This window comes from Vibrio sp. 1641 (genome assembly GCF_033339995.1).
Taxonomy (GTDB): domain Bacteria; phylum Pseudomonadota; class Gammaproteobacteria; order Enterobacterales; family Vibrionaceae; genus Vibrio; species Vibrio alginolyticus.
In genome coordinates this window covers 1-115,343 of sequence record NZ_JAWOVP010000012.1, presented here as the reverse complement: position 1 = coordinate 115,343, position 115,343 = coordinate 1, and the positions used below count along the sequence as shown (strand labels likewise).

Genomic DNA, 115,343 nt, shown 5'->3' with positions numbered 1-115,343 from the left:
ACGAAAAACTATTTAAGTTGTACGCTGCTGACCTTTTCAATGTGTAACAATACGTCCATCACATCACTGTGAGCTTTGAGTAACTTTCTCTTAGCAAGAGTCCATGCCGCCAATTTCCCATGAGCGCTCACACTTACCTTAATGAAATGCTCGCGCTTCTGGTCGTTCTCATCGTACTTGGTGTACCGCGCCACATAGTATTGCTTACCATCAATGGTAGTTAACCGTGGATCGAGACTTTTCGGCAATCGCGCCAGTAAGTTGAATTGCTTGCGAACGCGATCCCAACAACGCCCCCATAGTTCCTTGCCGATTTGGTTGCGTATTTTGGTTGCCTTGCGTAGTCCTTTCTTTTCACCAATGCGAACAAACCCGACAGAACGACGAATATAACCACCCTCCGGCTTAGGTACACTAACGGCGTAGCAAGTCTTTTTCTTGGTGATAAATCGATAGCCTGTGTTAGATACGAAATAAGCATAAGCGTTACGACACTCTGACACTCTATAACCCTCAAAAAAACAAAACATGCGATTCCTTTCGGTTGGATTTAACTGGCCATTGCTGCCCTTTCTTGGCCAAATGAATAACGTTACAGCGTAACTATGTTTTTTATATTCCTAATTAATGCGACAGATTGATAGTCTTTAGGTCATCATAGCTGAAACCAAGCACTAGCTTGATTGCCTTTTTACTGAATCCTTGCTTCATTAATTCTCTTACCTTGGCTTGAGTTCATTCGGAATCGGGGTTCGGGAAAGTTCCTGTTGTCGAAGCTTAAATTCGTTCACTCGCAAGTTCGCGTTCATCAGAGCTTTACACATAATTTCCCCTCCCTTTATTCTGCCTTTGGTTTTAATGAAATGCCTGTTGTGTACTCTTTCGCTTCATCGTGGAACGTTCTTAAGTAGTGGTCAGTCACGGCAACACTAGAATGACCAAGCGCGTCCTTAATCACTTTCAAAGAGGCTTTCTTTTCAAGCAGTAGCATGGCGTACATTTTTCGCATCGAGTGTGTTGATAGCTGGTATGGCAACCTCAACTCCATTGCTATGCGCTTATACGCTCGGTTGATGTACTGGATGCTGATCGCATTGCCCTTTTTGGCCAAGTGGTGGTTGGATTGAAACATCAACTCATTATGGCCATTGTGTAGGTAGATACGCTTAATCAGTTCTTCCAGTTCGGCGTTAACGTGGATGGTGATTCGGGCGGCTTCTTTAGCGGCCTTTTCACTCTTACCTCGGGTCATACGGCCTTTGAAGCCTTTCGACTGCACAATGGTAAATGACGACCTAATCACGCCATTTATCATCACATCGCTGAATTTTAGCTTCGAAATATCGCAATAACGTAAACCTGTACGCACCTCCATTTCAATCATCATCGAGATAAGCGGGTTTATGTCATCCATTAAACGGATGATTTTTTCCAATTCTTCTAAGTCACGCGCAGGGAAAGCAGCCATTAGATCAACTCCACTTCATTAGCATTAACCGTCTTAAACTCACCACCAACGAACACCTGAATTTGCAGGGTTCGAGATAGCAAGCCAAAGCCCAAGAACAAGCCGAGCTCCCCATCGACACACACAAAATCGTGGTGAACAGGTAGGCGGCCAAAGTGGTTAATCATCTTGGTTTGTGCTTGAACACTTTGAGGCTCTTTAATGGTATTGATAGCAAAGCGAAGCTGAGAGCGAATCTTTAGGGCATTGGCACCTTTTCGCGCCTTGCTGATCGTGCCTTGCACACAAGGCAAGCCGTAGAAGTTGCGAATGACAGCGGCGGCTTGCTCTTGGCCTCCACACTCATTAATTAGCTCATCCAGAGAGATAAGAATAAGGTCATGATGACGCTCTTGGATGGCACTGCGTTTGCTCGCCCATTCATCCGAAAGCGACACCAATTCATTTTTTTTAAACATTTTTGCTGATCCTTTTTTGGCAAAATGCCAGTGTTTGCTCGGAACATAATATATTCCACCGGAATATTTTTTGCAACCATGTTCGGAATACTTCTATTGAAAGTACAAAGAGTTCCAAAAGCGGGCGATTAATCAACTTTTGACAAATAACGCAACAGTGCTCAAAACACCACCAGCAAGAAGCTATTTTTTTATCAATATTCCTATGGAATATTTAGGTTCATTCATACAAAATGCCAGGATTAGAAGGCAATCTTAGACATTTGATAAGTTATTGTTTTTATTGGATTTTGTATCTTTTTGTGTCGATGAACAGCGACAAAACATTGGATAAGTTAGTTTCAGTTCTGTCTAGAACTGAAACTAAAAGAGGTTTTTTTGAAACTCGCCACGACAATTACCCGTCTGTGGCAATATAATGACAGTGTTACACCGTCACGCGACACGAACAAACATGCATATCCTCAATTATTATGCGGTATAGGTCACGTTCTCAAAACCTAACTGCTAGTAACGATATGTTTGCATTATTTTGCATATCTAGACAATCAAAGATCACAGTCTCATAATACTCCGCGAACATCAGCTCGGTTGGCGAGAATCCCCTAAACTCTTTCCAAATCAGAGCTATATACGTATTGGCTATCCGGTCAATTGGCTTAAGAGATATAGATATGCACTGCACGTTGAATCAATTAATTCCAATCGAAATACTAGATAAATGTGACCTATCCCTAGATGTATTTAGCAGCTCGTTCCTCGATGACGCAACCGACATTTGCATGATGCATCTTATCCAATCGCATCCGAACGCACTATGCAATTCATCCATTAATCGTGATGACGTATTAAACTTCGTTCGAGATCACTTCTCCGCTTAAAAAGCAACACTTATGACGTCCTTCTGTTCGTTTTTTATTTAATTCCGAACACAAAAACGGTATGCTACGCATCAAGGATAAAGGTAGGGTTTTTCGTTACTCGCATACGCTCAAGGATGGAGTGTAACCTTTATCCTCCAATGTAATTTGGAGCAACCGTTCACCATGATTAATAAAAAAAATACTGAAATTAAAGATATAAAAGCTATTGATATAGAAACACTTAATCAATTACTTGCAAACAAACAAACGGCAGATGCGCGCCTAAAACGTGCCTTGAAGCACCGCGCGACTTTTTCCGAACAAATAGATGGCAAGGAAGATAGTGGACTATTCAATGATCGCATCGTAGCTGTAGTAAAACGTGGTAATCCGACCACTCGTTTACTTCAGTATATTGAAGCCGCCAAAGCAGCCAATAAAGAGCTTTTAGAGCGCGCACCTCAATACTTCAACAGCTCATCTAACTCATTTAAAGAGACGACCGTAATTGAGAACGTCCGTCGCGTTAACATCACAATTAATAAAGCAGCTAGCAGCCAGAAAGTCACTGGTGCACGTCTAGCCAAAAGACTTGAAGCATACCTACGCGACCTCGACCGTAAACTCTCCTACGATCTTCCAGAAGATGAGAAAGAACAGCTCACTAACAATAAAAACACTGCATTGAATGAATTGAAATACTTCAAAGACAATGCAGACGTTGAGTTTAGAAAGCGCGGTCAAGAACACAATGACATTGTCGCTATCATCCATACCTATGATGGCAACAATGGCGGCATTTCTCGCGTAGCTAAAAAGGTTCACGTTAACGCTGGTGGCCTTGTTCTAATTAGGCATCGCTCTTGTAAAGATCACGATGTGCTAATCACGAACAACACCACTGAGGGACGTTCGATATTCGATGAAGCGAATGCTTTTAAGTCGGTACTGTACCCTAACGCTAATATGTATATAGAAAGCGAAGTTGACGCTATTCGTGAAGCCAGAAAAGAGCTTAGAAGCAAGAACGAAAGCAAAGCACGTTCGCAGTTCGATGGATTAGTGAACTAAGGTTTTAAGCTAAATTATTGTTGTTCCGCTTTGATTGGTGATTTGGTGGCGATATTTAACGGTATCGCCACCTTTTCATATTACTTTTATATGTTGGCACCAACGGAATTAAGCATCGTCCGATTCAAGCGCTTCCAGTACCCATTGTTCTACGGAACTGCGAGACTCTAGCATGCTCTCTGTTACTTCCATTTCGTGCGGCACATAATCTACCAATTGAGAAAAGCAGTATGTATCCCAACGGTCAGGTGATGGGATGTTCATTTTCTCTTTCATCATCGGTTTTGGCATCATTACCCATTGGCCTGACTCGTTGATTGCACAAGGTATTTTACTGCCTTGTTCTGCCGTCTTGACGTTCTTATCTATCTGCATGCGGCCTTGGTTTATCGCATCCCGAGCCATAACATTGGCATACGCACGCTGGTTAAAGAAACGCTGCTTATCGCTGGTGGAGTGCATCTTCTTACCCCAACGAATGCGCTGTACGCGCCGTCCGTAGCGTTCTAAGCAAGTCGCCGTGTCATAACCTACACCGTCACTATCCACTGCTATCGTGATGTTTGGGTACAAGTCCTCACTACACTCTGCATGGATAATGTCAGCGAACCGAACCGGATCGACCGTGCTTGGTTGTTCAAGCAATTTCACGCTCTTAACGATGCGCTCCATGCGTTGACCCCAAACCTTGCAGATATTGAGTATCGAGCGGTCACGACCATTACCCACGTCCACCAGCGCAGCCCAACCCCAACCATCGGGCATATCGAGGTTGAGCCTTGCGCTTTTGTCCAGTGCATCCCGACTAAGCAGCATGCCAGCAATGGAACTTGGGAACTCCCCACGTACTTTAATCAGGTATTCCGGTGCCTCTCGACCGCCATACTCCAATCGCTTATCGAGGATAAATTCCACGGTTACGAACGGCGATTCCTCGGAGTTAAGCCGGATGGCTCGCCATCGACCACTAGGCTCGGCTAATCGGTGATGCGTATCGTAGAAATAGCCGCTAGGACGCGTTGGCTGGCTCAATAACAGCATTCGGTTATCTTTCTCGGTCAATGCACCCGCTAACACACCAAAAGCCTTGTCAGAGACGCCTGACGCCTCATCGACAATGACAAACAAGTGTTTAGCGTGTTCACCCGCTAGCGCTTCCTCGTTACCAATACGACACGATTTAGCACTGGCTTGCCAGATACCTTTTGCTGAGTTTTCAAAAAAGGCTGTCTCGGTAATGGTGAAGTATTGCTGTAACCAACCATGCTTTTGTAAGAGCGTGTTCCAGTTGGATTTTAGGTACTTCCATACACCGATTTGTACCTGTCTCGCGTTGTTCGCCACCAGCACAACACGCGCATTGGGGAAGCAGAGCATGAAAGCAATGATCATGATACTGGTCATGTCTGACTTGCCTGTACCGTGGCCAGAGCTGACAGTCGTTCGCGCACCAATACGCTGAGCACTATCAATGATTTTGCGCTGCTGCCAGCTCGGCTTCTTACCGACTAGCTCAACAGCGAGGCGTTTCCAGTCATAGCGATACCGCTTAACTAGGGCAGGGTAACGGGGATCTTGTGTTACGCTCTTTATTCGTCTAGCCACCAAGTACCTCGAAGCTGTCTACATCGTCAAACCCCGACACTCCCTCGTTCTCGAGGTCATCATAGGCTTGCTCTTTAGCGGCTTCGTTTTGTATTTGGGATGGGGATAGGGTAGGTTCTACGCCGTTCTCTAGGTCTTCGGCTTCTTTGATTCGTCGGTTTACTTCTTCTTTGCGCGCAGGTAGCCAGTTATCTTGCTGCTCAATCTGCTCTAACGTGTAGTCATCAAACAGCTCATCCAGCTCTTGCTCACTGATACCAGTGTCGTCTACTTCTGGCTCTAGGTTCGCTAGTTCTACCTTAGCTTCATGCAATAGCGTTGCTGGTGGACGTGCGCCTAACTTCTCGATTTGCTGACACGTCTCTAAGGCTGTCCAGTTGTTCTTAGTGCGCAGAGAAAGCATTTCTATTACTAGGCTGGTTTCTTCCGCTGGCAGTAAGTGTGGCATCATCAATTCAGCGTATTCCTGTTTACGCAAATCGATGTAGCGCTTGACCTCTTGTTTGGCCATCGTGGAAATACTCAATTCCAGTTCACGCAATCTGGTGCCATAGCCAAAGATGAGACGGTCACGCATGGCGTTTATGTCTACTGGCTGGTTTTCGTCATCGAGCGGAATGTCTCCGCTTTCTTCCATTTCATCGATCTCTTTAAGGCGTTTAGCTAACGTCTCATTCATTCGGTAATACTGCGAACGGGCAATAATCAGTTCGTTGCAAACCGAAAGCGGATCGGTATCCATGAGAATATCCATGATTTCGCCAGTAATACCCGCACTACGGGCATAACCACCATGCACAACAGGGCGACCCACTTGAGCACTGGAATACTGCGAAAGTCCCTCAACTGATCGCGGCTTGCGCAGTGATCCAATACCCCCTGTTTTCGCGCGATCGCCTTGCGCACTTTGCGCTTGCGCAGTTGCCCCCGCTTCTTTGGACTTTGATTTATCAGCCCTTTTTTTCTTCTTGTCGTTTTTCGCTTCTTGAAATTTCGCTAATTGCTCATCGTAAAGATCAAATAATCGATCAAACTCGGGCAGCGATCGCATGGAATTAAACTGGCGGCGCAATGTCGCACCGTTCACCCCTTTATCTTTCGCAAAAGCGGCCATCGTGAGCGTTGGGTTTTGAGCTCCACGCACGAGAAATTCTTTCAAAAGGGAATGCCAGTCATTGCCCTGACTGGTCTTTTTCGCTTTGATTTTTGGCATAACGGACGGTTGGAACTTGCCGCCCGTTTTGGCTGGCCGTTTTATATATCGCTTAGCGGTGCCGTACTTCAATCCGTTGGCTTCGCAATACTCGGCCAGCGTCAAAGTCGGCTGCTTCTCTAACTGCTCCCAAAACTGCTGTTGGTGAGCCTGATAGTCAATCTTGCCGGACACGGTTAAACCCCATTCATTTTGTTACGTTCGGAATAATACAGAGTTTAAACAGGTAACAAAAATACGAATGAGGCCATTTAAAACAATCGCTTGATTATCAACAAGGTTTTAAATACAAAACTTGATAACGCGACATTAAATAGTATTTACAGTAACAATTTTCTGCATATAATCATGGCCAGCTAGTGAGTAACGCTACTCATGTACAATTGATTCTGCGGCACGATATAGTAATTGGCTGCGTTATCTCACTAGCCACCTTTCCCCCACACCCAAGACAACGCGCTACGTGACGAAAGGAATACCCCCTTGAAAGCACCCGAGCGCATCAAATTCAGACACAAAGCCAAAACCAAAGCACGACAAGCCATGTTTAGAACCCGCCAACGGGAAAAGGGATTAGCGCTACTTCAAGTGCGAATCTCACGCCTTGCTCACGCAAAAGCATGCGAACAATGCGAACAGAACGGGATTACCCTGACCGAGCTGTATCAGTTGGCCATCAACAACACCGATCCAAACCAACTACCAGAAAAGCACCCCGAAGTAATCGAGGGTGACCTAGTAGGGACACGCCAAATCAGTCCTTGGATTGACCCCGAAGTTGCAAAGACGTTTGAGAAATTGGCCACCAACTACCGCAATCGAACCATAGCGATGAGTGCTATCGTCTATGCGTATTGCGCTCGATGCGAAGCTGAATGAACCGAACTGGACACGCTTGGGGCGCACTGTGCTTTGCGCCCGTTCCTCTCGCCTTAATGGCAGACACAACACCACTGCATTCAATCCTGGCATTTCTTGGTTGCTTAAGCGGTTCGAGCGCACCGGACTGGCTTGAATTTGACAGAATCCCGCACCGAACTTACACCCACATCCTTTCGATATGGCTCGCTGCAACGGCTTATGGCTATCATTTGGCAATAGGGGATACATTCGTACTCATTGAGGCGTTAAAAGCCACCAGCACGATTCTAGGTGCGATTCTGTGTGGATTTGGATGCGGTTGTGTGTCGCATTGGCTTGGGGATGTGTTAAACCGCCAGCCAGTGCCGATTTTTACCCCATTTGATAGGTACTGTTTGAATCTATTCGCCTCGGGACGCCACCAGCGAATCACATGCGTATTTATTTTCTCAGTAGCATGTATTTTAGTTGGCTTTTTACGGCCTTTGTCATTCCGAATAGACTTGTTAAAAATGGAGTTTTTTACATAAAAAAAGGCCACGTTTTACCGTGGCCTTTTGATTTTGAGGAGTTGTCAATAACAGGTAATTCAATAACCAATCAATTGGCCATCTATATTTTGGAGTATCCACGTCCATTTTCTTGCGAGCGAGGTAAATATAGGACACTAAAAACGCCTTTTCAATAGGTTGAAACGCGACACATAAAAAAAGAGCCAGTATTTCTACCAGCTCTTTAACCCTCTTTTGCAAACCTTCTTTGAATCACTCGCCGAAGCTGTACGCTTCACACGAAAACAAGGCAATTATATTGATACTTACCTTGAAAAATCAAGAAAAAAGCGCCGATGGTGTAACCAAGGGCGCTTGAGATCAGCTGTCTAAGATTTTAAAGGAAACACGGTCGTCACAATGGCAACTAATGTAACTCGCGTATAAATAAATTTATCCGTTCGGAATTCTTAGTTCAAGTGTTTTTTACCATCACAAACAAAAACAAGTATTACCAATCACCCACTCTGAAGCACGTATGTTATCAATGGCATATTAACTGAGGTATCCTTTACCGCTAATCATAATAAACAGGGAATCCTTATGCCTATTTTTATAGGGATAGCAGCCTTAGTGTTTGTAGGACTGATATTTGGCTTTCACATCCAAGTCTCAACTTCATTTATAAATGTCATTACATCCATAGGCACATTGCTTGGTGGGTTTGGTGCTGCATATGCCGCCTATCTGGCGCGTCAGTCTGTAGGGGAATGGCGTGATGAGTTTCACTATAAGAACACCTACAGTCAGCTTTCTGAGTTTGAGAGCATGTTGAAGACTATGCTTGAAGATTTTACTGAGAACTCCCTCTCTAAAGATAGCTTAACGACACTAAGCAACACGGCAGCTTTGCAAATCCCATTAAAAATCTTGCATCCATATCGTGAGCGCTATCAACGCCTACACGAAGACATTCTTAATGGCTTGTCCAGTGAGGGAGCCAGAGCCTTTAAAGAACTGGAATATTCCTCTGTATGCGCAGCTATGAGCAATAGCTTTCTCACTGGCCTATCAAACTACCAACGATTAACGATCCTCGCTAAAGACATTGACGAAAGTGAGCATAACGTCGAAGAAAAGGGGCAACAACTGACTGCTGATATGGCCGAATATCTTAAGGTCTACAAGGACTATCGTCAGCACGTTCAGCGCTACCTTAAGATAGTTAGGGATATTAGAACGTCCCTTTAACTCGATTGGCGCCATGCTCCATAACTGATAGTATCATCTTTCATTTCATTCGAAAGATTAAGGAGTTGGCATGGATAATGATCAATATGAACTAGGCGTAAATAACGGCTTTAGCGACGAGAAAGCTATGTCTGGTTTTCTGATGAGCCAAAGACCCCATAGCTACACCATTGGCTATATGGCTGGTTACGCAATGAATGTCATGAGCATGCAAGGCGGGAGCGCTATAGTTGCCGCTAATGTGTTAGGGGAACTTTCTTGGCAATACAATATCGATATCGAAGAAATAGATGACCACATTCTTGATGAGATTTTTGAGAATGAGGGCGGTTTTACTGACGAATTGCGTAGCGCGTTTGATAAGGGCTTTGACGAGAAATGTGAAGAGATCGACGACGACGACGAAGATTAAGCCCACAACTAAGAACAAAGGGCTGACCCTCTTTCGAAGATCAACCCTTTGCCCTCTTTGGGAGCCTGTAGGTTTTACCCTACAACGCTTGCACAACCTTATTAAACAAGCGCACCGTATAGGAAGTCGTATCCGTCACTGTCCTATGGGAATAATACTAAACTTATTCCGAACACATCACAATATTGGTTTGCATTTCATTTTGTTATTTTTACCCATTTAAAGATTGTTTCTGTCGCTTTTTGCTGGTGGCTTTATTGAGTGTTTCATAGTAGCCAATCTTTATCAAAAATAAGTACCAGAGCGCATTAAGAGGCGTGATTTGCCTAAACTGTAGGTCAGCAAACCAGAATCGCTTTTTCAGATGCTTAATGGCCATGTAGGCTAACCATTGGTGTTTGAATCTAAGTACCGTCACTAGGCGCGCTTTCTTCACCTTAAGCGTGAATACATAGGCTCTTGTCTTTCCTGTCTTACTCATTGCTTGCTTTCCCCTCTAACTGGTATCTAAGCGGAGCAGTAAGCCATCCCCAACGTTTATGTCGCCATATGTCGCTAATCGTGGACTGGTGAACGCCATATTCCTCGGCTAGCGTGTGTTGGCATACCTGTTTAGTGAATAACAGCTCGTAGATGCGTAGAACTTCACTAGGGGATAACTTGGATGCGCAGTTCTTTCCTCGGCGGTCTACGTTGTCCTTTACGGCCTTTTCAGCGGGTACACCAGCCTTAAGGCGTCTTAGCACTCTGCGGTAACTGGTGTCGGTAGCGGCGCATAGCTGTCTTGCGGTCATTACCTTGCCTTGGTAGGTCACAAGGTGCTTGGTAGCCTCGGCCAGTAGTTCCTCTCCGGTTCGTAGTCCTTTGTGATACGCGCGATAAAGGGAAGTCATTGGATAGCCAGTTAACTGAGCGAGACGGTACACGCTCATCGATTGACCCTGATATTGAACACTCATAGTAGCTCACTCCCTTAAGCCACTTTAGCGATTTGCTCATAGATACCAGTAAGGTGCGTTCTGCCTACCTTACGGTTAAAGCGCATGGATGGTGTTTGTAGACCTTTCTCGGTAAAGAGCACTAATGCACTGCCGAAGTTCACACCTTGCTTTTTGGTGTGTCCATCTGTCTCATAGAACGGGTAACGACCATCCGGCTTGTAAATCATCGTGGCGTAGCCCTCTACCAAGTCCAGCCACCACGTTGTGAGTTCTTCATGTGGTAACAGCATCATGCCGTCACGGCCTTTTCTGGCTTGTTCTAGCGCCTTTTCCAGAAACTCAAACTTAAGGTCGAACGGAGGATTGCACCACCAGCCATCTTCCCATTCGCCTTGTAGGCCATCGAACCCCACACAAACAGGGTTTAGGAGTTGAGCTGCCTTGTGTTTTGGCTTAAGGCTTGGGAATCCACTCGGCTGTTCGTTAATCCAGTCAGGAGCCACGTAGAAGCGGTTCACCTTGGCGGTTTGTGGCTCGGCGGCCACATCTAAAACGAACTCTTTTCCGGTATCACGTCGAAAGAGGAATTGAGCATCAAAGAAACAATCCCAACGAGTCGCCCATTTGTTCTTTGCGCCCTCGACGGTCTTACTTTTGACTAGGTGCGCCATTCTCTGACTTCTCCCCACTCTTGGCCGCTACCGTAATGCGCTCGATGCGTTCTGCGTCCAAATCAATCTTCACTCGCTCTATCTTTGGATAGACCACCAATCCATAAAAGCTGTATGTGCCAATACCGACAACAGCCACCAGCGCTAACACAATGGTTATGGCCAGTAGTCGAACAGAGCCGATAAAGACACGTAGCCCAATTGCCTTGCTATCATTCATGGACGCGTACCATGCCCTTGTAAGCAGAGAACAATACGCTGTGCTCGGTTTTGACACCTAAGCGCTCTTTCGTCGCCGGATTAATGGTTGTGCGTTCACGCTCTATGTGACGGAAACGGCCAAAGCCTCGAATTTGCACCTCACGGCCTTTCGCAATCTCAACCAGAATGTGATTGATCATTGCGTCCAGACAATCGCCCACCAGCTCTGCATCATCACCAGTAAGCTTTAAGCCAAGGCGTTTAGAAATGTTTCTTTCAATGTCAGTTCGGTTTAAGCGTGTGCTCATTAATGTGCCCCCTTGATCTCGTTTACCTTGTTTGCCAGCTCATCGCGGAATACATCCGATGCACTAAAAGTCAGCTTGTCTCGCGCAGCTACAATCGCTGGTGCTCCCGTTTTTGGATTACGGCCAGCTCGCGCTTTCTTAAGGCGAGGTGCGAACGTGCCGAAACCACTAAGCAATACAGCATTGCCCTCAATCATGGTTTGAGTTGAGATTTCTTCGATAAAGGCATCAAAAACCAGCTCGCATTCTTCACGTAATGCGCCCGTTTCTTTTTTCATTGCTGAGATCAGTTCGTGCTTACCTACGGCTTTTTGTTTAGACACGCTAAGTCCTCTTGAATATCTTTCAGATAAATTCCGTGCTGTTGGCCTAGAAGATTGATGGCATAAAGAACCAGTTCTTCTCGACTGCTACAGCCAAGTTCTATTTGGAGTCGCCTAATTTGCTCTCGTTGTGTCGCGCTGGCGCGATAGTATTGACGTTTAATGTCAAACCTAGCCATCTTGGCAAGATGACGATTCCAGCGCTGCTGAGGGGTTAAGGCGTTCTTCTTGGGTTTACGTCCTGCCATGAGACGATTATAACCATTCCGAACACGCCGTAAATATTCCGAACACGATTTCTGTTTTTAATACAAAAAAATACCGCCCATATAGGCGGCATTTGTGGAAAGATGATCAAGGATTTGATTAAGCTCGTTTGAACTCCGAAAAGTGGCTGCGCATGCCATCACGAACTTTGAGAGGCGTTTTGCGCAGCTTGGCGCGTGTCGCTGTGTCGTATAAGTATTGTTCCCATTCCCAATAGGACATATCACGTAGTCGGCCTACTGGCTCACCAACACTGTTCATGAATATGTAGGTGTTCTTGGCTTGGCCGTTCGGGATTGAGTTGCCATTACCATCCAATATCTCAAAGACCCCTCTCGCACCGACAAACGTCACGGTCAGACCATATTGTGCCGCTGTAGCATCAATCATTGCGCTAGTGAGGTAAACATTCTCGCCAAAGATTTTAGTACGGAGGATTTCACGACGATATTTCTTAATGTCTCGAACCCATTCAAAGATAACGCAGCGAGTATGTGGCGTTCGGATGTTGGTTTTTACTTTGATTAGACCAGCATCGAATAGCATTCTAATGACTCGATAGTTGATCTTCTCTCTTGGTGCAATTGTGTCGCCAGTAGCATCGTAGTCACAAATATGACCACCAGTAAGCCAGCGATACGCTTGAGCGCTACCAAATTCCCCTGCGGGAGCATAGCTTAGCAACAACTTGTCATAGTAAAGGTAATCGCATAGGAAGTTACGGACTACCTTTGTTGCTTCTAACACGTCTAAATCAACTGGCTTTTGGCCAATGCTGTGATATTCACTCGCTAACATGAGATAACTAAGCCCTTTTTATATACTTATGCGGCTAGTCTAGTTTTGTTATCAAATGTTGGCAATTGGAGATAGCTATTAATTTGACAAATGCACTCATCAAACCCCTTAGCCACAACCACGTAATACCCTAGATTTTGGAACATTTTTATCTTTTCCTGTTGTTCCTTACTTGGGCGACCTTTTTCCGTTTTTACCTCCAAAAAGAACCCGTGATACACCCCTCTCGGGATAGGAAAAAATATATCTGGCACACCTTTCTTTTGTCCCTCATAGCTCATCATCGAAGCCGCTTTAGGTGTTCGGTAGCCACCATTAGGGATTGAGAAAACCAGCGGGTAAATGTCCTTGTACTGCGTCTCTAACGTGTAGAACAAACGCACCTGTAACCAGTGTTCGGCCAGTTTCGTGTCGTTAAACTCTTTCGGGCGCTTAATCCCTTGTGCAAGGCGCGTTTTGTGTGGTGAATCCAGTTCCACTTTCTTCTGTGTTGCAGCGCGCGCAACGTCAATGTCTTTCTCAAGAATACGAATGAGCCAGGCTGGTAGCTCTGACTTGTCCACCAGCGCAGTATTTGGGACGTTTATCGATACCGGATTGATGATGTGATTAACAGAACGGTTAATCTCGTTAAGTGCTGCATCGATATTGAAGTCGCCGCCGTGGCCAGCTTTCACGCCTTTGCTTTTCCACTTCTTGCGCTTAGCGACTTGGTTTGCGAGGAAAGAGTGATCGAATCGTGGTGCCTTGGCCATAACTAGATAAGCCCTTGTGTTACTAAAATCTCTTGTTCCTTACGGCGGTTAAAGTAGGCAAATACCTCGTCCTTGGTGAATTGCTTAGCTACCACTTTGCGGCGGTCACCTTGCGAGAAAACACGCTTAGCAATGTCCTCAGATAGCGTCCAACAAAGTGCGGTTTCGATTTCGGATTCGTCATTGATAGCTCGGTAGGCCGTGATCACCTTGGGTAGCTTGGCGAACGCCTTGCGCTCTGACGATTTCATCACCTTGTGCTTGTTGCGTCTCGGGCACGTAAACAGGGACGACCACACACATTGATGTTGGTGCGAGCCTTGCGCTTTCCATAGCGTTCCAAGTACGTCCCAATAGGTTGAGTCGTCTTGGATAGCTGGCGCACTGCGAACAAAGAAATCGAGCTGATAACACTCAGGAATGGATAACAAACGGGAAATGATATTGGAGTCGTTAACGTTAGCCACTTTGTACCTCTTTTTTGCCGCCTCACACTGCTTGGCAAGGCGGCCTAACGTTATGATCTTTCGATTAGTGTATTGTGCTTACTTCGGGGTTATGTACTTTGCGAGCTTTTGAGCGCATCGATTCCAGCACCATCGCTATCAGCTCAATTGGGGATGGCTGCCCCTCAAGGCTTGCGTTTTTCGATTTTAAAATGTCATTTTCAGCTCTTAGCACCTTGGCCACTTGCTTGTTACATTGATTGGCCAGCTCGCTAGCAATGTTTCCCATTTGTTGACGCGCATCCTCACGGCTCTCACAAGGCTTACTCAATACTTCGGAGCACTTTTGAGAGAATGTCATCAAACGCTCGTCAGCCAATACACTATTAAAGAGCTTTCCAAAGCTCTTAAGCACCGAATCTGGCGCGCCCGACATTCGTTCATCAAGCTTGCGCGTCATCGATTCACGAACATTTCTTAAATGGTCAAAATAAAAACTTGGACTTAAGTAGACACGCTTATTTTCCTCGTCAAATTTAAAAGACATCCCTTTAACAAGTCTTGTTCCGCAATGTTGCTCAGTCATTGTTTTACTCACTCTTAAAAAATACGTGTTTATACTCAGGTTTGATTGGTTGTAAGCCCTCTACAGACTCCACTCGGTCGCACTCTCGAAAGAACGACAAGATAGGGCAATACGATGAATTGATACCTCTCGTTACCTTGCACACCTCTTGGAATACCAAGGCGCTCTCATACTGCTCTGTCGAGCAAGCCGTAAAGAACATCGGATTGACCACCAGCGAGCCGCTAGAATCGGTTTGTGCCGCAGAACTGTTAGCAACAATCATTGGCACGGTCATCATTAAAGCAGCATTCGCCGCCGTGCTTGTTGTGCTGGTGGATGCTTTGATTGGCGTTGCCGGACGAACAGGCGCAGGAGCAACACGAACTGGCATAGGTGCAACTCGAACAGGGGTTACTACTGGCGCTGAATGCGCTTGAAAAGCGGCCAGCAAGGCCGCCGCTAGTGTAAATTTTCTCAGCATCAGTGAATAGTCTCCCCGTTAGCTACAACTCGTTGAACGTTCTTAACTTCTAAGGTTGAATCCGGCTTGGTTTCCACTTTCAGCATGTCAAGCATATCCATAACAAGGCTAAGCATCTGCTTAGTTTCTTCTGACGTACCACCAAGGCGATCATCTGCCGATTTAATGTTGTCTTTGAGCTCATTCGTCAGGTAATCGCAAGCTTGTTGAGATAGGTTCGTTAACACCAAAGGCAAGTGCATTTCGGGATCAAATTCTTCCTCCCCCTTGTACACATATTCCAATTCATTAGCGGCACTCATCGCCAATTGGAATAGCTTGCTGTCCATCAGTAGCGTTTCAGCAATCTTGGTAGCTACTCCCACGACTACTTGAGGCGGTACTGCATCTTTGTCGTTCTCGTCATACTCGTACACCTTGCTTACGTGCATTGGAATTGCTTGAAGAACCACATCACGCACAGCGCGGTAATGGTCGTAATAATAGGGAGCCATCAAAACCACTCCGCCTGTTTCGGGATTAAAACCGACCATCATTGTGTTAACTTCGCAGGATGTTTCGAACTGTGCTTGAGTGTTCATGCTCATGCCTCTCGCTTTCTGGCTTAAACAATTTATTAAGGGTAGGAAAAGCAAGGGAGCGTATCCCTTGCGGGTTTAAATTCTTCTCAGTATTTGTGGCTTTGGTGCGCCAAGTGTGGGTATTCCTTTTCCAGCATGTACCCTTTGCTGCATTTCTCGCATCGATGCGCAAACTCATTATCGACGCGCACCTTACCTAATCGAACTACATTGCCTTTACACTGCTCGTCATCGCATTGGTACGTCACTAACACGGCTGAAAATGGCTTGTATGTCTCGCTCACTTACGCTTACCTCGTTTCTGGTTACGTTTAGGCTTGCTTGGTTTCTTTGGTGTGTCAGGAATACGGCCACCAGCGGAATGCAGCGCGTACTCTGTATTGAATCGTTTGTTGATGCGCTTAATCAGGCTTACGCTGCGTGGTGCAAGCTCTTTCGCACGTTCAATGTGTGTTAGCGCTCGGTTTAGCTCATGTTGAGGCACGTAATCACTTAAGCGCTGCGCAATCTCTACTAGGTTCACTTGGGTACACCAATCCAAATCGAGGACTTTGGCCACACTCACGACTTTCTTTGTGCGCTTAACTGCACGGGCTAAAGCTCGCTCAATTTGGTCTACTGGTACTTGCTTAGCGGCCTCGGTAAATTCTTCCCAATACTCCTGTGGAAGTAGGCACGATTCGTGTAGCAGCTTAGACATACATAGGGAACCATCTTCACCAATGTAAGCCGTGTGGCCAGCTCCGGTATGCGTGTTCATTAGGTAAATCAGACCAAAACGCTGATCCGGTTTGCCTAGACCCTCTTGAGGCTGAATCGCTGTCGCCTTGCAAAGCATGTAGGCTTGCCAGTTACCGCCTTTCCAAACGGATTTAAGATCGTGGTATTGAACCGCTTCACCTAGATATAGGTTGTCGTTGCGCAGTTCTTCGTTTTCGTGAGCAATGATCGCTGCGTAGGCCAACACCTCATCAATGTTGTGCATCACGTAGTGATAGTTCTCGTCAGCGTTCTTCAATCCCTCGCTCATGCTGTTGATTTGCTCGGTTTGAGTCGCCACCAGCTCACTTAGCATTTCGATGTGTTCTTTGCTCTTGGTGAGCTCTGATTCAGTGGCCTTGTATGCCTCATCCAGTGTCGCGTTCTTAGCGGCGGTTGCTTTGCGTTTGTCCTCGGCAATGCGTAGTTGCTCTTGAACACTCTCAAGTTGCTGATTAAGCGATTCCAGTTCACCAGATGATGCCACTTGGTTAGCCAATGCAGCGGCTACCTTGTTCTCCACCAGCTTAGGAATGCCGTCCAGTTCTTGTTGAGCGTGACGCAACTCAGTGGTAAGGCGTTTGATCTCTGCTTCTAGGCGTTGGTTGTCCTTACCTAGACGCTCGTTTTTTTTGTGTAGCTCGGCTGCGATCTGCTCGGCCTCATTACGTTTTTTACGCATCACCTCAGTACCAGCCATTGCGCGGTCACGCGCTGCAAGGATTTCGGTACGTTCATCAAGCATTGCCTGATATTTTTGCTTTAGCGCCTCGTCGGCCTTGGCCGTGCGTTGGGATAGTTTGAATTGCAAGTCATCGATGATGTGCTGCATCAAACCAACAAGCGGGATCTCAAATTCTTTGATTTCAATTGGCGAATTTTCAGGAAGTCCCCACGGAAGCTCTACAGTAAAAACATCGCTCATAGGAAAATTTCTCTACTACTCAAAAATTGGGATAAGGGAATAGGGTTAAAGTTTTCTTATTCTTGGTTAGCAAAGAGCTCAAGGCGTTCTTCTAAGTCATCCAGCCAAACCAGTATTTCGCTACCTTTGTGAACGTAGTCGAGGTCGCTGTCTTGGATTAGTTCGGCCACATGACGCGAACACCCGTTTACTTCTGCCGCGATCGCACGGTTACTGAAATAAAAAGCACTTAGTGTGTCAGTAAAATCCGTTTCGCCTGTCGCCTCGCGCATTTCCATAAGCGCTTTAATGGTCATTCGACGCAACACAATCAGTAAGTCGCCTTGAGTTGCTAACGCTAAATTTTGTTTACTCACCGTTTAAGCCGCCACGTAACTCAGCATCTTGTAATGACGGAACTCGTTCTGGAACGGTATTTCATCGTCAAAGTCCATTGGTGGCTCGCCGTATTGTTGTTGAGATTGATCCCAACCACCCTGTTGCTGTGGTGAATGCTGTGGTTGTTGAGGTTGACCCCAACCGCCTTGTTGTTGCTGGCCACCAGCTCGGTTATTGCCAAGCATTTGCATCACGCCATTAAAGCCTTGAACTACTACCTCTGTGCTGTAACGGTCTTGGCCTTGCTGGTCTTTCCACTTGCGAGTCTGCAATTGCCCCTCGATGTAAACTTGTGACCCTTTGCGTAGGAACTCCCCCGCCACTTCGGCCAACTTGCCGAACAACACCACTCGATGCCACTCGGTTTTTTCTCGGTTCTCCCCTGTCGCTTTATCGCGCCAAGTTTCGGATGTAGCGATCGTGATATTCGCTACTGCACCGCCATTTGGTAGGTATCGGATTTCGGGATCTGACCCCAAGTTGCCAACCAGAATGACCTTGTTAATGCCTCTTGAAGCCATTCGTTATTCTCCGGTATCTCTCTTTACCGCTTTGTCTCTGTTAGAAATCGCATCACCAAAGAACAAATAACCCACGTCTGTACTTGTGTAGACCGCTATCAGTTCTAGGTTTTGCACCCTTGGGTTCACTTCGCCATTCTCGATTTTTCGATAAGTGTCTGGTGATAACCCGATTAACCTGCTCATTTCGAGTATGGTTAAATCTGCATGCCGTCTCGCTCGCTTGATTCGCGCTGCACGTTGCTGTCGATACTCAAGCGATTGGATTCGAGCGGCCTGTTTAATCTTTGCGTCTCGCATTTTCATAGAAGCTCTCCACTTCACTTGCTAGTCGTTCTTCCTCGGTTGTTGTCGCCTTAATCAAGGCAACGCGATATTCATGTAACCGATTCTTTGACCAATCTAGGCAGAGCTTTTGCCACTTGATAACGGCAACCGGATCGGAAAGGTCGTAACCCGTCCCAAAACAGCTACAGCACTCCCACTTGCTAAATAACGACTTGGTGTAACCAGTGCCATTGCAAGTCGGGCAGCGATCCGGCTTGTCATCCAATGTCACATCGGCATCTTGTAACCGGTTCGCCAGAGCTTCGCGTTCGTCCGTAAGCTCTATGCCCTCGAATGTATCCAGGATTGATGGTGAGCTTTTGTCTCGCTCTCTTTGCCGTTGTTCCAGTTGAGATCGCTTAATTTCAGAAATTTCCCCACTCACCTTCCATTCCGAACACATCAATTTTATTCGTAGTATAAACCCGCTTAAAAAACAATGCAAAAAGTATTGATACAAAAACTGAAACGATGTATTTTTGTCTCAACAAACAGGCAAACAGACTCATATGAGGAATCAGCAAATGTCAGAGAACAACAGAAAAAAGTTCACGACCAAATCCAAGCAGGCGTTAAAGAGTACATGACCAACACCTCGAACAGCGTCTTAGACTTCGCTTTGGCCAATGCAATTAAGAGCGGTAAGAACAACCTAAATGAAATGTGTAAAATGTGGAGAACCCCAGTATACAAGCTACTTAGCAAGTTAAACACTTCTCTTTTCAAAGTGGATGATGATAAAATCCACCTCGCATAGACGGATACGTTTAGCTATCGGGATAAGAGTAATGGAAAGCTTCGGGGAAACTCGAAGCTTTTTTTTGCCTCGAAACTCAATCCGAACGTTTAAGAGTTTAAGGCACAAAAAAATCGCCCACTAATAGATAGAACGCTTTACATTCGGAATTAATAACAACACCAACTAGCAAAAATAAACAAACAAAAAAACAACCATACCAAACAACAATACTGTCGCTTTATAAAAAATTAAAAATTAGAAAGCATCAATCGCGAAAGCTAGTTTGAACTGATTAATCAAAAACCTCGTCCTGTTAGTTCCGAAATCACGCATTCAATTTAAAATAGCGGTATAGTGAAAAACAGATGCCATACGTGATACCGGATCGTTTAGCATCTTATCGACGTCAAATAGTTGAGTTTAATACTGTCAACACTCAGGCTAATTGGAAATAAGTGGGCAAAAACTAGCCAAAATGATAGGAAGCTTAACCACTTAAGTTGTACGGGGAAGCATTTTTGTTTTTAACAGGATAAGATGAGTTAACAGCAATATATTGAATGCGCTAACCCATCTGCTGGAAGCGGCAACTTTCTTTTGAGGTTGGCATCAAGCAGAAAGGAAAAATGAACATGAATTATTGGATAAAAATCTTGCTCATATCCCGATTCATGTAGAGAAATGAATATTTTTCAAAGCGTTTCTTTATGAGAAGGGAATTATCTGATAACAATGGGACATAAGGACTTGGGAGTTTTCATGCGCCTAAACCTGAAAGAGATAACCAACTCGTTTGGGCGTTTGCAAAATTAGCAAAAAGTCTGGAATACTAGGCACAGCAAGACTTGGAACAAAACGTTCCCTAATAACCTTGATTGTGTGAAGAATATAAAAAAAGGCTGGATTCGAAGAACCCAACCTTTAATTAATTAGGAGGTAATTATGTAATCACCAACCAAGCTCGAAGCAGCTAGAAAGCTTCACTTCGTGCATACGGGCAATCAATGGTGGCCGCCATTAAAAAACCCTTGTGCGTTGTCTTTAACCATAAGCCTTTGGAGAGGTAGATATGGTCAAGTTAGTTGATCTCTTGATTGCTTTAATCAAGTTAGTCACAGCCATAGTGCAAGCACTATTCGGCTAGACAACGTTGTCGCTCTAGAAGTACATTGTTGCTTCTAGAGCACACTTACAACTATCCAATAATTAATATTTCCTGTCAATTCGTGTTTTTGTCAAGAACTCACACAAATGCGATCGCAATTCGGTTCTGCCTGCCAAATTTACCTTTCATCGTCCATCTATCAGTTAGATTGAAAATTGACCTACCACTATTAGTTATAACACGCAGTTGTCTATAGCCAGGATCATTCACTCATCTAAACAACAAAAACTTGTTGTGTATGTGGGAAACTGTGTAAATCTTTGATTTTCCAGTTATCCACATACGCTATAAAGATCTATATTTAACTATATCAATCTATGAGAACTATAGAACTATAAGATCTATAGTAACCGTAACGTATTGATTTTAATTGGTTTTAACTCGTTTAAAGATCTTTTTTTAGGTCTTTAAGTAACAAGATCTAGGTTTAATTGATCATTTATTAGGTGTTTGTGATCTTCTTACAGGCTTTAGTGCTACATAATCTAGGTGAAAGTGATCATATATCAGGTGATTGGATAACAGATTTTAGGTGTTTCTGCTCTTGAATGACATATTTTAGGTGTGTGAGATGGTTGTATAGGAGTCTTGTCCGGTTTTTTCTACTTTCGAGTCAATGATCACGTCGAGTTCACTCCCATATACCTAAAATGTGTCACATAGCTCATTTCAACCTAGAAAATGTCATCTATCGAGCCCTTGACCTAAAACTTGTTAGCTATCAGTAATCGTGTGTATCGGTTAGTTCTGAAAGGGTATCTATCTTTTCCATTAACGACTCTAATTCATGCATTCCATCATCATGCTTTTGTTGCTCTTTTTCTGAGTGTCGCTTTGACAAGCTAGCTTCAACTTTAAGAGCGTGGTCTTCTTTACCCACATAGCGGTACGCGATGGCAAGTGATTCTAGTTCAGACTCGGTGAGTCTGACTTGGTTTTGAAGCCTTTTCAATTCAAGTTGTCTAATTGTCTTAAGAGCATCGTGTTGATTTAACTCATCAATTGAACCTAGTTTAACCCACCGGAAGAGAAACTTGATTCCAGTAATGGTTCTACCTTTCTTTACAACCTCAAACCCCTTATCACCTTGGCTACTTTCTAAAAATAAAAGTTCTTTGCTAATCTGAGGGTGTTCAGAAAGTTCTTTAATACTTTCCCTGATACAACGTTTCATAAATACGCTGTTGTTTTTGAAGGAACTTTTATCTTTCTTCAGCTTCCCTGATTCGTCCAAAAGCCCAAATATTCCTTTCAGTTCACTAAGCTTTTGCGCATGCATTTCAAAGCCCTTGTCTTTGAAGCGACTAAGCAGTTCGTACAAGCGCTTAGAATACTCCTTTTTTACCTCAAAGAAATTGCGAGTATTAATCAGAGCAAATCCTTGATTATATTCAATATACTCAGGTTTGAGCATATCGTTAGGAACCATCGTAAGTATGCCGTGTTTATAAGCGATATGTTTAAAAAGAGGTCTATAGTCGAATTCAATATCACCTTTCGGGGTTTCCACCTTTATCCCGATTTTTCGACTAGCTAGGCGGTTCGCTACTGGACTTAAGTTGCTACCGATATGTTTAGACTCAACACCTAACCACTCTGATAATTGATGTGAAGTAAACTCATAGTGTGGTGTTTTCTGCTCCCAATCACTTGGTTTCATATGTGCAATCATCAACGCAAACATATCTGCTTCCCTAGCGGATAGATCTTGACGACTAAAGACCAGTTGATGGCCTTTTTTGATATGTTTCGGGAGGTTATCGCTTACCGCAGGGTAGAAATATTCTTCATCACTCATGCAAATGCACATCCATAAATAACAAGATTTAGGTAATTATGACACATTTTAGGTCACGCATGTATAGAAATACTCACATCAAGCAGTGATTACAGATACCTGACTTGTACTCGCCCGACTGCGTCACGATAGTATTCAACTAAGCCTTGAGACTCTTTCTCGGAAATGGTGTTCATGTACTCTGCTAACATGGTGGCTGTATCACGAACCTTGTTCACGCTAGCTTTCACGGCGCTTGCAGCCTTGTTGTGCCAGCTAGCAATCACAAACTTAAGGTATGACAAGAACTTAGGCGCTAAAGGCTGTTGGTGCTTGTTGTACAGCTTGATAACACGACGAGCTCCACTAGCTGATAGGCGGCCTTGCTTAGCTGCTAGTTGAAGTTGTTTTACTTCGTCAGCGTCACGTTTGAAGATCTTCAAAAACCAAGAATCAGACGGGACACCGTTATTAATTTTATTTTTACTCTCTGTAGAGAGATCTTTTGTATTTATAGTGCCATTTTTGTTTTTGTCTGATTGCTCGCAAGCCTTGTCAGCACTGGCCTCAAGAGGTTTTTCCACAGAAGCCCCCCCTGAGTGCCGTTTTTGTCTATTAAAACGCTTTTGTGCAGCTTGTAGCGCGTACTTGTATGCGCCAGCGAACATTTCTTGGATGGCGTCTACGCATAGAGTGATGTGACGTAGATTCTGACCTGTTGCATTGTTTGGCTTCTGTTCTCGGACAATTAAGTTCAAGTCTTCTGCTGTTTTCAGTTGTTTTTTGAGAGTGTCAAAAGTGGTTGGACGACAATCATAGCGATCGCAGTTCTCGTTGTAGACCTGTACCAATCGAGTAGTTGATGCAAAGCAGGTATGGCCATGCTTAAGAATATGGCTTGAGATAGTTTCTAGTAGGCAAGCAAGTTTACGTTGTGCCGACGGTTTATTGGTTTTGATATTGGAGGCTTGGGTTCTGAATCCTGACTTCCAGTAGCAAGGATGCAGTAAAAGCGGTGTGTTTTGCATAAAATTTGATCAAAAAAAAGGCGTAAAAATTTGCCACCGATCTCTTTGAACGTTATACTTACACCTGCTTTAGTGTGGTGTAATTTGTGTTAACGTTCGCTGAGATTGATGCTCAATCTAAACTGTTAAACTAATTACTAACCATTTGAGGCATTAGTCGCCAACTAAATGTCTCGCCTGATTAGGCTTCGGTCTAATTCATTACGGCATAATGACTTTCCTTAAGTTCGTTTGTCGTGACGCTTTAAGTTAGCCGCTTAAAGCTCGATTTCAGTAAGAAAGCCCGCTCGCCAAAGCGGGCTTTTTTATTTTCTGTTGCCCGAAATCGAATCACTTTCTCTCTATCACGGTATCGCCATGATCTAATTACAGAAAAACTCCCCTATTATTGATCGTAAATGGTTGATCAAACAAGTCCCTGTATCAAAGCGATTCCGAACAAGGTGCGTTACCATCTGGCGCTAGAGTTTACCAAAAATTTTATCTATTTAAACTCCTTTTGGACGTGTTAACATTCCGAACACGCCGAATTTTGTGGATAACTCTGTGATGAAATTTACTCCCCCACCAAGTGCTGAACAGCAATTAGAAACTCAAGTTAACCAATTAAAACAACAATTTAAGCGCCGACAGTTCCCGAAAAAGAACGCCCCAGCGCTACCGTTGGATTTGTTAGTAACAATCTCAGGTTGCACCTTTGGTTTGCATAGCCAAAAAGACGGTAGACTCGTTCTAAAGGCCGATAAGGCGATTAAATTTGATAAGGGTGTCAATGTGTTGCGCTCAGTGTCGTATATTGCTGGCGCGCGAGATAGCGTATCTATCGCTGGTTGGGACTGGCGACCAACGCACTTCAAGAAAGATAAACTCTACTTGCGTCCTGTCGCGCCTAGTGATTTATAAAATTCCGAATTGGCCACCAGCATTTTCGATTTAATTGAGTGTTTTTTGTACTTAATTACTAATCGCTGGTGGCGCTTTTTAATTGATCAACTTATTGGAATTTTCGTGATGAAGATCCGAAGTTGACGAATTGCTGTTTAATTTGAGGGGCAACACTCACTTTTTGCTCTACTGGAACGTAGCTATTTGTCGGTAAAGTTGCCATTTTTCGGGAACCTAGCGACTCAAACATGGCTCGCACCACTTGATGATCTTCCTTGGTGGCCATGTTGGCGATCGCTTTGCGCTGCGCATCGGTTACATAGATAGGTAAAGAGTCCACAACATCAAGCAGCATCGAGGTTGCCTTAGCGTTTTGCTCTACCTTTTCACGCAACTCTGCATTCACGCTTTCTAGGTACATAAGCTGGTTAGTAAGATCACCGACAAGCTCAACATTGGTCTGTTGAGTCATGTTCGCGTAGATATTACGCGCGGATTCCTCATCAAAACCTTGTTCCTGTAGCGATTCGAGGATCATTTGCTTGCTGTTCGCACTTTCCATCATCATGGCCGGATGGTCTAGGCTGATATAGTTCGGCTGCAACACGTAGTCCATACCGTGATATGAAGTCGTGATCGATGCCTCGCGTGTATCTTGGCCACCAGTCGCCCAACTCCAACCACCAGCACGGCTATTGTGCAAACCTAAAGCGATACGGCCTGTATAGGTATCTAAAAACTCTTGAGTGTGTTCAACAATACCGTCATCTGAACAGGTGATAGAGACTGTGCGGTTAGATGGCACGTTTTCTACCACAACCGGACGACCATTAATCATGATCACCTCAGTTTCACCGATTGAGAGCTTATTAGCGCGTTGGCGGGATTGATGGCCATAGTAACCATACGCTTCGCCTAGTCGTAGTAGCTCTTGAGTTCGTGGGCTGTTGATCATCGCTTGCACGGCTTTGATGATGTAATTGCGCTTGTTGGCGCTAAGCTTGCGACCGTCATTGAATAGGCTGAAACGGTCGGATACTTGTTTAAGTGCTTTTGCTGTCACTTTCTTTTCTCCATTAATGGCTTTGGATTTCGGTTAGTAGGTCGAGAACTACGTCTCTAACGAATCGTTCCGCTTCGCTTTGGTCAGTCATGCCAATGGATTCCATCATTTTGTCGTTCTTGGCCACTTGAGCCGCGAGCTCGGAAATGACTTCATTGGCCAGCTCGGAATCGAGGCCAACAACGGACGTGTAAAGATGGTTTTTGAGTTTCGGAGACTTGCCGATTGGGGATTGCTCGATAAGGTCAAGCACGGTAGTCAGCATGGTTGCGTAGTTCGCTTGCGACTCCATTGCTGCCGACTTCTCTTGCTCGATAGCAGTGTTGAGAGAGTTAAATCGGATCTCGAATGGCATATCGTTGTCATTCCACACCTTGCCGTCTCGGTAGATGGTGTGAATGTCGATAGCGCGCTTAACGAACGCCACCACGGCTGAGCGGATTTGGTTGGCGCGTAGTGCAGATTGAATCGATGTGCGGAAGAAGCCGCCCTCGCCTAGTCCACCAGAAAGAAGATCACCAAACCCAAGCATGGATGGGTCTACGCCAAGCGTTCCGGCTAAGCGTTTAAGGTGAAACATAATGTCTTCGATGTGGGAGATATTCGGGTCAGTGGTAAAGGTATCGATCTGCAAGCCACCTTTAGCGCCGCCCATAAATGGCAATAGCGTGTTGATGACGGTTGGAATGAAACCTAGCTTGCGGGAACGGTCTACCACCTCTTGACGGTCTTGCTTCATCTGGTCAGCGACCATGTTGATGTATTCCGCAGCTCCGGCCGCATCTAAGCCGTCAGTGTTTACCGCTACCATGCGATCGATAAGTGAAGCATTCACACGACTTGCGCCGAGCGCTGCAATGGACTGGCGAAGCATCGACCAAGCCTCAAAACAGGTAAGAAGAATGGATGTGCCGTAGTTCTGCGTCTCGATTGGCATGCGTGAATACGCATCGTCATAAAGTGAGTAGCGCTGGCCAGTGTAGTTAACTGGCGGTATATCCATATCTGGCCGCCAGATTGGCATTTTTAGTGGGATAAGCGCCCAAGGCTCGGCAAGGCGTACCTGTTCGCCGTTCGCTCGGGTTTGTAGATATTCCGCAGTAAATCCCGCTAGCTCGCCCGAACGTTCGTACTCACGAATTTGGTTTGGCAACGTGTAGTAGTTGGCCTCAAAGTGAGTAATACCCACGCCCTCTTTCGTGTATGGGCGAACATAGTTAACCCCATAAACCAGCGTTGAATACGTCCAGTTCATTAGGTTTTCGTTGATTGGAGTTAGCAGCTCTCGGTTAAGACGGCCTACGTACTCGGCGTACTTCTCATCGGTTGGATGAAGATACACAGCCATGCCATTGTCGTTTGATACCGAAAGAGCGTGACCAAGGTGCAGATTGAGCGCGGCATCAATCGTGCTGTCCTCGGCCATTTCCTTGAGTATCGGATATAGCATGAAGCGATCTTTCGGCAGCTTGTGCAGAAAAAAGCGGTCTGAGCTTTTTCGACCGTCATTGGTCAGAGCGCCGTTGCTTTCATCTAATTGGTGTTCGCGATCGTGGAATGGCGATCCCGTGTATCCAGCGCCAGATTCAAAACTTATCCCACTCTCTTTATCGTCATTCTCGTTAAAGAAAGGGAACGCTTGTTTTAAAGCTGCCGCTAGCCCAATTGATGCCTTGTTTTGCGACATGTGCGACCTCGGTAATTTGAGGCGCTTTTTGCAGGGATGGGGATGATCTTGGATGATAGCGCATCGCGTCAATGTGACCAATACGCTAATAAATTATTGATTTTCTATGCGTTAATTTTTTTTAGTCAAAGTTCAATTGCTTGCCTTTGAACCTTGGTTACTCACCAAAAACACTAATTTTTATTCTTGATGATAATAACTGTGTTCGGAATAATTCTCTCGTCCCTAAAAATCTACTTCCTTAGATATTTTAGATTATTCATTAACTTAAATTGATATTGATAGTGGCGTTTTTTTGGGATGGGGAATAGGAAAGGAAAAAGTCGGGCGAAAGCTCGACTTTTTTTTTGGCTTTTATCCAAAGAATAAAAGGCACGTTCAATGAACACTGATTTAACCCGCAGTATTGAACAGGCGACAACAATCGATGAACTGGTACGCCAGTTTGAAGCCTTGCTCGCTGTCGATATTAGCGACACTCCAAAAGGCCACCAGCGCCTTAAGGCTAACCAACTAGCCAAAGATATTCTCGCCAAGTACAACGGCGACTACTCCAACGTTTCACCCGAAGATAAAGCAGCTCTGCGCGACTACACAGGTTTTGGCGGTATCGGTGGCTCCACCAACGAATACTACACGCCTAAATGGCTGGCGAGCGCGACTTGGGATGCAGTTCGTTCCTATGGCTTTACTGGCGGTAGCGTACTTGAACCAAGTTCGGGCGTGGGCGTGTTTAGCGAAACCAAACCTAAAGGCACCCTGACTACATCCGTAGAAATGGATCAGACCTCAGCGGCCATCAACCAAATTCTCCACCCCGAAGACCATGTAATCCAATCGGCATTCGAAGCGGTAGCAACTAATCCTGGCATTGGCGACTTTGACCTAGTGATCGGCAACCCGCCTTATGGTGTTCGAGACGCTAGCGCGATGAAAGACAAAGCGTACAAAGACATTAAGTACGCTGATCAGTATTTCGTTTCTCGTTCTATCGATAAAGCGAAAGCTGGTGGCTTGATTGCCCTAGTGCTGCCAACTCGTATTTGTGATGCGAAAAACCTTGAGAAGTGGCGTACACAACTCGCGCTTAAAGCGGAGTTTTTGGGCGCGCACCGACTACCAACGGGCACGTTCTCTAATACGGGCGTAGTGACTGACCTTGTTATCTGGCGAAAACACAGCGACCAAGCGAAAGCACTGATTGATAGCGCCGACCGCGACACGCTGATTGAATCTAACGTACTTTGGGACACTTGGCTCAAAGGTAAGTGGTTCGAGCGCGAGGGTAAGAAATTCATCAACGGCGAACAGACTGTTGAGGGCGTAGGTAAGTTTGCGCGCAAAGTCGTGAAGCGTGGCAACCGTTCTAACGATGATATTAAAGAGTCGTTAATGCGCCGCTTTGACAGTCGCATTGATTGGATGTTACTCGATGAAGCGGTTAGCGAGCCAGTGAGCGCGAAATACTCCGATGGAGACACGATTTTCCGCAATGGCCAGCAGTACGAAATGATTGATGGCGAATGGGAGCTATCTGAAAGCAATGCGAAAACAGGCGTTATCAGTAAGGCGACCTATGGCCCAGATAACACCGATGAGATCGGTTCTATCACCTACTCTACTGAATCGATGCTTAAGCTATCGGCCAGCCAAGCGCTCAAGCTTTTCGAAGATTACGGTTACTTGTGTCATGACGACTTTAAAGCCCTAATGCGCGAGATTGCCAAGCTGCCAAAAGCAAGCCAAGAACACGCTTACAAAGGCATTCTACTTGGCATGAAAGTTCAAACACTTGCAACGCTGGTTGCTGGTAGCCGAACGACATCCAATAGCGACTTGGCCAACATGGCAATGGGCGCGGAGGACTTCCAGACCGAACAATATCGCGTGAAGTTAAGCGGCGAAGTGTTAGAGCTGAACGCACTAATGGGCGGCTCTAAGGTATCGAAGAAAGCGCTAAGCAACTTAAGCGAGAAGTACGTCTCTGCATGGAATTACTACCACTCATCGATCGATTCTAAGGGCAAACTGTCTGACCTACTCAAAGGCGACCTTAAGCGTGAGCTGACCGTTCAATACAGTTCGTCTCGCATTGGTGACGTGTTCCATCTATGTGACCGTGAACTAGGCATAACCACACTGACACTGCATGACGTTCGCACGTATTACACCGCAAGCGGTATCGATGCGATGAGCGATGAGCAGTTGCTTGATTACCTAGCGAACATGGATGAGGTAGCGGTAAACCCTGACAGCACGGTGACGGCATTCCATAAAGCGACGACTGGCCTAGTCGGTAAGCGCATGGATCAGCTGACCGCACAATTAGTATCGACCACCAGCGATACCGTGAAAGCTAACATCATGCGCCAAATTCAAGCCATCGAATCTAAGCGAAACAAGATCTCGATTGCCGATGTGAAGATGAAGCTTACCGATAAGTGGATTCCTAAAAACATCATGCTTGAGTTCCTGCATGACCGTGGCTACACGGAATTTATCTTGGGCGACTTTACCGAGGATAAGGACGGCTTTGAGGATTTCGTACAAAGCGAATCCGGGCAATACCTTACTGGCTACCGTTGGCGTGATGGCGAATGGATTGATGGCCTAACTCGTAATGGCGTGAAAGGTAAAGCAGCGAACAGCGATGAGCGATTTGAGCGTCAAATTGAATCGTACATCAACTATGGTGCGGTTCGTGGCGGTAGTAAGAACGAAGATAAATCACTTATCCGTGAACAAATGCGCCGCCTCGATGATGAGTTTTCTACATGGATTGCATCATCTGACCATTCAGAATACTTGGAACAGGTTTACAACAATACGTTTAACGGTTGGATTAAGCCGGAGTTTGATGACTCACCACTAACGCTAAATGGCGTATCTGGTGCGATTGAGTTCCTACCTTACCAAAACTCAACGATTCGCCGTCACAGTGCAGACGGTAACGGCATTATTGCCTTTGGTACTGGCTTGGGTAAAACGCTCACTGGCCTTGGCCTCGTGCAGCACAACCTAGAAACCAAACGCGCCAACCGTGTGGCCATCGTTGTTCCTAAATCCGTGTTAGAGAACTGGTTCTATGAGTCCGATCTGTTCTTTGGTGAAAGCAATCTATCTGACAAGGTATTTATCGGCCTTGAAGTTCACAAAGACGATGACGGAAAAATCATTCGGGAACCGGTATTAGATGAAACGGGCGAACCGAAGTTAGACAAGAAAGGCGATCCTATCTTGCGCGCCAAACTGACCGTAGACACAAACGGCAAGCGCGTAGCAGAACAGCTCCACCAGCTTACACAGTCAACCGCTCGCATCGTGGTAATGACAAAAGACGTGTACAACCGCATTCCATTGAAGCCGGACACGATTTCGGCCAATGTGCTTGAAATGCGCGATGCTGGTTTGATTGCGGGTTCAAGCAAGCTAGTTAAGGAAGCGGAAAGCCACACAGATCAAGCGAAGAACGCGCGTTTTGAAGCGAAATATACTGACGATGGTACGGCCAAAAACGAAGAACTACCGTACTTTGAGGACTTGCTATTCGATTCGGTTATGGTCGATGAGGCGCATGATTTCCGCAACTCGTACAAGGGCGGCTCATACCGAAACAATCTGGCATTCTTGCCTAGCCAAGCGCAAGCCGATCGCGCTATCGATATGCAGCTTAAGAACAACGTCATTAAGGCTCGCAATGACGGTCGAGGCGTTTACTTCCTAACAGCTACGCCAACCGTAAACAGCCCTGTTGATATGTTCAATATGCTGTCCCACATCATTCCGGCAGACACGTTTGCCAAGATGGGGATCTTTGACAGCGACGACTTTATCCGCATGTTTGGTAAGACTGGCGAAGCGCTGGTTACTAAGATTTCGGGCGAAGTTGAACAGCGTGAAGCCCTACTCGGATTCCAAAACCTAGACGCACTTCGAAACATCGTTAACCGCTACATGACGATCGAGGATGCTAAATCCGTTGGTGCCAACGTTCACATTCCTGACCTGATTAGCCAGCAAAGCGTTGTCCAAATGAATAGCGAACAGGAAGCGCTATATGAGGAACTACGCCAGCGCGCTGACGCAATCAGTAATCCAGACAAAGACGAAAACCAAGAGATTGTCGAGCAATACCCTAACGACACGGTTTTCGGCCTAATCCGTAAAATGGACAAGGTAAGTACAGACCTTGATTTGTACTATGAGCGTGTTACCTACCGATTCGCCAAGGACAGCAAGAAAGAGGTAGAGGCGGCAGTAGCTAAGCTACCAAATACCGTCACGGTCGCTTTTGAGGATGTGGCACCAGACGGCACGGTTAAGCTAAGCAAAATCCAAGTCAAGGTTGATAAGAGCGTTAAGGTCGAGGGCGATCACTGCGTGGTTCAGCTCCACCAGCAACTTGATGACCGATTCACAAACATTTGTGACAAAGCCAAGTTGAAATTTACGCACCCTGTCTCCCCTAAGTACGCCAAGTTCCTTGAGAACGCGCGCGAGATTTATCTGGCTGGCGGTAAGCAGCTTGTCTTTACCGAAGAAAAAACACAGCACAAGAAAGTCGCGCGAATCATTGCGGATTTTGTTGGTTGTAAGCTGTCTGAAATCGGTATTTTGAACAGCGATACCGTTGCGGGTAAGAAAGGCTCTAAAGCGACTGAGGACGATGAGGAAGCGGGTTTGGAAGCAATGGCCAATGCTTACAACACCTCGAAATACAAATTCATGATCCTCAATAAAAAAGGCGAAGTCGGCATCAACTTGCATCATGGCACAACCGATATTCACCACTTAACGCTACCTTGGACTCCAATGAGTATCACACAGCGTAATGGCCGTGGCGCGCGTGTTGGCTCTAAACAAAACAGCGTGAATGTTCACTACTACACGTCGAAAGGCTCATTCGATGATTTCCGCTTGGCCACAATCCAACGCAAAGCCACTTGGATTGAGACAATGTTCAAAGGTGATGAAAAGTACATTGCGAACGCCGATGCAGACGCAGCCGACGAAACTGCAATCATGCTGGCAGCAAATCCAGAAGAAGCGAAAGCCCGTATCGAAGCGGCTAAGCGTCAAGCTGAGCGCAAGCGCAAATTAGAGGAACGCCGACTAGCAAGTATTAACGTCAGCAAGTACATCAAAGCCACCCAAATGCTTGCTTTGGATGTGAGTGCGGTTGAGGGCGAGCTGGCCGAACTACGCGAGAAGTTAGAGCCACTACGCAAAGAGGTGGAAGAAGATCGCCTACGTGCAGAGGGCGAGAAGCGCGGCAGTTGGCAGCACAAAAACTACCAACGCACCAAAGGCAGACTGTTTGCGCTAGAAAGCCAAATCAAAACCTATGAGGCAGCGATCAAAAACCGCGACAAAGCGAGCGATACCATCAAGAAATTGAAACCAGCAATGGAGCTGGCCATCAATGACGGTGTGTTAAAGGATTACCCTGACTTCCTAACTCATCCAGAGTTGTACATTGTTCGCAACGGTGTGATTGTGCGTAATGGCTACACCTACAAAGCCGAAGTTAAGAGCCGTTCTTGGAGCGCCGAGTACGATTCAAAAGCAACAATTATGATCACCAACTTCGACCGTAAATCTGGCACGGTGGACGGCTTTATTACTGAAATGGACGGCGAACCAGCGTCACGCAACTATGTCGATCTACCTGTTGAGCGCATCATTGAAATTGCGCCAGTGAATCAGGATAGAGCTGCGCTAGAAGCAAAAGCGCTCCAAGGTGTACCACTAAGTGAAGTCGCTCATACGTTTGACCGTGAGACGTTCTTTGAACTGGTCGCAGAAAAGAAAATGAAAGCCTACGGTAACAGCCGCCGTTGTTTGGTGCGCAATGCTGACGGCTCATTCTCTATGCCGTGGGGATTGGATGTTGAACCAGACCAAACGCTGATTTATCCAGATGCGAGCGATAAAGCGATCGTGAAAGCCCTACTCGACCAAGTAACCAAGCAATTGGAAGATAAAGGTCGCGTGATGTTGGAACACGACATTCTAAGTTTCTTTATCGGTAGCGATTGGGACAAACAGGCGATGGAAAACGGCAACCAAGTGAGCGAACAGGAAGTTGTTGAACTGGTGACACTTGAGATCAAAGCATTCGAGGAAAAATACCCTGAGCTTTATCAAGAAGCGTTACTGAAAGCAGAGACGACTTACAAAACGTCTATCACTTTCCTTAAAGAGCTAGATAACCATCTAAGCAATTTGAAATGGACAGGTTACACCAACGCACACGAAGCGCGCCGCCTATCGGCTCGTGAGTTCACTCGTTACACCGATATTCTGTCCGAACGCTCTAGCGAATACCGCACAGAGCTGGAAGATAAGCTATTCGCAGACTTCACTAAGCTGGTGGCTAACGACCCTGACCGTGCGAAACGTCTATCACAGATCGCGTACTGGATGACGCAATACAAACCAACGACCGATACTCACCTACTGAAAAAGGTCGATGCGATTTACGGCGAAAACTCACAAGAAACCATGCTTAAGGTATGTGCCGACCTACACGCTATTGGCGAACGTGAGTTCCTATCCGGTGATGGCCTAATCTTCTCGGATGACTGGTCATTGAATCGCATGAAAGGTGCGTATGGTTCGCTATTCACTTATCGCAGCACACAGCGTGAGGAATTTATCGAGAAGTACCTAAATGCGGATAAGCCGGAAAAGACCGAGGTTAAAGTGACCGAAACGCAGAAAGTGAAAGTCGATAATATCTCTGCCATTAACGTAGAGAGCATCGAGAAATTTAGCGAACTAATGTCAGGCATTGGCATCGACGTTAAAATGGTGACTTCACCAATTAGCTGGAAGCCTAAGCGCGGTCGCAACCGAAAAGAGATTGTTGTAGAGCCATACGAGCGCATTGGTTTGATGGACAACAATGGCCTTAAAGGTTCGCTTAAAGTGATGTTCGCTGGTGACAAGGAAGCTAAGGCTGAGTACGGCGCTGACTTCGCATCAAACGCAAGCAGTGAATTTAATGGCGGCTGGTGGTTTATCTCTGCGAAAGCGGATTTGGAATTGCTAGCGAAATCGCTATTAACCATTCATAACACAATGGCCGAAGCTGCCTAACTCAAATTTTCGCATGCGAAAACTTTTTGGAGACAACAATGATTACCCAAGTGAAATTGCCTACCGTTGAAGATCTACAGCCCTTACTCGATGAGGCGCTAGAAACAGCGCAAAGCAAAGAAGTATTTATCCAAGCTCAAGTAGATGGCATTTACAAAACACTTAAAGCCAATCCGCTCATGTACCGTCACTATGGCGCTTATTGGTGGGCGGTTAAATCGCTCATGGCCAAGCATGGTTTTGACCTTGGCAGCGATTCAGAAGTGATCACAGAGCAACACTTCAATTTCGAAGACCCTGCGATTTTGTTGTGTGCTGCGTGGGCGTACCAGCAAGAGCAAGTTGATAAAGGCTACTGGCAAGCAAACCTACATACCTACTACGTCGATGATGAAGAATTTGAATATTCTATCGAGGACGTAAATCTCGAAGCGTGGAGTGTTAACAACAAATCGATGCGTTAAGTTTTCGCATGCGAAAACTTTTTCTCATATGCCCGTCATTTTTGGCGGGTATTTTTTTGCATGGAATTTGGTAAGAAGTTCTCGCATGCGAAAACTATACGGAATGGGATGTTTTAAAGTTCTCGCATGCGAAAACTTTTGAGATAGAAAAAATAAACCCCGCCACTGGAAAAATGGCGGGGATTGCACGTTGAACAGATAAGCTTTGATGCAATCAATCCTACCCCTAATAGTTTTGTTGCCGCCTATCTGTAATTTAATTTATATGAAATGATTTTCATATTCAACAGGTTTTTAATATTTTTTTATTAAAAACAATGAATTATGCGACTAGGTGCTTTCCCCTTCTTATGCCTGTTGACGCTGCTCTTTGTAACCCAGTTAAGTAATAGAATTGTCAAAAAGTTTTCGCATGCGAAAACACATGGAATCAATCTCACAATTTATCTAATGTTCTCGCATGCGAAAACTTGTGCAATCGGTTCTGTTTGTTACTTTTTTTTCTTGTGCTGTTGCTACTGGCAACGTATAGTGTGTGCCTGTTGCCAGTGACAACAATCGAGAGGCATTGATATGGCATCCAAGGAACGATGCGAAAGATTAAATCAATTAGTCCAAAAGGCAGGAAGTACCAGAAAAGCCAAGCAGCTCATTGATGGCGTTAAGGGTGTAAGCCCTTGCCACACTGCTATTTACAAAGCAATGCACGGCGGCGGTACAACTGATTACGTAGTTCAGTGCTATATCGAGGATCTTGAGGTAGCACTGAGCAAACCAAAACAGCAAACAAATTCCACCAGCAAAGGAAATTAATTAATGAGCATTATCATGGCGATTGCCAACCAAAAAGGCGGCGTTGGTAAAACAACTTGTACTTACAACTTTGGCATTAGCATCGCTAGCCAAGGCAACAAATGTCTATTCCTGGACTTTGACCCACAAAACAACTTAGGCGGCTCAATCGCACCGGAAATGGTCGAGAATCCAGAGTACACATCTGCGAGCTGCCTACACAACGCTTACAACCTTTTTGAAAATCCAGTAAAGGCTAAACCTTTCGAAGTCAGCGAAAACGTACACGTTATTGGCGGCGATAAGCGCATGGGTAACATTACTCAATCACAAATCTTAAACGTGGCTGAGTCTATCGACCTTATCAAAGACGACTACGACTATATCTTTATCGACTGTCCACCAGCGGCGAACGCGCTACAGCATGCAGCGCTACTTGTGGCCAGTAAGCTACTTATCATTAGCCAAGCACAAAAAATGTCGATCAAAGGCGTTAATGAGCTGGTTAAGACCTCGCGCCAAATCCGTCGAATGAACCCTGACTTGGAAGTATTAGGCATTGTCCTAAACCTTATCGAAGCCAACATTACAAACGACCAGCGCGAACAGGAAGCGGAACTTCGTAAAGAGTACGGCAACCTAGTTTTTGAAAACAAACTGATTAAAACAACGCGCGTAAGTGAAGCTCTAAACCAAGGCAAAGCACTGATTGAAACCAACCCTAAAGCGGCTGATAAATTCGGCTTTACAGCGGTTTGTGATGAGCTTTGCAAGCGCATGGTAGAGGTGACAGCATGACCAAAAGCTTAAGAGATCGAATCAAGCTTAGCGACCTAGATAATCTCTTGGATGAATCAGCGGTAGAAATCCGCGATGCAGCGAAAGTGCTGGCTATCCCTAAAGACTCTTTGTATTCAGTTGAGCAAGTTCGTGAAGAATTTAACGATGAATCACTACTTGAGTTATGCGAAAGCCTAGAAGAAAACGGCCAAATTCAACCTGTCGTTGTTTACCCGTTCGATGGCAAGGGATACAAAATCCAAGAGGGTGAACGACGTTGGCGCGCCGCTATGTTGAGCGATAAGCTAACTCACGTTGAATGTATTGTCCGTGAAAAGGGCGATATTTTTGGTCAGCTCATCGAAAACATTCAGCGAGAAGATTTAACGCCAATCGAATTAGGTAAGGCGTTTGACCAAGCAAAGAAAAAGCACAATCTGGATAACCGTGGCTTGGCTAAGCGCCTTGGCAAATCAGACGGCTACATTTCGAAATACCTAAATGTGCTTAAAGCCCCTGACTTTGTTTTGGAAGCATTCCAAAAAGGGATTATTGGTGATGTAGAGTCCATCAACGAACTACGCAAAGCAACCGTCGATAACTCTGAGCGCGTTCGTGAAGCGCTGGAAAGCGGCGAGAAGCTAACACGCCAAGATTGTGTAAAACTGCGCACTGGCGAGCTAGATAGCAAGGTGGAAGTTGCACCTCAACCTAGCAAACCAGAGAAAGCAGAAAAGACCGATAAGACACCAGTAAGCAAAAAGCCTACGGCAAACCAAAAGCCTACCAGCATTTGTGTGATGGTTAATGACCGTCATGGTTTGGTGTTCGCATCTGGTAAGCATAGCGACAAGCTAACGGTACTGTTTGATGATGGCGAACTTGAGCAAGTGCCAGTTGGTGAAGCTCAATTAGTTGGGTATCGTGTGTAAAGTTCTCGCATGCGAAAACTTTTAAAGCGGGTGGCTAATTAGCTGCCCGTTTTTCGTTAGGACGTAATACCCGCCGTCACGGTAGACACCAACCACATAGTGATCGAGCGGCACGTCTTGCCAGCCAAATAGCCCTAGTTCGTCATCGCAATAAGCGACGATATTCACCAGCTTTACCTTTTGGATATGCAGTAGATAGATATTATCTAGCGCCCCTTTAAATGGTCTGTAGATATACTCGCCATCTTTCCTTAAAGCGGGGATCTCATTCCCTGCGACTGAATGGCCATCGGCAACGCCGTCTTCGTTTATGTCGATTAGCCCGTAGTGATAACGATGCCTGATAGTAAACATCCCCTACTCCCAAATGCAAAAACGCCAGATTTGACAATTAAATCTGGCGTTTTTGTGTCTATAAAGGTTGTATAGGCAATATATGCCAAGAACTATTTTATAGCATGCCTCGAAGCGTTTGCAAGTTCGTCCAGTTGCACACTAGACTCGAACATAAAGCCTGTTTGTACCCCCTCGTTTTCTAGCTCTTGATTTACACGCCCAAGAATATCAATAAGCGATGCACCGCCGCCGCCAAACATATCCCCGAGCGCTTGGCCTTGGTGAAGCAGCTCACTATTGATTGCCTCGGCCATTGCCTTAAATGCCAGTGTCATGCGTTTTGCGCTTCGGTTGTTAGCAGCAATGAATCTCGCCAGCGCTTCGGCCTCGGGATCGTTGTCGCCAAACAAACCGGACTGAGCTAATAGCTCATCGATGTGCTGACCGGAATCTTTGGCCTGTCTTACTAGCTCGGTTGCTTGCACCAGTGAGTCAAGTGCTGACTTAGCGAGGTCAGGTTGTGAGGCGTTAATTTCCACGGCTTCTGCCAGCGTTCCAGACGTGTTTTTATGCACCTCTCCGCTAAGGTATTGCATCTCAACAAACGCGCTTGCTGCGCCGTTTAGCGCGCTCAAAATGTTGCGAATTTCGGGATCGGCTTCCTCGGCTACCAGCTTCACCAACTTCTCGTTTTTGTACGCCTTGGCAAACACGGCATTTTGCATGCGCTCAATCAGTTGCTTGGTTGGTCGGCCATCTTCGGTAAGTAGTCCGGCGGTTGAGTTATCCCCAATTTCAGTTAAGAAATTGTTTATAAATCCTTGGTTAGACTTGGCCAAAAGGTTGCCTGTTTCGCTCGGTTGGAAAAGGGCAATCATGCGGTCATCGATGCGCTCTGCGTCAACCCAAGCCGTCTCGGCGGCGCTCATCTGTTGCAAGTCAGAGAGGTTGGAGTCTCGGGCAAACTTAGCACGGTTAACTTTGGTGACACGTTCTCGAACCAACACTGGCTCGCGCATGCTCTCAACTTTCTCCGGTGATAGGTCGAAGCGCTCCGCATTGTCGATTAGGAACTGGCGGTACTTATCAGCCTTGCCCTCTCGATACGCTTTGATGATAGCTATGGTTCGACCGTTCCCCGACTCCACCACATTATCCGAGCCAACAATCGGTGCGCCGTGGCTAGATAGTCCAGAATCGGTTAATTGTTGTGGACGCAAATCGTTGGCCATCTTTGAGATCTGCAATTTTGAGGATACGCGAGTACGGTCGCGCGGTTGCAGTTCTTGCGGGAAGTTCGGATTGATTCGACCGTCTAAGTCGTTCGATGGAATAAGGTCGCTGGCTTCCACGACTTTAAAGCCTGTTTCCACTTCGTCGCCTTTTGCTGTCACAACGTAGCTGGTGCGACCTAGCTTGGGTTTTGGATTGTCTGTTGCGTACAGTTGAACAATCTCGGCTAGGTCATTGATGTTTTTCGCCTCTTTGATTTCGGCGCTAATTGATGTGAGTTGGTTCAATTTGACCGCTCCGGTTGGAGTGGCGAGTTTTCGCATGCGAAAACTTTTGGGACAGGGAAAAGGATTAAAGGCTCTTAAGCAATGCGAAAAGCGCCTTGGCGTAGTTATGACGTTCGCTGGCTGCTAGTGCAAGGTTTAAAGATTGCTTGTAGTAATAGTCTGCTCGGATTTTAGTGAAAACATTCATCGTTTTTTCTCAAGTTCTCTGAAAAGTTTTCGCGCTCCATGCAAAAAGTTCTCGCATGCGAAAACTTAAGCGGCCAGTTTGTCAGGATTGTGCTCGAACCATTCAATCGCTTTTTGCTTGATGCTATCTAGCTCCAAGCCCTCTGAGTGAACGTCTCGCATTACATCAACAAACAACGATGGCTTGGCTGTATTAAACTCCCCTGCAAGGAATCTCGCAACCAGTTCGCTTTGTTCAACTGGACGTTCGCCATTGTCGCGCTCATTCTGCTCAATGTGCTTAGTGATGATCTTGATAGCTTTGCTACGGTCAGCGCGCGACCAGCTACCAAAACCACCATTTTTCTTGGCTGAGCCCGCATCGTTTTTCCAGTAGTCCAAACCGCGCGCAACATGCCCCTTGTAGCCAAACTGGAAGTTTTCGCCATCCTTGTAAACAACGTAGTTATCCCCCTTTTCAACCATTTGGTAGTTAGGGAAAAACGCCATTTCGTATTCGTACCAGTTAGGCAGAAGTAGCACTTCATTGAGCTTTTCAATCTTATCGGAGCGGCCTAACTTGGAAAATTCTTCTACCGATATTGGCTCATCCGAACTTGATACCGGTTCCTGCTCAACCTTTTGGTTAGCGCCTGTCAGTTTATTAAGAATTTCCACCAGCTCACGGTTCTTTTTGATGCGTTCACCAATCGATAGCTGGCCACTCTTAAGCTCTTTCAACAAACCCGCAGCATCGCGGTTGAGCGTCATTTTTTCTCTTAAGCTTAACACTTGATTCTCTCCGGTTTAGGCCGCCGAAGTGGCGGCCTTGGTTGTGATTAAATTTGCGCTTGGATCATGCTTGTGATGTTGCTTAGAGCGGCATCCATCAACGCTTCGTTCTCTGCTATTTGGTCGTTAGCTTCGAAGTGGGCGTAAGCCTGTTCTAGTGCGGTTTGGAACTCATCAACCAATTCCGGCGTAGGTTCACCAGTGAAATCTCGGATTTCCTTTAGTTTCTCTACATGTTCCATTTCTTCGTTATTGCCCTCTGTTTCAGATTGAGGCGCCTCACTACTTAGATTGAACGCTTTCACTAATAGCGCTTCCATTTCCGCTGTATCGTCAAATTCACCGATCAAGTCGTTGCCTTGGTATAGCGCGAACTTGTACTCGCCATCTTTAGCGATCGGATAAATGTCAGCGTGGCTTTCATTTAACCATGAACGGGCGATTAGCGGAGCGTACACGTTCGCTGGCACTGAGCCATTTACTGAGTGGATACCTGCCGCAACACTTGGTTGTACCAATGCGCCTTTTTCGTTGTAGTAGGTATCCGCAGATTGCCAGTCCTTAATCGTCTCAAGTTGAGCTTTCGCTTTTTCGCTTAAGTCGGTCGCTAGAATGTCGAATAGAACGTCTAGGCTGTAAGTGAGTCCGTCCTCATCTTTCGCATTAATCGACTTCACTCGGCCTGTTGGGAAAGTCACTTCCTGCTTACCAAGTTTTAGCTCTAGGTTGGTAAAGGCTTCTAGCTGCTCAAGCGCTTTCGCTTCTTCTTCATCTAGGCTTTCACGGAATGAGGTAACGTCTAATACGTCATCCTCTGCCTGTTCGCCTTGCTGGTGCATTTCAGTTAGAGACGCGAGCTCTACCACTTTGCGCTCTTTACCAAAATCAAAGTCCACGGTTAGGCGGCCACCAAAGAAATTGCGATCGTGGTAATCGGTCATCGTGTCGCTGTTGTTGTAGTCGTATTGGCCTACATAAGCGTTAACGAACTCGATCAGCTGATCTACTGCTTCGGTATAACGGCTCATACCGTGTGGCGCTGGCGAGTTAGGGTTATCAATCTCGAACTGTAGGTAAGCTGGATTGTAGAGCATGACGTTTCTTGGCAAGTCAGTCAGCGTTAGGTCTAGTGTGCCGTAGCGAGGCTTGCGTACTGAGATTTTAACGTCATTACTGATCTTGCCAGCTTTCTTAAGCTGAGCGATAAAGGCGCGGATTCGCTTAGCGATTTCACCCGTATCTCGAATGCCCTCGCTCTCATAGATTGAGCCAAATGAATATTGAGTTGGGTCTAGTGCGAGAAGTTGTTTTTCTTCCTCGGATGCACCCTTGCTCACTTCATCTGCTGTGTCAGATTCTACGGCGTTCTTAGCACCCAATAGCTCAAGCAGTTTGTTCGCACCGTCAACCGTTAGGTAGCTGCGAGAATTGGTGTTAGCGATAAAGCGTAGCTCTTTACCCTTGTTCGACTTCGCAGAGAAGAAACTGTAGCCAAATGTATTTTCCATTTGGTTCTCTTGTTCTTCGGTTAGCGCAATGCCGTTAATCTTGCCGTCATCGTCCACCTTGGCCAGTAGCTTGTCGGCGTTCTCGCGTAGTGTTGGGCGCGAGTGAAGCGAACCCGAGCCGTTAATGGCCAACGTTGAATACAATGATTCAAAGCCGTTGATTGTGGTGAACATAGCCGGACTGACAGGCTCAAGTGGTGCGCTGTATTCCGTCTCTGCAATTTGCTCAAGCGTTTTGCCGTCTTTAAGCATGTTAAAGATTGCAATAGTGCTTTCTTTCACTGCTTGGTCGTTTAGTTGAGTCGCTTTTTGCTGCGCTGCTGCGCCCTCTAGGCCAGTTTCTAGCACCTTGCCTGTGTACGTATCGATAACGCTAAAATCAGATTGGCCAATAGTGCCAACTGGTGCGTAGCGTTTCTCGCGTGTCGCCTTGAATTGACCTTTATGGTTCAAGTCAGGCAACGCAGCAAGGCTAGGGAAGCCACGGCTTTCGTATTCCGCTTCGATAGCTTTTGTGTACCACAATGGCATGACCGAGTTATGGATAGCGCGCGCCATCTGTTCATTGTCGATCTGCTCATCGTTATCCAAGTATCTAAAACCATGAATTGCCAGGATGTCTTGGTTGGTAACACTTGCCATTGCATAGTGCTGAGCAAAGAGCTCATCTGAACTTAGTTCGGATAGGTCAGGGTAGATACCGTCATCAATCGCCTTAATGAAGCGCTCAACTTTTTGGTAGTCCTCGCCTTGGTCTGCCATTGCTGGAATGACGGTTTCACCTTTTGCCTTGGTGTAAGCTACGTCTCCCTCATGGTAAACCGTAGTCGCGCTAAACGCTTTTTCTACGTCATCCAGTGCTAACGCTTCGCCGTTCTCAAACTTCTCGTATAGGTCGCCACGTAGCGCGCGTAGGTCGAACATTTTCGCCGTTGCACTAAAGAATCCGTCACGGTAGTTCAAGATAGCTTGCAGTAGGTCAGCGCGTTTCGCACGGCGGTTAAATGGAATGCGATGAGCCGTTAGGAAATCAGTGATCTCTTTGCGGTTCTTAAATTGCGCTTCCAGTGACGCTAGGGTTTCACCTTGTAGTGATTCCACTAGGTGCGCTTGTTCTGAAATACGCTTAGCTTGGTCATCCACTTTCTCGCCACGTTTTAGTGTTTTACCAGTACCTAGCGTTAGGTCAGCTAGCATAACAAGACGTTTGCGATCGCTTGGGTTTACTGACTGCATATCCTTAAGTTGGGATAGAGCTGCTTCTTGGAAGCGCATGCGGCCTTGCGTGTGTTCTGCTTGGCGCTGTAATTCAGCATCGCTTTGAACCAGCATTAGGTCTTCGGCAATCTCTTGAATCATGTCCGGCGTCACAAGGTCAATCGATGCGCTCCATAGCTTGTACGCGTTTGGATTTTCCTTGCGGTTCTTCATTTCTGGTTGCTGGCGTAGCTGCTTAGCGAACGCTGCTTTGAAGCCCACTTGTTTTAGGGTATCGAGCGTAGACTGAGGAATTTCATCAACGCCTTTGTCCTCAACCCATTGGTCTAGCGCTTCGGTTGCGATGCGCTCCGCTTCTTGTAGGTCGCCCTCAACCATGCCAAATAGCGGCTCTAGGTCAAAGTTACTTACTAATTCTGGTGGCAGTTTTTGGTCATAAGCGATCGCACCGTGGCGAATGCCATTACCAGCGTCAGCGAATTGCTCTTTGGCCGATTCTGGATCGAGGTACTTAACCACTTGATGTTGTGGCGGCGTCGTACCCAAGCCATAAGGGCGTAGACGTAGGCCATACCAGAATAGGTTATCCGTGGTTTCGTCTTTGTCTTGGTCGTTCGCGTTTGGCTCGTCGTTCTCAATTGGTTGTGGTTCTTCGTTGCTGTCATCGGTATCTTGAAGCAACTTAGATTCGCGATCGTAGTCAGCCAGAATAAGTGATTTAGCAGCTTCCCAACCTTGTAGATCGTCGCCACCAGCAAGCGGTGAACCCTCGCCGTAAGTGATAGCCAAGGTTTGGTTATCGCGCGCGTGGATCATGTACTGGCCAAAGCTATCATCGTCGTTCGCGTCAGGGGATTCGAAGTAGACAAACGGCTCGCTATCTTCGCCTTTATCCATCTTCCAGCCCTTAGCAATGGTCTTGCGACCAATAAGAGCCAATAGCCATTCTTTGCGCTCGATATTTGCTTTTCGTTCCCGTTCTTCGTCTGACAACTGAGGAAAATCGTTTTCAATTGAATCACGGATGTATTCTTTAGCCTCGGCAAGCTCTGATACCGTCATAGCACCTTTATCGAGGTCATAAATCGCATCATTGATATACGACTCTGAATAAGTGCTAGGAACGTTTTGATTTGCTGCACCTGCAAACTCTAATGAGTCTTTAAACTCTTGGCTTAGCTGCTTAACAAAGGCATCAAGATCGCCATTGAAGGCACGGTTAATGATGAAGTCGCGTTTCTCTTGCTTAGTCCATGAAGCGTCCCATTGCTCGATCACTTGAGACGAACTACCACCAGCGTTTACATTTTTCGTTGCTGTATTCGCTGCTGGCTTGATAGCAGCAAGCTGTTTGCGTAGTTCTTCTTGGATTTCGTTCTGCGTAGCGATCTGAGTTTCCAAGCGCTTCTCTTTCTTGGCCAGCTCATCGAGTTTTTGTTCCAAGTCGGTAGCTTCTTCGCCTAGTTGCGCAGCTTGTTCATCAAGTTCTTGTGCCTTTTGTTGCGCTTCTTCCAATGCTTTCTTGTCAGCGTCTTTCTTGGCCTTAGCAGCGACAAATTTCTCGCTGTTGTTTTCAAGCAACTGCGCTAGCTTGTTGGTCACTTCCTTAAGGGATAAATCCATGTTGCCCTTTGGCGCGACTACGTGAGTAATATCGCGCGAGTTCATTAGAAAGCGGAACGCGATTAACGTGTCATCTGGATTGATTTTTAGCGGATCGTTATCCGGCGCATGGAACGCAATAGAAATGCTCTGGCCATCTGAAAACGGGATTTTCACCATTTGGACAGCAACCGCACCAGACTTGCGCGGTTTGCCTACTTCTACGGCTTCTACCGATAGAGTAGGGGTTTTACGTTCCAAGTGCTTACCGAATTGCTGAGCACGAAATTGAAGCCTTGAGGCTTTCGATTTGAACGCCTCTAACATCATTTGTGGCACAGGTTTGCACTGATACAAGTAGGTGTTCTCCAAATCCTCAAGTGACAATGCCTCTAGGATTTGATCGGCGTTTTTACCTTGCAGCACCGCTTCAATCTGCTCCGGCGTGAGTTTCTTGGCCAGATGGTCGATGCGATCCACAATCTTGATTTGATTTTGACTGGTAAACATCATGACTTTGCCGCCTCTAATTGTGCTTCAAGTTCTTTGGTTTCTTGCTTCTCTTGCTCTAATGCAGTTTCGAGATCTGCTATGCGGCGTTGTTCTTCTTCCAACTTAGTGCGAACGCTATCCCGAGCGGCTAGGGCATTGGTGTAATTGGACTGAGCGACTTGTTCAGCCGCTTTGGCTTCTTCAAGTCGCTTAGCAATAGAACGTGTAGCTGGTTGAATGTCTGAGGTGTCTTTAACGGCTTTAGCCGCTTTACGTGCAACTTGCTTGTCAAACTTGCTTTGGTTGCGCTTCATTAGGCGAACCATTTCACGCGCAAGCTCGCGCTCGTTCTTCACGCTAGGGATAGGCTGTTTAGTGCTGTTGAGTGTCATTTGGAAAATATCACCCTCATCACCAATAAACAGCGTCATTGACTGGCCATTATCAAAGAATAACTTGGCGCGTTTAACTGTCTCGCCGTCTCGTCTCGTTCTCTTGTTCGAGGCTTCTACGTCTGTAACAGTCGCACCAGCTTGTTTTAACGCAGTGATCAGACTCTTAAGGCCGCGTTCGGTCACGTTGTCAAAATCGACCACCACATAGTTATGTGACTGGTCTAGTGCAAACTTACTGTTGTTACGCAATTTCAAATTCCTCTGAATATGTCGTACAGGTAGGAAAGATTTTGTACAGCGGATTGATTAGGGAACAGGAGCGCTCAATCTTAACGTCCAGAATCCACTCGCCATGCAGCTTTTCCCCCGCTTCGAGTTCGAGTAACTTGCGATCGAACGTCAGGTATTCGCTGTTATGTCCGGCGTGTGAAAAGTCGAGCTTACGTGTGCGAGTAATGACGGCTTTTGGTCGTTTTTTACTGCGCAACGAATAGGTTAAAGTCCCACTCGTTATGGCTCGCTGAGATTGATAACCAAGAACGAATCGAATCACATCGGGATCGTCCATCTGGTTTGCATGCAGTATTTTTACTGCGTTTCGTTTAAGCAAAAATCGGTCAGCAATGGCTAGGCCAATTACTGCAAATTCCATCATTTGCCTTGCCCTCCGGTACTAAAAAATCTCGCTAACATTTGGCTAGCCAGCTTGCGGATAAAGTTGATCGAGTCTGCTCCGTTGTTCGACGCAATGAGGACAAGCGCGCTGGTATAACCAGCCTCCACACCCTCGCTTTCACACAAGTAAGCGACTATCAAACCGACCACCAACGCCAGCGTTAGCTCGGTTAAAAAATCAAGGAATCCACCAGCTAGACGTTGCTCGCGTATGCCTTGGAGATATGACCCAACACCACTGAGGACAGATAGAGCCAGTACGCTAATCGCAAAGCTCTCACCAACAACTGACACTGGCATTAAATCCCCCTTTTATATATTACCTAGCGAGTTTATTCGGAATAGTGGCTTTTGCTCAATAGACGGGCGTTACTTACTTTTGAATGGGTATTAAATAGGGCTGTTTTGCGGAAAAAAGTTAGATTTCAAGAGCCTATATAAAAAATAAGCCTCTCACCCAAAAGGCTGGTGAGAGGCTAATCCAAGCGTTTTGTTGCGCGGCAACGCATACAAAACTTCCAACGAGGATAGTCGAGTCGAATCGATATTTGACGAGGAAGATTATATAAATATTGGTTTTCGCATCAATATGCGCCCATGTTTTCGCATGCGAAAACTTTATGGGGTGCCATGTTTTAAAGTTCTCGCATGCGAAAACTTTTGCAAAAAAAGGGACAGCATCGTGTCCCTTTGGTTGATGGTTATGGTTTGATGTAGCGGATCGAGAAATGCGAACCCCGAATAGGCGTGGATGCACCTCTGTCTAAGAATTGAATAAGCTCACCGTAGTATAATTTTCCTACCCATCGACAAGTCGTTGGCACGGCATCGAAGTCGTTGGAATCACTTTGAGCCTCCGCTATAATTTTATTGCTTTTGGCGATTGCAGAGTACACAGTCGATGAGTTTGAAGCATTGCGGCGTCGTATCGCAGTCCATTCAATTTCGTAATACCCCTCAACACGAACATCAAAACCAGCAACCGGAGCGTTGTAGTTAATCAAATCAAACGGATCGAGGAAGCATCCTATCCAATTCTTGAACTCCCATGTAATGCCATCTATCGTAAGGTTGCCCTCTCTTAGCCCCGCATTACAGCCCAAGGCAACCTCTCCAGCGCGTGATGAAACACCCGCCAGTTTACTATCAACGTAGTCTTTACGTGCGAGAGAGTTACCAGCCGAGCTCTGAGGCGAACCTGCATATACATTGCCGTCCTTAATGTCTACATACTTACTGCGGCGGTTAGTGTAGAAGCGCATCCGACCCTCTGAATTAGATAGGATCTGAATACCAGAACGGATATTGGTGCCATCATAGTAAGAGGCTAACGCCCAATGCGCACTTGAACTATCTTTACAGTTGATACTGAATCCCGCACGGCCATTCGTCGCCCATGATGAATCCATAAAACTATTATCCATACGAACGGCATCATTCGAACCAGTCCAAGAACCCGCCGTAAACTCACCATCAGTACGAACCAGTGAGCTACCGAAAAAGATACCAGAAGTAAACTTTCCTAAATCATTGATGCGAAGCCAGTTGCCGTCTGTATTACGAAATGCAGCTCGCCCACCTAATGAAATGCTCTGATTGAGCATTACATCAATCCCTTTAACAAAGGTGAACGAGGAGTAAGAGTAAAAGCCGCTGGTGGCCTCTGTCTCCATGTGGCACCAAGATGAATTACGAGAACCAATCCAAGTTTTCTTTGTAGAGTAATCAAGCTCTAAACCCTTGCCATCAACAGAGTTAATTGCCCCTAAGTCTTTATTGTAAGACGTATAGCTAGTGACCATTCGCCCTTTGACAATACCCGCTGGCTGGCTTGCCCCCTTATTGCTAACGTATGGCGTTATGGTGTGACTACACATGTATCGAATAAGAATGTTCGTACTGTAGGCACTACGTGTTTTTACATAGATGGCGTAATTGTCACCGCTAGTATTTACCCAACCAAACTCACTAAATGGTAAGCCGCTAGGATGGTCTGTAATAACCTGACCATTTAGACCTTTAGGGTTTCCGTTACTGGCTCTCAGAATCATTTGATGTCGTGACGACTGATAGTGCAAGTCAGTGTTAAAGCCAGCACCACCAAAGAACTCAATAACCGCAGTAGAGCTTGATTGAGGCATCGTTACATTGGCAACCAAACACCAAGAGTTGTCACTACCTAAAGAGGTGCGCACAACCTCTGTACGGTTAAACGCCTCTGTAACGACTTTATTCCCTTGTACTTCGATAGGGACACTGGAACTAAGCTTTGATCGAGTCAGGTCTAACTTGGCGTCCCCTCCATTATGAGCACCACCCACCGCGATTTGAACGTAAGCATCCGACGAATTAGAACCGTTCGTTAAGTAAACCGCCCGACGATTACCAATCAACCCGTACCCGTCCAGCTTAACTTGCTCGCTCGATGGAACGTTATTACCAGCGCGAGTGCCTTTCACTTCAACACTACGATTCGAAGATACCGACTCTGTAGCGTTTAGGGAGCCGTATAGTGTTGATTCACCACCTTTGCGGATCTTTAATCGACTTGAAACGTCACTTTCTACAACCTCAAAGGTGCCATCGGTTTTCGTTTCAATATGAAAGCGCTTACCTGCATGACCTATGTGCAATTGAGAAACATTGGAACTGCCCTCATCAATGAGTAGGCCACCAGTCAATGTACCGCCTGACAGTTTTAGGTAGCGGCCATCGGCTTGCGCTTGCGTCATCTTTGAGGCTGCAAGGTCATACGCTTTCTTAACGGCACCTGCCGCCGCAAATTTCACATCGCTAGCATCATTAACCGCTGCTGTGAATGCGTAGTTCGGCACGTTTGATAGACCAACTTGAGCTTTCGTAACCTTGTGTGGGTTCGAGTTGTCTGATTTGTGTTGAGCAATGTTGGTTGTAATGGCCGCTACCGCATCTTCTTGATCCATGAGCGCGTCACCAAGCTCTTTGATTGTATCGAGCGCTTCTGCTGGCGCACCACCAATCAAAGCACTAATGCGGTTGTCAGTGTGGGTATTTGCGTTCGTCTCTGCTTGTTCTGCGCGGTCATAAGCTGCGTTACCGCGATTTAAACCCTCGATGCCTTTGTCGTATGCCTGTTTAACAGCACCAGCGGTCGCAAGTTTGCTGTTGGACGCATCTGTTACCGAGCTGGTGGCCGGATAGTTTGGTACGTTACCTAAGCCTACTTGTGCCTTTGTGACTCCGTGCGGGTTCGTTTTATTGCTAGCGTGCTCATCCACTTTTGTTGTGATTTCTTCACGCAATTTTCGAGCTGGACTACCACCAACTTGAGTCAATTTTTTTAATGCCATTCAGAAATATGCCTTTCTCAATTCAATGACCAGCAACTCCGACAAAGCGCCGGAGCACATCGTTAATGGGGAAGTAGGAAAGGAAAGGTCATGTTTACTTGAAGCCGATAACCGTCACGATGTCGCCAGCTTGTAGCTGTTCACCGAACGTGATTGTGTTACCAGATAGACTCCATACACCTGCGTTCTGCATTACGCCGCAAACGCTTAGAACAAGGATTGCTGAGACTGTACCCGCTGGCAGAGCCAACGTAGTTGATGCAGATTCGACAGTAATATCCACCGTTCGGATCGCGTCTTTGATTGAGGCGCCTAGACTATCCTTGGTGGCATACTTACCGTCAGATTCCGCTTTGGTGTATGACGCGCCGCTAGCTGCTAGACCGCTACGCGCTTGTGAAATGATTTGCGATTTAGTGGTGTTCTCAAGCTTCGCTGCGTTAACGGCAGTTGCGCCAGCGTCTAGTGCGCCCACGTCTTCTGCGGTTAGCTCGACGTTTGCGCTTAGCGCGTGACCGTTGATGGTGCGAGTCTTTGGCACTGCATTCACAACGCGAGAGTCGTTACCCTGCATCACTGTGTTAGCGCTAGTGCCGAAGTTTTTGTTGAATGCTGTTTTTTTCTCAAACGCTGGTTCCGCGCCAACGTCAGTCGCTTCAAGCACTACGTTACCGCGCTGACCATTAACCGACGAAACGGCATCAGTCGGTGTTAATAGTTCTTGCCAGTTCGCTAGTGTGCTCGCTGGTTGGCGCATAAGAACGAATGATTTACGCAGATCCGAACGGATTGCCATATCACCCTCTTGCGCTGTAAGAGCAAGCATTTCCGCTTCTGACTTAACAGGGAACGTTTCTTTGATAGCGATAGCTGGCAATTGGCCTTGTGGGATCTTACCAGTGCTATCTAGTGTAGCCACACCCTCTGCAACGCCTTTCTTGTTGTTAGGGATGTAGTCGTGCGTGTGGCTTGCTGGCGCTGCGCCCACATCTGAGTGAGTCAGAGTCACATCGCCCGTTAGTGGTTTGTTATTGATAGTGCGAGAAGTTGGGACAAGATTGGAGCGCGCTTCACTGACAACTTGTGCCTTGGTTTTCCCCTCTAGTTTTGATGAGTCTGTTGCGCGAGCGCCCGCTGGTAATGCACCAACGTCTTGCGCTGAAAGATCAGAAACAAGACGGTTGATGCGAGTTAATTTGTTTTGTGTAGCCATAAAAAATCCAATTTCGTTGTTAGTACAAAGGGCATTTATGGGGAATAGGGCTAGGGGAATTTGAAAACTGATTAGCCGACCAAGGTGATCTCCGTTCCTGCTGCAATTTCGTCAACAAACTGGATAACATCACCGTCCGGTGAGATGGTGTAAGCAATATCTCTTGATTGCTGCACACCCTGTAGGAACACCAGCTTAATCGCGCGTTCTTCAAAGACTGGTGGAACAGTGAAAGTATTCGACGTACTAGCGAAGTGGCTATGGAATACTTCCATAGGCGCGCCAGCGATACCGCTGTTTATGATGGCTTCAAGGTTATCGATATGCTCTTGAAGCTCGGCAATGATAGAGCTTGAGCTTAGTGATGGGACACCTAGAGTAATCACCACTTCATCACCCGTTTCAAGTGGTTCGGCTACTTCAACCTCATTAGTGTCTTTCAAGAATTGCCAAGCACTGTCTTTGGTCTGCACGATACCTTGGATAGACAATGAATCTACTTCCGGCACTTCGTAAGGCAATGCGATTTTTGTTTCGCCACCAGACGCAATGTACGGCCAATGTTCAACCGACTTGTTGTATGCAGCAGCAGCTTTGTCGTGAACTAACTTGATGGCTCTCGCAGTGGCATAAAGCTGATCGTTATCTACGTTTATCTGACTGGTTGCGTCCCAGTTGTTTACCAAGCTAAGGCCAACTTGCGCTTTGGTTACATGGTGCGGGTTTTCACGGTCTGCGTAGTGCGCATTGGCTTCGGCGCGCATCGCATATTGCTTATGTGGATCGGGATGTGAAACGTGGCCTTGTAGGTCATAACCGCCTTGTTCACGATCATCAAAGTTAAGGTGTTCACTTTTGAGTTGGGTAACGCCATCTGGCACGGTAGCGCGACACAATATCAAATGATGATCTTCAACCGCTTCCTGCGGAAGCACCTTAATTTCGGACGCTTCAATGTCTGACGCTAAATCGACTTGTTTTGTCTTTACGCCAAACTTATAGAACGCTTCGAGCACCACATAAGAAGTGGCACCAGCCGGAATCTCCACATCAACATCGTGTTGTTGTCGAACGGTTAACACATAGTCGTCGCGCTCAACTAACGCCACGCCAAATTGTTCACCACTGCTCACACGCAGTTTCATTCCACCAGCCGGAGCACATTCAAAACCACGGAAAATACCAGCGCGAACGATGCCGTAAAACTTACGGTTTAGGCTGTTACTGGCCAGTGGTTCTAGGTACTGCGTATCGGTGATAAGCGGTAGCGCTTGCCAGTCCGTTAGCAGTGGCGGGATGATGATCGTTTCTTCGAAGTTTGGGCGACTCATTAGGCACCTACCTGCGCCAATTGAGCGCTATCCGTGCGAGCCGTGTTAATCACGATTTCTATCGACAGACCACGGTCAGAGTAGATCCAAACTGGTTGAGTGACAGCCACTAGAATTAGACCGCCGCTCGCATCTTTCACGCCGACGCAAGAGAACTGGTATTGTTCATCTTCTGCTAGCGTACCCGCTGGCAAGTTTGCCGTGATTACGATATTGCCGTTCACATAGGCGTAGTTCGCCTTAGAACGGTAAAACACGTTTTCAACGGTTGTCTTATCCAGTGGGATAGGCATGCAGCTAGGCTTGCCCTCAATTTCTTGGATAAGGTCAAAACCCCATTCAAGATCGCCAAATTGGAAATAAGGCTCAGTACCATTGGTAGGCAACGACGACAAGGCGCGTTCGTCGTAATAACGGTTAAGCAGTTCACACTGCGATAGGACTACTTTTTGTGTAAGCACCTTTACGACCTCGTATAAGTCGTGGCGCTTTAATGGGACGGGGAATAGGAATAGGGTTAATAGTACCGTCTATCAATGGAGATCGCATCTAAGGGGATCGCATCCATTCTAGGTGTACCATACATAGGGCTAACAGGGCGTTCTTCCTGTGTCGTCGTTCCAGTCTGAACGAAATCCTGTTTATAGCTCGGTGTTGATTCTATATCGGTCGTGGTCTGTTTTCCAACCGTAACATGGTCAGAATAGTTAGGTATTTCGACCATATCCATGACTTCAAATTCAATAGAATACAATTGGCCATCTAAAACAATTCGTAATGGGATAAGAGGATGCACCACTCGCTTAATCTTCGCTTCGAATGCTCGAATGGCTTCCTCGGTAATGCCGTCCTCACCTGCAATGTCGTTCAAAGGGATGCGAATAGCACCGCGACTGGTCAGGAAAAAGTCGCTCGGGTTTAGTCCGTTTTGCAGCTCCAACTCTGACTCGGGAACTAAGAACGTGCCGTATGGAAATCGCTCTTGGTCTACTGGCGCGTAGATTCGTTCCCACTTAACACGTAACCCTTTAAATTCACGCGCGAGCGTTGAGATAAGTGGATAAATGGTCTTTTTAAAGTGAATTTCGTCCTTACGCTGCATCACAACGTGTGGCAAGTCCTCATCGGCCACTTCGCCTAGTGGGAAGATTTTTCGCAGCTCTTTAATGTCTTCTAGCAGCGATTCTTTGTCCATTTCGTACAGTGAAGAACGCGCTTTAAGCTTTTCAATGTATGACTCTACGTGAGTTTCAATTGACTCTGCGATCGCGCTTGCTAAATCTACCCAAGCGGTTTCCTTTTGACGCGCCTTGGTTAGCTGGCCAGATAGCCATTTTCTGAAGTCTCCAAATGCCATGTTTTTCGCCTTATTGGTGTAAAAGTTTTCGCATGCGAAAACTATATAGTATGTTGTGTTTTAAAGTTCTCGCATGCGAAAACATCCGTGTCTTTCTTGCTCCGTGCGAAAACTTCTATGAGTAATCGAAGTTCAGTTGAATGGTTGACGCATTCACATCTAAATAGTGGTAAGTATCAATCGGGATGCGGTCAAGAATCCCAATAACTTCGACCTCAAACTCTTTAATGCCCAAAGTCACGTTGAGCTCTTGGATGACATCCCAAATTTGGTTTTTGGTAATGCGCTCATTGCGACTTGTCTGTTTGCCAAATTTCTCATCTAACGCATCGGCCAGTACCTTTGTCGCCCATTCTGGATTTGAACTTGGGTAAAGCTTACCTTTGACCGTCACGGTAAATGGTACGTCCTTACGCTCCACCAGCTTATAGCGCTCGTTATAGCCCTCTCGGCCAGCGAATAGAAGTTGGATTTCCTGATTCAAAATCTCGTCGGTTTTATCGGCAGAGTAAGCACAAATAAAGATCGTATTGATGTTGCGAACGTCCGGCGTTCCTGTGAGTTTTTCCTGCTCCGCTTCGCCCCAAATCGACAACCAAGTAACACCCGAAATATTGCGCTTAACAAAGGTCATGTAATCCGAGTCCCACGCTATCTGCTCGTCATAGATTGGCGAGTAAAGGGCGTTGTTTCGGATTGATTCAATGTCTTCCGGCTCTGCACCGCCGATAATGCTGGTGGACGTTTTGATTGAGAGCTGGTCTTTATAGGCGCTTTGAATCCCCATATCGATAAGCTCTAAATACTGCGCATCGAGTAGGGTAGTCACACCATTAGTCAGCCATAGCTCAAACTCAATTACATCGCCCGTAGCTGGCGCGCGACCGTTATTGTTGTTGCCAAAACGAACGCCTAGCTGGTCGGTTGGCTTGTAATACTCCATGTAGGCTTTGGATTTGCCGTCCGTATTACGAAACTTAAAGACGTGCGTCCATTCTTCTCCGTTCACACGCACGATGATGTTATGAATACGCTTAGTCAGCTCTTGAGGGAACGCCACGGCCAACCAGTTTTTTCCCTCATCGACCGTGTAGGTCATCTTGGACACTTCGAACTGTTGCACCTCTACTGCGGCGCTTTCTTGCGGCATAAGATCAATGGCTTCCATTAGCGTATAGCGCAATTGATTGTCAGCCACGCATTGGCTGTATTTCGGCAAGGTAACGCGCTTTGTTCCGGTATTGGTCACTAGCGCACGGCCTTTCGATGGCGCTGCTTTTCGCCCTACATAGCCCTCAGTTTCAGCACCCGCCAAAATGGAGGTGCGTTTAGTGGCTAGCGTTAAGTAGGATTCTTGCAATGCACGGCTACTGATTGCTGCCATGCGTTCAACAATCTTGGCCACAAATAAGCAAAGGTAGTCAACGAACTGCGAACCAATATGACGCGACCACCAGCTTGAACCAGCAATCGCCTCGTTAAAGGTCTTTTTGACTTCTTCTAACTTGCTCAAAACGTAATACCTCTCTCCAACGTTTGACCGTTCACAACGATCGTCAATTTGTAGGCATCGATACCGTTCACGCTTGGCTCTACGGCAATGCCTTGAACCACCGCGTCTTTCACGTCAATTGGGAGGGTTAATAGGATTGAGTTTTCGATAGCTGCTGCTGTGGTTTCGTTTATTGGTTCATGCTTGTATGCCCCTAATCTGTTGCCCCATTTTGGAGCGCCCCAAACTTGGCCTTGAGGTGTATCGAGCCATTCAGAGACGCGCGCAACGATCGCGTGTTTCTCATCGGCTACTTTTACACCGTCAATATCGACCCGTAGTAAGTAATCAATTTCTTGGCTCATCTATTACTCCATATCAGCGCTTTGACGCTGTAACGAACGGTCATCAAAGTTGAGAGGAATAGAGCCGCTAGCCTTAGTGGCTGACGCTGGCTTGTCTTTGCTTGAGCTGCCGCTAGGCGCTGCAAAGATAGTGGTCGGTTTGTTGTTATCACTGCCGCTAACCGCGCGCCCAATGGCATCCAGTGAATGTTTGCTAAGTTCCACGGTTTGAGGCTTGCCGCTCTCTTTGAGGTCTTTCATTGCTGCCTGTGCTTGCAGCTCGCTAACTCGCTCATTGCGTTGAATGGATGATTGAGTCGCAACCGTCTTATTCGAGGTGTTTTCGGTGTCCACTTTCACCACGGATTGAGTGTCCGTTTTCTGGTTACTTAGCTCGGTATTGATGGATGATTCATGGCTGGCTGTGGTCACGCTGTTGGTTTGCGTGTTGTTTGCAGCCTTGGTTAGTGCGGCTACGGCCTCAGCCTCTTTACGGCGTTTGATCTCCGCATCGACGGCGGCCACTTGTTCAGCTTTCTTATCTGGCGAGTAAACTTGGCCAAGCTCGGGATGCTCGACCATGCCGGACATATCCATGCCTGTTTCATTAGCCACTTGCACACGTTTGTCCTGGCTAATACGTTTTTCTCTTTCTACAGCTAAGTAAGCTTCTTTGTAGCTAATCCCTTGCTCGCTGGCCTTTTGCGATACCTCTTGAGAGGTCACTTGAATTGAGTTTTTCGCATCAAGTTCGCGCATGGTTTGGCTGTCATTGGACGCTTTAGCAGTGTGGTAGGCTTCGGCGCTTTTAAGGTGTTCTTCTTTCTCTGATTGAGCTCTTTCACTCTTAGAGTGATTGGTCTCGCTTTCGAATTTAGAACTCTTAGCCGTTGTTTCTCCCTCGATTTCGCCGCCAAACAGCTTGTAAATGCCCTTGGCCATATCACCAGAATCAAAGGTCAATGCTTCCTTAGCACCATCAAAACCGAACGCCCCAAGCGCCGAACCAAGCAAACCAGCACCGCCACTGACTAGGCCACCCAAATCGAGCGCGTTTGCCAATGCCATTGAGCTTTTCTGGCCAGTTGTCGCCTCTTGGCCATCTTTGAGGTTGAACGTCTCTTTCTGTTTGTCTTTGTCAGTGAATCCGCTAAACGCATCGTAGGCCATTAAGGCCGGAGCAAGGAAAGGGATCGCCTTGCCAGCAACAGAGCCGATTTTAGACATACCTTTAAAGGCGGCACCCGCCATTGATACGCCCTTGTTGGCCACGTTCGAGGCTTTGCTGCCAATGCCTGACATTACCGATTTGATTCGGCCACGTTTGCCACCCGCTTTACGGCCAGCACGTCCACCAGCACGGCGGCGTTCAAACATATCGCCAGCTAGGTCTAATAGGCCACCTTGGCCATCGTTCGCCACTGCTTTGGTTGCCGAAATCAGATCATCGAGCTTATCTAGTACATCATCGAATTGGCGTTCACGATCAGCACTCGATTCATGGAGCACTTCAAGCATGTTTGCTCGGTAGCTCTGTTCTTTGGTGTTTTTGATCTCACTAGCTGTGCTTATCCGGCTAGAATCACTCCCAACAAGATTGACAGGCACGCTACCCCTAGCATCATCACGGCTAGGTCGATCACTAGGCGTAACTTGAGTTGAGTGGTTCGTCTCGAACGAATCTTTTGTCGCTGATAGTTGTTCATGGCTAACTGTCTCTATGGCTGTGACGGCCTGACTGTCTGCCTCTGGCGCTTGTTTGCCTCGGGTAAAGAGTCGGCCTAGTTTCGATTCTTTTAGCTTGCCCTTGGTTGAGGTGGCTTTTTCAGTTACATCATCCAATGCTTCTTTAGCGTCTTGCCCCAAGTGATAAAGCTCTTTAGCGGAGTAGAAGAACGAACCACCAGCCGCAGCGCCAGCCGCATCGGTCGCGTCGTTTTCTTCCTGTAGGAACTCTTTCACGTTATTGATGGCCAGTTGCTTAAGGCTGGTGGCCACCTTGGCAAAAACGTTCTGGCTTTCCTTTTCCGTGTCGGTTTGCTTTTCAATTTGGCGCTCTAATGCGGTTTGCTGTGCGTTCTTGTAAGCCGATTGCTCTTGCTTACTCGCATAGCGACCATCGGAGCGTCGAAGCTTGCCGTTAGCGTCTTCCCAATAGCCCTCAAACTCTGCCAGTGCGTCAGAGACAGCCTTTTCTAACTTCTCTGGCACATCATCAAGGATTGAGGTATCCAAACGTTCAGAATTGAATTCTGACGCTTCTACATTCACGACAAAGGGCGCTTGTTTTTCTGGCTCGCGCGCGTCCTCGCTTTTCAGCGTGTCAGCAATCGACTTTACGCCACTTACAGAGCTGCTTTGCTCGATCGCTTTGGCGTCCGGCTTGGCTTGTGTTTCTGCTGACTGACTAGGCGCAAATGACAACTCAATTTCACCTGTACGCTTGGTCTTGGTTGCACTTGGTTTAGGTGTGCCGCTTGATTGTTGTTTTAATCCTTTTTGTGGATTAACGCTCGGAATAGTAGAGACGTTAAGAGAGGCATTGGAAACGCCCTCAGTTACCGCCTTTTCGATGCCCTTTGCATCCACTGCAAGGAAGGCCTTTTGTTGGCTCGTTGGTAGAGTCTTGCCATCGAGTTTGCGACTAATCTCAGATAGCACGGTCAGCTCTTTGTCACTGGCTCGCTTCACTGCATCAACAACCAGTGAAAGATCAACCTCTTGTTGGTTTCTGTCCATTTTTCACCTTGTCTTGGAGCGCTTTATCTAGGCTTATGGCCATCGTTTGAGGTGTTTTGAATACCGCATCGATAGGCTGGCCACCGTAGATCGTTAAGTTCTCAATCAGTACGTTCCAACCAACGTAATCAAAACGTTGTAATGAAGTCGTTATGCCGAAAGGGTAAGAGCAACGTTCGAGTTGCTTCACCTCCTTGCTCGATAACTTTCTGGCACTGCGGAATGGTGGCGACTAGGTAGTAACGCCCCTCGTCGTACTTGGTGAGCAATCCGTGACGCGCATTGCGTAGGCACTTTTCAACCTTGGCAAAGGCCACACGAAATTCCGTGTTGAGGTACATCGATTTCAATAGGTCGATTTTCCACACTAGGGCATCGTCTTGGTCTTTGGGTTGATCTTCGAACGTTAGGCAGTAGGCCAGCTCAGTGAGCGCCATGTGATTCGCTTGCTGCTTCCATTCAGCGCTGTCCGGTTCGTACTGGTCGCGCTCATTGCGAATGTTCTCAAGTTGCTCCGCTTCGTAACCGGTTAGTGGTTTCACGTTCGCTAGGTATGACTTGCCTTTCACGCTTAAGGTGATCTCTTGTTTTGGCAATCCATTGAGCGCTTTGGCCGATTCCATTAGCTCGCCCATATTGAGATCGAGATAGTGAGTTTTTTTGCAGTGCTCGCACTCATAGCTAAAGGGAATAGTGCCTAGCTCGCTGGTGGACATAAAAATCCACCACAATGCTGCGCGGCGATCTTCACCAGTCCATAGGCCGCTATCACTCATAGGGCGCTTACTGGTGTCTTGCATGTGGTTCAGATAGCGAGTTGTGTTGGCTTCCTCATGGTACTCGTTGAGGTCGCAGAACAATAGAGCGTCTTCCACGGTTGGGACTCGAAACTCAATCACTTCTGAAATGTTACTTGGTAGTGGAAATGATGGAATGTGCATTACAGTACCTTGTTACCTACAGACATAAATTTTTGAAGAATGAGCGGGAATGACTGGATCTGGTTGCCGTTTTCGCGTGAAAACATCACGTTGCCAATCTTGGTAGGAAAGACTTGATAGCTCTTATAGAGTGACTTTTTGCCGTCCTCATTGAGCGTGAATATGTTGATTTTGAACACGTACTCTTTGGGGATGTTGAGTGTGCCGTCTTGGTTTCTGACTTTCTTGATTCGGCTTTCAAACCATTTAGAAACAGTCAGGTTTTGGTCATCACGAACCGTTAGCGTGATTTCGCCAACACTGCTGTATGTAGGCAGCGCAATAGAGCCCGAACCGACTTGGAATGAATCCGCATCGATAGAGCCAGCACCAAAATCAATATCCTTTACGTAAATATCAAAGTCCGTTGGCGCGTCCGGCGAGTCGATTTCTACCGCCCATTGCCAGCCTTGCAGCCACGGCTTATTCATAAAGTTATTGGTCGCGCGTTTGGCGAGCTGCATGTATGGATTCATGGCCACCTCGCTTAGAGCAACGATACTGGTGGAACAATGGCACGGTTCGCGCGCATTGAGTTTTCAATCTCGGCTTTACGTGCGGCTAAGTCAGGTTCGGCAGCAATATCGGTCACATCCAACTTGCCAGCGATGGCAATACGGCGTTGACGCTCTGCGTTCGGGATAGTGATCAGCAATTCCAGATAATCGCCAAGCAAGCTAATGCACGGCGTTGGAAGCTGGAACGAATCAAACGGCTCATTGAGTACGTTTTGCATGTACATCAATGTCAGTGGGAATGTTTCTGCGCCCGTTAATTTCAGTTCAAGAACGTTGCCCCAAACCTCGCTACGCACATAACGGCCACGGTCATCTTTGACCACCAGCCTTGCAGCAAAGTCGGACGGTAATTCAAACTGATTGCTATCGGCTAAGTCGCTTTGGTGGATGCGGATTTTCGTGGTAAATCCGGCAGTCTCTTGGTACTTGGCCAGCGCTTTACGCAGTAGGCTTAACAGCGCCTTTTCGTCGTCGTGCAGCAAGACAGGGAATCTCGTTTTCACGTCTTCGAGTAGTTCAGTTGGTGTCATGGCCACTCCGGTAGTGGCGGCGCATTTTGAGATAGGGGATAGGCTTGGTGAATCTTAAACTAAACTAATGGGGGAGGCGATAGATTATCTTTCTATAATAGCTCGGCACTTCAGTTACTACTGGTCGTATTTGGGTCGGGTAATACACATTTTGGTTGTCGAAGAAACGATAGACCCCAGTTTCTACCTCAAATCCAATAACTTGCTTCTGTAGGCTACTGACATAAATTGTTTGTAACGTCCTTACATCAACCAACCTCAGATCAATGCCTACATTAATGACTGCTCTTCTTACTCCACCTCCGATTAATCCAATAAATATGAAGGGGTTTGATTGTTATCAAGACTTATAGAGGAAATGATGTGAGTGTGGTAAGGAGCCAATACATTATTAGTTTAGCAACAGGAAGCTTAGCGTTAGTGCTTAACTTAGAAAGTGTGTATGAGTCGTTGAAGGATTAAGAAAACACTTCTTAAGTGGAATCAAACATAGTACAAGCGTATGAGTAGTGATGCTGCCTGAGTTGTTGGCACCCTGGGTAGAAGATACTTCTTGTTTACAATTGTAAAACACCCTTGCAAAATAAATAATTGTGGTAAGCAGTAGCGGACTCATTTGTTAAGCCACTAGCATAGTGGGCTTCTTACAATCAACGGCGAAGCTAAAATCAGAAAAATATAAAACTTAGCACACATGGTGTATCTGTTCGTTGCCATTTGTTACTTGGTGACGTTTTGAGCATTAGAAATAATTTTTTGTAATTAGAGGGTATATATGGCAACTCAACTTGAAGAGTTTGAGCCGTCGGCTTGTTTAGATAAAAAACAGTCTATACAAGCCTACATCGATGAAGCGGCAAACACTGGTGAGCCTGCAATCATTGCAGACGCTTTGGCGGCTGTAGCAAAGCAAAAAGGTATCGAGAACACTTTACACCCACCTGATAATCCATCGTTGTCATCGTTTATTGCATTGGCAAACTTGTTGGGGGTATCTGTTAAGTTGGGGATCAATCGTACATGATAGCTTTAAGCTATTCCGGCTTTTCGGCAATTTCTCTGTAAACTCGTATCTGATTAGAGGAGCGGGAAGTGCGATAGCTGTTTAATCTGAGGTCGATTGACTATCTACATAGGCTTTTAGTGTTTCAGTTGCCGCACAGCAAAGCATGTATGAGAGCATAGAGCGGAGAATCTACATTGTCTCCTGAGGCGCGTATTGGAATTACCTAAATCATTGTGACATAAACACTCAACTTAAGTGAAATACCGAGCGTTGCGAACCTAGCTTTAAACGCTTTGCTAGGCATTTCTCATGTAGTTACACGGACCAATCTTACGCGGCTGCAACCCATAGCCCTTAGCTTCATAGATTTGAAAAATCGTGTGTATTACATAAAGAGGAATAACTAACTCTTCTTTTTTAGAATTTTGCTGCTAAGCCATTGAGCAACGCTATCACAAAAATAACCATAGCACCGTAAACACAAATCCCAACGTTTGGTATGGGACATACCAAACGTTGGGAATCAGTCTTAAACGTATTGTTATACAAATTTAGTAACTGTATCTAAAACCGAGACTAGCATTGATCCCACCACCATCGCCAATTTGATCTTGATACCTTTTAATACCGCCATGATATGAGCAGGTACCAGAACCGACGCTATCGGATTCAGTACCGTCATTACACTCAGTTGGTGAGGTCAGATCAATGTGATAGCGATAGCCTACTGATAATTCTGCGTTCCAGTGCTCAGAGATTGAGTAGCTCCCTGTGAAACCTACGGGAAATGAAAGAAGTGTATTAGTGTTCTGGAACCGTTCATAATCGATGTATGATATGCCAACACCCATGTTGAATAGTAAGTCTAATTTTTCACCATCGATTAATTTAAAGTTATAAGCCCCAGAAAGATCAAAATAGCTTAGATCATCAGAGCTATTCATCATATCTAATTCTAGGTATATAGTTTTGTCTTCCTTCCATGCATATCCAATCGTTACGCCTTGAGCTGATGTTGATATTTGGTCGAATTCTAGTTGTTGAACTCCATATTCAACGTATGGACCAGAGGCAAATACGTTGCTACAAAATAATAACGAGGCAAGCATTAGATGTTTATTCAAAGTATTACTCCTATATTTGAGGTAAGCTTTCCGTGTTGTATGTTTTCTGTGCTTAAATATTTGTATAACGCTCTGCTAAGGGGTGAACAGCGTAATACTGAAGACGACGTATGCTACCTTAAACACACAAAGCACGCATAGTAAAAATGCCACGTGTTGCGACTCAATCTTGAACGCTTTGTCATGCGATTGGATCACGATAATTAACTTTAGTTATTACTTACATTGACATGTGCAACCTTGCTTACTATCTGTTAATTCAGTCATTTATGACTAGGAAGCAACTTAAATCAATTAGGAGAAAAATACATGGCTGTGAAACACACACCAACAGGAGTCGTACATAAAGGCGTTAAAGGCGGAAATACTGGGTGTGGTACTGATACCAAGAAACATTCAGATCATTGGCAAAATTCACATGAACGTATTACGTGTGATAAAAATGGTTGTAAAAACTAGCCGATATTCTCACTTAATGTATTGAACAAGTCCTTTGGGGCATTATTCGTGCCCCTTTTTGATCCTATCGCATAACGTCCCTTTAAAGTTCTTGAATAGTTTTTATGTGTTTAGTCGGCTTTGTTGCGTAATTCGGTCAGAGAACCCAACAGCCTGAAATTGAGTAATTCTTATACAACATACTGAGTTGTAGGCATACCAAGCCCTATAAGTTTGTTTAGCGCTTTAATAATGGCGTAAGTCTCACCAACCTGAGCATTGTAGTTTCTCAGGCTTAACCACCCATCTAACAACTGCTTCACTCGATACATTGCTGTCTCTGATAGTGAGCGTTGATGATAGCCGTACCGCTTTTTCCACTTATTGTTGGAGCCGTATAGCTTCTGGCAACCTACCGCTAAATTCCTAGGGTGACCATTCTCCCAAAAGGCTGCCCCTTCTCTTGGAGGAATGAGTGGAAATTACAAGACTCGGAGTAAGAAAGTTCCTTTGTTCTTAATTGTTTTGGCGCACTTATGAGCAAATGAATGCTTCGAATTGAGTTTCAGATCGGCCTACTGAAAAGTTAACTATTCGAAAGGTTTTGAACTTTAATTTCTACCGACAGGCATTGGTCACTGGTATAAAATCTTGTTAGTTTTTTAGGTAGTCGTTAAGGGAGCTACTGAAATGAGAAATACGAGCCTGTAAGGGTTGGCCCCATCTTAAAACTAGAATTTCTCGACCCGTTATCTATTAATGAATAGTAAACTTTTTGGTGCGCTTGGTATCGATAGAAGCTCTATAGATGGCCCAATAAGTGGAGACATTACCATCAGACCATTTTGGCTAAGCTTACCATTGCGTTCGGTACTGCGCCCGATTTTTGGTTGAACACCCAACACGCTGTTGATGTTTGGCAAAGTCACCGTGCTATTGAAATTATTCAGCAAAGCATTACACCTCTTGTAACTACCAGATAGATAAGCGATTGACTCCCACTGCCTGTGTGCAATACTGGATGCATTAAACATTTTTGAAAAGTTTCACGGTATGAGCAAAAAGATTGCGGGGGTTAGCCTCCCACCAGCAAAACCTACTGATTTTATTAAAGTAGTAGAGCTAATCGACAAGCTAGACCCAATTAAATACGGTTTTGATAGTAGCGGTAATTACTTGCACTGGAATGACTTCCAGTACCGTTCAAAAGAGTTTAAAGGCGACCAAAAGGGTTACGCTTGGCATGCCCTAAAAATTAGACGTGGCCTTAACGACATTTCGCTTTTTGATGAAAATGGCAATCCGTTCCAGCTTAGTGCCGCCAGTCTCGACGCTAAGCTATTCCGCATCGATAAACAGCTTAAACTAGAAGATTTGCCGCTATCTGCTCAAGACAAAAAGGCACACCTAGTGAAAAGCGTGATTATGGAAGAAGCCATTAGCAGCGCTCAATTGGAGGGAGCGGCCACAACGCGCAAGGTGGCCAAGGAAATGCTTGAAACAGAACGTGAGCCTAAAGATGACTCCGAACGGATGATTATCAATAACTGGCGTTTGATCATGATGGCCGATGAACTTAAGGATGTAGAGCTCACACCAGAATTGATTAGCGGGTTTAATGGCATCGCCACCGATGGAGTGTTAGAGAATGAGCACGTTGCTGGCCAATACAGAACGGATGCCGTCATGGTTAGAGACGTGGCCACTGGCGATATTATTCATGAAGCGCCAGAACATGAGCACGTTTTGAAGCTCATCGAGCAACTATGTGACTTCGCCAACACCGACCATACCACCAGCACCAATTTTATTAACCCAATCGTTAAGGCTTGTATTCTGCACTTCATGATTGGCTACATTCACCCATTCATGGACGGCAACGGGAGAACGGCTAGGGCGCTGTTCTACTGGTTCATCCTTAAGCATGGTTATGAGAACTTTAAGTACGTCTCGATCTCTGCGCCACTTAAGAGCGCGCCAACCAAGTACGTTAGAAGCTACGTTTACACCGAAACGGACGACAATGACTTAACGCACTTTGTGGACTACCAGCTAACGGTCATCATCAATGCGATTGAGCGCTTTAACGAGTACATCAAGTCTAAGATTGAAGATACGAGAGAGGTGCGCGAACTGCTAGACGACTCCAAGCTTAAGGGTGTGTTGAAACTGCCGCACATTGTGATTCTGGCCAAGGGATTAGAAACCGCCGGACGTGTCTTTTCAGTTAAGGAAATTCAGTCTGATTTTGACGTGTCTCATACCTCTGCGCGCAAGTATCTTGAGAAGCTGGTGGAGCTGAAATTGCTGTTCAAATCAAGGGATGGCAACGAGAATACCTACATTGCACCAGCCGACTTGAAAGATAGGCTAACCAAAGCTTAAGAGCATCAAAAAAGCCGCCTAACTGGCGGCCTTTTTGTGGGGAATAGAATAGGCTGGTTTGGCGATTAGAAATCTACCCAGTTGTATTGCAGTGTGATAGCTGGCTTAACAAGTGCTGCTGAATCTTCTGTCGATAGGTCGATCACGTCTGAACGTACTTTTACGTGCTCCAAACGGAATCGATGCGAGGTTGCACCCTTACCCTTAGTTGATTCAGGCGTAGACTCGATAACGACAGTGACCATTTTCTTTTCACGAACGATCTCACGTAGCATTTCTAGCACGGTACCTGTGATCGTTTCTACGCACGTCACCGCGATTTCGCCTTTGTTCTCAAGGGCACCATTTTGGATGTAGCCCAAGCCCATTTGGCCAAAATCTTCTACATCTGCACGACCCATTGCTGGAAACTGAGTCGAACGCACCAAAACGCTAAGATTAGGGTATTCTTCGATTTTCATCTCGAACTCTGTACCCATCATCTTTTCGCCAGCTTGGACGTTCTTCGTGAATCTCTGTTTTAAGAAATTCATATCGCCTTTTGCGTTAAATGCTCCGGCCATAATTACACCTATTCTATTGGAAGTGGTTTGGAATCTGTGACTGATTAATCATTTGCTTAGGAGCGGCGGTAATAGTTACCGTGTTGTAAGCGAAATTCCCGTCTCGCGTCTTAGGTGCGTTAATGTCATAACTCACCTCGCTAATACGCATGGGTAGATTGAGCGCTTTGCCAATCTTGAATCGCGCATCACTTGGAACACGGCCACCAAGGCCATCGGAACTGACTGGAACAGTATTTTGGAGCTCGGGACTTATCATCTGAGCCAGGTATTTAATGGGATCATTGACCTCTGATTTGGCATTGGTGAACGCGACAAATTTCAGCGTTGCTGTGATTTCTGGTGGTTCGTTTCCTTGCCAAACTTGCTGACTGTTCCATAGTGTTTTACTCGTCTTATCCGACACGGTTTGTGCGACTGAAGACGTTTTATCTAGGGCATTGATGTTACCCACGGAATCGCCCTCAAACGGCGCTTCCCATATCGCTCTAAAGGCAAGCTGACACTCATCAGTCATGTAACCAATGACCGTAACCTCTTGACCGCCTATGACTTGTGTAATGGCGCATTTATTGTGGATAGACACGCCATCATCATTAGGTACGCCGACAATTACAGCCATTGCTTACCCTTACTTGTCCATACCGCGAGAATCGCGCATGCGGTTAGACTTTTTGCGAGCTGCTTTAGCCGATGAGCTGTGAGCTTTCGCGCGCGCTTTCTTAAGTGCTGCTTTTTGTGCTGCACTCATACGGCGCTTACGGCGATTCGTTTTGATGTAAGTTACCTTGCCATCACGGATCACTTTCTTAAGCGCTTCAAGCATCATGGATTCACGAACGGCGAACTCTGCAATCGCTTCGTCTGAGTCCACGTTGTCTAGGCCACGCTCTAGGGATTCAAAGATGCGATCTGCTGCTTCTGGATCTTCCAGTGCTTCTAGCATGTCGCCCTCTTTTGGCTGGCCAACTTGAGCAATGAACTCGCTAGCCGCTTCCTGTAGCGATTCGTATAGTGCTACTTGGCCATCGGTTAGCTCGGTATCGTCATCGCCACCAGCCATGCCAAATAGCATTGCGTCTAGGTTGTCGATTGAGCTGTCACCACCGTTAACCCACTGAACACAAGCCGCTGCTGCGTCTTGGCGAGCCATGATGGTTGATGCACGATTGATGGACTCAAGAAGTTGATCTTCTGTTACAGACTCAAAAAATGCAGTTTCAGTTTGTTCCTGCTCGGCCACTTGTGGCATCACAAATGGGCGAGCAAGAACAGAACCCTCAGAAAACATTGATTTCATTCTATTCTTGCTCTTATGTTGATTAACGGATTAGTACAGGTTCACCAAGGATTCGACGCGCAGAGCCAGTTGGACAGAACGACCAAGTGACTTTCCAGTAGTCGATTTCCACTTGCTTAACTTCCAACGTCCAAGCGTTCTCGCCGTCTTGTGCTGGATTACGAGGTGTCACTAGCGCACCAACGGCTTCATAGCCTTCAAGGATGCTGGCCATACCGTCAGTTAGACCCTCAAGCGTTGCACCGTCAGGTTGGTGTTTTAGGCGATTACCTAGTGCGTAGAAGTCGCGTGAGATAGCGTCAGCAATAGACACGACTTGCTCAAAACGTAGGTAGTTTTCAGCCGCAGATGACGTTAGAGAGTCATCAATGAACAGGTTGCCGTTTTCGTCTGTGCCTAGTTTGTTTAGACGTGCCTTGTACATTTCTTGGTAGTTAGGCTCGCCAGCACCTTGGGTTGGTTTTAGGCCAGTACGTTGGATAACAGCACGTTCAACACCTGCTGGTGTGTAGTGCCAACCGCTGACCGGAGAGGTCTTAGCAACGCCAAGCGCTTTAGCTGCAAAGCCGATACCCGAGCCGCCCCATACCGCCATGTTGCCGTAGAAACGACACTTAGCTTGGTAAGGGATATGCACGAATGAAGCGCGATGGTTGTTGAAGTTCAGACCTTTTTTGAACTCCAATGCCGCTTCGTGCGTTAGGCGAGGATCAATATCGAAGTAGCCAGAAATGCGTTTGTCTTTACAGATTTGCGCTAGGTCAGTGATTACCGCTGTTTCGTAGCAGCCCAAACCACAAACGTAGTTGTAGCTGTAAACGGTAGTGCGTAGTGCTTTCACTGCTTTCTGGTAATCTTCAGCCGTAATGTCGCTAATATTGCCGTTGGTTGCGCCAGTGAATTTGGTTTGAGCAATTGCAGTAACTTCGCGTTTCGCTACTTCTGCATCGATACGACAAGTTAGGTACTGCGAACGTTCTTCAAGAACAGTCTCAATAAACGCAGCGCTACCCATTTGGTCTACTGCTGTAGGCTCTAGGGATACAACCCATTCTTCTAGCACTACAGAGCCACCAGCCGCCTGTTCTTCCGCTAGGGTAAGAGTGAACATGCCTGCGCCGTAAGTCGCTTCGTCTGCTTTCGCAAGCGTGATAGAGCGGTTGTCGGATTGAGCACCGTCTTTGATAGCGATCGCTAAAAATTCGCCATCTTCAAGTGACAGGTCAGCCGAGTAGTTGATTGCTTCATTTGTGATCGTTACTTCGTCTGCTGGTTTGGTTAACTTGATAGCTGGATAGGTAGCCGTTTTTGGTACGACACGAACCACAAGGCCATTACCGCCGCGCAAGGCTTCATCAAGAACGCGCATGCCGTCAGCCAATTTGCCAAGGCTTGAGTGGTAAGGCTTACCTAGCTTGTCTAGGAAGTTAGCCGCCGTTACCGGAATCACTTCGAACGGCTTACCTTTTTGAGACACAATCACACCGCCAAACACTAGCTGGTTAGAGCCAGTGCCTTGCTTAGGTGTCGAGTCAGCGTTAATTGGCGAAACCGCAACTTGTGAGACGTTATCCATTGAAAATTCAATCTTACTCATCTTCTGTCTCTTTCAGCGTTAGATCCTGTGCTGCAAGCTGGTCTACAATTTCTTGCAAACCCGCTTGAGCAATACCTTTCACCGCAATCACGTTGTCTTTCGTCATTTCGGTTAGTTGCTCAACCGTTGTCACACCGTGGTTAATCAGGGCTTTTTCAACGCTCGCGCTTAGCTCAAGTGCTGATAGCGCTGTGCCTTTGTCGCTGGTGGCTGTGTCTGGTTTCGTTTGAACTTCTGGTAAAACCGTTGGCTCAAGGCGAACCGAAACGAGGCCGTTTGGATAGGCCGCTTCCACTTCGTGTTTGAAGCGGTTCACGTTGAAAACTGAGAGAGGGAAATCTTTGGCCAGTGGCGGCATAACGCGACCCTGAACCGTGATTTCCTTTGGTGTGTGGTTGGTGATTAAAACGATCGTTTCTTTCATCGAATCCCCCAAGAGCGGCAGCCCGTAAGACTGCCGCTTACTTGCCTTATGCCGCTGCTGCTACAGGAGCTTCATCGATAAGTTTCACGCGGTAGAAGTAGTCTTCTCCGTCGAATGGATGGATTTCGCCGTAGGCCAGTTCGTATAGCGTGTTAGACGCTACTAGACCTTTACCGATTGGATGCGTGTACATGGTTGCTGCGATTGCATCACCTGCTACGTAGCCCGCTTCTGAGTGAGAAGAACCGCGACCGTAACAAAGCATGTCGTTCGTACCGATCACTACCGGACACTCGAACACTTTCCACATGCCGAACAACTTACCTGCGTAGTGGATAGCGTTTTTCTGTTGGTAGTTAGCCGGAGCTACGAAATATGGAGCACCTAGTGACTTAAGGATTGTTGACGCGCCAGTACCAGCAAAGATACCTGTCATGCCAGTTGTGCGAGTCGCTTGTAGGATCTTCGTAGAAACGTATAGAAGAACTTCGTTTAGACGTTCACGATGTAGACGCCAATCTTCACCAGCCGATACGTAGATATTGAATGTTTCTTCGCGCGTACAAGCAAAGTCCATATCTACTAGGTGGCGAGTCGCTTTTTCCGATGCCAATGTGTTGCGCATGTGGCTCATCTGTAGAGATTTCAGATCTTGGCCAAACTCGCGTTGCATTGTGAACATCGCTTGAATAGTCGCGTCTGCTGCGATTGCGTTTTGACGTGGGCGCAGTGTGCGAGAGTCCATGTCGTGATCGATCGTTGGGATCAGGTCAGGACGTCTTTCAATGTCTACTTCGAACTCGATGTGCAGAATCGTCCCTGCTGGTAGGGCTGATGTTGGAGTGACGGTAACTTTGCCTTTTGCATGGTCTATCTGACAGTTAATAACCATACCATTGTGAGTACCTGTCATTATTTGACTACCGTTGCTGTCTAGGTCGCGAGCCACACGTTTATGGTTAATAAATAGGGAAACAGATGTCTTCGTGAATGGGATTTCAAACTTGGTGTGTTGTAGGTCAGTCTTAGAGTCAAAGACGTGGGTTGTCTTAGTGCCGTCTGGTTGCTGTTCAGAGACAAACTTGTAGCGCTGACGCATAGACGAGTATTGGCCAACCGTTGCTTGGTCGATTTCAGTCCCCGCTGCGAAGTCACCAAAATTTGAGCCAGTGCGGCGGTAAACTTTGAAGATCTCAACTTCGTTCGCACCTGCTGGGATCATGGTTACAGCGTCAAGTGTTGCTGTCTCAAGGAGAACAGGAAGCACTAGGCCAACCATCTTCGCACGAATTTCAACACCCTCAGATGTTGATAGAGATTGACCGATAGACTCAAGCATCATTGCGCCTGTTGAGCCATCACGCTTAGCACCCTCTAGCGTCATCATGTTACGCATAGTTGCGTGAGCTGATGCCATTAGTTCATCACTAGGTAGGTGGCCGTAAGTCTTTTCGTATTCTCGCACCGCAGACTGCATGCCTGATACGATGCTAACCGCTGTTTCTTGAGACACTGACTCGAACATAGGCTCATTCGCAATGGCTGACAAAATAGCCGCGCCACGAGAATTGTCGTCAGTTAGAAACATGCCTGTTTGTGAATCGAATTGGGATTCGATGCACAGATTACGCATTGCTTGAGCGCCTAAATGAATCGCCTCAATGCGTTTGTTGAAGTTAGAACGTTTATCTGCCATGTAAATAAACCTTAATTATTAATTGATTGTGTTCGGAATGGTTAAGCGCTGAAAAGCGGTAAAAATTCGCTCGATTTCGGATAGTAATTAAGATTTATTTCGAAAAAAATAGGGGTAAAAGCTCGCTTAACTTATTGTTATATAATGAATTTATTTCTTTTTGTGCGCTTTTGTGGGAATGGTAACGACAGGGGATTTCTATGTCGTTGAACGTGTGTTTTTGTTGAGAGAAAAGGGGATAGGAAAGGGCATCTAAAAAAAAATTAAAAAATTTTCAGTTGTTATAGGGTTCCTGCCAAAAAGCCGAACACGTTGCTTAGTAGCTCTTGTGTGTCAGTCTCTAAGCTTGGAAGCTCAACCCCATAGAAAACGGCCAAAAAGTCACGAACAATGAGTTGATAAATGACCACCAGCGCGATGCTCCACATCATAGCGGCGCGTCCAGTACGTACCAATGTGTAAGAGCTGGCCGCTTCAAGCTCTGCCAGTTTGTAGGCAAACTCTTTGCGTTCTTCGTCACTGGTAAACACACGATCACCAAACTCGGTCAGTTCGTGGATAATGCCACCTACTTTCTCGCTGGTGGCGCTCTTAAATAGACTACTTGTAAACACTTTTGCTAGTCCCATCATTAGTTGCTCTCTTTAATGTGTTCTGCGAACGCTTCTGCCAGTGCTACGGCTAGCTTTTCGCGCAGTTCCAATCCCTTTTGTAACGACTCGTCGTTAGACAAAAAGAACGGCTCCAAAATCACGGCTGGCATTTTGGTTTTCATCAAGAAACGCCAACCGCGAGTATCAGTACCAGTGTTCGAGATAGGCTTAAGGCCACGATCACGCTGTCCGATAAGTCCAGCCACCGCTTTTTGTAGACGCTGAGCAAGTGCTTGACTCTTGTCCGACTTATGCCAATGCAATGTCTCTGAACCTTGAACTGACTTATTGGCCACGCTGTTACAATGTAACTCGATGGCATAGTCAGCGCCCGATTCGTTCACATCACCGATCATCCGTGAGTAGGTGTCTCGATACATGATCACTGGAAGAATGTCTCGCTTATGTAGCTCGGCGGCCAATAAGCTGGCTAGGGGATGATTATAGCCATACTCATTCATTCCGAATGTTTCGTTGTAAGCGCCGCCATCTTTAAAACTATGGCCAACAACAATACAGACTTTTTTCATTTTATAAATTCCCAAACTTAGCTTAACTAATATGCACTTAGGTGTTGACTGTGTTCGGAATGGTAAATATATTTGCTTTACCAGATCGGCATCCCAATCGACTGGTGTCAACCAACGTTGAAACTTCATTTTTAACCTTTGTAATAGCTTCTTGCGCCGCGAACACTTACCTCGCGGCTTTTTTTTGCCTGCAATTTAGAAAAAAAACCAGCGCGAACGCTGGCTTTGCTTGGATTATGGTCGGTTTTGAACGGGCTCTATCTTGTTTGATTTGAAGTAATCAAGAACAGGATTAACTCGATAGGGTTCTACGTGGAAGCTGGCCATCACCTGATCTTTACGCATCAAGTAAAACTGATTTCCGCTGTATCGAACCGCATCAAATATCACGTTCATTCTGCACCCATCGTACATGTATTCTCCCTCAACACTGAGGCTTTTGCGTATCACAAAGGATAGTCGCGCTTTGGTGGATTTAAGCTCGTTTCGAGCTCTAAATAGGTTAATTGCTAGTACGATGATGAGCGACATTAATCCGTATAGTTCATATGCGTTTAAATAAACTGAATAACTCATTTTGTCTTTTTTCTAGTGCGAATAGGAAAGGGATTAGCAACAAAAGAATTCTACAGTCTAAATACCTCTGCTGTCGCGTCTTTGATGCTCGTTTTTTTCGTCTGGTTGCTACAAATGGTAAATGAAATCGACTTAGTGAAGTAGCCTAACGCTAAGGTGCGTTCCTCTTTCGACGCAATAATCATTGTGTCAATCACCGCGCTTGAGCTGGTCATGCCACCAGCAAGGGGAGCCATGATCTCGTTTAGCACATTCGCTTGGCTTTCTAGTTCCGGCGGCAAGTCTGGTGGCGGTAAGGTTGCACCGTTATCTGACTCACTGCCGCTTGTTGGTGGCGTTAATGCAGTATTGATTTGCGCCATAAGAGATACGGCTGCATCCACATGGCCAGAAAGACCATTGATCACTGCCTCAAGCGCTTTCAGTTCTTCCTTGCTGGTAATTGGCAAGATACTCGGAGCGGGTACGTTGTCCTCTGTACCATCAACCTTGTGTTTGATGTTCACACCAATAGACACTTGTTCGAGGTCGGTTGGATCGGTGATCAACACTAGGTGCTCATTCCATTGCGTTAACGTGGCCACCGTTGCGCTCACTGAGTCATTCAAACCCTTAAGCGTTACCACTAACTGCGATGCGCCTTGGTAGTCCTCAATATCCTCGCTCACGCAGCCTGATAGCTTCCCTGACAAAGTTTCACACTTCACCTTAAGGGATTTGCCTCGGGTAAGGTTCTCCGCTTCCTTAAGGCCGCCTACGTCTAAAAACTGGCGAAACTGTTCGATTTGCTCTTGTGTGTCTAACATCAAATTGCCTCAATCAATCGTCATCAAGTCGTTACCGTTTACCAGCGTAGCGCCACACCCAAGGGCATCGCCTACCACGGCGACCGGAACGCCATTAACAGTAAGTTTTGAACTACCAGTAATAACGCCTACGTGCGGCGGGTTATCTGGTTTTACGTGCATGACGGATATATCACCCGTACCTAATACATTGATTCCATTCACTGTCAGTAGTGGCTGGCCAGAAACAAAAACACCTGGACTAAAGCCACCATGACCACTATCCACACTCCCTACAATTCCTACGGCTGGCATAGTGCATTACCCTAATGTAAATGGAGCTGCGGCAGCCTTAACAGCGAACTGGCCACCAGCATCGATATTGACGTTACCACTCGCTTTAATGGTCACTTCATTGCCCTCTAGGTTGGCTTTACCGGAGGCTTTTACGGTTGCATTACCACCCGCTTCGATGTTCGCATCGCCTTTCACTTTGATAGTTAGTGCGCCTCCGATTTGCTCCAATGTGTTCCCTGTTGAGCTGCGAAACGCATTGCCCTCGACGTGGATAACACATTGGCCATCTGGTGTGATTTCAATGGCCGTGCCGCTTTGGGTATGCGTTACTGAGTAGCCGCCTTGATGCGTGATGAGCTCGCGCAAACCAAATCGCACAAAGAGCGCATCTTTGCGGTCATAGGCCGGTGGCTCGGGTTCTCCATCGGCTCGTTTAGGCTGATAGGCTTCTCCGTTCACCTCGCTTGGTAGGTACGACTCATAGTTAGGCGCGTAGTAAAGCGATCCGGTAATACGGGGATAACGGGTATCGCCATTTCGAGGAAAATCCACCCAAACCAGATCCCCTTTTTCCACTGGCACTGCATGGCCACCACTCGGTTTTGCACCTAATGGCAGTAGAAACTCGGCAAAAGGTAAATCCTTATCGGGGATTGCATCCCAATAACCAAGCAAGCGAACGGATACCATGTACAAGCCTTTCGGATGGACGGTATTTACCACTTCGGCCTGATAGCTACCAAACAAGCGGTTAGTGACGTTGGTGCGTGTTCTGTTCTCTGACGAATCGCTCATAGGTTGCGTACTCCCAACTCGATACGACACTGATACCGGTTCCCACGTTGGCAATGGGCGACACGGTTCATGATTTGTTTCTCTGGCATGGACTCATCTAGCTCGGTAGCGGGTAGCCGTTTATGGAATAGCACTGAGCACACCGAAAGAGGCATAAAGGCGGTATTTCCGGTAAGTTCCACATCCAAAATAGGGATGATGGCCATGTGTTGATTATTCAGGGCCTTGGCTTGTGGAACGCTGACCATGACCATCGCGCCCGAACGTTGGCCACCTTGGAAGCCCTCGACGGTATCCCAAGAGGCATAGTTACGGTTAAGAACGCGCTCAAACAGGGCTTCCTCTCCGACAATGGAGTAGTTTGCAATGCTGTGCTCTGCTTCCTCTGGATTCGACTGTTCCAGCTTGAATTGCTCGCTCATATCCATGTTCTTGAGCGACTTAAAGTGCATAACACCACGGCAGATAAACGCCACTGAGCCGTAATCTCTGGCCACTGTTCGAATTAAGCGAGACTTAGTACCACCAGCATTTAAATGGTACGTAGCGCCACGCTCAAAGCTGTCACATTCGATTTTTAGCTCGGGTAACAGCTCGGCCAGAATGTCTTTAGGCTGCATTTCAACAAAGAATCGAGGCGTTGTGACTGGCTCTTTAAGTAGGTGCGCATCCTTTTGGAATGCTTGAACGGTAAGCATACCGTCAGCGCTGGTGGACTTGGCCACAATGAATTTTTCAATCCAAACCTGATCGCCTCGCTCGTTCACATCGGCCATCGTGACCTCGATCTCTGAACCGCGCTTAATCCCGTAGTCATCCCGATAAACGGCAGCCTGATCCATGATTTCCATAACCACCTTATTGCCGTCCATCGAAGCACACTCAATGTAGGTAAACGAATGAATGTGCTCGATAGGGATGTCATTTTCGTTGGTGACAACTTTTTGGGCGAGAAAGTATTCTTTATTACTCAATGACTCGGCCTCCCATACCAATCGCGCCCTGACGGACAGTGATCGACTCGGCCTCATAAACTTCTGCAATCACTTCAAAAGAGATTGAGGAAGCAAACAGGCGAGTATTTTCATGGTCTACTTCGGCGGGTTCGGTCATCGCATCTTTACGGCCACGTATCTCGATGCTGATTTCCATTTCAGTACCCGCGAGCATGGTTTTCGCTCTGAATACATGCTTACGCTTGCCCTTGGTATGACGTAGCCAAACCATTAAACCTAGCGCTAGGCGGCTAAGGGTAGACTGGTTCCAAGCTAGGGCATTAATGCGGTAGGTAAGCGCGACAAAGGACTTATTAATCACGGCATAAGGCTGGCCTTGTTCATTGGCCAGTTCGCCATAGTCAGCAATATCGACGTACTCCGCGCCATCAACAAACCCAATCACCGGATCGCGCGTGATGTAGCAAACAGGTAAAAGCTCATTACGGTTTGCTTTCACCTTGTCGCCCAACTTTGCCGTTAACTTAGATAGGAATGACACTGGATCGTTAAAGTTGCCGTAGTAAATCTTTCTCGACTTATCACGGCCAACAAAGCGAGAAAACTCACTGTTCTCTCGCCGTTTAGTGTCAGTCACAACTAAGGAATCAAGCACGTTCTGGAAAAAGGCAGCTACCGCACGGTCAATGTCGGTTAGCTCTGTGTGTTCTACCTTGCCATCGAATGTCACTACATCGCATGGAATTTCAAAGAACGTCTCATCCAGTTGCATGATTAGTCCTCCAAATCGTCCAGCTCGTAATACTTACGGCCTTTAACGATAGTGATGCACTTATCGCTTCGGTGTAAGGTCACATCGAACTTGTGGAAGTTGCTCGTTAGGATAGGTAGGTAAGCCGATACAGGCTCATTGCGTTGGTAGCCGTCTCGCGTTTTACGGCCTTTACCGGATCGGTTGCCCTCATAGATTTGAATGACCGCGCAATCAAAATCAATCTTGGCCATGTCTGCGATCGCTGCATCGAGATCTTTGCACATGTTAAGTACGTCCGCGCATAACATGACGCAAAAACGGCGTTTTGAGCTGTCAATTTCGGCAATATTGTTTACTACGCCTTTCGCTTTCGAGTTAGGGTCATAGTGAGTGACCGTCATGCTCTGCTTGTGGTAGTTGGTAAGGTATTCTTCTGTTAGGTCGGGAAATTTACCACAACCAAAGCTAAGAATGCTGTTCGCGTATGACCAGTTAGGCGCAAGTCTGCTAAGACGCTTTGCACTGACTGGCACTTGCTTTCGGCTAGTCTGTAATGTCATGCCCACTCCATGATTGGAGCGGCGCTTTAAGGATGGGTTGGAATAGGGCTGATATTAACGTTAAAGCTCGACCACTTCACCGTCTTGTATGTATTCACCTATGTAAAATAAAACAAGATAAGCACTACTTTCAACGGAGTTAACGCTCATTGAGAACGGTGAAGGGGTAGTAAGGAACGCTTATAAATAGAGTTACTGACGGTCGTATATTTCGTTTGTGTCTCTCTGCTTTTCTAGTTTTCGTCATTCTTCATGAACTGAACCTGAATTGAAATCTCACACTAGGTTAAGACGTTGTTATCTACGATATCAAGTAATTTTCAATTACACGATATAAAAAGTTAAGGGACAATATGGAACCAGTAAGCATCATCGTTATTACACTAAACGAAGAGAAACGCATTGGGCGTCTGATGGAGGACTTGAGCAACCAAACCCATAAAAAATTTGAAGTTATAGTAGTTGATTCAAACAGTGATGATACTACGTGTGAAGTTGCAGAAGTTTACGAGGGGTCGCTACCGGCATTAACCATTCACAAGATGGAAACTCGAGGTGTTAGTCTTGGGCGAAATACTGGAGCTTTATTAGCTAAGCACAATCGTTTGTTATTCTTGGATGCCGATGTACGCCTGGACCCAACCTTCTTGAGTAGTGCACTTAGTCAACTACAGAGGGAGCAACTTGAGGTTGCAGGAGTTTACATGAGTGCAAAAGAACTCCCGTTGGTGCATAAGTTGGGCTACGGCTTGTTTAACTTTGGTATGTTTGTTACCCAGTTCACGTTTCCTACTGCTGTTGGAGCGTGTATTTTCTCCACGAAACAAGTGCACCAAAAGCTGGATGGCTTCGATGAGCAAATAACTTTGTGTGAAGACTGTGACTACGTTAAACGAGCTAGTAAAACATGGCGTGTTCGCTTTCTTCACTTAACGTTTGGTTTTGACCCACGTCGATTGGATCAAGATGGCATTTTCAAGATGGGCTTTACTTACCTCAAAGCTAATGTGCGCCGCTTCTTGTTTGGAGAAATGCGGAACAACGAAATGGAATACAAGTTCGGTCACTACAAGTAACAGTGAGTTGTGAGCATGGTTGAGGGAGCAAGCCTCTTTATTGGAGCTTTGTTGGACGCACTGATCGGTCCCAACTTGTTCATTCCTGGAGAACCATTTATGTTGGCCGCCGGTCATCAATTGCAACAAGGCATCATTACTGGTGTTATGGCGGTTTTTTTAGGAGGTTTTTTAGGCGATCAACTGAGTTTCATGATCGGCAAAAGAATAGGTGGGCGTTCGCAAAGAAAACTTATTCAATGGCGTCCTGGTTTACGTCGTCACGTTGCGAGGTGTCGCTATCTATTGTGGCATAAAGGAAACTACGTTTTATCTTTTGCCCGTTTGTTGGGGCCTCTTGCGTGGGTGGTTCCGTTTATTGCTGGCTCTCAAAACATTGATTGGCGTCGATTTACGCTATTCTCGACGATCGGTTTGTTACTTGGAGTGGGGCAGTTTGTTGCGTTGGGTTATATCGCTTCTATTGGTATAAAAAAGTTTCCATTGATAGAACATATTGAGCGGTTCGTATTAGAGCATCAGCTGAGCCTGTTTGTGCTTGCTTCGTGTGTAATATTCTATCTGATTGGCCGTAAACTGAAGTGGCGATTTATGTTTACCAAGCTTACGATGTTTTTTTTCGTATCAGCGCTCTATGTTAACTATGCTCATTTTTTCTTTCGTGCTGACGATCATCAAGAGCTATACCAAAGTAAAACGACATTGATGGCTATGACTGAGGTATCGCTTAGTAATTTGAATCTTAAGGTTTACCCAGGTAAGTCTCTTGTGTTTGACGCGCAAGCGATCAATGTGATGTATATTGGAGAGCATCCCAGAGAGATCATGGAGGAGCTTGGTTGGATTGAAAACAAGACCTTTTCCTGGCATGAGCTTGAAGTAACTGACTATCTCCAGCTGTTAAAAAAAAACACGCCGCCAGTGTCTGACCTTTTTTGGAATAATGTTCCACAAGAGTTAGCTTTCCAGTTGCCGGGTAGTTTGTTAAAGCGTAGTCATATTCGTTGGTGGCAGGCGGGAATCGATATGGAGACGAATAAGAAAATTTGGGTTGGCGCTCTGAGCTATGATAATGGCTTGTCTTTGACACCATATTCGGGGATCGTGACGATTCTTCACCGTGTTAACCCAGATGTGGACAAAGAACGTGATAAACTCGCACAACAACTGAGAGCGGCTGTACCAAGCAAGAAGGTTGCATTGATTAACTATAGTAAACCAGTAGCCCTTGATGAAAATCATGACTACTTTACCGATGGGCGAGTGCTAGTTATCCAAGAAGAACTTTGAGAGTAACGTAAGGTCTTATTCTTGCGAGTAGCTAAATACACCTTAATCTATAAAAGCTCTTTGTGCCTGTTTTGGTTACGTTAGGTGACTATTTGAGGACAAAATTTTCCCAGCCTAGATTACCTAGTCGTACTAGTCCAGATAAGGGCGATTTTATCATTTTCATTACGCCTTAACTTGCTAGTTTGTTATCACAAATAGAAAATATAAGGCTATAGAAGAGACAACTGCAGTCGTTAGATAAAGTGATTTGTAAAGTTCAATTTTTGCTTTTCTGGGTAATTTCTTTCTGAGTTTAGCCCAACGAGGAAAAGCTTCATCTGTTTCGTCTTGTTTGAGTGCACGAAGCTCCATTTCTGCAAAAGAATAACTAGTTATTACCGCAGACAACATAAAGGCTATTGATGTATACGCAAGCTGTTTATCCGAAGCATTTTTGAAAAATGAACTTAGCAATGTGATTTGACCACCTGCCACTGCAGTATAGAATGAGGCCATGTACTTACCATAATCAATTTGTAATTTAGATACTTCTAATGAGTACATCTTATCATTATGACTCTTCGTCTTATTTATGTGATATCTGATATATACCTCCTGATTTAAAGCCTATTGTGTGCATAACAGTTTGGTTGGGTTTTCGACATGGAATACGAGAATCTTCATGCAGCCTTGAGCACGAAAAACGATGCGTGGAGAACAGTCAAACGCTGGATATCAAACTTAAATGCTATGCTCTATCACATTTAAATTATTACTTAATGCATCAATTGGAATTGGGTGACTTAGATAAAACCCCTGAGCTAGTTCACAGTCTAATTCCTCAAGAACGTACAGCTGTTCAGGAGTCTCTACCCCCTCCGCAACCACCTTTATCCCCAGCCCCTTTGCGATATTTACGATTCCGGAGGTAATTGCTCTCGAACGATAGTCAGTAGTAATGTCTTTAATGAAACTTCTATCTATTTTTACTTCATTGACGTCTAACTTATTGAATATGCTAAATGAAGTATAACCAACACCAAAGTCATCAATAGAGAATGTTACCCCATACTTCTTCAGTCTTTTTACTTGTTCTGCGCATTGTTCGATATCGTTTAACGTGGCTGTCTCTGTGATTTCAAAACATAGGTATTTCGCAAAGTCAACGTCTTGTTTTAGGTGATTTTCGATGCAGTACATGCATTCAACACTATTTAGCTCTGTAGCCGAAATATTGACCGATATGTATTGGATAGCACGTCCCAGGAGTTGCGCTTCTTTAAGTTGCTTTGATGCTTTTTTGAGAACTAGGGCTGTTAGATCACTACAAAGATTGTTCTCTTCTGCTAGTGTTACAAACACAGCGGGCGATATATTTCCATACTGATGATGTCTCCAGCGAGATAGCACTTCAACTCCAGTTATTACTTTATCTTTTAAACGATACTTTGGTTGATATACTATTTGTATTTGTTCTTCTCTTATCGCATTACGCAGATCTGTAATCATTTTCTGTCGCTGTCGATCTTGCATAGCGAGTTTCTTGTCGTGATATTGGGTAGTGTTTTTCGTGATTTTTGCTTGAGCAAGTGCGTGTTTAGCTGATGACATGAGCTCTTTAGCACTTTCACCATCAAATGGATAGAGCGCAACACCAATAGAGCATGTCAAATCAAGGCCATGACGTTTTGAGTGTTGGTTAAATTTTTTTTGAACACGTGTTAGATGTGTGTCTACTTGGGTTTCGCTGTGCATATGAATCAGGCAAGCAAAACCATCAGAATGAATCCTCGAAGAGAAAAGTGAAGAGGCGGCAGTCGAGTTAATTGATTTTGCGATGTCTTTCAGAAAAAGATTGCTTTTTGTAAAGCCGATCCGGTCTGCAACGGATTTGAAATTGTCTATATCAAGAAGAAACAAAGCATAATGGTCACTCTCTTGTGTCCTATCGAACTTTTGTTCTAAATAGCGAAAAAACACGTAGGGGCTATGCAAATCTGTTACATAATCAATGTCATTAGCGCGCTCGAGCTCTTTGTTGTTCTTCTTAATCAACCCCGACAGCAAAACAGAAGTAAACACAACAAATAGCATTCCCTTTAGTGACTGAACCAAGGTGTATGCCTGTAGATTTGTAGATAGAAGTTCTAGCGCTTTGTCTGAGAATAGTACCCATATTGACGCAAATACAGAGTAAGATAAAACGAGTTTAACGGAGCTGAGGGAGTTCTTTTTCATATAAACCAATCTATTGCTGGCCCATCGCTTGCAGATGAACCAATATTCATATTGGTAAAGTATCATTACGTTCCATATCAATCTAGTAATTTATCAATATGGTCATATATAATGTTAAATTTAACGTATTTCCTATCTACTTAAACTAGTCGCTACATTAATAACCTCCAACTTAAGCCCTTCCAATATTTTCTAGAATTTATCGGCTATTTGTAGAAAAAGTGGGGTTACTTGGTATCTCTGTCGACAGCTAAGTAACCTGGATACAACGGTCAATAAAGGTGGCGTATATCCTTGCGAGCTATCAAATCTATTGAAAGTTGGTTTAACGGATTTTCAGTAGTACTTACAATCATTTCGAGCAAATCAGAGGATGACTCAATTTATGGAAGGTATGGGTGAATCAAAATGGGTGAGAGATAAGTTAAATTTAAGGCAACTCATTCTATTTTTGAGTATTTTTAGTATGTTAGTCACCCTTCTGAACGCTTTTTCTTCCATATATCGGGTCCAGCATGAGCTCATTGTTACTAACACTATTGAATCCAATCGTGTTTACGCTGAAAAAATGGCCGAAATTACGGACATGTTCATTGAAGCAAGCTTGTCTCAACTAGAGTACAGTGCACTTAATCTTAGGAGCAGGATGGGAGATTCAGGTGCGTTAAAACAAGAGATAGAACGATTAAGACTTCAAACTAACTCTTTTAACTCTGTGGTCATCGTTAATGCGAAGGGAGTCATTGTGTCTGTATCACCGGAAGCAATACAAGTGAAAGGCGTCCGGTTAACAAGCGAAAGTTCGCTACAATCATTAAATGCTAAGGCTCCAATCATCACTAATCCTTTCATATCCCCTGCAGGTAATTATCTGATAAGTATTTCTCATCCTATCTTCTCAGAACAACAAGAGTATTTAGGGTATATCAGTGGTTCTATTTATCTCGATGAGAGAAACATGTTGATGAGTATACTTGGGCAACATAGTTACAACGATGGGTCATACATCTATGTTGTTGATAAAAACCAGACATTGATTTATCACCCTGAGCCCCAAAGAGTTGGAGATGTGATTGTCAATAATGAAGCTATAAATGATGTTGTTCAAGGAAAGAAAGGCGGAAAAATTATCACCAACTCTTATGGGCTGCACATGCTTTCTGGATACGCACCAGTTTATTCTTCAGGATGGGGGATAGTTGCTGAGAAATCGGAAAGTTTGACTGTTTCCATACTGAATGAGCAAATGTTGAGTGTGCTAATAGAAACCTATCCAATTGGTGTTGTCACACTATTAATGATATGGATATCTTCAACTTTTATCTCAAAACCGTTATGGCAACTAACTAGTGTAGTCAAAAACTTTGACAGTCGTGCTTCTGCTCTAAGAGATTTAAATGAAGTAAAGCCTTGGTATTTTGAAGCGTCACACCTGAAGCGTTCGTTTGTCAGTACTCTTAAAACTGTATCCAATACCATTGATCAACTGCAGATCGACACCTTAACTGATTCTATGACTGGGCTGTTAAACCGCAGAGGTTTGGATAAGGCTATTGAAAATTTACGTATACAAAATACTCCATTTTCTGTGCTCGCCTTAGATATTGACTACTTTAAAAAGGTCAATGATAACTTCGGACATGACGCTGGTGATATCTTACTCAGGAATGTAGCTAATTGTATCAAGGTTCAGGCTCGAGAGGGGGATATTGTCTGCCGTTCTGGTGGAGAAGAGTTCATGGTCTTTTTAATTAGGACAGGCATTCGTCAAGCTGAAAACGTTGCTGAAAGAATTCGACAATCCATTGAATTAAATGAATTTGATATTGTTGGTCACGTGACGATTTCTATCGGGGTGTCTCAATGGTTACCAGAAAGTGAGCCTATTAACGCTATTCTGAAAGGAGCTGATGATGCTCTTTATCATGCAAAGAATAACGGAAGAAACAGAGTTGAGGTACATAAGGACAAATAACCTCATTAACCATTTTGTCGCTTACTTAGATTTATTTGTACATCCAAACGTTACGCACACGCATAATGTGTAGTATCTAAACGTACTTTCTAGTTTCTCACGCGATTACATTAGGTTATACCCGTAGTTGGACAAAACCATCCAGCCTTGTGAGATGCTCCTTTGTCATCTCGACAACACTGCAAACATCTCATGAATTCTAAAAGTAACTTTACAGTTAGCCTTTGGATTAGGTAGTTCCCACTTTAAATCAATGTGTTAAATTTCACAGAATATGCAACTCATTAGATGTAAGCTTGTTTTGGTTTGTCATGTGAAGGTGAGTTTTAAGTCATATTTATGAACCTATGCTCGATCTTACACTTATAGTCGGTTATCAAAAACTAAGGTATTTGCAATGCAAAACATAAATGTATTTATAAAAGAAAACGTCAACCAAATAGCGCATAAGGGCCTTCATATCGCACCAGATATTCCGGAGAAGAAACTTAATAATGCTGCTAGGTCGATGTGCCTGCAAGATACCATCGGTTCCGTCGTTGCGCTACTTGATAGTACGGTATTCGGCAGCGGTAAAGACGGCTTAGTATTCACTGGTGAAAAAATGGTTTACAAACCAGCATTCGAGTCACCTGAAATGGTAAACTTTAGCGATCTCGAAACCGCGGAATATGTCCGCAATGTAACGAAAAATGATAAAGGTAAAGAAAAAATCACCGAGTACACCACAGTTACCCAAAAAAGTGGGTCATCCTTTAAAATTGAACACATCAGTGAATGTAATCTCGAGAAATTAGCTGAGTTCTTAAACACTATCAGCGGTCAATTTGATACCTTTGAAGAAGAAGAGCAGTTAGTTGCACTATCTGAAATGTCAGAAGACCTCAAGGTTGCCTATTTAAAAGTTATCGTGAACATGGCTTACTCCGACGACGGAGAGGTCGACAAAGATGAATTTGCCCAGATTCTTCTGCTCATGACCCGATTAGAACTTAGCTCTGAATCACGTTTTGCGCTAAGAGAGTACATAACCACAACCGGTGAACTAGAGAGCTTAGAATCCCTGATACAAACAATCGATGAAACCTGTATACCTAGCCACAATAAAGCAGTAAAGATATCTCTCGTCAAAGATCTGTTCAGCGTCTTTATGAGTGTGAACAATGGTCAGCATGACAACTTTGCCTTCTTTAAAGAGAATAACTACTTATTCAATATTAGCGATGAAGAAGTTGAGCTCATCATTGATGCACTCAAGCTCGACTTCAGGATGCTCAATGATGATTTTAGTGACGATGCACTTACTCGTGGTATGAAAGAGCTGGGCGCAAAAGCGGGAGCTGTGGGAGTGCCTTTGGCGGCAGTTTACCTTTCTGGTTCAGTCGTTGGTATGTCCGCTGCAGGTTTAACGTCAGGTCTTGCAACGCTTGGTCTAGGCGGTGCATTGGGGTTCTCTAGTATGGCAACTGGCATTGGTGTTGCGGTCCTACTAGGTGTTGGTGCGTATAAAGGTATCAAGCATTTAACAGGGGCTAATGAGCTTGATAAAACCAAACGCAGAGAGCTGATGCTTAATGAAGTTATCAAGCAGACCCAAGCAACCGTGTCACACTTAATGGAAGATATTAATTTCATTACCACCAAGTTGAACGAAAGTGTTTTTTCTCACGGTGCTCAAGACGAAAAAGTAAAATTGCTTTTGAAAAAGGTGAAGCAACTAACTTCAGCAGGAAATGTGCTTACACAGAAAGGCGACGCGACTCGAAACAAGTGCTTCAAGCTGAAGTGTCCAACAGAGCTTAATCACGAGAAACTTCAATCACTTACTCGTGAAGCAACAAAGCAGCAAATTTACACAGTAATTATGTCTTTCTACGAAGAGAAAGTCGTTGAGCGTGAACAAGACGGCCAAACTACAACCGTTAGTGTACTCACCTTAAAACAAGATATTTCTACTTTAGAAATGGAAAAACTTGCCAAAATCTTTGAAGCAATTGGGTATTTCAAAGCAGCTGACGTGATCAAAGGTAAATTATCAGGGATATTTTCATAGTGACTAAGCCAGATGAACATGTTTCGGCAATGTTGGTGCAAAAGCACCAACTGGATCAGTCGGAAGAAAAGCTGAGCGAACTGGATATTGCCCTTAACGCTCTACAGCAAAGCCAACAAGCTAATAGTGATGCTCTTGATCAGGCGCTAGCAGATTTAGATGTGATGTTGGATAACCACAACCTTAACTCCCCATTAGTTGAGAATATAGATATTACTCAAGAATTATTAGAACTAGATAGCTCGATCGCACACTCACAAATTAAGCCAAGCATTGCGTCAATACCCCTGCTCAATACTCTAGATTTCAATGAAAATATGAGTTGGGAACAATACCAGAGATCGGTTGAGCTTTATGCTCTGAGTAACAATATTGATTTAAGTGCAGATCCGTTTACTACATTAATGTCACCAGTTCAGCGAATAGAACTCGAAAAACGAATCAAAGATGAGTTTACTACCAAGAACGCACAATGTGACAAGTATGATTATCTCATTGCTGGCACGTGTGGTGTTATTGGTGGGCTCATAGATGTGTTCTTCGTTGGTATGCCTGGAGAAGGAAAGCTCACTAAAGTTGCAGATGACGCAGTTGATTCGGCCGTTGAAAAATTTGCCTCAGCATGCGGTTGGCAAGGGGAAAGAGAAGGTGGGGATTCAACTAAGAGCGCGATCGGTTACTTAGAGCGTAACTTCAAAGTTAATTATGACCAAGCAACAACGTTTGGTAAGAATGGGACTGATGGTGCGGTTAAAAACCTTTCTCCCAAGAATCACCATTTAAAAAGTTTGGCACATTCGCCTGACCTTATTGGACTGTTTTTCTCTATTTTGAACCAGTTTACGGATACCTCGACTTTTATCTCAAACGGCCAGATCATCACCATTGATACTGAAACCCATGAGCTAAAAGGTGGTACCTTTATAGCCAAAGTCTTTTCTGGTTTTGCCAATTGGCTAGGGCACTTATTCTCTGATATGGCAGGTTCTTCAGGAGCATCGGGACGCGGTGCGGGCATTCCAATTCCTTTCTATAACTTCCTGTTGCTGTTGGATGTTGGTGAGTTTGGTCAACACAGGCAATCTTTTGCAACTGTAGCCACACAAGTATTCGAAAAGGGTTATGACTTGAGGCATGGCATTGCCATGGCAATGCCCGTTCTGATTACCGACCTTTTAACACGGCTAATGTGGGCGAGTAAGCGGCGTTTTTATCATAAACAACCATGGAAGGAGTGCGCTCCCTCCGAGAGTAATCCAGAGTTAAGACGAATGCTATTAGTTGCTCACGGCACACTTTGTTTGATTGACTCTGGTGATGCAGCTCTTAAGTCTGGTGGTGATATGGTGCAGTTCTTATTGAGAACCAACATAATCGGCTGGGCTCGACTTGGTAGTTTAGCTCTGAGGGAAGTCTATGCTTGGCACAACGTTGGGCATATTGATATTGATGCTGTGGATGAATACTTAGACGCGGAACTGAAGAGACTAGCTACTTCATAGGCGTACAAAGATAGTTTTAGAATTATCTGTTCCGTTCCAAAGTGCGGCTTAGACTTAGTCTCTAAGCCGTTCACCATCAAGTGTAAGGCCGTCTCCACCGCCTCCGAGGAAAAATGGCTAACAAACTATTCGAGGTTGATTCGCAACGCGTGGCATTTTTCCATGCTGTGAAATTGGCGTCCTAACTCAGACCTTAACAGGGCCTTATTTGACTTGGCACTGAACAAGGGCAATAGTCTTGCCCTTGTTATAATGGTTAATTATTCCTTACAACCATTTTTCTCACATGTCACTTTACTAGTAGTATTTGTCCAATGATTAGGGTTTTCCTTTGTATTGAATCCGCAACCAGTAATTCCACCTTTTTGGCCTTTGTGTACAATGCTTGGTCCATCTGGTGGGGTGTGCTTTACAGGCATGTTAATTATATCCTTATCTCACTTGCCGTTATTGGCAGTAGTAATATAGTTATAAATCGCACAAGGTATGCATATTGTTGCTTTTTTTTCTATTTTTGAGATGTTAAACGACATTTCTAACACCTCACTTTAACGAACGCGGATCACGTAGTTACAGCCGGGACTGTTGGTCTGCCTATTTCAATCTGCCAACTAGTCGCGACATTTTCATTAACGACACGGTTAAAGGAGTGACTCAACAAAGCCATTCAAAGGCGAGCTTGACAGTTTCTTCGATTAATAAGCTATTTGGGGTTCTAATGTATGACACCGTAAATGTTAGTGGTCGTGGTGTCCAATTCGTCTTGATTATTGATAGGCGTCCTTCTTTAAGCTGTTCCTTGATAACTTCTTTTGGTAGGGTTGCGACCCCGACGCCACTCTCTGCCAACTTTACACTCGCAGATAATGAGCTTGCTGAATAGAAGCGAACAGGATGTTGTTTTTGGGCAGAAAAATGACTGTTTATTTCATGGTAAGGGACTGTGTTTCTAGCATAGGTGATTATAGGCCAGCGGGTAAAGGTATGTGTTTCTGTTGGTCCATTTAAGCCAAGTGAGGGGCTTGCAACCCAATAGAGAGGATACTCACATATTACTTTATTGATAACTGACGGCTCCGAAATAGGACCAAGAAGAATTGCAATGTCAATATTGTGCGCCATCAGTTCTTTGCTTAGGTTCACAGTTGCATCGACAATTAACTCAATTTCAATATTTGGGTATTTCTCATTAAGACTTGTCAGGAATTCAGGTAACCAAGTGTGTACCAGCGTTTCTGATACACCAATGCGGAGCAATCCTGAGAGGGCGCTAGCTGCGTCGGCTCTATAACAAAGTTGCGCTGTACTATTGAGGATATTTTCTGCCAAAGGGAGTAACTCTCGCCCCCTTGCTGTCAATGTAATGCCGCCTTTTTCTCGATTAAACAGCGTTGTATTAAGAGTATGCTCTAGATTGGTAATACGGGTTGAAATAGCGGGCTGGGTTGTACATAAATGCTCAGCAGCTTGGCGAAAGCTGCCTAAATTGGCAATCCAGACAAAAGTTTCAAGCTGTTTTAAGTTCAACATTCCAAACACTTTCCATTATTCCGTGACGGTAGCAGGATCTATGATCCATATACCTACATAAATTATTTTTATTAATATACGCAAAAAAACACAAATAGACATTATCTAAATAAGTCGTATTGTTACTTTGCGTTAACATATTAATTACCAATGGATGGCACTATGACTACGTCAGTATCACAACTTCCTCTTCCTGCGTTACGTCAACGTATTCGTGAAAATGCATTTATCGGTTCGACCAGTGGTTTAGCAAAGGGGTACTTGCAAGCCAATCTTGTAATATTGCCGGCTGAGTGGGCGAATGATTTTCTACTATTTTGCCAGCGTAATCCGATTTCTTGCCCATTGATCGGAATGACCGAGCCCGGTGATAAAAATTTGGCAGAGCTTGGCCTCGATATCGATATTAGTCGTGATGTGCCGGAATACCATGTGTTCTACGATGGTCAATTTGAGCTTGCGACACCAGAATTAACTCAGTATTGGCGTGATGATTTGGTCACTTTCGTTTTGGGTTGCTCGTTCTCTTTTGAAGAAGCGATGCTTCAGGCTGGCCTGAGTGTTCGTAACATTGAGCAGCGATGTAATGTCTCTATGTACGATACCAATATTGCCTGCCAGCCCGCAGGGCGATTTAAGGGAAATATGGTGGTCTCGATGCGTCCGTTCAAACCTGCTGATGCGATTCGTGCGATACAGGTCACCACTCGTTTCCCTAAAGCCCACGGTGCCCCGGTTCACTTTGGTACGCCAGATGCTATTGGGATTGAAGACATTAATGTTCCAAATTATGGTGACCCGGTAACGATAAACTCACAGGAAATACCAGTATTCTGGGCTTGTGGCGTTACTCCGCAAAACGTAATTCGCAGCAGCAAACCACCTCTGTGTATTACTCATGCTCCAGGCAAGATGTTGATCACCGATCGGTTAAATAACGAATTTGCATTCCTGTAAGTCGAAACCAAGGAGAACGTCATGAAAATTAACTGTGATATGGGTGAGAGCTTTGGTCTTTGGCAGTTAGGTTGCGATGAGCAAGTGATGCCTTTTTTAGATATGGCTAATATCGCCTGTGGTATGCATGCGTCAGATCCTGTGGTGATGAAGAAAACAGTGCAGCTAGCAAAGCAGCATGGTGTGATTATTGGCGCTCATCCGGGGTATCCAGATCTGCAAGGTTTTGGCCGTCGTTTTATCGCTATGGAAAAAGACGAGCTGGCCGCGTTTTTTATTTATCAGCTTGGTGCGCTACAGGCTATTTGCCAGAGTGAGTCGGTGGTGCTTAGTTATGTTAAACCTCATGGCGCACTGTATAACGCGATGATGAAAGATGATGACGTTTTTCTCGCGCTGCTCTCTGCCCTTAATCAGTACAATTCTGATCTTCCGTTGGTTGTTATGGCTGTTCCGGATTACCGGAGGTATCAAGATCTAGCTGCAACTTACGGTATTCAGCTTTGGTTTGAAGCGTTTGTCGATAGAGCCTATGACGACAGCGGACGTCTTACCCCGCGCTCTGTATCAGGCTCAAGCCTTACGACGATTGAGCAAATAGAGCAGCAGGCTTTAATGTTGATTGAAGAGCAAGCGGTAATTTCGCTGTCGGGACAGAAAATTACCATTCATGCCGATACCTTATGCATTCATGGTGATGGGGCATTATCGTTGCCCACGGCGCAAGTTCTGAGTGCGAGGTTAAATCGCCAATGAAGATCTCTGCAGTAAATGAAAACACGTTGATGGTGTATTTTTCGGATTCGGTCAGTCCTGAAACGGCTGAGCAGATCGCGGCAGCAATTCCTGTCATCCGCGAGCAGTTAGGATTGTATGTGGTTGATATCGTACCTTCATATACCTCGATATTAATTAGCTTTGACTTGATCACCATCGGAATTCGCGAATTTAACCTGCGCTTACAGAAGGTTCTGATTGAATGTAGCCGTGCTTCGCTATCTGCGAACCAGGTAAGGTGTATTGAACTACCTGTTTATTATGGGCCTGAAGTTGCGCTGGATGCGCAAGAGATCTGCCGTCATACCGGCTTGTCTTTTGATGACGTCGTTAATATCCATGTATCTGCTACATACCGCGTTTACGCGATTGGTTTTGCGCCGGGCTTTGCGTATTTAGGTAATACGGATAAACGGATAGAAATTCCCCGCAAACAAACGCCTCGCTTGAAAGTGCCATCCGGAAGCTTGGCTATCGCAGATCGGCAAACGGCTATTTACCCGAAGCAGTCTCCGGGGGGGTGGCAAATTATTGGTCGAACACCCATTAGTTTGATTGATTACCAACGTGAGAATCTAACGGTGTTTGAAATGGGGGCACAAGTTTCATTTACGCCTATTGATAGGGCGACGTTCCTAGACATGGGTGGGGTGCTGTTGCCAGAAGAAATTGCGATGGATGGGGAGGTGGCATGACGCTACGAATTTTAACCGCTGGCCCGTTGAGCCTACTGCAAGACCTTGGTCGATTTGGTCATCAGGCTATCGGGGTGAGTACTGGTGGGCCAATGGATGAACATGCGTTCTTATGGAGTAATCGCCTGTTAGGTAACGACCGTAATGCGGCACAAATTGAGATTGCGATGGGGCAGTTTAGTTGTGAATTCTATGCCGAAACCACCATTGCTTTAACGGGCGCGGATATGGCGGCCACATTGAATGGCCAGCCTATTGCATTCTGGCAGTCTTATCCGGTTCGTCAGGGCGACCAATTAGCACTGCGAGGAGCTCGTTCTGGGATGCGGGCATACCTTGCTATTCAAGGTGGGTTCAAGGTGCCTACACCACTCAATAGCTGTGCGACTGTCATTCGGGATGAGCTAGGCGGCCTTCAAGGAGTAGGTGAAAAGCTGAACTCCAAGGACTATATCCGATACTCGGCAAGTCAACCAATGGCGACCAAGCAAGTATTGCCCCAGTTTATACCGCAATATAGCCAACAAGTGACCTTGGAAGTGATCCCTGGTTATCAGTATGACTTGTTTACGCCTGAGCAACGCCAGCGATTTTTCAATGCGAGTTATACCCTAACACCACAAATGGATAGGATGGGATGTCGATTATCTGGTGAACCCATCGAATGCCAGAGGCGTAACTTGATCTCTGAAGGGATCGCGCTTGGCGCGATCCAGATCCCTGCAGATGGGCAGCCGATTGTCTTGCTACGAGACAGGCAAACCATTGGCGGTTACCCGAAAATTGGTTGTGTTACAGCTAAAGGGTTGAGCCAACTAGCGCAATGCCAACCGGGCGCTGAAATTCGGTTTATTGAAAAAAACCTCTATGAAGCAGAAGCGGAACATTCGATTCAACAGCACTTTTTTCACGGCTATGTAGGGAAAAAGTGGAGACAAGAACAAACTCTAGCTGGTTAATATTCATCAAATTATGGAAGAAGCAGCATTCGGATAGGTGCTGAAGAGTAACAATTACAGGAGTAATACATGTCTACAGACAAAGTGATACGGCAACAGGTGAGCGACTCGACCTCTGGGCCGTTAACCAAAGAGGGGTTTAACTGGTCATTGATTATGGGAGCTGCTTTTTTGATGGCGACTTCTGCAGTTGGTCCAGGGTTCCTTACTCAAACCACCGTCTTTACTCAAACACTTGGCGCCAGTTTTGCTTTTGTTATTTTAGTGTCGATTTTTCTTGATATCGGCGCTCAACTAAACATATGGCGGGTAATTGTAGTCTCAAAAAAACGTGCTCAAGACATTGCAAATGATTTGTTACCTGGTTTAGGGGTTGCAATTGCAGGTACTGTTGCGTTGGGGGGATTGGCGTTTAATATCGGTAACTTAGGTGGTGCAGGTATGGGAATGAACGTTTTATTTCCGGAGATCACACCAGTAGCAGGTGCAGCGATCAGTGCGGTGATTGCGATCAGTATCTTTTTATTAAAAGATGCCTCGAAAAAGATGGACCGATTTACCATCGTGATGGGGGCTTCACTGATAGTCATGACGTTATACGTTTTGTTTTCGACCTCCCCCCCCTTTGGTGAGGCGCTATATAGGTCTGTTTGGCCAGAGAAGATCAACGTATTGGCTATTGTAACTTTGGTTGGCGGCACTGTTGGTGGTTACATTACATTTGCAGGCGCACACAGATTGATCGATGCTGGTGTGACAGGGCAAGAAGCATTAACACAGGTTAACCGTGGTTCAATTTCTGCAATAAGCTTAGCATCTGTCGTTCGGGTAATATTATTTCTTGCTGCGCTCGGGGTTATAAGTACTGGCGTTGTCCTTGACCCTGAAAACCCACCCGCATCAATGTTTCAGCATGCAGCCGGTAACATTGGCTACAAGTTGTTTGGTTTGGTACTTTGGACTGCTGCTATCACTTCAGTGATCGGGGCAGCATATACCTCTGTATCATTTTTGAAAACGCTTCACCCTTTTATTGAACGCAACACTCGAGGTTTCATTATTGGTTTTATCGCAGCATCCAGCCTTATTTTCTGCTTTATTGGTAAACCAGTCACTCTATTGATTGTTGCAGGTGCATTGAACGGATTTATCCTACCCGTTACGTTAAGCATTATGCTGATAGCTGCTCGTAAGTCAGCTATAGTCGGAGGCTATAAGCACCCAAAATGGATGTCGGTATTTGGTTGGTTGATTACAATTATGATGGCTGCAATGAGCTTGTATACTCTGTTTATTATGATCTTTGACTAAACACTAATAGAGGCTCCACCGTGCTTATGCCTGGTGGGGCACTTTTGGGGGAAAGAAGTCCATAACTTGCCATAACCTTTAGTTACCCATTAATTGCTAATCCTCGTGATGGGGATGCTTGTGAACCTCACAGTAAGCAAAGCAAGACAATATAATATTGTGGCTTTGAGTTCTTTCGTCGTAGTCCCACTTAACCTAAAGAGACTATCCTGATGTAATACAGCAACGGTGATCGTTGATAGAGCATTACGTTAATAAAAATGAGGTTGTACAATTTAACCTTTGATCATCTATGTGTTACGAGCGGTTAGAAATCTTGTCCATCAGGTTCAGTTTGCATTTGGTCCGCAATGTTAAACTGTATTGCTTTATGTGAGTAGGTCACTAATTAAAGTAGTTGATGAAAGTCCCGCAGTGGTATGCAGATATAAATCACGCCCACGTTCTCCGTACCATAGCCAACAGCCTTATGTACGTACCACCACACGGTTCGTAATCCCTCGGCGGTTTCTTCATCCCATTCCAGTACACTACCAATAGGAACATGGTGCGAAGCAATACGCAGCATTAGCGGCTCTAAGGACTCGCCAAGGTTTTCGTCGCCATCATCCATCATGAAAAAGTTCTCTTGCTCATCTGGACAATCCAACAAAGCCACCAGCTCTGGATCGCTATAAGTGAGCGTGTCTTGGTTGGTTTCTAGCTCTAATACTGACTCGCTTTGGTAATTATCATCCGTTGGTGCCGATTCTGGCTCAATAGGGCGATACAGGGACGCTTCAAAGTGATCAGGTGATAGTTTGATAGCCTTAATCCAATCTTCCCTTAAAACGCGATTAAAGGGCTCATGGCCTTGGTATCGAGCCTTTCTTACTACAGGTTTAACTACGTCACTCACTTGATGATTCTCTCTAATCTGCCTGGTGTTACGTTCATCAACTTTGCGAAATCGGTCAGTGCTTCACTCTTAGTTTTCCCTTGCAGCTTGTAGCCGTCATGGAAGTTCTGGAAGCCGACCTTAATCATATCGATATAACCTTTCTTCTCATTGGACTCGTTACGTAGTTTGCGCGCTTGGCGCTTGATGGTTTCGCTTTCCCGTTTCTGTTTGGCGATCTGTTTTTCCACTGCTTTCTGAGCGCGTAGATACTTCGCGTGTTCGCGCGTAGCGGCGGCCTTATCCACCACCGTTTTACGGTTACGTGCGGCAGCTTTCTTCTCGTTCTCATTGAGCAAGTACGTTTTGTTATCTGAGCCAAAACCAACACGGCGCGCTTGCTGTTTCATTTGGTTGGCCAAGATGCGTTGCCATGCCAGCGATTGCAGCATGGTTGTCGCCTTGAGAACGTGTTTACATGCCACGCCGGACAATTCAGGGTTTCGGATTTTCGGGAAAGCAAACTCTTTAGGCGGCGCTATGCAGTAGTTACCCATAGTGGCCAAGTATCGATACCAATACTGGTGACGGCCACAGTCGCAATCAAAGGAAATACGGCCAGCACACGCCAATTGCACCGCTTGGTTGTAATCCCCATTAGGCGGTTCGTGTAGTAGTTCATCCCACTGCTCAAAACGCACCTTTACTCGGTGTTCTTCATGTCGAGACACGCTTGATGCTCGGACACGAATAAGCGCGATATTGTTCTTAATACCGATCAACGTGGCCTTGTGAATGCCTGTACCGTCATCGACACGGTTGTTTGCACGGTCTACGTCGATTTGACGCGAGTTCTTCACCAAAAAGGCGTAGGTGATACCCGCTGTCTTGCTGTCATAGACCTCTTTGTGTCGCTGGCGAGCCTTGTCGAACTTGATCAAGTCTTCTTTGGTAAACCGTTGCCCTTTAGCCTTTTCGCCTAGCGCTTTTAATGCCTTATTAGTTGGCTTGGCCAGCGTTGAGGCGGTCAGCGTTCGCTTGGCATTACGGCGGTTTCTCTTTTGCGCCTGTTCAATCTTGTTGAATAGCTGGTTGAACTGCTTTTCATTGAGGCCAAGGCTGGCAAATGAGCCGTTATCCCGTTTCTCCGCTTCAAACTTCTTCGGCATAAGTTACAGTCCCATTTCGTCCATGAATTGACGCATGGAACGACGCACCCAAGATGCTGGTGGAAGCTTGATGGTTTCGCCAACAGGTAGCGGATTCGTTGGGTCGTCTACGTCACAGACCAGACTAACCAACCAATCAAGCTCAACCGTGGCGTAAGCTCTGTAAGAGACGAGATCCGCACGATAAACCTCATCAAGTCGAATGGTGTACTCAAAGAGATCGGTATTGCCCGAACGGTTGACGTATTCCATGACGATGGCAAAGAAATGCGCCCGTAGAATATCGTCCTCGATGTTCTCTGCTGAGAGGCGGGATAACTTACTCATAGTCGCCTCCCATACGATACTTACCGTCTGCGATTAGCCCTGTTTTAGCCTTGAACAGTCCCATTGCTCGCGAGGCCATTTCTGGCTCTTTCTTAGGTTTGCGTAACAGGTCAAACAAGCTCTTAAGCGTTATCGTGTCGCCAATACTGTCTTGTGTGGCCGCATAGACCACAAACATGAGCGCGTAGGTGTCAGGGCGCAGTTCTGACCAGTCGATGTTGTACGTTGGCTTACCATCGGTTCCCCGTACTTCTTCCACGATGGATGGCGACACTTCGAAGCGGCCACCAGCGTTAGGCGGGTAGGTGATAGCGTTTAGGGATGTGAGATAGTTATAGGCTTCCATTGCCGACACAATGATCGGTCTGCCTTTTGCGTCCAGTTCGGACAGGCGAACGGCGCGCCCATACTTCGAAAAGTAGGGCGTAACCTCGTCCACCAGCACAATAAAACCGCCTTTTTTGAGCTTTTCTAACTTCTCGGGCAAAGTCAGCTTAAGGCTCATCAATGAGCGCTCTAATTGTTGGCATTCGATGATATGGAGTTGACCATCATCTACACCAGCAAGCATAAGTCGTGGCTGGCCAGATGATAGAGTAAGAACAGCTATGCGCGTTCGTGCCATGTTGTGACCTCTAAGCGCGCTTTTTAAGATGGGGAGTCTTGGTCAGTTTAACACCATTAACTAGGTTTTGTAGCCCTGTTAATGATTTTTATATTAACTAATGTTCGGAATGTTGTGGGTAAATGTTTTCGAGCAGTTCAAATGGCAATCCCGCCAGCTTATAGACCTTAAACAACAGCTCTGTCTCTGTACCGTTGTGGATCTTCCATTGCGCTTTGCCGCCGTATTTCCCTTTTGCGTGGATAGGTATCATATCGGGATACTGAGCGCGCTTATCCGCTTCCAGTAGCGTGTCGTGGTGATAACAACACAAGGGTAATACATACGCATGCGCCCGTTCTCCAACACGACCAAACACATGATGCAAGGAAATCACCGGATTCTCTCGGCCATGCAGCCAACACGCAATACACGGTAAGCGACCAATGGCATCCATAATGCGCTTTTCCTCTGTCGTAGGCGTTCGACCTTTCAATCCCTTACTGGCGATCTTTTTGGTCGGTTTCTTCGCTACAGGCTTCGCCTTTTGGCGCTCGAGACGCTGTTGTTGTTTGTCACGCTGCTTTTTCTGGTATTCGGGATCATTTAAGCGCTCGATTTGTCGCTGGCGCTGACGCTCTTGTTGCTGTAATTGCTTTTTGAAGCGCTTCTCCCGTTCCTCGGGGTCATTCATCTTGGCGATTTGCTTTGCGCGCGCCCGTTCCATTGATTGTTTTTGCTTCTCTCGTCGTCTTTGAAGTTTCTCTGCTATTGTCAAAGCCATTAAAAACACCTACTATTTGTTTGCTCTTGTTTCACATTTGCTGGTGGAACATGAAAAGGCTGGTAACTCGAATTTGCTGATTCGAACTGTTTGCTAAGGCCAGCCGCAAAAAAACCGCGTTTATTCGCGGTTTTTTTGTACCTATCAAAAGTAACTCTCAATCAAAACCCGATGGCATGGCTTGCCGTCATCGTTACGCATCCGTTGCCCCAAACTGACGATCTTCATGAGCTTGCCCTCGTAGTCCCAAGGCTGATTTCGAGTTAAACACTCTTTGGCTCGTTTAAGCGCTGGCGAGCCAACTAAAAGATAAACGGCTTTGCGAGGTTTCACGCAGCATTCTCCGTAGCAATGTTTGAGGAAGTGATCATAGACAGTGAACGTTCGGCAAACTTAAGCTCTGCTTTGCGCATATCAATGTCGCGCTCTACATGCAGTGTGAAGTTGTCACAGAACACGCCTTTCTCTTTCTGGTGCGCGTTCAGCTTCTCTTTAAGTTGAGTGATTTCTTGATTGAGTTTTTCAATGTACGACTTGAAGTAAGTCTCGCTGCCGATTTCCAGCATCACCGATGCAGGACTACGAATGATAGACAGGTCATCGCATGTAGATTCGTTGCGTAAAAGGTTAAGAACACGCTCGCCATCTTGAGTTAAGCTGTAATTCTTGCGGTCTGGTTTACCGTCTTGCGCTTCAATTTCGTGTGACACTAAACCCTTTTCGGTCATGCGACCGAGTTCGCGGTACACTTGCTGGTGGCTAGCTTGCCATGCGCCAGATTCAGGCATAGTTCGGTTTGTTAGGTCATAGCCTGTTTGTGTTCTCTGTTCAAGAATTGCTAGAAGTAGATTACCCAAAGTCATAGTTAGTTACCTTTTGTTATTGATGCCAAATTTAACCCGTATCCTCGTCAATAAATCCATGACAGAGATACTCTCTACTTGTTGAGTAATGCGTAAGTCTTCCCTTTAACGCCTTTTTGTTGCGGTTGTGCCAGTGCTCGTATCCGGCAGTAAACGCATATTGGTTGTTGTTGTAGTCTGCATAATGCAGATCTGAGCCGTTGCGAGCCTCACTCACTCCCGCCGACCAGCTTGCTAGAAAATCGTCACGCTCATTGAGTTTGATAGCTTGTCGCTCATCATCATGCACCCCAAGTAACGTGATAATTCCTAGCCCTTGCATGCGGTCAATGACGGTCGTATCGAAATAGCCGATGTAGATTTCATCGTGCGGGATAAACTCTACTTGTAGTGGCATTTCGTAGACCGTTCCATCTAGCGGTAGAGCTTCCATAAGCTCTATGAGTAGGCTCAACTGGTTTTTTGGAATTGCCATTGGCCAGTGCCTTGTCTAGTTGTTTAACCACATCTGCACACATGGAAAAGCGAGGCATTTCATTTCGTATCGCTTTTTCGTCTGCGCCCTCAATAAAGGCTTTCGCCTCATCTGCACTCCCTAACACCCAACTCACACACACGTTCGCTACCGCGCTAGCGTTGCGGCTAATGGCCATCGATACTGTTGCTCCGTGGTTAGACAGGGCAATAGTGCCTTTGCTGGTATTGAACGTTTTTATGGTCATTTTCTACAAATGATTAAGCGTGTTCGGAATGGTGCGTGAGGCTATCACATCAAAATTAAGATATGCAATAGCTAATTTACCTCTTAATATCAAAAAAATACATATTGATATTGATTTTCGTGTTCGGAATTAAAGGTTGTTGCCGCAATCCAAAAATGGGATTAGATTACGCCACAAGCAAACAGTCGGATCCGTTTAAGAAATGAATCTAATTCACGGATTTTGCAGCACTAATCCACTAATTAACCCTGATATGGTGCTAATGCAGAGAGGTACATACGCCCACCAGCTAAAACGACTTTTCACTGACAGCAAACTACGTGTCGGTCATCTTTATGAGATGAAAACGACAGCAAGTAGCAGTGTTAAGTTTTGGGATTCACTCTCTGCTTATTTTGATGAGATTACTTACAAAGCAAAAGAAAGCTACACGGAGATTGATTCTCAATATCAATTTTTAACCTATCTAGCTGATGCGGTTTACTTGATTGAAAAAAAGGGCATTGATTGGGATGTCTCCATCCAGTCATTGATTTTGGACGATGACCAAACGCAAGAAACCCACGATCAACAGCTACGCAATATTAGCCACCTTCTGAAGATGACAAAGCTGTACGCAGAACAGTTTTAACGATGCTGACGATCTACCCATTGGACGAATTTATTAAGGCAAATTTCCGAAGCAATTCGGAGTTTGCCAGGATACATGGCGTTGTCTTGAACACGGTTTACAAGATGAACGCCAACGGAGTTCATGCCAGCGGAGATAGAAACAATTACACCCTCTGGTATGGCAAGAAAAGCGGCAGTGAACAACAGCAATTGTTCTAGTTCCACCAGCGATTGACAAATACATATCAGCCACCATGAGTAATGTTGGTGGCTCGATTCATTTATTATGAAATTTAATTAATAAATGTTATCAACTGCATATCTAGAATTATCTATCTATGGTTAGATCTACGAATAGCTCTAATTTTACAAGGTTGACAATGAAAATTGAGGAACGTATTTATAAGTTGCTCCAAGAATCTAGCTTTCCAAGCATAGTTTTGCTAGATGGGCACTGGGGAGTTGGTAAAACGTATTTTGTAAAGCAGACCTTGATGCCCTATTTGAAGAATAAGTACAAAGCCACACATAAGGGTCATTACCTCTCTTTATACGGTGTTTCGGATCTGGATGATTTTAAAACTCGACTGCTTTCTCTTGTGTACAGTCGTAATGAACAAACAGGGTGGTTCGCAAAGCGCTATAGTGGTGTAGGCGATTTTGTAATGCAAACACTAGAGGGAACTAGAGGGGTAGGGAAAGCGCTTGGTAATGTTGGTTCAATTGTAAAGCAACATTACTTTAATCAGTTGAATGATCGAGTATTATTCATTGACGATCTAGAGCGCCTTTCTAACGAGAATGTAAAGTCAGAGATATTGGGCGAATGCTTAAACCTATGTGAAAATAAGAATATAAAAATCGTTGTCATTGGAAATCAGGGAAAGATAGAGAAGAAGGCAGACATCGAAAAAGTGTTTAGTGACATAGTGCACTTAAGTCGAACTCCTACCGATTTAATGTCAGTTGTCGATCAAATCTATATTGAAGAAAAGACCTTACCAAATGAGGCGAAGCAAATTATTGAAGACATGCTTCGCAAGTATGAGGTAGATAATATTCGCATAATTAGGCGCGCTATAGATCGTTTTTATGCCATAAGTAATCTCTTTATTCGAAAGGATGAACTGGACTATAGACAAATCGATAAACACAATCTTATTACATCACTAGCGACATGCTTCGCTATCTTCCATCATGAATTTTCCTTGGACGAGGTCTTGCAAGCCCTAGATGAAAATCCACTCATCCATAGGAAAAAAAAGGGGGAAACTGAGCTAGATAAAAGGATAGAGTTGCTCAGAAGTTTAATCCATCCTCTTAGGCCTCACACCACCGATAGCCACGTAAGATATATAGCAGCTTATGATAACAGGTTTAAAGATTTAGAAACCGAGATGAAGTTGCCTGTAGCAACTGATGACATTCAAGAAATATTGGATTATCAGTTTCGTAGACATGACGACTTGTGGTTGTCAGAGCGGCTGTCAAGATTTAAGCAATACATAGACAACCCAAAACCAACGGACTTTGTCAATTGGTGTAGAGCCTGTAGTGCCTATTCCTTTATGATAGAAAACAGGTATATAGAATATGATTTCGACGAGTTTGTTTCTAATATCAAGAAAGTTTTTGATAAGTTCATATTTGAGTCAACAGCGCATGTGAATATGCTTTGTAGAGATATCGGATACTATGTACACGACAGTCATTTGCGAAACGCAATATCTGAATTTTTACGCGATAAAGCTACTGGTATGCAAGCCAGTGAAATGGCAGTCTACAGAGAGCAGTTAGTGCAGTCTTGGCAGAGCTGTGTTGAAGTTACCGAACAAAAGTACGGCTCCAAACCTTTCCTACAACACCTCCAAAAGAAAGATTTTGATCAGATGATAACAAATTGGTCAAGCGGGGAGCTTTATGACTTTTCTAGTTTCATGTATCGACGTTATGACTTTAGCAATATTGAGGATTTTCTTTCGGAAGAGCTTGACGCTCTTGCCCTGCTTTGTGAGTGCATCGAGAATGAAAGAGAAAGATTATCTTACGGGGCTAAATTAGGAGTTTTAACTGAGCTCGCATCTAAAATATCCTCAATTCATGAGCGGCTTGGCAATAATTTGGAGTCAAAGTCAGGGGGGGGCGGTTCGTCTTGACAAAGGATGGTATGTCCAGTTCTCTTCAATTGTCATCGCCTCTCATTAAGCCACCAGCACGGTGGCTTTTTTGTGCATGGAGAATAAAAATAGGCACAATTGTTGACATTTAAATCCGAATAGGTACAATTGTGGATGTTGGGGGTGAGTTTATTCCCACGTTCTTTAAAAATCTGAGACTTAACAATTACATTATGAGGTGATCTATCGGCAAGTACCATACAGATAAAGACATTAGTAAGGCAATCAGCGAAGCAGTTAAAGCTGGTTGGATTTGGGAGTTAAGCAAAGGGCATCCAGCAGGGATTCTCAAATGCACCCACAAAAACAAATGTCACCGAATGTCAGTACCGTCTACCCCCATCCCAAGCAAACGACTTTGGTGGGCTAAGCGGATTAGAAAAGCTGTAAAACAGTGTAAGTAATATCAATCCCCTTGACTGCTCAAGGGGATTTTAAAAGTCTCGATTTTTTATTTAATTAAGTATCAGTGATACGGAGAGAGAGTTCGATGAGTATCTATGAGTTCACTCTAAACATCGGCAATATCAACATCACGAACGACAACGATTTACTCGACGTATCGTGCAAACTGTATGAGGGCGCTTGCTCTGACGCTGCGGTTATGTCTGTTGATGAAATGCTATATATCGAATTTGAGCGAGAGGCAGATTCCTTTGCTCAAGCTGTAACACAAGCAATCAAGGATGTGGAGTCGGTAGATGGCTACAACTTGCAGGTTATCTCTATTGAGGGCGACCTTGTGAGTTTGGGCGAAGCTGCGGAGTTCACCGGAGTTAAGAAAAGCACACTAGCAAAATACAAAAAGGGCACATTTGGCGGCGGCGGCTTCCCTGTGCCAGTACGCAAAGCTTCAAAGAAAGATCCTCTTTGGAGGCTTAGCGACATAGCAGATTGGCTATACCAAAAGGGCAAAGTTACTAGCGAGCTAGTAGAACGCGCTCGTATGATGGATGTAATTAACCATCACCTAGAAACCAGATTGATGAAGAATAGCGATAAGTACGCAAACCTACTCATCAATATCTAAACTAACCTAATAATACCCATAAAGTAATAAAGTCTCAGTTGCCACCAGCGTATCGCTGGTGGCTTTTTTTATGGTTGAAGCTAAAATGCCACTAATTGCTTAAAAAGAGGATTAATGATTGAAAGGATTTGATTTTTCACTGGCCGCTAAGTTCCAAGGCAACATGAACGAAGATACGCTTTGCGAGCTATCTAATGCGCTCTTTGAGATTGGTGCCAATGATTGCACCGTATCTGCATCTGGTAGCGATGTTCGTATCGAGTTCGACCGAGAAGCTGACTCATACGGCGAAGCCGTTCAAAGCGCGATACAGCAAGTTAATCAAGTGAGTGGTCTTATTGTGCTCCGTGTGACCAATAGCGAGAGTGATCATGCAATCTCTCAATTAAAAGAGTTAGAGCCATACGAATACTCAACCGACCAACAGACTATCCAAGCCTATATTGATGAAGCGGCAAGCACTGGTGAACCCGAGATTATTGCAGAAGCTTTAGCTACCGCTGCCAAGGCCAAAGGTATGGATAACACCTTACAGCCACCTAATGACCCATCTTTATCCTCGCTTATCTCGCTGGCGAACGTGTTAGGCGTATCAATTAAGTTAGGTATTAACGGGGAATAATATATTCCACTTGTTCGGTCTAACCGAACAACTCATTGGTTATTCTGTTCGGAATTTATTCAATTTAGTTTCATTTCTCTATAGAACTGAAACTAACCCACCAATTTTTGATTTTTAAGGCACTTTTGACCAGTGCTGGACACTTTTTTTCAACTATTTTTGCTTGGCCATTGACGCGCGTATTTCGATTTTCTAACTTTAGATTAAAGAAAGAAAAGCATGATAACTATATCAAGTCTTATCGCGATGGCCATTGCGGTTTATAAGTTGGCCACACCTGAACGCATTGAAAGAATTAAACTTTCTATCGAAGCATTCAAAACCTCCAAAGAACTGGTTAGTGACCTGACCAAGTTAACCAAACAACTGCGAAAGCTAGTGTTATACGTTGATCTTGGCCTGTTCCTAATGGTTCTAAGTGACTACGCCGAGTTAATAATCCCAATCGTGGTCAACTTCCCAACCTAACCCACACGGCGCGCCTTAATGGTGCGCCTTTTTTTGGCTCAAAAATAGACAGAGATTTATAAAATGAGCATATTTTATGTCTCTTTATAATAAATGTGTTCGGAATTTAAAATTGAAGTGCTATATTAATTTCGTTCCTAATCCCTTTGTAGTTAAAGGGGATGTTTAGAAACGGGAGTTACCTAATGATTGTCTATAAAGTTGGACGTTACACATTTTCTGCTGACCTACGCCGATACTCCAAACAAGTCGGCCAAGAGGGCAACTACACACTAGGCTTTTGCACGGTCGAGTACCTACCTAAAGGCAACAGCCTTTACCATCCAGAGCCGAAGTTAATCGACAGCAACAAACCATATGACATTATCGAGTTTGACCCTAAAGCTAAGATCAACGGTAGCCTGGCAATTCAGTGCGAACCTGATAAGCACAACGCAACACAAGCCGAGGAAATTAGCTGGATTGCTATTCAAATTGACGCACCAGATGGCGACTTAGACGGGCTCATCCGAAGAATCGCAGCGGAGGGCGGTGTAGAGCTTAATGAGCAAATCTTGAATCAAACCCGAGAAAACATATACATGCGCTACTCAACGCCAACTCAAAGCGATCCTGCAACGGTTGGCGCGCTTATTCGCAACACATCAACCCTTAAGGCCGACTTCTATTACAAAACCCGTATCGAGTCGCTAGCGAAGCATTTCAACACCACCAGCCGACAAGCGGAATGGTTGGTGTTTATCGATAACGGTTCAAAGATGGCTAAACGTGACGATGGCTGGCACCCAACATTACTCGACCTAGACGAACCCGCTACAGAGAAAGAGCTTAATGAGCTGGTGGACGCTGGCGCAATCGCCTTTGATGCAGAGAGCAACACGTACACCAATACCGAAAAAACAACCTTAGCACTGAGAGAGAACTACCTGTAAGAGAGCATCACCGTGAATAAGCAAATAAAAATTTACGTACTAACGACCATGAACAAGGAAAGAGTTAAGTTCATGAAACAGTTACTTAAGGACGTTAACTTTGAATTTGTGGAATCACTAGGCACGGAAGCCTTAAAGGAACTAGAAGCGAAATACGCCCGTAAATCGCTGCGCTATAGAAAGAAAGCGTTAATGCTTGGCGAGTTCGGCGCATTCAAAACACACGCTATGGCTTGGGAACGCATTGCCAAATCTGGTGAAGCGGGGATCATCATCGAGGATAGCGCTGATTTCGTTCGTGACGCATCGATATTACTAAGCGACGAAGTGCGCAACCAAATCAACAATTGCGGCCTCGTTTCCTTTACCGACTACGAGTTCAAGCTGCATCCAGATAGACCAACACTGTTTAGCGATATTCCATTGCGAAAGGCGTTTCCAATTCGCTGCTATGGCATAACTCCGCGTCGAGCCAACGTATTGCTATCGATGCTCAACAAAACGGGCATGGTTTTACCTGTAGACCGCTGGATGGGTACGCCTAAGTTATCCGGCCTGTTTGGGTTTGTCAGCAATATTGGCGTAGCCATAAGACGTAGCAACGCAACAAGCATAGCGAACGTGAGGCGAGGCAAAGCGTCTTACAATCCGCTTAATCTGCTATTCAGAGCAATCAACAAAATCAAGTACCAATACTAACGGAAAGCTTCAAAGACCAATCATGTTAATCAACGGCATTGAAGTTACACGCGCATTGATCATAAGAAAGCCGTGGATTCATCTTATCCTCGCTGGCTTAAAGGTTTGGGAAATGCGCTCTACCAAAACCAAAATCCGAGGCACCATTGCCCTAATTGAACAGGGCACTGGTTTAATCGTTGGCCTAGCGAACTTAACCGACTCTTTAGAGCCTCTATCGCATGCAGAATTGATGGCCAACTTTGATAAACATAAGGTCGATTATGACGCTATGCCTGAGCTGGCTAAATGGCGTTGCCCTTGGGTTTTGGAGAACGTACAGCGCATTGAACCAATTCCTTATGAGCACAAGGTAGGCGCTGTAATTTGGGTAAATATCTAGGAGTTGAAAATGGCTCGCTGGTGGAAGAAATGCAAATACATGATCGAGTACAAAGGCTATGTGTTTGAGTACGACACAGCCGAGGAACTAGGGCGCATGGTGGCGCAATCTGGCTGCGGTATGGAAAACCCTTTCGACCCTAACACCGTGGAATTTGACCAGTTCTATGACAGCTACGCGACAACTAAGGAAGAAATGGCCAAGGCGGTCAAGAGAGCAAGAAATAGCGAAGTGTCGGTCGCTCTACTTTAAAATCCAAGCGCCACCAGTGGCACTATGCTGGTGGTCATATCAATAACTAATCAGTGACAAGGTAAACAATGAAGAAAACCAAATTACTCTTATCGTTGGCTATGTTATTTCCTACGTTAGCCAATGCAGCAGATATAAACCCACTTACTTGGGAGCGCAAGAATGCAATGATCATAGCTGCATCGGCAGACTTAAACATAACAGCTAATGTAGGCGAGCATGACTTGGCTTTTGGTCGCGCCGAGGATTGTTTTGATTTCGACGATGTGGACATGAAATTGGAGATTAACGGCAGACTGGTAAACATGATTAAGTCATGCCCTAGTGCGCGGGTAGCGGTTTACGCACCCAAAACAAAAGCGGGCAAAGAATACCTACTAAACATATTTAAATCAGAAAAACCATTTGAGATTCTAGGTAGTCAATTTACGGCCACCAAATTCAATGAGAGGTATAAAGAATTATTAGAAATGACCTCAAACGCACTATAAGCCAAATAGCAAAACACCGCCCATCGAGGCGGTGTTATTTTTTTAACTTCACACTTAACGGTAGTGACTCTCCGATATTTGCTATTATTACACCTATAACCCTGATTCAACAACTACTTTTACCCGCCAATTGCTGTTAATGTGTAGCTCAAACAACGCCACCAGCAAGGAAAACAACGTGAACGACAAGATTGATTTGGACAAGGTACTCGACAAGCTAACCAGCATGACACCTGACCGCCTAGAAAAAGTCATGGACAAGTTCAACCTAGCCCAAGAAAGACAACGGGCAGCCCAAGAAGATAGAGAGGCCAAGGAATCAGGCATCGAGCGCATTACTCTGTTCTTTGCTGGTGGCCATAAGGCACTACTGGTGAAGCCTAACCCATTAACAGGAACATGGCTGCTGAATCTATACGGAGCTGGCACAGTTACCGCGCCGCAGGATGTGAACGTAGAATTTGAGGTAACAGACCACTTTACTGAGCTGTTTCGTTTCTCGATGACGTTCAATGGATTTACCTATTGGCATGACCTTGTTGATGAGCAAATGGCGCAAGAGCTGGCTACGTTCCTTAATGTACCGTTACAGATTCAATAATGACGATGAAAACAGACCAAAAACTCCAAGAAAACCGAGCTCTGCTTGCGCTGGTGGTGATATCTCATAGTGACGTGAACAATGCTAAAATCGCGTCTGACAGCGCGAAAGAAACATTAACAACCCCACAAAACAAAAGAGTCGCACCAAGGCGACTCTTTTTAGTATTTATATGGTTTGTTGGTTTTACGATGATAGACGGTCACATCACCGTTCTTCACTTCGTCTCGCGCCACCAGCGACTCGCGTACAAACTCATAAGGCAAATCTTGGTTTTCTTCCATCACCTTCCCTATATTCGCCCAATGCTCGATTTGTTCTGCCACACTGCGGTTAGCTGCATTAGCCTGAGCCGAAGCGACCAATTGGCTATCTAGATTTACAGTCGTCGTCACTTAAACTCGCCTCCATTCGTCAAAGGTGCGCCAATTATCTTGCGGTTTAACTGGTGTATCAATTGGTTAAACACTGATTTCCCGCGACATATCTGTCAAGTGAATTATTGTGTGACCATTAACATGAATTTCAATTAATTAAGTTTGTGCTGTTGCATATTCATCATTAATTGATAACAATACTCATTTGCAATTGCAATCAATGATTTAATACATATCTATAAAAGGAAAAGTAAGTGTTAAAGCAAATTTGTGTTGTTTTGTTTTTAATATTGTTCGCAGGTACTACCCAAGCAGGAAAACAGTTTTTTGAACCTAATGGGCCATTATGTAATGTAGCTCCATTAGGCTGGAAAGATCGTAAAAACCATGTCGCAAGAGGTTATGAATATTGTGTTGTAGGAACCGCGTATCAGAAAGTGGTAAACCTTATGCAAACGCCAATTTACGTATCTGTTTTAGGCCCAAATAAAGGAAAGGTCTTTAAGATAGAAGGGCAGAGTATCTTTGAATCATTTGGAATTTCATCGACGGTATTTCTGTTAACTGAGACTGATGGAGCGTTCTATCGCACGAGCAATGCATTGGTAGTGGGTAGCGAGAGGAATGGGAAAGAAACCAAACGTAATTATCAATCTAACCTCTCAAACTTGCCTCAAGTAAAGGGGAAGGAAGTGCCGCCATTTAGGGTTAAAGAAATAACATTTGAGTCTTCTATTTATATGGGAGGGATTCTTGATGACTTTGGCTCTAAATACAATCAAAGAGCTTGGGGAACCGTTTTGCCAGCAATTATAGGTGGTGCTGGAGCTGGTGGATTAGGCGCGTGGGATGCAGACAAAGCATGTGGTGGTGACATCGTGAGAGGGATGTTTATTGGTGGTGTGACCGCTGGATTAGGCGCAACTATATTCGCAACTGGCGCGGGAGCCATTGTAACGCCAATTGCAATGGCAGCCGTCAACAAATCGCTGACAGCAGTTTGCTCCCAGTGTCACAAAAGTACCTGCGAAACCGACAGTGGTAGGCACTAATGCACGTACAATTTTTGCTTGCCTGTTTGATTGTAGTAATACAGTTTATTTGCCTACGTCATAATGACTACTTTAAGAAAAGAGCGTGGTTGTTCTTATATTTGGCGATAGTCCTAATAATGTTTTCATTAACTCGCTTAGATACAACATTACAAGCTTTGGTATGTTGCGCTTTAGTTTCCTTGTTTGAACTGCCTTGGCTTAAGAGGAAGTTAAGCGCAAGGTTTGATGTTTCGTTTTCTGTATTAAATGGCTTCTATTTGATTTTTTTGATAAACAATTATTTGCCTACCTTCACGAAGTGATTTGCTCCTTGACCTTAAATCTCGTCAGACAGTACGAATGAAAAGCTAGCAAAGCCATAAAACAAAAGAGTCGCACTAAGGCGACTCTTTTTAGTTACACATAAATTCGTTGGGATACGTTACCCGAGCCAGTGTTAATGACTTAGGTTTAATAATTGGGCAATGGTTATGGGAAAAAATATGGAAGAGATTGCCGAGACTCAAGTTGATATTGCTGAAGAGCGAGTAGAAGTGATTTCAGAAGCTGTATCTTACGCTCCATTAGTAAATGCTTTGACAGTTGCTGACCTAGCAAAAGACATGGCAAATGGAGATGTATGGCAAGATGACTCCGCTTCACTCATTGGTGGGAAAATGTCTGATATAATGCTTGCGAGAGCCTTCGGTAAAACCTTTGGCCAAGATACTCTTGAGACATTGAAAGCATTCGCAGGTAAGCATGCTGATGATTACTCTCCAAGTGCTGTAAGTCAGAAACTAGACTGCCTAGGTTAGGCAATTATAGCTAACATATATGAACGTACGAAAGATACTACTTTTTTTTACATTTATATTTTTCATTCTTTTTCTCATTAGAAATGAATTTTCTGATATTTTCTTATATCTAGCGATAATTTGTTGGTCTATTGAAATTATATATTGTTGGCATAATGGGTTATCAATGCATATTACGACATTAATTGAAATAGATACTCAGTATAAATTGCTCCGATTATGCTTGGTTTTGATAGTCTCTATTGCCCTACTGAAATCTTTGATTAGTATTTTTGGATACATATTGTAAGGCGTCCAACCTGTGCCTAAGACGTATGATGCTCAAGCTAAAAATTACCGACAAAATCAGCGAGCAAAAACAAAGTCACCGCATGAAATAGAGGTTTGGTTTAATCTGGATGACAATCTGTCACTGTTCGACTCAAGGTCTAGCCAGGCTAGGCTCTAACTCTTTTATGCCCCATTATTTGGTAGACCTTTCACTCGTTCACATCTTTTTCATGGGCTTTTCCCCTACAAAAACTTATCCATTCTTCTAGGTAACCCCCCGTGTTGTATTACGGGGGTATTACGGGGGTAAATTCCAAGAATAGGCGAAATTTGTCTAGGAGATCGGTGGCGGTCCAACTTACTTAACTCGGTGTCCAAAACTGACGGTGCGGATCTCTTTTCCTCCCCCCTCTCTCCAAACTTTGAGTAAATACCTCTTTTCAAAGCTCTCTACGGTAAGTGGTTTGGAGTATTTAAATCCTTGAACTCTTGACACATTCATAGAGTTACAAGCTCTGTGTTGCTCAGGAGTTTCTATTCCCTCAGCAATAATCTCATAGTTAAGTGAGCGTGCAAATGCACAGATGGCTTCAAACAACTGCCGAGAAGTGTGAACTTCGATATCCTTTAAAAAGCTGCGATCAATTTTGATAATATCGATTGGAAAATATTTGAGATGAGATAAGGATGAATAGCCAGTACCAAAATCATCAATGGCGATTTGAATACCTAACCGACTGAGCTCGTTTAACGTTTTCGAAGCGTTGCCTTTCGGGAGTAAACAGTTTTCAGTAATTTCAAACTCAATGTGAGATGCACCGACTCCATACAAATGCAAAAATGCAGCAACCCTTTCGACCAGTTGAGGAGCGGATAGTTGTTTCGGAGAAAGGTTCACTGCTAACGTAAAAGACTCAGGAAAGAAGCATGCTGTTCGCCATATCGACATTTGCCTAATCGCCGTTTCAATCACCCATTCACCAATATTCTCAATGAGCCCAGACTCTTCTGCAATTGGAATAAATACGTCTGGTGGGACGAAGCCTAGATCTGGATGATACCAACGAATCAACGCTTCGGCGCCAACAAGTCGCATTGATTTGTCAAATTGAGGTTGATAATGTAATTCGAATTCCTCTTTTTGTATGGCTTGCTTAAGGTTACTTTCAATGCGTAAACGTTGATCAACCGTATCATGAAAGGCTTTAGAATAGTACTGTGCCTGTTTTCGACCTTTCTCTTTTGCCCTGTATAGCGCGATATCTGAACACTTTCTCAACTCTAATGAGTTTGATGCACACTCAGGATAACTGGCTACCCCGATGCTAATTGAAACCTCAATACATTGCTGGTCAATGTTGAAATTACTTTCAAACGCAGAGAGTATACGTCGTACAATTAAGTCAACCTGCTCTTCAGACGCTAAGTTAGTTGCAATCACTGCAAACTCGTCACCTCCTATACGAAATAGAGAATCACTATCTCGAGTGTTGTATTGAAGTCTTTGTGCTACTTCCTGTAAAACATGATCTCCCGTGATATGTCCATATTGGTCATTGATGTCTTTAAAACGATCCACATCGATGAGCAAGAGCGCTAAAGGTGTTTGACTGCGTGAAGCCATGAGTAAAAATTTCTTTAAGCGCTCATCAAAAAAGTGTCGATTAAATACCCCTGTTAACGTGTCAGTCTCAGCCAGTTGTTTTAGCTGAGTGTGAGTCTCGAGTACCTTTTGCTCTAAAAAGTAGCGCTCAGTTGCGATGATAATCGCTCTTCTCAAGCGGATCGAAGAAATTTCATTTTTCATCACGAAGTCTTGAGCACCCATCTCAATACATTTCAAAGCCAACTCTTCGTCATTACTATGGCTGAGCATGACAATAGACGTGGAAAAATCCGAATTTGATTTGAGTGCAATGAGCACTTCCATCCCCGTTGATGGTGGCAGTTGATAGTCCAGTAAAATCACATCAAAAGATTGTTTAAGGGCTTTGTCTAACCCTTCATGAGCAGTTTGCGCTTCTTCTATTATCGAGATAGGCAAATCTGTACTACGCAATGTTTTCTTAATTGCAAGTCTATCGATGGTATCGTCATCAATAATTAATACTTTCATATGCTGCCGCCATGAGTCATTGAACTGGTAATTCTACGATGCGCCAGTAGTTATCTAAAAAAGCAAGAACTTCATTAAAGTCCTGGCTCACCGAAGATTTGACCATGTAACCTGCGATATTTTTTTCATACGCTGCCGTAATTTCTTCATCTCTTCTCGAGGTGGTTAGCACAAAAATCACTAGAGAGCAGAGCTCATCATCTCTTCTCACTTCACCAAGAAATTCAAGTCCATTCATTCGAGGCATGTTTAAATCGAGAAGCACAATACAAGGGGGAGGTATTTCCCCATTTCGCACGCATTCTAAGGCTTCTATTCCATCTCTAGCTCGGTAAATAGGGTTAAGTAACTTCAAAGTGTTGAGTGCTCGCTCGATGCCCATTGCATCAATATCATCATCTTCAACTAAGAGAATATTAACAGGTTTACATTCAGGGGATGTCATGAGGCTTCCTTAACGAGTACGGGGTTATTTTTGGGCCATGAGAAACGAAAAGCACATCCTCCGAGTGAGCTAGAGTCAATAGAATAATGGCATGAGTATAAATCCAGAACTTTCTTAATAATAGAAAGACCTAAACCACTTCCCTCAACAGTGTCTCTCGGTTGTAAGGTATGAAACAATTCAAACACTCTCTCCCTGAATTGTTCTGGGATCCCTGGTCCATCATCTTCAACCACAAACTGATACATGTCTCCGATATCCTCTCCTGAGACATAAATGGTTCCTATTTCCTTGTGGTGATGTTTGACGGCGTTGCTGATTAAATTACGAAGTATTAATTCAAGAGGTGTAGTTAATGTCTCAAACTCTCCGATATGGTTGTGGCAAACCAAAGAGATCTTACGTTGGGGAGAAATCAGTTCTAATGTCTCTTCACAATATTGCTCGAGATTAAATCTCCCTAGCTGGCCAGGCTTACGCCCCACACGAGAGTAAGCGAGTAAATCATCCAACAGTTTTTCCAACCTCTGCACGCGGTTGCTCAGCAAAGACGCATATTGTTCTGTTTGAGGGGTTAAAAACTCCGATAATTCCTCGATTAACCAAGTCACTAGCTGGGAAATGCCGCGTAAAGGGGCTTTCAGATCATGAGAGGCGACATAGGCGAACTGATCAAGTTCTCTATTTGCCTCTTGCAATGCTTGATTTCTGACTTGAAGGTCTTTTGTGACCGTTTCTAACTTGTCTGTGCGCAATTGCAAATCTTTGGTTAAATGCTTTGCATACTCATCGACTCGATCTTTTTCACGAACCAACATGAGAAATAGGATAAATAACAAGACATCCACGATAATACCGAAGACAAGAATAAGCAGAGGTTGAGTGGTATTTTGCTGCGCTTCAAACAACGGCGAACTTTGAATAACGAAGGTCCAAACTCTACCGTATATATTCAACTCTAGAGTTTGTGTAAAGTGCGGATCTGAATGATGGCTCACGTTTGACACATTAAGATCACTGTACAGCAATTCTTGATTGTCATAGAGACTGAAGTTCACGAGTCGTTTCTCTCCAGAGAGAGTCCCGTTCATCAATTTATTTACAATAAATGGGGCGTAAACTAAACCTAAGAAACCATCTTTTGCATCACCGTAGTACTCAGGAACTTCATCAGAAAACCAGGGGGCATAAAACAGAAACCCCGGCGCCTTTTCTGAGTCTTGAACTAAGGTAATTGGAGCAGTGATGGTGGCTGTATTTGTTAATCTGGCGTTTTTGGCTGCGGTGTATCGGTTGTTTTCATGTGCCATGTCTAGTCCCACGGCCTTTAGGTTATTTTGCATTGGTTCAATGTAGGTAATAGGCCAATATTCGGAAGCAGTTCGAGCTGGATGCGGCACATATTCAGACAGTTGCTTTCTTTGCCATTCTAAATACCGCTTTATTTTGTTATCAGGAACGTAGTGAATAACACCAATACCGTTGATGCCTGGAAAGTGTCGAGGGACATCAAACTGGTCAGCAAAAATTTTCCAGTCTGCTCTTGAGGCAGGCGCTTGATACATATGTAAGGCGGACACTCCTGCGAGCAGTGCCTCCTCATATTTCGACATCCGCTCTTGTACGAGTTCGACCAACTGATGGGCTTGAAAATCAAATTGAGTTTTTGCTTTTTGTTCCACCTGACTCGAGGTTACCGCCCAAGCGGTAAGAGTGAGCACGGCTGACAAAAAAAGTACAAGCCAATGATACCAATGGAGTGTACTTGCCCGTTGAGTCAATAAAGTTATCGTCAAAATTTAACTGACCTTTGTAATTATTATATGTAAATCAACATAATTGATTATTAAATTATATGCAAATATGTTCTTTTTTTTATGTTTTCTTGTTTGGTTTTATGGGTGGTTTCGTTTCTTCAATAGGTTACGCGAAAACAAGTCGCCATGGTCTGAGCAGTCTTATCATTAGTGACCACGGTTTCATGATTAAAAAATAAGTGACTAGCGGGCTTGCAACCGTAACTCTCTGAGCTTTAGGGGGGATGAGGAAGGGATAGTCGAACATTGACCACGCCGATTCTGTCTTCCTCTTAGTACTGAATACCGCACTAAATAAATTTTTTAGGCCTCTACCTTAGCCTTGAGGTTTAAGGCTAAGGTAGAGGTAAGGGAAGGTAAAAAAGAGCGATACAAACAAGAAGCGTAGACTTTGACATAGTTTGAAAATAACTGTAGCAAAGTCGGGGGTATCTAACTTAACTTCTACAGAAGTACTTTCCAACCGGCTTAATCAGATACGTCGTTATAATTTTTAGTTATTGATCACAAAGCTTAATATACAAGGAATTGAAATGAAGTTATACGAAATTAGTGGAGAAGTATTTTTATTAAAAACCAATTATGAGATCTCAATGTACCGTAGTTAACGTCATAGGCTGATATATTACCCTTAGTTTACCCAAAAAGGGCGTTAAAATCGTGAAGGTTTAAAGGGATATGGTTCAAGAGATGGATATAAAGCCCAAAGCTAAATGTGATTATTGTACATGTCGAAAAGTAAAATTTAGTGATTTCAGCATGTCTTTTCAGCCTATTTGGGACCTAAAAAGGCAACAAGTCTTTGGTTATGAGGCTTTGGTTAGAGGGGTGACAAATGAATCTGCTTATTCTGTCTTGTCTCAAGTGAATGCAGAGAATAAATACAGCTTTGATCAGCAGTGTAGATCCAAAGCGATACAATTAGCCGCAGAGTTGGGTTTAGACTCTGTCTTAAGCATCAACTTTTTACCCAATGCAGTCTATGAGCCAGAGCGCTGTTTAGCAACTACGTTGCGTTTAGCTAAAAAATATAACTTCCCAACTAGCAAAATTATGTTCGAGTTTACAGAGGGAGAGCGAATAAAAGATACTCAACATCTGAAAAATATTGTCGAGTACTATCAAAAGCTTGGTTTTTTAACCGCCATTGATGACTTTGGTGCTGGTCATTCCGGTTTAAGTTTATTAGCAGACCTTCAACCCAATGTTGCTAAGCTTGATATGGGGTTAATTCGTGACATTAACTCTTCTGTTAGTCGTCAAATTATTGTTAAAAACTGCGTCAGTATGTTTCAGCAGCTTGGAGTTTCCGTATTGGCTGAAGGAGTAGAAACTCTAGAAGAAATGACATTTCTCCAGTCCTTGGATATCGATTTAGTTCAAGGTTATTTGATTGCATCGCCAGGTTTTGAATGCCTACCGCCGCCTAATTTTAGGTTGCTTATCTAGGTAATAGGAAAGCCTTATTCCCCCCGATGACTAAGTGGCATCCAACACTCTAGGGGCAATAAAAAGTCACTAAGCCTATGATTGCTGTTGGCTACGAGCAACGTTACTGGAATTTCTATTTTTTCGGGTTAACGATTGATAAATAGTACTCGAACGCTCTACAGACCCTTTTAAACTTTTAAATTGCTGAAGTGTCGTCTTAGTTCGACACCTACCATAACAATACAATGGTAGGTGTTTCATAATTTGCTCACAGTAAATTACTCGTCTTGATACTTTTCGAGTTTGTTATAGAGTGTTTTCACGCTAATGCCTAACTCCTGCGCTGATTCCGTTTTATTGCCTTGATTCTCTTCAAGGGTATTGATAATGGCAGCTTTCTCGATCTCCTCTAGCGAGACGCCCGCCGGAACAAGGTCTTGGATGCTGGTGCCTGTTTCCAATGGTGGTGTGTCGAAGATCAGGTGTTCATCTCGGATGGTGTCATCAGCCAAAATAAAGGCGCGCTCGATTGTGTGTTTGAGCTCACGGACATTACCTGGCCAATTGTGTACAGCGATTTTTTGGATCGCAGAGTCAAGAATCGTTTTGGTTTTTGCCTCATTGGCGTTGCGGTGCGCAATAAAGTGCTTGGCCAGACCGACGATATCATCGCCTCGTTCTCGCAGTGGCGGTATCGTTAATGGGAAATGCGATAACCGGAAAAACAGATCTTCACGCAGGAACTGC

The 115,343-nt window shown here is 45.0% G+C and carries 117 protein-coding genes and 1 pseudogene; 37 read left to right on the top strand and 81 right to left on the bottom strand.

Translation table 11 applies throughout. The features are described 5' to 3' along the window. Window positions 1–8: 8 nt before the first annotated feature. The 3 genes from R7Z47_RS19345 to R7Z47_RS19335 form a co-directional block, all read right to left on the bottom strand. Entirely contained in the window at window positions 9–530 is a 522-nt protein-coding gene (locus tag R7Z47_RS19345; RefSeq protein WP_212668980.1) for a Fe3+-citrate ABC transporter substrate-binding protein, read from the bottom strand. Window positions 531–838: 308 nt separating this feature from the next. Further along, the gene (locus R7Z47_RS19340; RefSeq protein WP_262598046.1) at window positions 839–1,468 is read right to left on the bottom strand and encodes a tyrosine-type recombinase/integrase; all 630 of its coding nucleotides are present in this window, start codon (window positions 1,466–1,468) and stop codon (window positions 839–841) included. Further along, window positions 1,468–1,926 (bottom strand): hypothetical protein, encoded by a 459-nt coding sequence (locus R7Z47_RS19335; RefSeq protein WP_064369724.1) that lies wholly within the window; start codon window positions 1,924–1,926, stop codon window positions 1,468–1,470. Before R7Z47_RS19335 ends, R7Z47_RS19340 begins: the two co-directional genes overlap by 1 nt. A 1,046-nt stretch (window positions 1,927–2,972) precedes the next feature. Between R7Z47_RS19335 and R7Z47_RS19330 the strand changes: the two genes are divergently transcribed. Then, window positions 2,973–3,860 carry a hypothetical protein gene (locus R7Z47_RS19330; protein WP_318130533.1) on the top strand — a complete coding sequence of 296 codons (888 nt, stop codon included), beginning with the start codon at window positions 2,973–2,975 and terminating at the stop codon, window positions 3,858–3,860. 108 nt (window positions 3,861–3,968) lie between these two features. Here R7Z47_RS19330 and R7Z47_RS19325 read toward each other — a convergent pair whose 3' ends face one another. Beyond that, window positions 3,969–5,465: a terminase gene (locus R7Z47_RS19325; RefSeq protein WP_318130530.1), complete on the bottom strand. Its 1,497-nt coding sequence runs from the start codon at window positions 5,463–5,465 to the stop codon at window positions 3,969–3,971. Further along, window positions 5,458–6,852, bottom strand: coding sequence for a hypothetical protein (locus R7Z47_RS19320; protein ID WP_213868148.1), 1,395 nt, complete (start codon window positions 6,850–6,852; stop codon window positions 5,458–5,460). The genes R7Z47_RS19325 and R7Z47_RS19320 overlap by 8 nt, the downstream gene beginning before the upstream one ends. 309 nt (window positions 6,853–7,161) lie before the next feature. Here R7Z47_RS19320 and R7Z47_RS19315 point away from each other — a divergent pair, with 309 nt between their 5' ends. The 4 genes from R7Z47_RS19315 (at window position 7,162) to R7Z47_RS19300 (ending at window position 9,693) form a co-directional block, all read left to right on the top strand. After that, complete coding sequence (locus R7Z47_RS19315; protein ID WP_213868149.1) at window positions 7,162–7,557, top strand: hypothetical protein; 396 nt, start codon at window positions 7,162–7,164, stop codon at window positions 7,555–7,557. Further along, complete coding sequence (locus tag R7Z47_RS19310) at window positions 7,554–8,069, top strand: hypothetical protein (protein WP_213868150.1); 516 nt, start codon at window positions 7,554–7,556, stop codon at window positions 8,067–8,069. The genes R7Z47_RS19315 and R7Z47_RS19310 overlap by 4 nt, the downstream gene beginning before the upstream one ends. 564 nt (window positions 8,070–8,633) lie before the next feature. Next, window positions 8,634–9,281, top strand: a complete 648-nt coding sequence (locus tag R7Z47_RS19305) for a hypothetical protein (RefSeq protein ID WP_213868151.1) — start codon at window positions 8,634–8,636, stop codon at window positions 9,279–9,281. Window positions 9,282–9,351: 70 nt separating this feature from the next. Further along, on the top strand, window positions 9,352–9,693 hold the full coding sequence (locus tag R7Z47_RS19300; RefSeq protein ID WP_213962058.1) for a hypothetical protein: 342 nt from the start codon (window positions 9,352–9,354) through the stop codon (window positions 9,691–9,693). Between the two features lie 211 nt (window positions 9,694–9,904). On the opposite strand, the gene R7Z47_RS19295 is transcribed toward R7Z47_RS19300, so the two are convergent. From R7Z47_RS19295 to R7Z47_RS19195, 21 genes are all read right to left on the bottom strand, one after another. Beyond that, entirely contained in the window at window positions 9,905–10,174 is a 270-nt protein-coding gene (locus R7Z47_RS19295; RefSeq protein WP_215810178.1) for a hypothetical protein, read from the bottom strand. Next, a complete protein-coding gene (locus R7Z47_RS19290; RefSeq protein ID WP_169628922.1) occupies window positions 10,167–10,652 on the bottom strand; it encodes a hypothetical protein in 486 nt (161 codons plus the stop codon). Before R7Z47_RS19290 ends, R7Z47_RS19295 begins: the two co-directional genes overlap by 8 nt. A 14-nt stretch (window positions 10,653–10,666) precedes the next feature. Next, window positions 10,667–11,305, bottom strand: a complete 639-nt coding sequence (locus tag R7Z47_RS19285; protein ID WP_025558929.1) for a DNA N-6-adenine-methyltransferase — start codon at window positions 11,303–11,305, stop codon at window positions 10,667–10,669. After that, complete coding sequence (locus R7Z47_RS19280) at window positions 11,283–11,525, bottom strand: hypothetical protein (protein WP_017634081.1); 243 nt, start codon at window positions 11,523–11,525, stop codon at window positions 11,283–11,285. Before R7Z47_RS19280 ends, R7Z47_RS19285 begins: the two co-directional genes overlap by 23 nt. Next, window positions 11,518–11,814 (bottom strand): HU family DNA-binding protein, encoded by a 297-nt coding sequence (locus R7Z47_RS19275; RefSeq protein WP_158159308.1) that lies wholly within the window; start codon window positions 11,812–11,814, stop codon window positions 11,518–11,520. The genes R7Z47_RS19280 and R7Z47_RS19275 overlap by 8 nt, the downstream gene beginning before the upstream one ends. Further along, window positions 11,814–12,137, bottom strand: a complete 324-nt coding sequence (locus R7Z47_RS19270) for an HU family DNA-binding protein (protein WP_052484255.1) — start codon at window positions 12,135–12,137, stop codon at window positions 11,814–11,816. The genes R7Z47_RS19275 and R7Z47_RS19270 overlap by 1 nt, the downstream gene beginning before the upstream one ends. Further along, entirely contained in the window at window positions 12,116–12,385 is a 270-nt protein-coding gene (locus tag R7Z47_RS19265; protein WP_017634078.1) for a hypothetical protein, read from the bottom strand. The genes R7Z47_RS19270 and R7Z47_RS19265 overlap by 22 nt, the downstream gene beginning before the upstream one ends. A 118-nt stretch (window positions 12,386–12,503) precedes the next feature. Continuing rightward, window positions 12,504–13,202 carry a hypothetical protein gene (locus R7Z47_RS19260; RefSeq protein WP_017634077.1) on the bottom strand — a complete coding sequence of 233 codons (699 nt, stop codon included), beginning with the start codon at window positions 13,200–13,202 and terminating at the stop codon, window positions 12,504–12,506. A gap of 26 nt (window positions 13,203–13,228) precedes the next feature. Further along, the gene (locus R7Z47_RS19255) at window positions 13,229–13,957 is read right to left on the bottom strand and encodes a VRR-NUC domain-containing protein (protein ID WP_213868155.1); all 729 of its coding nucleotides are present in this window, start codon (window positions 13,955–13,957) and stop codon (window positions 13,229–13,231) included. Window positions 13,958–13,959: 2 nt separating this feature from the next. Continuing rightward, the gene (locus R7Z47_RS19250) at window positions 13,960–14,424 is read right to left on the bottom strand and encodes a hypothetical protein (RefSeq protein WP_237284026.1); all 465 of its coding nucleotides are present in this window, start codon (window positions 14,422–14,424) and stop codon (window positions 13,960–13,962) included. 64 nt (window positions 14,425–14,488) lie between these two features. Beyond that, on the bottom strand, window positions 14,489–14,989 hold the full coding sequence (locus R7Z47_RS19245) for a hypothetical protein (RefSeq protein ID WP_215810179.1): 501 nt from the start codon (window positions 14,987–14,989) through the stop codon (window positions 14,489–14,491). A 4-nt stretch (window positions 14,990–14,993) separates the two neighbouring features. Next, a complete protein-coding gene (locus R7Z47_RS19240; RefSeq protein ID WP_169628926.1) occupies window positions 14,994–15,452 on the bottom strand; it encodes a hypothetical protein in 459 nt (152 codons plus the stop codon). Further along, a complete protein-coding gene (locus R7Z47_RS19235; RefSeq protein WP_064369740.1) occupies window positions 15,452–16,039 on the bottom strand; it encodes a hypothetical protein in 588 nt (195 codons plus the stop codon). Before R7Z47_RS19235 ends, R7Z47_RS19240 begins: the two co-directional genes overlap by 1 nt. Window positions 16,040–16,119: 80 nt before the next feature. Further along, complete coding sequence (locus tag R7Z47_RS19230; protein ID WP_169628928.1) at window positions 16,120–16,317, bottom strand: hypothetical protein; 198 nt, start codon at window positions 16,315–16,317, stop codon at window positions 16,120–16,122. Next, window positions 16,314–17,717, bottom strand: coding sequence for a hypothetical protein (locus tag R7Z47_RS19225; protein ID WP_215810181.1), 1,404 nt, complete (start codon window positions 17,715–17,717; stop codon window positions 16,314–16,316). Before R7Z47_RS19225 ends, R7Z47_RS19230 begins: the two co-directional genes overlap by 4 nt. Before the next feature lie 56 nt (window positions 17,718–17,773). Then, window positions 17,774–18,073, bottom strand: a complete 300-nt coding sequence (locus R7Z47_RS19220; RefSeq protein ID WP_064369742.1) for a hypothetical protein — start codon at window positions 18,071–18,073, stop codon at window positions 17,774–17,776. 3 nt (window positions 18,074–18,076) lie between these two features. Continuing rightward, complete coding sequence (locus R7Z47_RS19215; protein ID WP_064369743.1) at window positions 18,077–18,616, bottom strand: single-stranded DNA-binding protein; 540 nt, start codon at window positions 18,614–18,616, stop codon at window positions 18,077–18,079. Between the two features lie 3 nt (window positions 18,617–18,619). Beyond that, a complete protein-coding gene (locus R7Z47_RS19210) occupies window positions 18,620–18,922 on the bottom strand; it encodes a helix-turn-helix domain-containing protein (protein WP_064369744.1) in 303 nt (100 codons plus the stop codon). Beyond that, entirely contained in the window at window positions 18,897–19,328 is a 432-nt protein-coding gene (locus R7Z47_RS19205) for a hypothetical protein (RefSeq protein WP_215810182.1), read from the bottom strand. The genes R7Z47_RS19210 and R7Z47_RS19205 overlap by 26 nt, the downstream gene beginning before the upstream one ends. 2,240 nt (window positions 19,329–21,568) lie before the next feature. Beyond that, window positions 21,569–22,645, bottom strand: coding sequence for a replication initiation protein (locus tag R7Z47_RS19200; protein WP_054577229.1), 1,077 nt, complete (start codon window positions 22,643–22,645; stop codon window positions 21,569–21,571). An 89-nt stretch (window positions 22,646–22,734) separates the two neighbouring features. Further along, window positions 22,735–23,652: a hypothetical protein gene (locus R7Z47_RS19195; protein ID WP_215810183.1), complete on the bottom strand. Its 918-nt coding sequence runs from the start codon at window positions 23,650–23,652 to the stop codon at window positions 22,735–22,737. Between the two features lie 549 nt (window positions 23,653–24,201). Here R7Z47_RS19195 and R7Z47_RS19190 point away from each other — a divergent pair. Then, a complete protein-coding gene (locus tag R7Z47_RS19190) occupies window positions 24,202–24,555 on the top strand; it encodes a hypothetical protein (protein WP_318130522.1) in 354 nt (117 codons plus the stop codon). Between the two features lie 91 nt (window positions 24,556–24,646). Here R7Z47_RS19190 and R7Z47_RS19185 read toward each other — a convergent pair whose 3' ends face one another. Continuing rightward, the gene (locus R7Z47_RS19185; RefSeq protein ID WP_215810184.1) at window positions 24,647–25,600 is read right to left on the bottom strand and encodes a head processing protein; all 954 of its coding nucleotides are present in this window, start codon (window positions 25,598–25,600) and stop codon (window positions 24,647–24,649) included. 13 nt (window positions 25,601–25,613) lie between these two features. Beyond that, window positions 25,614–27,287: a portal protein gene (locus R7Z47_RS19180; protein ID WP_318130520.1), complete on the bottom strand. Its 1,674-nt coding sequence runs from the start codon at window positions 27,285–27,287 to the stop codon at window positions 25,614–25,616. Between the two features lie 381 nt (window positions 27,288–27,668). Here R7Z47_RS19180 and R7Z47_RS19175 point away from each other — a divergent pair, with 381 nt between their 5' ends. The 5 genes from R7Z47_RS19175 (at window position 27,669) to R7Z47_RS19155 (ending at window position 37,356) form a co-directional block, all read left to right on the top strand. Further along, window positions 27,669–34,388: an SNF2-related protein gene (locus R7Z47_RS19175; RefSeq protein ID WP_318130519.1), complete on the top strand. Its 6,720-nt coding sequence runs from the start codon at window positions 27,669–27,671 to the stop codon at window positions 34,386–34,388. Between the two features lie 38 nt (window positions 34,389–34,426). After that, the gene (locus R7Z47_RS19170) at window positions 34,427–34,852 is read left to right on the top strand and encodes a hypothetical protein (RefSeq protein ID WP_318130516.1); all 426 of its coding nucleotides are present in this window, start codon (window positions 34,427–34,429) and stop codon (window positions 34,850–34,852) included. Window positions 34,853–35,425: 573 nt separating this feature from the next. Then, the gene (locus tag R7Z47_RS19165; RefSeq protein WP_017634062.1) at window positions 35,426–35,665 is read left to right on the top strand and encodes a hypothetical protein; all 240 of its coding nucleotides are present in this window, start codon (window positions 35,426–35,428) and stop codon (window positions 35,663–35,665) included. A gap of 3 nt (window positions 35,666–35,668) precedes the next feature. After that, window positions 35,669–36,442 (top strand): ParA family protein, encoded by a 774-nt coding sequence (locus R7Z47_RS19160; RefSeq protein ID WP_054579117.1) that lies wholly within the window; start codon window positions 35,669–35,671, stop codon window positions 36,440–36,442. Beyond that, entirely contained in the window at window positions 36,439–37,356 is a 918-nt protein-coding gene (locus R7Z47_RS19155) for a ParB/RepB/Spo0J family partition protein (RefSeq protein ID WP_158174272.1), read from the top strand. Before R7Z47_RS19160 ends, R7Z47_RS19155 begins: the two co-directional genes overlap by 4 nt. A gap of 21 nt (window positions 37,357–37,377) precedes the next feature. Here the strand turns inward: R7Z47_RS19155 and R7Z47_RS19150 are convergent, their stop codons facing one another. From R7Z47_RS19150 to R7Z47_RS19060, 19 genes are all read right to left on the bottom strand, one after another. Further along, entirely contained in the window at window positions 37,378–37,710 is a 333-nt protein-coding gene (locus R7Z47_RS19150; RefSeq protein ID WP_017634059.1) for a hypothetical protein, read from the bottom strand. 92 nt (window positions 37,711–37,802) lie between these two features. After that, window positions 37,803–39,248 (bottom strand): hypothetical protein, encoded by a 1,446-nt coding sequence (locus R7Z47_RS19145; RefSeq protein ID WP_318130513.1) that lies wholly within the window; start codon window positions 39,246–39,248, stop codon window positions 37,803–37,805. A gap of 28 nt (window positions 39,249–39,276) precedes the next feature. Beyond that, window positions 39,277–39,399, bottom strand: coding sequence for a hypothetical protein (locus R7Z47_RS19140; RefSeq protein WP_017634057.1), 123 nt, complete (start codon window positions 39,397–39,399; stop codon window positions 39,277–39,279). Between the two features lie 65 nt (window positions 39,400–39,464). Further along, window positions 39,465–40,148, bottom strand: a complete 684-nt coding sequence (locus R7Z47_RS19135) for a hypothetical protein (protein WP_033905424.1) — start codon at window positions 40,146–40,148, stop codon at window positions 39,465–39,467. A gap of 68 nt (window positions 40,149–40,216) precedes the next feature. Further along, a complete protein-coding gene (locus tag R7Z47_RS19130) occupies window positions 40,217–45,010 on the bottom strand; it encodes a hypothetical protein (protein WP_318130511.1) in 4,794 nt (1,597 codons plus the stop codon). Next, a complete protein-coding gene (locus R7Z47_RS19125) occupies window positions 45,007–45,633 on the bottom strand; it encodes a hypothetical protein (RefSeq protein ID WP_033905426.1) in 627 nt (208 codons plus the stop codon). The genes R7Z47_RS19130 and R7Z47_RS19125 overlap by 4 nt, the downstream gene beginning before the upstream one ends. After that, the gene (locus tag R7Z47_RS19120; protein WP_136976912.1) at window positions 45,626–46,039 is read right to left on the bottom strand and encodes a hypothetical protein; all 414 of its coding nucleotides are present in this window, start codon (window positions 46,037–46,039) and stop codon (window positions 45,626–45,628) included. The genes R7Z47_RS19125 and R7Z47_RS19120 overlap by 8 nt, the downstream gene beginning before the upstream one ends. After that, complete coding sequence (locus tag R7Z47_RS19115; protein WP_318130509.1) at window positions 46,036–46,359, bottom strand: hypothetical protein; 324 nt, start codon at window positions 46,357–46,359, stop codon at window positions 46,036–46,038. The genes R7Z47_RS19120 and R7Z47_RS19115 overlap by 4 nt, the downstream gene beginning before the upstream one ends. Window positions 46,360–46,760: 401 nt before the next feature. Next, window positions 46,761–49,388: a hypothetical protein gene (locus R7Z47_RS19110; protein ID WP_318130508.1), complete on the bottom strand. Its 2,628-nt coding sequence runs from the start codon at window positions 49,386–49,388 to the stop codon at window positions 46,761–46,763. A gap of 94 nt (window positions 49,389–49,482) precedes the next feature. Further along, window positions 49,483–50,601 (bottom strand): hypothetical protein, encoded by a 1,119-nt coding sequence (locus R7Z47_RS19105; RefSeq protein WP_318130506.1) that lies wholly within the window; start codon window positions 50,599–50,601, stop codon window positions 49,483–49,485. Between the two features lie 71 nt (window positions 50,602–50,672). Then, complete coding sequence (locus R7Z47_RS19100) at window positions 50,673–51,932, bottom strand: hypothetical protein (protein ID WP_171346265.1); 1,260 nt, start codon at window positions 51,930–51,932, stop codon at window positions 50,673–50,675. Next, window positions 51,932–52,393 (bottom strand): hypothetical protein, encoded by a 462-nt coding sequence (locus R7Z47_RS19095; RefSeq protein WP_033905433.1) that lies wholly within the window; start codon window positions 52,391–52,393, stop codon window positions 51,932–51,934. Before R7Z47_RS19095 ends, R7Z47_RS19100 begins: the two co-directional genes overlap by 1 nt. Window positions 52,394–52,449: 56 nt before the next feature. Continuing rightward, window positions 52,450–53,289, bottom strand: coding sequence for a hypothetical protein (locus R7Z47_RS19090; protein ID WP_054579128.1), 840 nt, complete (start codon window positions 53,287–53,289; stop codon window positions 52,450–52,452). 115 nt (window positions 53,290–53,404) lie between these two features. Then, window positions 53,405–54,802 carry a bleomycin hydrolase gene (locus R7Z47_RS19085; protein ID WP_017634045.1) on the bottom strand — a complete coding sequence of 466 codons (1,398 nt, stop codon included), beginning with the start codon at window positions 54,800–54,802 and terminating at the stop codon, window positions 53,405–53,407. Continuing rightward, on the bottom strand, window positions 54,799–55,146 hold the full coding sequence (locus R7Z47_RS19080) for a hypothetical protein (protein WP_033905435.1): 348 nt from the start codon (window positions 55,144–55,146) through the stop codon (window positions 54,799–54,801). Before R7Z47_RS19080 ends, R7Z47_RS19085 begins: the two co-directional genes overlap by 4 nt. A gap of 3 nt (window positions 55,147–55,149) precedes the next feature. Further along, window positions 55,150–57,864 (bottom strand): hypothetical protein, encoded by a 2,715-nt coding sequence (locus tag R7Z47_RS19075; RefSeq protein WP_318130503.1) that lies wholly within the window; start codon window positions 57,862–57,864, stop codon window positions 55,150–55,152. Window positions 57,865–57,992: 128 nt separating this feature from the next. Next, window positions 57,993–58,805, bottom strand: a complete 813-nt coding sequence (locus R7Z47_RS19070; RefSeq protein WP_318130501.1) for a hypothetical protein — start codon at window positions 58,803–58,805, stop codon at window positions 57,993–57,995. Further along, window positions 58,805–59,320 carry a hypothetical protein gene (locus tag R7Z47_RS19065; RefSeq protein WP_054866402.1) on the bottom strand — a complete coding sequence of 172 codons (516 nt, stop codon included), beginning with the start codon at window positions 59,318–59,320 and terminating at the stop codon, window positions 58,805–58,807. The genes R7Z47_RS19070 and R7Z47_RS19065 overlap by 1 nt, the downstream gene beginning before the upstream one ends. A gap of 11 nt (window positions 59,321–59,331) precedes the next feature. Continuing rightward, window positions 59,332–59,892, bottom strand: a complete 561-nt coding sequence (locus R7Z47_RS19060) for a hypothetical protein (RefSeq protein WP_206170720.1) — start codon at window positions 59,890–59,892, stop codon at window positions 59,332–59,334. A 775-nt stretch (window positions 59,893–60,667) separates the two neighbouring features. Here R7Z47_RS19060 and R7Z47_RS19055 point away from each other — a divergent pair. Then, on the top strand, window positions 60,668–60,916 hold the full coding sequence (locus R7Z47_RS19055) for a hypothetical protein (protein WP_017635630.1): 249 nt from the start codon (window positions 60,668–60,670) through the stop codon (window positions 60,914–60,916). A 533-nt stretch (window positions 60,917–61,449) separates the two neighbouring features. On the opposite strand, the gene R7Z47_RS19050 is transcribed toward R7Z47_RS19055, so the two are convergent. Further along, window positions 61,450–62,022, bottom strand: a complete 573-nt coding sequence (locus R7Z47_RS19050; RefSeq protein ID WP_318130497.1) for a hypothetical protein — start codon at window positions 62,020–62,022, stop codon at window positions 61,450–61,452. 629 nt (window positions 62,023–62,651) lie between these two features. After that, window positions 62,652–62,939 (bottom strand): annotated as a pseudogene (locus R7Z47_RS19045) (IS5/IS1182 family transposase); the annotation flags it as partial. Between the two features lie 574 nt (window positions 62,940–63,513). On the opposite strand from R7Z47_RS19045, the gene R7Z47_RS19040 reads away from it, so the two are divergent. Beyond that, complete coding sequence (locus R7Z47_RS19040; RefSeq protein WP_318130495.1) at window positions 63,514–64,845, top strand: Fic family protein; 1,332 nt, start codon at window positions 63,514–63,516, stop codon at window positions 64,843–64,845. A 65-nt stretch (window positions 64,846–64,910) separates the two neighbouring features. Here R7Z47_RS19040 and R7Z47_RS19035 read toward each other — a convergent pair whose 3' ends face one another. The 15 genes from R7Z47_RS19035 to R7Z47_RS18965 form a co-directional block, all read right to left on the bottom strand. Continuing rightward, window positions 64,911–65,408 (bottom strand): hypothetical protein, encoded by a 498-nt coding sequence (locus R7Z47_RS19035; RefSeq protein ID WP_017635634.1) that lies wholly within the window; start codon window positions 65,406–65,408, stop codon window positions 64,911–64,913. A 13-nt stretch (window positions 65,409–65,421) separates the two neighbouring features. Next, window positions 65,422–66,030, bottom strand: coding sequence for a hypothetical protein (locus tag R7Z47_RS19030; RefSeq protein ID WP_017635635.1), 609 nt, complete (start codon window positions 66,028–66,030; stop codon window positions 65,422–65,424). Between the two features lie 9 nt (window positions 66,031–66,039). Continuing rightward, the gene (locus R7Z47_RS19025) at window positions 66,040–66,708 is read right to left on the bottom strand and encodes a hypothetical protein (RefSeq protein ID WP_140203484.1); all 669 of its coding nucleotides are present in this window, start codon (window positions 66,706–66,708) and stop codon (window positions 66,040–66,042) included. Window positions 66,709–66,730: 22 nt separating this feature from the next. Next, window positions 66,731–68,305 (bottom strand): hypothetical protein, encoded by a 1,575-nt coding sequence (locus R7Z47_RS19020; RefSeq protein ID WP_140203485.1) that lies wholly within the window; start codon window positions 68,303–68,305, stop codon window positions 66,731–66,733. Continuing rightward, on the bottom strand, window positions 68,298–68,729 hold the full coding sequence (locus tag R7Z47_RS19015) for a DNA-directed RNA polymerase subunit alpha C-terminal domain-containing protein (protein ID WP_054577210.1): 432 nt from the start codon (window positions 68,727–68,729) through the stop codon (window positions 68,298–68,300). Before R7Z47_RS19015 ends, R7Z47_RS19020 begins: the two co-directional genes overlap by 8 nt. A gap of 46 nt (window positions 68,730–68,775) precedes the next feature. Beyond that, window positions 68,776–70,425: a hypothetical protein gene (locus R7Z47_RS19010; protein ID WP_318130488.1), complete on the bottom strand. Its 1,650-nt coding sequence runs from the start codon at window positions 70,423–70,425 to the stop codon at window positions 68,776–68,778. A gap of 281 nt (window positions 70,426–70,706) precedes the next feature. Beyond that, entirely contained in the window at window positions 70,707–71,057 is a 351-nt protein-coding gene (locus R7Z47_RS19005) for a hypothetical protein (protein WP_318130485.1), read from the bottom strand. Next, window positions 71,057–71,608: an N-acetylmuramoyl-L-alanine amidase gene (locus tag R7Z47_RS19000; protein WP_054579146.1), complete on the bottom strand. Its 552-nt coding sequence runs from the start codon at window positions 71,606–71,608 to the stop codon at window positions 71,057–71,059. Before R7Z47_RS19000 ends, R7Z47_RS19005 begins: the two co-directional genes overlap by 1 nt. A gap of 234 nt (window positions 71,609–71,842) precedes the next feature. Next, window positions 71,843–72,022, bottom strand: a complete 180-nt coding sequence (locus R7Z47_RS18995) for a hypothetical protein (protein ID WP_146192901.1) — start codon at window positions 72,020–72,022, stop codon at window positions 71,843–71,845. 212 nt (window positions 72,023–72,234) lie between these two features. Continuing rightward, on the bottom strand, window positions 72,235–72,990 hold the full coding sequence (locus R7Z47_RS18990; protein ID WP_318130481.1) for a hypothetical protein: 756 nt from the start codon (window positions 72,988–72,990) through the stop codon (window positions 72,235–72,237). Between the two features lie 9 nt (window positions 72,991–72,999). Next, entirely contained in the window at window positions 73,000–73,284 is a 285-nt protein-coding gene (locus R7Z47_RS18985) for a PAAR domain-containing protein (protein ID WP_042522745.1), read from the bottom strand. A gap of 6 nt (window positions 73,285–73,290) precedes the next feature. Continuing rightward, on the bottom strand, window positions 73,291–74,061 hold the full coding sequence (locus tag R7Z47_RS18980) for a hypothetical protein (protein WP_140203490.1): 771 nt from the start codon (window positions 74,059–74,061) through the stop codon (window positions 73,291–73,293). Continuing rightward, window positions 74,058–75,035 carry a hypothetical protein gene (locus tag R7Z47_RS18975; RefSeq protein ID WP_318130479.1) on the bottom strand — a complete coding sequence of 326 codons (978 nt, stop codon included), beginning with the start codon at window positions 75,033–75,035 and terminating at the stop codon, window positions 74,058–74,060. The genes R7Z47_RS18980 and R7Z47_RS18975 overlap by 4 nt, the downstream gene beginning before the upstream one ends. After that, the gene (locus R7Z47_RS18970; protein ID WP_269129204.1) at window positions 75,028–75,789 is read right to left on the bottom strand and encodes a hypothetical protein; all 762 of its coding nucleotides are present in this window, start codon (window positions 75,787–75,789) and stop codon (window positions 75,028–75,030) included. Before R7Z47_RS18970 ends, R7Z47_RS18975 begins: the two co-directional genes overlap by 8 nt. 2 nt (window positions 75,790–75,791) lie before the next feature. Further along, window positions 75,792–76,331, bottom strand: coding sequence for a hypothetical protein (locus tag R7Z47_RS18965; protein WP_269129203.1), 540 nt, complete (start codon window positions 76,329–76,331; stop codon window positions 75,792–75,794). A 353-nt stretch (window positions 76,332–76,684) separates the two neighbouring features. Here R7Z47_RS18965 and R7Z47_RS18960 point away from each other — a divergent pair, with 353 nt between their 5' ends. Together R7Z47_RS18960 and R7Z47_RS18955 are read left to right on the top strand one after the other, a co-directional pair. Next, on the top strand, window positions 76,685–77,407 hold the full coding sequence (locus R7Z47_RS18960; protein ID WP_213868184.1) for a glycosyltransferase family 2 protein: 723 nt from the start codon (window positions 76,685–76,687) through the stop codon (window positions 77,405–77,407). A gap of 15 nt (window positions 77,408–77,422) precedes the next feature. After that, complete coding sequence (locus R7Z47_RS18955) at window positions 77,423–78,697, top strand: LssY C-terminal domain-containing protein (RefSeq protein WP_213908328.1); 1,275 nt, start codon at window positions 77,423–77,425, stop codon at window positions 78,695–78,697. A gap of 180 nt (window positions 78,698–78,877) precedes the next feature. Here the strand turns inward: R7Z47_RS18955 and R7Z47_RS18950 are convergent, their stop codons facing one another. Both R7Z47_RS18950 and R7Z47_RS18945 read right to left on the bottom strand, forming a co-directional pair. Then, window positions 78,878–79,243: a hypothetical protein gene (locus R7Z47_RS18950; RefSeq protein WP_213868186.1), complete on the bottom strand. Its 366-nt coding sequence runs from the start codon at window positions 79,241–79,243 to the stop codon at window positions 78,878–78,880. Between the two features lie 177 nt (window positions 79,244–79,420). Next, the gene (locus tag R7Z47_RS18945; protein ID WP_213868187.1) at window positions 79,421–80,917 is read right to left on the bottom strand and encodes a putative bifunctional diguanylate cyclase/phosphodiesterase; all 1,497 of its coding nucleotides are present in this window, start codon (window positions 80,915–80,917) and stop codon (window positions 79,421–79,423) included. Between the two features lie 385 nt (window positions 80,918–81,302). Here R7Z47_RS18945 and R7Z47_RS18940 point away from each other — a divergent pair, with 385 nt between their 5' ends. The 3 genes from R7Z47_RS18940 (at window position 81,303) to R7Z47_RS18930 (ending at window position 86,447) form a co-directional block, all read left to right on the top strand. Further along, window positions 81,303–82,892 carry a sensor domain-containing diguanylate cyclase gene (locus tag R7Z47_RS18940; protein ID WP_250156410.1) on the top strand — a complete coding sequence of 530 codons (1,590 nt, stop codon included), beginning with the start codon at window positions 81,303–81,305 and terminating at the stop codon, window positions 82,890–82,892. 397 nt (window positions 82,893–83,289) lie between these two features. After that, the gene (locus R7Z47_RS18935) at window positions 83,290–84,945 is read left to right on the top strand and encodes a hypothetical protein (RefSeq protein WP_213868188.1); all 1,656 of its coding nucleotides are present in this window, start codon (window positions 83,290–83,292) and stop codon (window positions 84,943–84,945) included. Next, window positions 84,945–86,447: a hypothetical protein gene (locus R7Z47_RS18930; RefSeq protein ID WP_269129202.1), complete on the top strand. Its 1,503-nt coding sequence runs from the start codon at window positions 84,945–84,947 to the stop codon at window positions 86,445–86,447. The genes R7Z47_RS18935 and R7Z47_RS18930 overlap by 1 nt, the downstream gene beginning before the upstream one ends. 654 nt (window positions 86,448–87,101) lie before the next feature. Here the strand turns inward: R7Z47_RS18930 and R7Z47_RS18925 are convergent. Then, the gene (locus tag R7Z47_RS18925) at window positions 87,102–87,977 is read right to left on the bottom strand and encodes a LysR family transcriptional regulator (RefSeq protein WP_213868190.1); all 876 of its coding nucleotides are present in this window, start codon (window positions 87,975–87,977) and stop codon (window positions 87,102–87,104) included. Between the two features lie 162 nt (window positions 87,978–88,139). Here R7Z47_RS18925 and R7Z47_RS18920 point away from each other — a divergent pair, with 162 nt between their 5' ends. The 5 genes from R7Z47_RS18920 to R7Z47_RS18900 all read left to right on the top strand — a co-directional run bounded on the left by R7Z47_RS18920 (window position 88,140) and on the right by R7Z47_RS18900 (window position 92,676). Next, window positions 88,140–88,934, top strand: coding sequence for a putative hydro-lyase (locus tag R7Z47_RS18920; RefSeq protein ID WP_375224519.1), 795 nt, complete (start codon window positions 88,140–88,142; stop codon window positions 88,932–88,934). Between the two features lie 21 nt (window positions 88,935–88,955). Continuing rightward, window positions 88,956–89,690, top strand: a complete 735-nt coding sequence (locus R7Z47_RS18915; RefSeq protein WP_269129201.1) for a 5-oxoprolinase subunit PxpA — start codon at window positions 88,956–88,958, stop codon at window positions 89,688–89,690. Then, window positions 89,687–90,406 (top strand): 5-oxoprolinase subunit PxpB, encoded by a 720-nt coding sequence (gene pxpB / locus R7Z47_RS18910; protein ID WP_318130464.1) that lies wholly within the window; start codon window positions 89,687–89,689, stop codon window positions 90,404–90,406. Before R7Z47_RS18915 ends, pxpB begins: the two co-directional genes overlap by 4 nt. After that, on the top strand, window positions 90,403–91,365 hold the full coding sequence (locus tag R7Z47_RS18905) for a biotin-dependent carboxyltransferase family protein (RefSeq protein WP_213868194.1): 963 nt from the start codon (window positions 90,403–90,405) through the stop codon (window positions 91,363–91,365). Before pxpB ends, R7Z47_RS18905 begins: the two co-directional genes overlap by 4 nt. A 69-nt stretch (window positions 91,366–91,434) precedes the next feature. Beyond that, entirely contained in the window at window positions 91,435–92,676 is a 1,242-nt protein-coding gene (locus R7Z47_RS18900; RefSeq protein ID WP_318130461.1) for an NRAMP family divalent metal transporter, read from the top strand. A 388-nt stretch (window positions 92,677–93,064) separates the two neighbouring features. On the opposite strand, the gene R7Z47_RS18895 is transcribed toward R7Z47_RS18900, so the two are convergent. The 8 genes from R7Z47_RS18895 to R7Z47_RS18860 form a co-directional block, all read right to left on the bottom strand. Beyond that, on the bottom strand, window positions 93,065–93,574 hold the full coding sequence (locus R7Z47_RS18895; RefSeq protein WP_318130458.1) for a hypothetical protein: 510 nt from the start codon (window positions 93,572–93,574) through the stop codon (window positions 93,065–93,067). Next, window positions 93,571–94,722 (bottom strand): hypothetical protein, encoded by a 1,152-nt coding sequence (locus R7Z47_RS18890; protein ID WP_318130455.1) that lies wholly within the window; start codon window positions 94,720–94,722, stop codon window positions 93,571–93,573. Before R7Z47_RS18890 ends, R7Z47_RS18895 begins: the two co-directional genes overlap by 4 nt. Before the next feature lie 3 nt (window positions 94,723–94,725). Next, complete coding sequence (locus tag R7Z47_RS18885) at window positions 94,726–95,049, bottom strand: hypothetical protein (protein WP_318130453.1); 324 nt, start codon at window positions 95,047–95,049, stop codon at window positions 94,726–94,728. Then, the gene (locus R7Z47_RS18880) at window positions 95,042–95,674 is read right to left on the bottom strand and encodes a hypothetical protein (protein ID WP_318130451.1); all 633 of its coding nucleotides are present in this window, start codon (window positions 95,672–95,674) and stop codon (window positions 95,042–95,044) included. The genes R7Z47_RS18885 and R7Z47_RS18880 overlap by 8 nt, the downstream gene beginning before the upstream one ends. A 97-nt stretch (window positions 95,675–95,771) precedes the next feature. Then, the gene (locus tag R7Z47_RS18875) at window positions 95,772–96,437 is read right to left on the bottom strand and encodes a Ref family recombination enhancement nuclease (RefSeq protein WP_318130448.1); all 666 of its coding nucleotides are present in this window, start codon (window positions 96,435–96,437) and stop codon (window positions 95,772–95,774) included. 144 nt (window positions 96,438–96,581) lie between these two features. After that, entirely contained in the window at window positions 96,582–96,770 is a 189-nt protein-coding gene (locus R7Z47_RS18870) for a hypothetical protein (protein ID WP_104968909.1), read from the bottom strand. Continuing rightward, window positions 96,767–97,300 carry a PadR family transcriptional regulator gene (locus tag R7Z47_RS18865; RefSeq protein ID WP_054866672.1) on the bottom strand — a complete coding sequence of 178 codons (534 nt, stop codon included), beginning with the start codon at window positions 97,298–97,300 and terminating at the stop codon, window positions 96,767–96,769. Before R7Z47_RS18865 ends, R7Z47_RS18870 begins: the two co-directional genes overlap by 4 nt. 31 nt (window positions 97,301–97,331) lie before the next feature. Further along, entirely contained in the window at window positions 97,332–97,775 is a 444-nt protein-coding gene (locus R7Z47_RS18860; RefSeq protein WP_318130445.1) for a hypothetical protein, read from the bottom strand. A gap of 509 nt (window positions 97,776–98,284) precedes the next feature. Between R7Z47_RS18860 and R7Z47_RS18855 the strand changes: the two genes are divergently transcribed. After that, window positions 98,285–98,653 (top strand): hypothetical protein, encoded by a 369-nt coding sequence (locus R7Z47_RS18855; protein WP_180790734.1) that lies wholly within the window; start codon window positions 98,285–98,287, stop codon window positions 98,651–98,653. On the opposite strand, the gene R7Z47_RS18850 is transcribed toward R7Z47_RS18855, so the two are convergent. Beyond that, window positions 98,650–98,859: a hypothetical protein gene (locus R7Z47_RS18850; RefSeq protein WP_318130440.1), complete on the bottom strand. Its 210-nt coding sequence runs from the start codon at window positions 98,857–98,859 to the stop codon at window positions 98,650–98,652. The two genes, R7Z47_RS18855 and R7Z47_RS18850, sit on opposite strands and share 4 nt — an antisense overlap. Before the next feature lie 155 nt (window positions 98,860–99,014). On the opposite strand from R7Z47_RS18850, the gene R7Z47_RS18845 reads away from it, so the two are divergent. The 10 genes from R7Z47_RS18845 (at window position 99,015) to R7Z47_RS18800 (ending at window position 106,288) form a co-directional block, all read left to right on the top strand. After that, window positions 99,015–100,790 (top strand): P-loop NTPase fold protein, encoded by a 1,776-nt coding sequence (locus R7Z47_RS18845; RefSeq protein ID WP_318130438.1) that lies wholly within the window; start codon window positions 99,015–99,017, stop codon window positions 100,788–100,790. Between the two features lie 511 nt (window positions 100,791–101,301). Continuing rightward, window positions 101,302–101,841, top strand: coding sequence for a helix-turn-helix transcriptional regulator (locus R7Z47_RS18840; protein WP_169629026.1), 540 nt, complete (start codon window positions 101,302–101,304; stop codon window positions 101,839–101,841). Between the two features lie 118 nt (window positions 101,842–101,959). Further along, entirely contained in the window at window positions 101,960–102,463 is a 504-nt protein-coding gene (locus R7Z47_RS18835) for a hypothetical protein (protein ID WP_212668993.1), read from the top strand. A 219-nt stretch (window positions 102,464–102,682) separates the two neighbouring features. Further along, on the top strand, window positions 102,683–102,931 hold the full coding sequence (locus tag R7Z47_RS18830) for a hypothetical protein (RefSeq protein WP_213963505.1): 249 nt from the start codon (window positions 102,683–102,685) through the stop codon (window positions 102,929–102,931). Between the two features lie 185 nt (window positions 102,932–103,116). Continuing rightward, a complete protein-coding gene (locus R7Z47_RS18825) occupies window positions 103,117–103,863 on the top strand; it encodes a hypothetical protein (RefSeq protein WP_213963504.1) in 747 nt (248 codons plus the stop codon). A gap of 12 nt (window positions 103,864–103,875) precedes the next feature. After that, complete coding sequence (locus tag R7Z47_RS18820; RefSeq protein ID WP_213963503.1) at window positions 103,876–104,562, top strand: glycosyltransferase family 25 protein; 687 nt, start codon at window positions 103,876–103,878, stop codon at window positions 104,560–104,562. 22 nt (window positions 104,563–104,584) lie between these two features. Beyond that, complete coding sequence (locus R7Z47_RS18815) at window positions 104,585–104,944, top strand: ASCH domain-containing protein (RefSeq protein WP_045608339.1); 360 nt, start codon at window positions 104,585–104,587, stop codon at window positions 104,942–104,944. Window positions 104,945–104,953: 9 nt separating this feature from the next. Then, window positions 104,954–105,196, top strand: a complete 243-nt coding sequence (locus R7Z47_RS18810) for a hypothetical protein (RefSeq protein WP_213963502.1) — start codon at window positions 104,954–104,956, stop codon at window positions 105,194–105,196. Between the two features lie 68 nt (window positions 105,197–105,264). After that, on the top strand, window positions 105,265–105,687 hold the full coding sequence (locus tag R7Z47_RS18805) for a hypothetical protein (protein WP_213963501.1): 423 nt from the start codon (window positions 105,265–105,267) through the stop codon (window positions 105,685–105,687). A 178-nt stretch (window positions 105,688–105,865) separates the two neighbouring features. Then, window positions 105,866–106,288 carry a hypothetical protein gene (locus tag R7Z47_RS18800; RefSeq protein WP_213963500.1) on the top strand — a complete coding sequence of 141 codons (423 nt, stop codon included), beginning with the start codon at window positions 105,866–105,868 and terminating at the stop codon, window positions 106,286–106,288. 161 nt (window positions 106,289–106,449) lie between these two features. On the opposite strand, the gene R7Z47_RS18795 is transcribed toward R7Z47_RS18800, so the two are convergent. Then, a complete protein-coding gene (locus R7Z47_RS18795; RefSeq protein ID WP_213963499.1) occupies window positions 106,450–106,683 on the bottom strand; it encodes a TA system antitoxin ParD family protein in 234 nt (77 codons plus the stop codon). Between the two features lie 236 nt (window positions 106,684–106,919). Between R7Z47_RS18795 and R7Z47_RS18790 the strand changes: the two genes are divergently transcribed. After that, window positions 106,920–107,717 (top strand): hypothetical protein, encoded by a 798-nt coding sequence (locus R7Z47_RS18790; protein WP_064369710.1) that lies wholly within the window; start codon window positions 106,920–106,922, stop codon window positions 107,715–107,717. 485 nt (window positions 107,718–108,202) lie between these two features. Continuing rightward, window positions 108,203–108,517 (top strand): hypothetical protein, encoded by a 315-nt coding sequence (locus R7Z47_RS18785; protein ID WP_237284032.1) that lies wholly within the window; start codon window positions 108,203–108,205, stop codon window positions 108,515–108,517. Between the two features lie 628 nt (window positions 108,518–109,145). On the opposite strand, the gene R7Z47_RS18780 is transcribed toward R7Z47_RS18785, so the two are convergent. The 3 genes from R7Z47_RS18780 to R7Z47_RS18770 are packed head-to-tail and all read right to left on the bottom strand — an operon-like array spanning window position 109,146 to window position 113,030. Then, on the bottom strand, window positions 109,146–110,903 hold the full coding sequence (locus R7Z47_RS18780; RefSeq protein WP_318130426.1) for an EAL domain-containing protein: 1,758 nt from the start codon (window positions 110,901–110,903) through the stop codon (window positions 109,146–109,148). A 16-nt stretch (window positions 110,904–110,919) separates the two neighbouring features. Next, window positions 110,920–111,348 carry a response regulator gene (locus R7Z47_RS18775; protein ID WP_086609928.1) on the bottom strand — a complete coding sequence of 143 codons (429 nt, stop codon included), beginning with the start codon at window positions 111,346–111,348 and terminating at the stop codon, window positions 110,920–110,922. Next, window positions 111,345–113,030: a CHASE domain-containing protein gene (locus R7Z47_RS18770; RefSeq protein WP_318130419.1), complete on the bottom strand. Its 1,686-nt coding sequence runs from the start codon at window positions 113,028–113,030 to the stop codon at window positions 111,345–111,347. The genes R7Z47_RS18775 and R7Z47_RS18770 overlap by 4 nt, the downstream gene beginning before the upstream one ends. 825 nt (window positions 113,031–113,855) lie before the next feature. On the opposite strand from R7Z47_RS18770, the gene R7Z47_RS18765 reads away from it, so the two are divergent. After that, complete coding sequence (locus R7Z47_RS18765; RefSeq protein WP_225496979.1) at window positions 113,856–114,614, top strand: EAL domain-containing protein; 759 nt, start codon at window positions 113,856–113,858, stop codon at window positions 114,612–114,614. Window positions 114,615–114,874: 260 nt separating this feature from the next. On the opposite strand, the gene R7Z47_RS18760 is transcribed toward R7Z47_RS18765, so the two are convergent. Next, on the bottom strand, window positions 114,875–115,343 hold a 469-nt coding region (locus R7Z47_RS18760; RefSeq protein ID WP_318130416.1), incomplete at its 5' end, for a helix-turn-helix domain-containing protein.

Excerpts from the sequence above, each read along its gene's own strand:
- R7Z47_RS19345 (WP_212668980.1), bottom strand. The coding sequence starts at position 530 with ATGTTTTGTTTTTTTGAGGGTTATAGAGTGTCAGAGTGTCGTAACGCT.
- R7Z47_RS19340 (WP_262598046.1), bottom strand. The coding sequence starts at position 1,468 with ATGGCTGCTTTCCCTGCGCGTGACTTAGAAGAATTGGAAAAAATCATC.
- R7Z47_RS19335 (WP_064369724.1), bottom strand. The coding sequence starts at position 1,926 with ATGTTTAAAAAAAATGAATTGGTGTCGCTTTCGGATGAATGGGCGAGC.
- R7Z47_RS19330 (WP_318130533.1), top strand. The coding sequence starts at position 2,973 with ATGATTAATAAAAAAAATACTGAAATTAAAGATATAAAAGCTATTGAT.
- R7Z47_RS19310 (WP_213868150.1), top strand. The coding sequence starts at position 7,554 with ATGAACCGAACTGGACACGCTTGGGGCGCACTGTGCTTTGCGCCCGTT.
- R7Z47_RS19305 (WP_213868151.1), top strand. The coding sequence starts at position 8,634 with ATGCCTATTTTTATAGGGATAGCAGCCTTAGTGTTTGTAGGACTGATA.
- R7Z47_RS19300 (WP_213962058.1), top strand. The coding sequence starts at position 9,352 with ATGGATAATGATCAATATGAACTAGGCGTAAATAACGGCTTTAGCGAC.
- R7Z47_RS19295 (WP_215810178.1), bottom strand. The coding sequence starts at position 10,174 with ATGAGTAAGACAGGAAAGACAAGAGCCTATGTATTCACGCTTAAGGTG.
- R7Z47_RS19290 (WP_169628922.1), bottom strand. The coding sequence starts at position 10,652 with ATGAGTGTTCAATATCAGGGTCAATCGATGAGCGTGTACCGTCTCGCT.
- R7Z47_RS19285 (WP_025558929.1), bottom strand. The coding sequence starts at position 11,305 with ATGGCGCACCTAGTCAAAAGTAAGACCGTCGAGGGCGCAAAGAACAAA.
- R7Z47_RS19280 (WP_017634081.1), bottom strand. The coding sequence starts at position 11,525 with ATGAATGATAGCAAGGCAATTGGGCTACGTGTCTTTATCGGCTCTGTT.
- R7Z47_RS19275 (WP_158159308.1), bottom strand. The coding sequence starts at position 11,814 with ATGAGCACACGCTTAAACCGAACTGACATTGAAAGAAACATTTCTAAA.
- R7Z47_RS19265 (WP_017634078.1), bottom strand. The coding sequence starts at position 12,385 with ATGGCAGGACGTAAACCCAAGAAGAACGCCTTAACCCCTCAGCAGCGC.
- R7Z47_RS19260 (WP_017634077.1), bottom strand. The coding sequence starts at position 13,202 with ATGTTAGCGAGTGAATATCACAGCATTGGCCAAAAGCCAGTTGATTTA.
- R7Z47_RS19255 (WP_213868155.1), bottom strand. The coding sequence starts at position 13,957 with ATGGCCAAGGCACCACGATTCGATCACTCTTTCCTCGCAAACCAAGTC.
- R7Z47_RS19245 (WP_215810179.1), bottom strand. The coding sequence starts at position 14,989 with ATGACTGAGCAACATTGCGGAACAAGACTTGTTAAAGGGATGTCTTTT.
- R7Z47_RS19240 (WP_169628926.1), bottom strand. The coding sequence starts at position 15,452 with ATGCTGAGAAAATTTACACTAGCGGCGGCCTTGCTGGCCGCTTTTCAA.
- R7Z47_RS19235 (WP_064369740.1), bottom strand. The coding sequence starts at position 16,039 with ATGAGCATGAACACTCAAGCACAGTTCGAAACATCCTGCGAAGTTAAC.
- R7Z47_RS19225 (WP_215810181.1), bottom strand. The coding sequence starts at position 17,717 with ATGAGCGATGTTTTTACTGTAGAGCTTCCGTGGGGACTTCCTGAAAAT.
- R7Z47_RS19215 (WP_064369743.1), bottom strand. The coding sequence starts at position 18,616 with ATGGCTTCAAGAGGCATTAACAAGGTCATTCTGGTTGGCAACTTGGGG.
- R7Z47_RS19210 (WP_064369744.1), bottom strand. The coding sequence starts at position 18,922 with ATGAAAATGCGAGACGCAAAGATTAAACAGGCCGCTCGAATCCAATCG.
- R7Z47_RS19200 (WP_054577229.1), bottom strand. The coding sequence starts at position 22,645 with ATGAGTGATGAAGAATATTTCTACCCTGCGGTAAGCGATAACCTCCCG.
- R7Z47_RS19195 (WP_215810183.1), bottom strand. The coding sequence starts at position 23,652 with ATGCAAAACACACCGCTTTTACTGCATCCTTGCTACTGGAAGTCAGGA.
- R7Z47_RS19190 (WP_318130522.1), top strand. The coding sequence starts at position 24,202 with ATGAAATTTACTCCCCCACCAAGTGCTGAACAGCAATTAGAAACTCAA.
- R7Z47_RS19180 (WP_318130520.1), bottom strand. The coding sequence starts at position 27,287 with ATGTCGCAAAACAAGGCATCAATTGGGCTAGCGGCAGCTTTAAAACAA.
- R7Z47_RS19175 (WP_318130519.1), top strand. The coding sequence starts at position 27,669 with ATGAACACTGATTTAACCCGCAGTATTGAACAGGCGACAACAATCGAT.
- R7Z47_RS19170 (WP_318130516.1), top strand. The coding sequence starts at position 34,427 with ATGATTACCCAAGTGAAATTGCCTACCGTTGAAGATCTACAGCCCTTA.
- R7Z47_RS19165 (WP_017634062.1), top strand. The coding sequence starts at position 35,426 with ATGGCATCCAAGGAACGATGCGAAAGATTAAATCAATTAGTCCAAAAG.
- R7Z47_RS19160 (WP_054579117.1), top strand. The coding sequence starts at position 35,669 with ATGAGCATTATCATGGCGATTGCCAACCAAAAAGGCGGCGTTGGTAAA.
- R7Z47_RS19155 (WP_158174272.1), top strand. The coding sequence starts at position 36,439 with ATGACCAAAAGCTTAAGAGATCGAATCAAGCTTAGCGACCTAGATAAT.
- R7Z47_RS19150 (WP_017634059.1), bottom strand. The coding sequence starts at position 37,710 with ATGTTTACTATCAGGCATCGTTATCACTACGGGCTAATCGACATAAAC.
- R7Z47_RS19145 (WP_318130513.1), bottom strand. The coding sequence starts at position 39,248 with ATGCGAAAACTCGCCACTCCAACCGGAGCGGTCAAATTGAACCAACTC.
- R7Z47_RS19140 (WP_017634057.1), bottom strand. The coding sequence starts at position 39,399 with ATGAATGTTTTCACTAAAATCCGAGCAGACTATTACTACAAGCAATCT.
- R7Z47_RS19135 (WP_033905424.1), bottom strand. The coding sequence starts at position 40,148 with ATGACGCTCAACCGCGATGCTGCGGGTTTGTTGAAAGAGCTTAAGAGT.
- R7Z47_RS19130 (WP_318130511.1), bottom strand. The coding sequence starts at position 45,010 with ATGATGTTTACCAGTCAAAATCAAATCAAGATTGTGGATCGCATCGAC.
- R7Z47_RS19120 (WP_136976912.1), bottom strand. The coding sequence starts at position 46,039 with ATGATGGAATTTGCAGTAATTGGCCTAGCCATTGCTGACCGATTTTTG.
- R7Z47_RS19115 (WP_318130509.1), bottom strand. The coding sequence starts at position 46,359 with ATGCCAGTGTCAGTTGTTGGTGAGAGCTTTGCGATTAGCGTACTGGCT.
- R7Z47_RS19110 (WP_318130508.1), bottom strand. The coding sequence starts at position 49,388 with ATGGCATTAAAAAAATTGACTCAAGTTGGTGGTAGTCCAGCTCGAAAA.
- R7Z47_RS19105 (WP_318130506.1), bottom strand. The coding sequence starts at position 50,601 with ATGGCTACACAAAACAAATTAACTCGCATCAACCGTCTTGTTTCTGAT.
- R7Z47_RS19100 (WP_171346265.1), bottom strand. The coding sequence starts at position 51,932 with ATGAGTCGCCCAAACTTCGAAGAAACGATCATCATCCCGCCACTGCTA.
- R7Z47_RS19090 (WP_054579128.1), bottom strand. The coding sequence starts at position 53,289 with ATGGCATTTGGAGACTTCAGAAAATGGCTATCTGGCCAGCTAACCAAG.
- R7Z47_RS19080 (WP_033905435.1), bottom strand. The coding sequence starts at position 55,146 with ATGAGCCAAGAAATTGATTACTTACTACGGGTCGATATTGACGGTGTA.
- R7Z47_RS19075 (WP_318130503.1), bottom strand. The coding sequence starts at position 57,864 with ATGGACAGAAACCAACAAGAGGTTGATCTTTCACTGGTTGTTGATGCA.
- R7Z47_RS19070 (WP_318130501.1), bottom strand. The coding sequence starts at position 58,805 with ATGCACATTCCATCATTTCCACTACCAAGTAACATTTCAGAAGTGATT.
- R7Z47_RS19065 (WP_054866402.1), bottom strand. The coding sequence starts at position 59,320 with ATGAATCCATACATGCAGCTCGCCAAACGCGCGACCAATAACTTTATG.
- R7Z47_RS19060 (WP_206170720.1), bottom strand. The coding sequence starts at position 59,892 with ATGACACCAACTGAACTACTCGAAGACGTGAAAACGAGATTCCCTGTC.
- R7Z47_RS19055 (WP_017635630.1), top strand. The coding sequence starts at position 60,668 with ATGGCAACTCAACTTGAAGAGTTTGAGCCGTCGGCTTGTTTAGATAAA.
- R7Z47_RS19040 (WP_318130495.1), top strand. The coding sequence starts at position 63,514 with ATGAGCAAAAAGATTGCGGGGGTTAGCCTCCCACCAGCAAAACCTACT.
- R7Z47_RS19035 (WP_017635634.1), bottom strand. The coding sequence starts at position 65,408 with ATGGCCGGAGCATTTAACGCAAAAGGCGATATGAATTTCTTAAAACAG.
- R7Z47_RS19030 (WP_017635635.1), bottom strand. The coding sequence starts at position 66,030 with ATGGCTGTAATTGTCGGCGTACCTAATGATGATGGCGTGTCTATCCAC.
- R7Z47_RS19025 (WP_140203484.1), bottom strand. The coding sequence starts at position 66,708 with ATGAAATCAATGTTTTCTGAGGGTTCTGTTCTTGCTCGCCCATTTGTG.
- R7Z47_RS19020 (WP_140203485.1), bottom strand. The coding sequence starts at position 68,305 with ATGAGTAAGATTGAATTTTCAATGGATAACGTCTCACAAGTTGCGGTT.
- R7Z47_RS19015 (WP_054577210.1), bottom strand. The coding sequence starts at position 68,729 with ATGAAAGAAACGATCGTTTTAATCACCAACCACACACCAAAGGAAATC.
- R7Z47_RS19010 (WP_318130488.1), bottom strand. The coding sequence starts at position 70,425 with ATGGCAGATAAACGTTCTAACTTCAACAAACGCATTGAGGCGATTCAT.
- R7Z47_RS19005 (WP_318130485.1), bottom strand. The coding sequence starts at position 71,057 with ATGATGGGACTAGCAAAAGTGTTTACAAGTAGTCTATTTAAGAGCGCC.
- R7Z47_RS19000 (WP_054579146.1), bottom strand. The coding sequence starts at position 71,608 with ATGAAAAAAGTCTGTATTGTTGTTGGCCATAGTTTTAAAGATGGCGGC.
- R7Z47_RS18995 (WP_146192901.1), bottom strand. The coding sequence starts at position 72,022 with ATGTACGATGGGTGCAGAATGAACGTGATATTTGATGCGGTTCGATAC.
- R7Z47_RS18990 (WP_318130481.1), bottom strand. The coding sequence starts at position 72,990 with ATGTTAGACACACAAGAGCAAATCGAACAGTTTCGCCAGTTTTTAGAC.
- R7Z47_RS18985 (WP_042522745.1), bottom strand. The coding sequence starts at position 73,284 with ATGCCAGCCGTAGGAATTGTAGGGAGTGTGGATAGTGGTCATGGTGGC.
- R7Z47_RS18980 (WP_140203490.1), bottom strand. The coding sequence starts at position 74,061 with ATGAGCGATTCGTCAGAGAACAGAACACGCACCAACGTCACTAACCGC.
- R7Z47_RS18970 (WP_269129204.1), bottom strand. The coding sequence starts at position 75,789 with ATGCAACTGGATGAGACGTTCTTTGAAATTCCATGCGATGTAGTGACA.
- R7Z47_RS18965 (WP_269129203.1), bottom strand. The coding sequence starts at position 76,331 with ATGACATTACAGACTAGCCGAAAGCAAGTGCCAGTCAGTGCAAAGCGT.
- R7Z47_RS18960 (WP_213868184.1), top strand. The coding sequence starts at position 76,685 with ATGGAACCAGTAAGCATCATCGTTATTACACTAAACGAAGAGAAACGC.
- R7Z47_RS18955 (WP_213908328.1), top strand. The coding sequence starts at position 77,423 with ATGGTTGAGGGAGCAAGCCTCTTTATTGGAGCTTTGTTGGACGCACTG.
- R7Z47_RS18950 (WP_213868186.1), bottom strand. The coding sequence starts at position 79,243 with ATGTACTCATTAGAAGTATCTAAATTACAAATTGATTATGGTAAGTAC.
- R7Z47_RS18945 (WP_213868187.1), bottom strand. The coding sequence starts at position 80,917 with ATGAAAAAGAACTCCCTCAGCTCCGTTAAACTCGTTTTATCTTACTCT.
- R7Z47_RS18940 (WP_250156410.1), top strand. The coding sequence starts at position 81,303 with ATGGAAGGTATGGGTGAATCAAAATGGGTGAGAGATAAGTTAAATTTA.
- R7Z47_RS18935 (WP_213868188.1), top strand. The coding sequence starts at position 83,290 with ATGCAAAACATAAATGTATTTATAAAAGAAAACGTCAACCAAATAGCG.
- R7Z47_RS18925 (WP_213868190.1), bottom strand. The coding sequence starts at position 87,977 with ATGTTGAACTTAAAACAGCTTGAAACTTTTGTCTGGATTGCCAATTTA.
- R7Z47_RS18920 (WP_375224519.1), top strand. The coding sequence starts at position 88,140 with ATGACTACGTCAGTATCACAACTTCCTCTTCCTGCGTTACGTCAACGT.
- R7Z47_RS18915 (WP_269129201.1), top strand. The coding sequence starts at position 88,956 with ATGAAAATTAACTGTGATATGGGTGAGAGCTTTGGTCTTTGGCAGTTA.
- pxpB (WP_318130464.1), top strand. The coding sequence starts at position 89,687 with ATGAAGATCTCTGCAGTAAATGAAAACACGTTGATGGTGTATTTTTCG.
- R7Z47_RS18905 (WP_213868194.1), top strand. The coding sequence starts at position 90,403 with ATGACGCTACGAATTTTAACCGCTGGCCCGTTGAGCCTACTGCAAGAC.
- R7Z47_RS18900 (WP_318130461.1), top strand. The coding sequence starts at position 91,435 with ATGTCTACAGACAAAGTGATACGGCAACAGGTGAGCGACTCGACCTCT.
- R7Z47_RS18890 (WP_318130455.1), bottom strand. The coding sequence starts at position 94,722 with ATGCCGAAGAAGTTTGAAGCGGAGAAACGGGATAACGGCTCATTTGCC.
- R7Z47_RS18885 (WP_318130453.1), bottom strand. The coding sequence starts at position 95,049 with ATGAGTAAGTTATCCCGCCTCTCAGCAGAGAACATCGAGGACGATATT.
- R7Z47_RS18880 (WP_318130451.1), bottom strand. The coding sequence starts at position 95,674 with ATGGCACGAACGCGCATAGCTGTTCTTACTCTATCATCTGGCCAGCCA.
- R7Z47_RS18875 (WP_318130448.1), bottom strand. The coding sequence starts at position 96,437 with ATGGCTTTGACAATAGCAGAGAAACTTCAAAGACGACGAGAGAAGCAA.
- R7Z47_RS18865 (WP_054866672.1), bottom strand. The coding sequence starts at position 97,300 with ATGACTTTGGGTAATCTACTTCTAGCAATTCTTGAACAGAGAACACAA.
- R7Z47_RS18860 (WP_318130445.1), bottom strand. The coding sequence starts at position 97,775 with ATGGCAATTCCAAAAAACCAGTTGAGCCTACTCATAGAGCTTATGGAA.
- R7Z47_RS18855 (WP_180790734.1), top strand. The coding sequence starts at position 98,285 with ATGCAGAGAGGTACATACGCCCACCAGCTAAAACGACTTTTCACTGAC.
- R7Z47_RS18845 (WP_318130438.1), top strand. The coding sequence starts at position 99,015 with ATGAAAATTGAGGAACGTATTTATAAGTTGCTCCAAGAATCTAGCTTT.
- R7Z47_RS18840 (WP_169629026.1), top strand. The coding sequence starts at position 101,302 with ATGAGTATCTATGAGTTCACTCTAAACATCGGCAATATCAACATCACG.
- R7Z47_RS18830 (WP_213963505.1), top strand. The coding sequence starts at position 102,683 with ATGATAACTATATCAAGTCTTATCGCGATGGCCATTGCGGTTTATAAG.
- R7Z47_RS18825 (WP_213963504.1), top strand. The coding sequence starts at position 103,117 with ATGATTGTCTATAAAGTTGGACGTTACACATTTTCTGCTGACCTACGC.
- R7Z47_RS18815 (WP_045608339.1), top strand. The coding sequence starts at position 104,585 with ATGTTAATCAACGGCATTGAAGTTACACGCGCATTGATCATAAGAAAG.
- R7Z47_RS18810 (WP_213963502.1), top strand. The coding sequence starts at position 104,954 with ATGGCTCGCTGGTGGAAGAAATGCAAATACATGATCGAGTACAAAGGC.
- R7Z47_RS18805 (WP_213963501.1), top strand. The coding sequence starts at position 105,265 with ATGAAGAAAACCAAATTACTCTTATCGTTGGCTATGTTATTTCCTACG.
- R7Z47_RS18785 (WP_237284032.1), top strand. The coding sequence starts at position 108,203 with ATGGAAGAGATTGCCGAGACTCAAGTTGATATTGCTGAAGAGCGAGTA.
- R7Z47_RS18780 (WP_318130426.1), bottom strand. The coding sequence starts at position 110,903 with ATGAAAGTATTAATTATTGATGACGATACCATCGATAGACTTGCAATT.
- R7Z47_RS18775 (WP_086609928.1), bottom strand. The coding sequence starts at position 111,348 with ATGACATCCCCTGAATGTAAACCTGTTAATATTCTCTTAGTTGAAGAT.
- R7Z47_RS18765 (WP_225496979.1), top strand. The coding sequence starts at position 113,856 with ATGGATATAAAGCCCAAAGCTAAATGTGATTATTGTACATGTCGAAAA.